The organism is Mesorhizobium sp. B4-1-4, from assembly GCF_006439395.2.
In the GTDB taxonomy this organism is placed as follows: domain Bacteria; phylum Pseudomonadota; class Alphaproteobacteria; order Rhizobiales; family Rhizobiaceae; genus Mesorhizobium.
Genome location: NZ_CP083950.1, coordinates 2,431,627 through 2,546,113, shown reverse-complemented (window position 1 = coordinate 2,546,113; position 114,487 = coordinate 2,431,627). Strand labels below are relative to the sequence as shown.

The 114,487-nt window shown below is 63.6% G+C and carries 103 protein-coding genes, 1 other RNA gene and 1 pseudogene (1 of these 105 cut by a window edge); 68 read left to right on the top strand and 37 right to left on the bottom strand.

All coding sequences use genetic code 11. The features are described 5' to 3' along the window. Nucleotides 1-278 precede the first annotated feature (278 nt). From FJW03_RS12365 to FJW03_RS12355, 3 genes are all read left to right on the top strand, one after another. Nucleotides 279-797: an RrF2 family transcriptional regulator gene (locus FJW03_RS12365; protein WP_140609128.1), complete on the top strand. Its 519-nt coding sequence runs from the start codon at nt 279-281 to the stop codon at nt 795-797. 28 nt (nt 798-825) lie between these two features. Continuing rightward, nucleotides 826-1,284 carry a carboxymuconolactone decarboxylase family protein gene (locus tag FJW03_RS12360; protein ID WP_140766984.1) on the top strand — a complete coding sequence of 153 codons (459 nt, stop codon included), beginning with the start codon at nt 826-828 and terminating at the stop codon, nt 1,282-1,284. Nucleotides 1,285-1,554: 270 nt separating this feature from the next. Continuing rightward, nucleotides 1,555-2,049 (top strand): DUF3592 domain-containing protein, encoded by a 495-nt coding sequence (locus FJW03_RS12355; RefSeq protein ID WP_140766985.1) that lies wholly within the window; start codon nt 1,555-1,557, stop codon nt 2,047-2,049. Between the two features lie 271 nt (nt 2,050-2,320). Here FJW03_RS12355 and FJW03_RS12350 read toward each other — a convergent pair whose 3' ends face one another. Then, a complete protein-coding gene (locus tag FJW03_RS12350; protein ID WP_140766986.1) occupies nt 2,321-2,956 on the bottom strand; it encodes a TetR family transcriptional regulator C-terminal domain-containing protein in 636 nt (211 codons plus the stop codon). A 227-nt stretch (nt 2,957-3,183) separates the two neighbouring features. Here FJW03_RS12350 and FJW03_RS12345 point away from each other — a divergent pair, with 227 nt between their 5' ends. The 4 genes from FJW03_RS12345 to FJW03_RS12330 all read left to right on the top strand — a co-directional run bounded on the left by FJW03_RS12345 (nt 3,184) and on the right by FJW03_RS12330 (nt 7,532). After that, a complete protein-coding gene (locus tag FJW03_RS12345; protein WP_140766987.1) occupies nt 3,184-4,512 on the top strand; it encodes an aspartate aminotransferase family protein in 1,329 nt (442 codons plus the stop codon). 82 nt (nt 4,513-4,594) lie between these two features. Beyond that, on the top strand, nt 4,595-5,845 hold the full coding sequence (locus FJW03_RS12340; RefSeq protein ID WP_140766988.1) for a Zn-dependent hydrolase: 1,251 nt from the start codon (nt 4,595-4,597) through the stop codon (nt 5,843-5,845). A 63-nt stretch (nt 5,846-5,908) separates the two neighbouring features. Then, nucleotides 5,909-7,360 (top strand): dihydropyrimidinase, encoded by a 1,452-nt coding sequence (gene hydA, locus FJW03_RS12335; protein ID WP_140766989.1) that lies wholly within the window; start codon nt 5,909-5,911, stop codon nt 7,358-7,360. 1 nt (nt 7,361) lies between these two features. Then, nucleotides 7,362-7,532, top strand: a complete 171-nt coding sequence (locus tag FJW03_RS12330; RefSeq protein WP_181173356.1) for a hypothetical protein — start codon at nt 7,362-7,364, stop codon at nt 7,530-7,532. A 253-nt stretch (nt 7,533-7,785) separates the two neighbouring features. On the opposite strand, the gene FJW03_RS12325 is transcribed toward FJW03_RS12330, so the two are convergent. Then, a complete protein-coding gene (locus FJW03_RS12325) occupies nt 7,786-8,190 on the bottom strand; it encodes a cupin domain-containing protein (protein ID WP_140766990.1) in 405 nt (134 codons plus the stop codon). A gap of 130 nt (nt 8,191-8,320) precedes the next feature. Here FJW03_RS12325 and FJW03_RS12320 point away from each other — a divergent pair, with 130 nt between their 5' ends. The 4 genes from FJW03_RS12320 (at nt 8,321) to FJW03_RS12305 (ending at nt 12,514) form a co-directional block, all read left to right on the top strand. Further along, the gene (locus FJW03_RS12320) at nt 8,321-9,112 is read left to right on the top strand and encodes an ABC transporter ATP-binding protein (RefSeq protein WP_140766991.1); all 792 of its coding nucleotides are present in this window, start codon (nt 8,321-8,323) and stop codon (nt 9,110-9,112) included. 359 nt (nt 9,113-9,471) lie between these two features. After that, nucleotides 9,472-10,350 (top strand): ABC transporter permease, encoded by an 879-nt coding sequence (locus FJW03_RS12315; RefSeq protein ID WP_140765140.1) that lies wholly within the window; start codon nt 9,472-9,474, stop codon nt 10,348-10,350. After that, entirely contained in the window at nt 10,347-11,501 is a 1,155-nt protein-coding gene (locus FJW03_RS12310; protein WP_226890638.1) for an ABC transporter permease, read from the top strand. Before FJW03_RS12315 ends, FJW03_RS12310 begins: the two co-directional genes overlap by 4 nt. Nucleotides 11,502-11,542: 41 nt before the next feature. Next, nucleotides 11,543-12,514 carry an ABC transporter substrate-binding protein gene (locus FJW03_RS12305; RefSeq protein ID WP_140608126.1) on the top strand — a complete coding sequence of 324 codons (972 nt, stop codon included), beginning with the start codon at nt 11,543-11,545 and terminating at the stop codon, nt 12,512-12,514. Nucleotides 12,515-12,563: 49 nt separating this feature from the next. Here FJW03_RS12305 and FJW03_RS12300 read toward each other — a convergent pair whose 3' ends face one another. Next, nucleotides 12,564-13,022 carry an Lrp/AsnC family transcriptional regulator gene (locus FJW03_RS12300; RefSeq protein ID WP_140608124.1) on the bottom strand — a complete coding sequence of 153 codons (459 nt, stop codon included), beginning with the start codon at nt 13,020-13,022 and terminating at the stop codon, nt 12,564-12,566. Between the two features lie 121 nt (nt 13,023-13,143). Between FJW03_RS12300 and FJW03_RS12295 the strand changes: the two genes are divergently transcribed. Together FJW03_RS12295 and FJW03_RS12290 are read left to right on the top strand one after the other, a co-directional pair. Then, nucleotides 13,144-14,427 (top strand): cystathionine gamma-synthase family protein, encoded by a 1,284-nt coding sequence (locus FJW03_RS12295; protein ID WP_140765144.1) that lies wholly within the window; start codon nt 13,144-13,146, stop codon nt 14,425-14,427. A gap of 164 nt (nt 14,428-14,591) precedes the next feature. Beyond that, nucleotides 14,592-15,035: a CHRD domain-containing protein gene (locus tag FJW03_RS12290; protein WP_140608120.1), complete on the top strand. Its 444-nt coding sequence runs from the start codon at nt 14,592-14,594 to the stop codon at nt 15,033-15,035. 89 nt (nt 15,036-15,124) lie between these two features. Here FJW03_RS12290 and FJW03_RS12285 read toward each other — a convergent pair whose 3' ends face one another. The 3 genes from FJW03_RS12285 to FJW03_RS12275 form a co-directional block, all read right to left on the bottom strand. Continuing rightward, on the bottom strand, nt 15,125-16,774 hold the full coding sequence (locus tag FJW03_RS12285; protein WP_140608118.1) for a thiamine pyrophosphate-binding protein: 1,650 nt from the start codon (nt 16,772-16,774) through the stop codon (nt 15,125-15,127). Beyond that, nucleotides 16,771-17,946 carry a CaiB/BaiF CoA transferase family protein gene (locus FJW03_RS12280; protein WP_140765146.1) on the bottom strand — a complete coding sequence of 392 codons (1,176 nt, stop codon included), beginning with the start codon at nt 17,944-17,946 and terminating at the stop codon, nt 16,771-16,773. The genes FJW03_RS12285 and FJW03_RS12280 overlap by 4 nt, the downstream gene beginning before the upstream one ends. A 108-nt stretch (nt 17,947-18,054) precedes the next feature. Beyond that, nucleotides 18,055-18,987: an alpha/beta fold hydrolase gene (locus tag FJW03_RS12275; protein WP_140765148.1), complete on the bottom strand. Its 933-nt coding sequence runs from the start codon at nt 18,985-18,987 to the stop codon at nt 18,055-18,057. A gap of 189 nt (nt 18,988-19,176) precedes the next feature. Between FJW03_RS12275 and FJW03_RS12270 the strand changes: the two genes are divergently transcribed. The 4 genes from FJW03_RS12270 to FJW03_RS12255 all read left to right on the top strand — a co-directional run bounded on the left by FJW03_RS12270 (nt 19,177) and on the right by FJW03_RS12255 (nt 24,239). Then, a complete protein-coding gene (locus FJW03_RS12270) occupies nt 19,177-20,184 on the top strand; it encodes a ribonuclease T2 family protein (protein WP_140765150.1) in 1,008 nt (335 codons plus the stop codon). A 226-nt stretch (nt 20,185-20,410) separates the two neighbouring features. Then, entirely contained in the window at nt 20,411-22,060 is a 1,650-nt protein-coding gene (gene ettA / locus FJW03_RS12265; protein WP_140765152.1) for an energy-dependent translational throttle protein EttA, read from the top strand. A gap of 44 nt (nt 22,061-22,104) precedes the next feature. After that, on the top strand, nt 22,105-22,875 hold the full coding sequence (gene tam / locus FJW03_RS12260) for a trans-aconitate 2-methyltransferase (RefSeq protein ID WP_140765154.1): 771 nt from the start codon (nt 22,105-22,107) through the stop codon (nt 22,873-22,875). A gap of 242 nt (nt 22,876-23,117) precedes the next feature. After that, the gene (locus tag FJW03_RS12255; protein ID WP_140765156.1) at nt 23,118-24,239 is read left to right on the top strand and encodes a beta-ketoacyl-ACP synthase III; all 1,122 of its coding nucleotides are present in this window, start codon (nt 23,118-23,120) and stop codon (nt 24,237-24,239) included. A 24-nt stretch (nt 24,240-24,263) separates the two neighbouring features. Here the strand turns inward: FJW03_RS12255 and FJW03_RS12250 are convergent, their stop codons facing one another. Further along, nucleotides 24,264-24,830 (bottom strand): methyltransferase family protein, encoded by a 567-nt coding sequence (locus FJW03_RS12250; protein WP_140695660.1) that lies wholly within the window; start codon nt 24,828-24,830, stop codon nt 24,264-24,266. Between the two features lie 175 nt (nt 24,831-25,005). Between FJW03_RS12250 and FJW03_RS12245 the strand changes: the two genes are divergently transcribed. Beyond that, complete coding sequence (locus tag FJW03_RS12245) at nt 25,006-25,644, top strand: MOSC domain-containing protein (protein ID WP_226890637.1); 639 nt, start codon at nt 25,006-25,008, stop codon at nt 25,642-25,644. Nucleotides 25,645-25,713: 69 nt separating this feature from the next. On the opposite strand, the gene FJW03_RS12240 is transcribed toward FJW03_RS12245, so the two are convergent. The 4 genes from FJW03_RS12240 to tsaA all read right to left on the bottom strand — a co-directional run bounded on the left by FJW03_RS12240 (nt 25,714) and on the right by tsaA (nt 28,691). Then, nucleotides 25,714-26,553: an SDR family oxidoreductase gene (locus FJW03_RS12240; protein WP_140765158.1), complete on the bottom strand. Its 840-nt coding sequence runs from the start codon at nt 26,551-26,553 to the stop codon at nt 25,714-25,716. 133 nt (nt 26,554-26,686) lie between these two features. Further along, nucleotides 26,687-27,649 (bottom strand): D-amino acid aminotransferase, encoded by a 963-nt coding sequence (locus tag FJW03_RS12235; RefSeq protein ID WP_140765160.1) that lies wholly within the window; start codon nt 27,647-27,649, stop codon nt 26,687-26,689. Nucleotides 27,650-27,855: 206 nt separating this feature from the next. Continuing rightward, complete coding sequence (locus FJW03_RS12230) at nt 27,856-28,170, bottom strand: DUF2293 domain-containing protein (protein ID WP_140695652.1); 315 nt, start codon at nt 28,168-28,170, stop codon at nt 27,856-27,858. Then, nucleotides 28,167-28,691 carry a tRNA (N6-threonylcarbamoyladenosine(37)-N6)-methyltransferase TrmO gene (tsaA, locus tag FJW03_RS12225; RefSeq protein ID WP_140608093.1) on the bottom strand — a complete coding sequence of 175 codons (525 nt, stop codon included), beginning with the start codon at nt 28,689-28,691 and terminating at the stop codon, nt 28,167-28,169. The genes FJW03_RS12230 and tsaA overlap by 4 nt, the downstream gene beginning before the upstream one ends. Nucleotides 28,692-28,869: 178 nt before the next feature. On the opposite strand from tsaA, the gene FJW03_RS12220 reads away from it, so the two are divergent. Continuing rightward, nucleotides 28,870-29,892, top strand: a complete 1,023-nt coding sequence (locus FJW03_RS12220; RefSeq protein WP_140765162.1) for an ArsR/SmtB family transcription factor — start codon at nt 28,870-28,872, stop codon at nt 29,890-29,892. Then, complete coding sequence (metF, locus tag FJW03_RS12215) at nt 29,892-30,809, top strand: methylenetetrahydrofolate reductase [NAD(P)H] (protein ID WP_140695649.1); 918 nt, start codon at nt 29,892-29,894, stop codon at nt 30,807-30,809. Before FJW03_RS12220 ends, metF begins: the two co-directional genes overlap by 1 nt. A 380-nt stretch (nt 30,810-31,189) precedes the next feature. Here metF and FJW03_RS12210 read toward each other — a convergent pair whose 3' ends face one another. Further along, entirely contained in the window at nt 31,190-32,107 is a 918-nt protein-coding gene (locus FJW03_RS12210) for a DMT family transporter (protein WP_140765164.1), read from the bottom strand. A gap of 214 nt (nt 32,108-32,321) precedes the next feature. Here FJW03_RS12210 and FJW03_RS12205 point away from each other — a divergent pair, with 214 nt between their 5' ends. Beyond that, on the top strand, nt 32,322-33,542 hold the full coding sequence (locus tag FJW03_RS12205) for an alanine racemase (protein ID WP_140608085.1): 1,221 nt from the start codon (nt 32,322-32,324) through the stop codon (nt 33,540-33,542). A gap of 65 nt (nt 33,543-33,607) precedes the next feature. On the opposite strand, the gene FJW03_RS12200 is transcribed toward FJW03_RS12205, so the two are convergent. Beyond that, nucleotides 33,608-34,786 (bottom strand): lytic murein transglycosylase, encoded by a 1,179-nt coding sequence (locus FJW03_RS12200; RefSeq protein ID WP_140765166.1) that lies wholly within the window; start codon nt 34,784-34,786, stop codon nt 33,608-33,610. A 243-nt stretch (nt 34,787-35,029) separates the two neighbouring features. Then, a complete protein-coding gene (locus FJW03_RS12195; RefSeq protein ID WP_140765168.1) occupies nt 35,030-35,821 on the bottom strand; it encodes a GH25 family lysozyme in 792 nt (263 codons plus the stop codon). A gap of 285 nt (nt 35,822-36,106) precedes the next feature. On the opposite strand from FJW03_RS12195, the gene FJW03_RS12190 reads away from it, so the two are divergent. Beyond that, entirely contained in the window at nt 36,107-37,486 is a 1,380-nt protein-coding gene (locus FJW03_RS12190; protein ID WP_140765170.1) for a serine hydrolase domain-containing protein, read from the top strand. Here the strand turns inward: FJW03_RS12190 and FJW03_RS12185 are convergent. From FJW03_RS12185 to FJW03_RS12165, 5 genes are all read right to left on the bottom strand, one after another. Continuing rightward, nucleotides 37,483-37,818 (bottom strand): HigA family addiction module antitoxin, encoded by a 336-nt coding sequence (locus tag FJW03_RS12185; protein WP_140765172.1) that lies wholly within the window; start codon nt 37,816-37,818, stop codon nt 37,483-37,485. The genes FJW03_RS12190 and FJW03_RS12185 overlap by 4 nt on opposite strands. Nucleotides 37,819-37,826: 8 nt before the next feature. Beyond that, nucleotides 37,827-38,123, bottom strand: a complete 297-nt coding sequence (locus tag FJW03_RS12180; RefSeq protein ID WP_140765174.1) for a type II toxin-antitoxin system RelE/ParE family toxin — start codon at nt 38,121-38,123, stop codon at nt 37,827-37,829. Between the two features lie 157 nt (nt 38,124-38,280). Continuing rightward, nucleotides 38,281-38,946 (bottom strand): class I SAM-dependent methyltransferase, encoded by a 666-nt coding sequence (locus tag FJW03_RS12175; protein ID WP_140765176.1) that lies wholly within the window; start codon nt 38,944-38,946, stop codon nt 38,281-38,283. Further along, on the bottom strand, nt 38,943-40,241 hold the full coding sequence (locus tag FJW03_RS12170; protein WP_140765178.1) for a DUF3419 family protein: 1,299 nt from the start codon (nt 40,239-40,241) through the stop codon (nt 38,943-38,945). Before FJW03_RS12170 ends, FJW03_RS12175 begins: the two co-directional genes overlap by 4 nt. 32 nt (nt 40,242-40,273) lie before the next feature. Next, nucleotides 40,274-44,026, bottom strand: coding sequence for a hydantoinase B/oxoprolinase family protein (locus tag FJW03_RS12165; RefSeq protein WP_140765180.1), 3,753 nt, complete (start codon nt 44,024-44,026; stop codon nt 40,274-40,276). Nucleotides 44,027-44,210: 184 nt separating this feature from the next. Between FJW03_RS12165 and FJW03_RS12160 the strand changes: the two genes are divergently transcribed. The 7 genes from FJW03_RS12160 (at nt 44,211) to FJW03_RS12130 (ending at nt 48,180) form a co-directional block, all read left to right on the top strand. After that, entirely contained in the window at nt 44,211-44,417 is a 207-nt protein-coding gene (locus FJW03_RS12160; RefSeq protein ID WP_140608067.1) for a hypothetical protein, read from the top strand. 158 nt (nt 44,418-44,575) lie between these two features. Further along, nucleotides 44,576-45,295, top strand: a complete 720-nt coding sequence (locus FJW03_RS12155) for a J domain-containing protein (protein ID WP_140765182.1) — start codon at nt 44,576-44,578, stop codon at nt 45,293-45,295. Next, nucleotides 45,292-46,047, top strand: a complete 756-nt coding sequence (locus FJW03_RS12150; protein ID WP_140608063.1) for an N-acetylmuramoyl-L-alanine amidase — start codon at nt 45,292-45,294, stop codon at nt 46,045-46,047. The genes FJW03_RS12155 and FJW03_RS12150 overlap by 4 nt, the downstream gene beginning before the upstream one ends. A 211-nt stretch (nt 46,048-46,258) precedes the next feature. Then, nucleotides 46,259-46,978 (top strand): lytic transglycosylase domain-containing protein, encoded by a 720-nt coding sequence (locus FJW03_RS12145; RefSeq protein WP_140608061.1) that lies wholly within the window; start codon nt 46,259-46,261, stop codon nt 46,976-46,978. A 65-nt stretch (nt 46,979-47,043) separates the two neighbouring features. Beyond that, an RNA gene (gene rnpB, locus FJW03_RS12140) (RNase P RNA component class A) lies at nt 47,044-47,442 on the top strand. Between the two features lie 163 nt (nt 47,443-47,605). Beyond that, nucleotides 47,606-47,881, top strand: a complete 276-nt coding sequence (locus FJW03_RS12135; RefSeq protein WP_140608059.1) for a type II toxin-antitoxin system ParD family antitoxin — start codon at nt 47,606-47,608, stop codon at nt 47,879-47,881. After that, a complete protein-coding gene (locus FJW03_RS12130; protein ID WP_140608057.1) occupies nt 47,878-48,180 on the top strand; it encodes a type II toxin-antitoxin system RelE/ParE family toxin in 303 nt (100 codons plus the stop codon). Before FJW03_RS12135 ends, FJW03_RS12130 begins: the two co-directional genes overlap by 4 nt. 9 nt (nt 48,181-48,189) lie before the next feature. Here FJW03_RS12130 and FJW03_RS12125 read toward each other — a convergent pair whose 3' ends face one another. Continuing rightward, nucleotides 48,190-49,305 carry a cystathionine gamma-lyase gene (locus FJW03_RS12125; RefSeq protein ID WP_140765184.1) on the bottom strand — a complete coding sequence of 372 codons (1,116 nt, stop codon included), beginning with the start codon at nt 49,303-49,305 and terminating at the stop codon, nt 48,190-48,192. Nucleotides 49,306-49,714: 409 nt separating this feature from the next. Between FJW03_RS12125 and mraZ the strand changes: the two genes are divergently transcribed. The 23 genes from mraZ to FJW03_RS12010 all read left to right on the top strand — a co-directional run bounded on the left by mraZ (nt 49,715) and on the right by FJW03_RS12010 (nt 77,111). After that, complete coding sequence (gene mraZ, locus FJW03_RS12120) at nt 49,715-50,188, top strand: division/cell wall cluster transcriptional repressor MraZ (protein WP_140695625.1); 474 nt, start codon at nt 49,715-49,717, stop codon at nt 50,186-50,188. Further along, nucleotides 50,185-51,201, top strand: coding sequence for a 16S rRNA (cytosine(1402)-N(4))-methyltransferase RsmH (rsmH, locus tag FJW03_RS12115; RefSeq protein ID WP_140765186.1), 1,017 nt, complete (start codon nt 50,185-50,187; stop codon nt 51,199-51,201). The genes mraZ and rsmH overlap by 4 nt, the downstream gene beginning before the upstream one ends. 4 nt (nt 51,202-51,205) lie before the next feature. Further along, nucleotides 51,206-51,601: a hypothetical protein gene (locus tag FJW03_RS12110; protein ID WP_140695619.1), complete on the top strand. Its 396-nt coding sequence runs from the start codon at nt 51,206-51,208 to the stop codon at nt 51,599-51,601. Continuing rightward, a complete protein-coding gene (locus FJW03_RS12105; protein ID WP_140765188.1) occupies nt 51,598-53,313 on the top strand; it encodes a peptidoglycan D,D-transpeptidase FtsI family protein in 1,716 nt (571 codons plus the stop codon). The genes FJW03_RS12110 and FJW03_RS12105 overlap by 4 nt, the downstream gene beginning before the upstream one ends. 56 nt (nt 53,314-53,369) lie before the next feature. Further along, nucleotides 53,370-54,824: a UDP-N-acetylmuramoyl-L-alanyl-D-glutamate--2,6-diaminopimelate ligase gene (locus tag FJW03_RS12100; RefSeq protein WP_140765190.1), complete on the top strand. Its 1,455-nt coding sequence runs from the start codon at nt 53,370-53,372 to the stop codon at nt 54,822-54,824. Next, complete coding sequence (locus FJW03_RS12095; RefSeq protein WP_140765192.1) at nt 54,821-56,254, top strand: UDP-N-acetylmuramoylalanyl-D-glutamyl-2,6-diaminopimelate--D-alanyl-D-alanine ligase; 1,434 nt, start codon at nt 54,821-54,823, stop codon at nt 56,252-56,254. The genes FJW03_RS12100 and FJW03_RS12095 overlap by 4 nt, the downstream gene beginning before the upstream one ends. 23 nt (nt 56,255-56,277) lie before the next feature. Further along, a complete protein-coding gene (gene mraY / locus FJW03_RS12090) occupies nt 56,278-57,360 on the top strand; it encodes a phospho-N-acetylmuramoyl-pentapeptide-transferase (RefSeq protein WP_140608041.1) in 1,083 nt (360 codons plus the stop codon). A gap of 8 nt (nt 57,361-57,368) precedes the next feature. Next, nucleotides 57,369-58,769: a UDP-N-acetylmuramoyl-L-alanine--D-glutamate ligase gene (gene murD, locus FJW03_RS12085; RefSeq protein WP_140765194.1), complete on the top strand. Its 1,401-nt coding sequence runs from the start codon at nt 57,369-57,371 to the stop codon at nt 58,767-58,769. Beyond that, a complete protein-coding gene (gene ftsW / locus FJW03_RS12080) occupies nt 58,769-59,920 on the top strand; it encodes a putative lipid II flippase FtsW (protein ID WP_140765196.1) in 1,152 nt (383 codons plus the stop codon). Before murD ends, ftsW begins: the two co-directional genes overlap by 1 nt. A gap of 1 nt (nt 59,921) precedes the next feature. Continuing rightward, nucleotides 59,922-61,049, top strand: coding sequence for an undecaprenyldiphospho-muramoylpentapeptide beta-N-acetylglucosaminyltransferase (gene murG, locus FJW03_RS12075; RefSeq protein WP_140695603.1), 1,128 nt, complete (start codon nt 59,922-59,924; stop codon nt 61,047-61,049). Beyond that, nucleotides 61,046-62,446 carry a UDP-N-acetylmuramate--L-alanine ligase gene (murC, locus tag FJW03_RS12070; RefSeq protein WP_140765198.1) on the top strand — a complete coding sequence of 467 codons (1,401 nt, stop codon included), beginning with the start codon at nt 61,046-61,048 and terminating at the stop codon, nt 62,444-62,446. The genes murG and murC overlap by 4 nt, the downstream gene beginning before the upstream one ends. Next, nucleotides 62,443-63,408, top strand: coding sequence for a UDP-N-acetylmuramate dehydrogenase (murB, locus tag FJW03_RS12065; protein WP_140608032.1), 966 nt, complete (start codon nt 62,443-62,445; stop codon nt 63,406-63,408). Before murC ends, murB begins: the two co-directional genes overlap by 4 nt. Nucleotides 63,409-63,733: 325 nt before the next feature. Then, nucleotides 63,734-64,660 carry a D-alanine--D-alanine ligase gene (locus tag FJW03_RS12060; protein WP_140743329.1) on the top strand — a complete coding sequence of 309 codons (927 nt, stop codon included), beginning with the start codon at nt 63,734-63,736 and terminating at the stop codon, nt 64,658-64,660. Then, nucleotides 64,648-65,589, top strand: a complete 942-nt coding sequence (locus FJW03_RS12055) for a cell division protein FtsQ/DivIB (RefSeq protein ID WP_140608028.1) — start codon at nt 64,648-64,650, stop codon at nt 65,587-65,589. Before FJW03_RS12060 ends, FJW03_RS12055 begins: the two co-directional genes overlap by 13 nt. Further along, a complete protein-coding gene (gene ftsA, locus FJW03_RS12050) occupies nt 65,586-66,893 on the top strand; it encodes a cell division protein FtsA (protein WP_140608026.1) in 1,308 nt (435 codons plus the stop codon). Before FJW03_RS12055 ends, ftsA begins: the two co-directional genes overlap by 4 nt. A 66-nt stretch (nt 66,894-66,959) precedes the next feature. Further along, a complete protein-coding gene (gene ftsZ / locus FJW03_RS12045; protein ID WP_140765200.1) occupies nt 66,960-68,648 on the top strand; it encodes a cell division protein FtsZ in 1,689 nt (562 codons plus the stop codon). A gap of 279 nt (nt 68,649-68,927) precedes the next feature. Further along, the gene (lpxC, locus tag FJW03_RS12040) at nt 68,928-69,878 is read left to right on the top strand and encodes a UDP-3-O-acyl-N-acetylglucosamine deacetylase (protein WP_140765202.1); all 951 of its coding nucleotides are present in this window, start codon (nt 68,928-68,930) and stop codon (nt 69,876-69,878) included. A 262-nt stretch (nt 69,879-70,140) separates the two neighbouring features. Beyond that, complete coding sequence (locus FJW03_RS12035; protein WP_140608020.1) at nt 70,141-71,010, top strand: outer membrane protein assembly factor BamD; 870 nt, start codon at nt 70,141-70,143, stop codon at nt 71,008-71,010. Between the two features lie 227 nt (nt 71,011-71,237). Next, a complete protein-coding gene (gene recN, locus FJW03_RS12030; protein WP_140765206.1) occupies nt 71,238-72,911 on the top strand; it encodes a DNA repair protein RecN in 1,674 nt (557 codons plus the stop codon). A gap of 112 nt (nt 72,912-73,023) precedes the next feature. After that, nucleotides 73,024-75,228: an NAD-dependent DNA ligase LigA gene (gene ligA, locus FJW03_RS12025; protein ID WP_140765208.1), complete on the top strand. Its 2,205-nt coding sequence runs from the start codon at nt 73,024-73,026 to the stop codon at nt 75,226-75,228. Beyond that, nucleotides 75,228-75,920, top strand: coding sequence for a DUF2461 domain-containing protein (locus tag FJW03_RS12020; protein WP_140765210.1), 693 nt, complete (start codon nt 75,228-75,230; stop codon nt 75,918-75,920). The genes ligA and FJW03_RS12020 overlap by 1 nt, the downstream gene beginning before the upstream one ends. A 169-nt stretch (nt 75,921-76,089) precedes the next feature. After that, complete coding sequence (locus tag FJW03_RS12015; protein ID WP_140765212.1) at nt 76,090-76,818, top strand: AzlC family ABC transporter permease; 729 nt, start codon at nt 76,090-76,092, stop codon at nt 76,816-76,818. Continuing rightward, the gene (locus FJW03_RS12010) at nt 76,815-77,111 is read left to right on the top strand and encodes an AzlD family protein (RefSeq protein ID WP_140695589.1); all 297 of its coding nucleotides are present in this window, start codon (nt 76,815-76,817) and stop codon (nt 77,109-77,111) included. The genes FJW03_RS12015 and FJW03_RS12010 overlap by 4 nt, the downstream gene beginning before the upstream one ends. Nucleotides 77,112-77,342: 231 nt before the next feature. Here the strand turns inward: FJW03_RS12010 and FJW03_RS12005 are convergent, their stop codons facing one another. The 3 genes from FJW03_RS12005 to FJW03_RS11995 form a co-directional block, all read right to left on the bottom strand. Beyond that, complete coding sequence (locus FJW03_RS12005; protein ID WP_140765214.1) at nt 77,343-79,187, bottom strand: aminopeptidase P family protein; 1,845 nt, start codon at nt 79,185-79,187, stop codon at nt 77,343-77,345. Nucleotides 79,188-79,428: 241 nt separating this feature from the next. Continuing rightward, on the bottom strand, nt 79,429-80,301 hold the full coding sequence (locus tag FJW03_RS12000; protein WP_140765216.1) for a 50S ribosomal protein L11 methyltransferase: 873 nt from the start codon (nt 80,299-80,301) through the stop codon (nt 79,429-79,431). Between the two features lie 87 nt (nt 80,302-80,388). Continuing rightward, nucleotides 80,389-80,967 carry an SCO family protein gene (locus FJW03_RS11995; RefSeq protein ID WP_140608004.1) on the bottom strand — a complete coding sequence of 193 codons (579 nt, stop codon included), beginning with the start codon at nt 80,965-80,967 and terminating at the stop codon, nt 80,389-80,391. A 186-nt stretch (nt 80,968-81,153) separates the two neighbouring features. Here FJW03_RS11995 and FJW03_RS11990 point away from each other — a divergent pair, with 186 nt between their 5' ends. From FJW03_RS11990 to FJW03_RS11980, 3 genes are all read left to right on the top strand, one after another. Further along, nucleotides 81,154-81,657 carry a CreA family protein gene (locus FJW03_RS11990; protein ID WP_140608002.1) on the top strand — a complete coding sequence of 168 codons (504 nt, stop codon included), beginning with the start codon at nt 81,154-81,156 and terminating at the stop codon, nt 81,655-81,657. Between the two features lie 86 nt (nt 81,658-81,743). Further along, nucleotides 81,744-82,385 carry a DapH/DapD/GlmU-related protein gene (locus FJW03_RS11985; protein ID WP_140608000.1) on the top strand — a complete coding sequence of 214 codons (642 nt, stop codon included), beginning with the start codon at nt 81,744-81,746 and terminating at the stop codon, nt 82,383-82,385. A 310-nt stretch (nt 82,386-82,695) separates the two neighbouring features. Beyond that, complete coding sequence (locus FJW03_RS11980) at nt 82,696-83,121, top strand: low affinity iron permease family protein (protein WP_140765218.1); 426 nt, start codon at nt 82,696-82,698, stop codon at nt 83,119-83,121. A gap of 10 nt (nt 83,122-83,131) precedes the next feature. On the opposite strand, the gene FJW03_RS11975 is transcribed toward FJW03_RS11980, so the two are convergent. After that, nucleotides 83,132-83,998 (bottom strand): SDR family NAD(P)-dependent oxidoreductase, encoded by an 867-nt coding sequence (locus FJW03_RS11975; RefSeq protein WP_140607996.1) that lies wholly within the window; start codon nt 83,996-83,998, stop codon nt 83,132-83,134. A 226-nt stretch (nt 83,999-84,224) separates the two neighbouring features. Here FJW03_RS11975 and FJW03_RS11970 point away from each other — a divergent pair, with 226 nt between their 5' ends. Then, nucleotides 84,225-84,506, top strand: a complete 282-nt coding sequence (locus FJW03_RS11970; RefSeq protein ID WP_140765220.1) for a hypothetical protein — start codon at nt 84,225-84,227, stop codon at nt 84,504-84,506. Between the two features lie 79 nt (nt 84,507-84,585). Here the strand turns inward: FJW03_RS11970 and FJW03_RS11965 are convergent, their stop codons facing one another. Beyond that, nucleotides 84,586-85,161, bottom strand: a complete 576-nt coding sequence (locus FJW03_RS11965; protein ID WP_140607992.1) for a TMEM175 family protein — start codon at nt 85,159-85,161, stop codon at nt 84,586-84,588. Nucleotides 85,162-85,579: 418 nt separating this feature from the next. Here FJW03_RS11965 and FJW03_RS11960 point away from each other — a divergent pair, with 418 nt between their 5' ends. Further along, a complete protein-coding gene (locus FJW03_RS11960; RefSeq protein WP_140765222.1) occupies nt 85,580-86,788 on the top strand; it encodes an MFS transporter in 1,209 nt (402 codons plus the stop codon). A gap of 19 nt (nt 86,789-86,807) precedes the next feature. Here FJW03_RS11960 and FJW03_RS11955 read toward each other — a convergent pair whose 3' ends face one another. Together FJW03_RS11955 and FJW03_RS11950 are read right to left on the bottom strand one after the other, a co-directional pair. Next, complete coding sequence (locus tag FJW03_RS11955) at nt 86,808-88,268, bottom strand: MATE family efflux transporter (RefSeq protein ID WP_226890636.1); 1,461 nt, start codon at nt 88,266-88,268, stop codon at nt 86,808-86,810. A gap of 360 nt (nt 88,269-88,628) precedes the next feature. Beyond that, entirely contained in the window at nt 88,629-90,116 is a 1,488-nt protein-coding gene (locus FJW03_RS11950) for an esterase-like activity of phytase family protein (RefSeq protein WP_140765226.1), read from the bottom strand. Between the two features lie 281 nt (nt 90,117-90,397). Here FJW03_RS11950 and FJW03_RS11945 point away from each other — a divergent pair, with 281 nt between their 5' ends. The 4 genes from FJW03_RS11945 to FJW03_RS11930 all read left to right on the top strand — a co-directional run bounded on the left by FJW03_RS11945 (nt 90,398) and on the right by FJW03_RS11930 (nt 95,601). Further along, nucleotides 90,398-92,809 carry a GcvT family protein gene (locus tag FJW03_RS11945; RefSeq protein ID WP_140765228.1) on the top strand — a complete coding sequence of 804 codons (2,412 nt, stop codon included), beginning with the start codon at nt 90,398-90,400 and terminating at the stop codon, nt 92,807-92,809. 12 nt (nt 92,810-92,821) lie between these two features. Further along, nucleotides 92,822-94,375 carry a trimethylamine methyltransferase family protein gene (locus FJW03_RS11940; RefSeq protein ID WP_140765230.1) on the top strand — a complete coding sequence of 518 codons (1,554 nt, stop codon included), beginning with the start codon at nt 92,822-92,824 and terminating at the stop codon, nt 94,373-94,375. A 101-nt stretch (nt 94,376-94,476) separates the two neighbouring features. Beyond that, nucleotides 94,477-95,232 (top strand): DUF4239 domain-containing protein, encoded by a 756-nt coding sequence (locus tag FJW03_RS11935; protein WP_140765232.1) that lies wholly within the window; start codon nt 94,477-94,479, stop codon nt 95,230-95,232. Between the two features lie 54 nt (nt 95,233-95,286). Then, nucleotides 95,287-95,601 (top strand): hypothetical protein, encoded by a 315-nt coding sequence (locus tag FJW03_RS11930; protein WP_140765234.1) that lies wholly within the window; start codon nt 95,287-95,289, stop codon nt 95,599-95,601. Between the two features lie 30 nt (nt 95,602-95,631). On the opposite strand, the gene FJW03_RS11925 is transcribed toward FJW03_RS11930, so the two are convergent. Beyond that, on the bottom strand, nt 95,632-98,313 hold the full coding sequence (locus tag FJW03_RS11925) for an ATP-dependent helicase (protein WP_140765235.1): 2,682 nt from the start codon (nt 98,311-98,313) through the stop codon (nt 95,632-95,634). Between the two features lie 80 nt (nt 98,314-98,393). Next, nucleotides 98,394-98,774, bottom strand: a complete 381-nt coding sequence (locus FJW03_RS11920; RefSeq protein WP_226890749.1) for a hypothetical protein — start codon at nt 98,772-98,774, stop codon at nt 98,394-98,396. On the opposite strand from FJW03_RS11920, the gene FJW03_RS11915 reads away from it, so the two are divergent. Then, on the top strand, nt 98,761-101,076 hold the full coding sequence (locus FJW03_RS11915) for a glucose/quinate/shikimate family membrane-bound PQQ-dependent dehydrogenase (protein WP_140765237.1): 2,316 nt from the start codon (nt 98,761-98,763) through the stop codon (nt 101,074-101,076). The two genes, FJW03_RS11920 and FJW03_RS11915, sit on opposite strands and share 14 nt — an antisense overlap. A 154-nt stretch (nt 101,077-101,230) precedes the next feature. Here FJW03_RS11915 and FJW03_RS11910 read toward each other — a convergent pair whose 3' ends face one another. Continuing rightward, on the bottom strand, nt 101,231-101,665 hold the full coding sequence (locus FJW03_RS11910; RefSeq protein ID WP_140607970.1) for a hypothetical protein: 435 nt from the start codon (nt 101,663-101,665) through the stop codon (nt 101,231-101,233). 15 nt (nt 101,666-101,680) lie between these two features. Next, the gene (locus FJW03_RS11905) at nt 101,681-101,830 is read right to left on the bottom strand and encodes a hypothetical protein (protein WP_181173272.1); all 150 of its coding nucleotides are present in this window, start codon (nt 101,828-101,830) and stop codon (nt 101,681-101,683) included. Between the two features lie 252 nt (nt 101,831-102,082). Here FJW03_RS11905 and FJW03_RS11900 point away from each other — a divergent pair, with 252 nt between their 5' ends. Next, nucleotides 102,083-102,979 carry a dienelactone hydrolase family protein gene (locus FJW03_RS11900; RefSeq protein ID WP_140765239.1) on the top strand — a complete coding sequence of 299 codons (897 nt, stop codon included), beginning with the start codon at nt 102,083-102,085 and terminating at the stop codon, nt 102,977-102,979. Between the two features lie 25 nt (nt 102,980-103,004). Here FJW03_RS11900 and FJW03_RS11895 read toward each other — a convergent pair whose 3' ends face one another. Beyond that, nucleotides 103,005-103,916, bottom strand: coding sequence for an EamA family transporter (locus FJW03_RS11895; protein ID WP_140765241.1), 912 nt, complete (start codon nt 103,914-103,916; stop codon nt 103,005-103,007). 89 nt (nt 103,917-104,005) lie between these two features. Between FJW03_RS11895 and FJW03_RS11890 the strand changes: the two genes are divergently transcribed. Continuing rightward, the gene (locus FJW03_RS11890) at nt 104,006-104,485 is read left to right on the top strand and encodes an Lrp/AsnC family transcriptional regulator (RefSeq protein ID WP_140765243.1); all 480 of its coding nucleotides are present in this window, start codon (nt 104,006-104,008) and stop codon (nt 104,483-104,485) included. A gap of 76 nt (nt 104,486-104,561) precedes the next feature. Here FJW03_RS11890 and FJW03_RS11885 read toward each other — a convergent pair whose 3' ends face one another. Both FJW03_RS11885 and FJW03_RS11880 read right to left on the bottom strand, forming a co-directional pair. Then, a complete protein-coding gene (locus tag FJW03_RS11885) occupies nt 104,562-104,759 on the bottom strand; it encodes a hypothetical protein (RefSeq protein ID WP_013894716.1) in 198 nt (65 codons plus the stop codon). 263 nt (nt 104,760-105,022) lie between these two features. Next, nucleotides 105,023-105,502 carry a thioesterase family protein gene (locus tag FJW03_RS11880; protein ID WP_140765245.1) on the bottom strand — a complete coding sequence of 160 codons (480 nt, stop codon included), beginning with the start codon at nt 105,500-105,502 and terminating at the stop codon, nt 105,023-105,025. A gap of 102 nt (nt 105,503-105,604) precedes the next feature. On the opposite strand from FJW03_RS11880, the pseudogene FJW03_RS11875 reads away from it, so the two are divergent. The 4 genes and pseudogenes from FJW03_RS11875 to FJW03_RS11860 all read left to right on the top strand — a co-directional run bounded on the left by FJW03_RS11875 (nt 105,605) and on the right by FJW03_RS11860 (nt 112,449). Beyond that, nucleotides 105,605-107,024 (top strand): annotated as a pseudogene (locus FJW03_RS11875) (FAD-binding oxidoreductase). Further along, nucleotides 107,025-107,561, top strand: coding sequence for a hypothetical protein (locus FJW03_RS11870; RefSeq protein WP_140765247.1), 537 nt, complete (start codon nt 107,025-107,027; stop codon nt 107,559-107,561). Between the two features lie 112 nt (nt 107,562-107,673). Continuing rightward, on the top strand, nt 107,674-108,195 hold the full coding sequence (locus tag FJW03_RS11865; RefSeq protein WP_140765249.1) for a hypothetical protein: 522 nt from the start codon (nt 107,674-107,676) through the stop codon (nt 108,193-108,195). Between the two features lie 270 nt (nt 108,196-108,465). Continuing rightward, nucleotides 108,466-112,449 carry an AsmA-like C-terminal region-containing protein gene (locus tag FJW03_RS11860; protein WP_140765251.1) on the top strand — a complete coding sequence of 1,328 codons (3,984 nt, stop codon included), beginning with the start codon at nt 108,466-108,468 and terminating at the stop codon, nt 112,447-112,449. A gap of 198 nt (nt 112,450-112,647) precedes the next feature. Here FJW03_RS11860 and FJW03_RS11855 read toward each other — a convergent pair whose 3' ends face one another. The 3 genes from FJW03_RS11855 to FJW03_RS11845 all read right to left on the bottom strand — a co-directional run. Next, nucleotides 112,648-113,097, bottom strand: coding sequence for an ester cyclase (locus FJW03_RS11855; protein WP_140607952.1), 450 nt, complete (start codon nt 113,095-113,097; stop codon nt 112,648-112,650). A 23-nt stretch (nt 113,098-113,120) separates the two neighbouring features. Further along, nucleotides 113,121-114,089 carry a quinone oxidoreductase family protein gene (locus FJW03_RS11850; protein ID WP_140765253.1) on the bottom strand — a complete coding sequence of 323 codons (969 nt, stop codon included), beginning with the start codon at nt 114,087-114,089 and terminating at the stop codon, nt 113,121-113,123. A 181-nt stretch (nt 114,090-114,270) separates the two neighbouring features. After that, on the bottom strand, nt 114,271-114,487 hold the 3' portion of the coding sequence (locus tag FJW03_RS11845; RefSeq protein WP_140765255.1) for a hydrolase. Its footprint extends 440 nt past the window's final position; only the last 217 of its 657 coding nucleotides appear in the window; its start codon lies beyond the right edge, outside the window — the gene reads right to left on this strand; its stop codon occupies nt 114,271-114,273.

The window sequence follows — 114,487 nt, the reverse complement described above, 5'->3', positions numbered from 1 at the left end:
GACGGGGAGAAAGGGCTGGCCGCGACGCCGGCTCCTTTTCCTCAACGTCGGAGATTGGCGAAAGCTCTCACGACGGCACCCCTCTCCCCGTCACTATACGGGGAGAGGGGTGCCGGCAAGCAGGTGAGGGGCAGCGCCAGCGCCGAATTGGAGTGGCGTCTGGGCTCGAAAACAGGTCCTTTCTCCGAGAAAACCTTCTCTCATAACGCTACCTATCGGCCTATTGCAGATAAGGCATATCCATGATAAATTATATCCATGAATAGGAGATCGGCATCATGAAGCTTGGCGAGGGCGTTGAAGCGGCCATCCACTGCGCGGCCACGCTGGCGAGCGTCGAAGGCAACAGCACCATTCCAGGCGCCGCGCTGGCGGAATCCTTTGGCCTTTCACCGAGTTATCTCCTGAAGCATCTCAACATGCTGACTTCATCCGGCATCCTGGAATCGGTGCCTGGGCCAACCGGCGGCTACCGGCTGGCGCGGCCGGCTGAACGCATCACCCTGCTTGATATCGTGCTGGCGGTCGAAGGGCGCGAGCCGGCTTTCCGCTGCGGCGAAATCCGCCGCAATGGTCCGGTCAAGCTGGATGCCTCGGCCTATGTCAAACCCTGCGGCATCAACGCCGCGATGCTGAAGGCGGAGAGGGCCTATCGGGCCGCGCTTGCCGAGACCAAGCTGTCCGACGTCGTGGCCAATTTCGCCGAGGAAGGCGATCCCCGGTCGATTGCAGCGAGCTGCGCTTTCGTTGAGCGCCACCAGCGGCCGCAGAAATCCGGTTCCATCAAGCAAATCTAAAACCCAATCGATGTGAAAGGACAACACGATGAAACAGAGGATACAGTTCTTCGCCAAGGCGCCGGAGGTCATGAAGGCGGTGATGGCGCTCAACAAGGCGGTCGACGAATGCGGGTTGGAGGTGAGCCTGCTGCACCTGATCAAGCTCAGAGCCTCGCAGATCAATGGCTGCTCGTTCTGCGTCGAGATGCACAGCCGCGAGGCTCGCCGCGATGGCGAGACCGAGCAGCGGCTCTATCTGGTCGCGGCCTGGAAGGAATCGCCGCTGTTTTCCGAGCGTGAACGCGCCGCGCTGGCCTGGACCGAGGCGGTGACGCTGATCGCCAACAATGGTGTTTCGGACGAACTCTATGCCAGGACCCTCGAGCATTTCTCGGAAGAGGAACTGGTCAAGCTGTCGGTCGCGCTCGGCATGATCAACACCTGGAACAGGCTTTGCATTCCGTTCCACGCCATTCATCCGATGCCGGCCGCCAAGGCGGCCTGATTGCCCGATTGCCCAGGAGCGCCGCCAAGGCGGGCGGCGCTCCAGCTGTTTGAAGGAAGCGGTCGATGCAGCCGATTTCTGGGGGACCATCAAGGCCCTGACACCGGGCAGCACATAAGCGGCTTCAATGTCACGCTGAGCGGGCCTGACGCTTCATAGGCAATACTTCCGAGCGGGCCGGGGAACTCGGCGCAATCGACGCCGCCCCGTGTTAATCGCTCGGTCGCGATTATCCTGTATGAAAATCGCGGGTTCACGAGTGGAGCGGGCATGGAGCAAGGCTGGACCGCATTCTGGGCACGCATTTCGGAGGTCTTCCATCAGGCGCTGTTTCCGTTCCGCGTGATCGCGGAAGCCGTTGGCTGGCATCCAAGCGACTTACAGATCTGGTGCTTCCTGTGCGGCGTCTTCTTCCTGGCGCCCATCGGCGTGCAGAGCTATGGCGGTTTTGTCCTCAAGCGGCGCGGCATCTTTGCCACCGGCACGGTGGTGGACATCGATAAGTCTGGCGAATATTCGGACAACCCGATCATAGAATTCGCCGATCGCTCCGGACGAACCTGGCGTTTCGAATCCTATCTGCCGGTTAATGGCAGGACACGGTCTATCGGTGCCGCGGTCGACGTCATCTACGATCCTCTGCACCCTAAGCGAGCCCGGGAGATGGGCCGCCCCGTCATGAAAGCAGTCCACCTCGCGGTCGGTTACGCAATCGTCGCTGGGCTGCTGCTGTTCGCCTTCTGGCCCGGCCTGATCTCCAACTGATCCCGCCGCAGTGCCGCGGCCTATCCGTCAAAGGACGACCAGGATCCTCTCAGCCTCCTTCCCACTTTGATCATAGCACTGAACAAACACACAGGATCCACGGGTCTCCGCGTCCGCTTCGCTCCTTGCTCCGCCCGTGGATGACGAAATGATGGATGCCCCGGCCAATCCTTACGGTCGGTAACAACCAAAACGGTCGGTAACAACCAAATCACTGGTAAGTCGGTGACTGGTGAGTTGGTCTCGTCTGCTAGGCCGTTCTGATGAGACGCTAGCCTTTTGGCTTCAGCCCATCGAGGAACAACTGTTCCAGAAAGCGCGCCGCGTCCTCGAAGCGGCCGTCGCCGCCGCGGTTCGGCCCCAGTACGGCGCGGACCTGGACGTCGAAATCGGCATAGTGCTGCGTGGTCGCCCAGATCGAGAAGATCAGATGCCAAGGGTCGGTCCGGGCGATCTTGCCGGCACGCATCCAGCCTTTGATGACGGCGGCCTTCTCGTCGACCAGTGTCTTCAACTCGCCGGCCAAGAGCGGCATGATGCGCGGCGCGCCTTGCAGGATTTCATTGGCGAACAGCCGGCTTTCGCGGGGAAAATCTCGCGCCATTTTGAGCTTGCGCCTGATGTAGCTGCGCAATTCGGTCATGGGATCGCCGATGTCATCGAGTTCCCGGAGCGGCGCCAGCCAGGTGTCGAGCAGGCGCTGCATCAAAGTCTCGTGAATATCTTCCTTGCGGCGGAAATAATAGAGCAAGTTGGGCTTCGACATGCCGGCGGCTTCGGCGATCTGGTCGATGGTCGAGCCGCGGAAGCCGTTGGTGGAGAACACCTCGAGCGCCGCCTCCAGGATCAGTTCGCGCTTTTCCTGCTGAATGCGGGTGCGGCGTGGGGCTTCCGTGCCGGTGTTCACCGTTGCGGACCCCCGTGTTGACGTCTATCTGGACCAATTCTCTGGACCAGTTTTTCCCCAGCCTGTGGAACGCACTTCAGGAGCCGCATTTCCGCTAGTAATCCCTTGACCGCCGACAGGGCGGTGCTAACGTTTGTCCAATCGGTCAAAAATTTGCGTAGCATGAAAGCGCGGCAAAGACCAAGCGTTGGACGCACCGAAACAGGTTACAAGGGGAAGTCTTGGTCATGTCCAACCGGCTGAAAGTCACGCCGAACGATCTCAGCGCATTCTGGATGCCGTTCACGGCAAACCGGCAGTTCAAGCAGGCGCCACGCATGTTCGTGTCCGCCAAGGATATGCATTACACGACCAGCGATGGCCGCAAGGTGCTGGACGGCACCGCCGGCCTCTGGTGTGTCAATGCCGGCCACTGCCGTCCGAAGATCACCGAGGCGATCCAGCACCAGGCCGCCGAGCTCGACTACGCGCCGGCCTTCCAGATGGGCCATCCGATCGTGTTCGAACTGGCGAACCGCCTGATCGACATCGCGCCCAAGGGCATGGACCATGTGTTCTTCACCAATTCCGGTTCGGAATCCGTCGAGACGGCGCTGAAGATGGCGATCGCCTATCACCGCGTAAAGGGCGAGGGCTCGCGCACCCGTCTGATCGGCCGCGAGCGCGGCTATCACGGTGTGAATTTCGGCGGCATCTCGGTCGGCGGCATCGTCAGCAATCGCAAGATGTTCGGCACGTTGCTTGGCGGCGTCGACCACATGCCGCATACGCATCTGCCTGAGAAGAACGCCTTCTCCAAAGGCGTGCCGGAATATGGCGCGGAGCTCGCCAACGAGTTGGAGCGCATCGTTGCCCTGCATGACGCCTCGACCATTGCCGCCGTCATCGTCGAGCCGGTCGCTGGTTCCACCGGCGTCATCCTGCCGCCCAAGGGCTATCTGCAGAAGCTTCGCGAAATTTGTACCAAGCACGGCATCCTGTTGATCTTCGACGAGGTCATCACCGGTTTCGGCCGTCTCGGGGCGCCGTTCGGCGCCGATTATTTCGGCGTCACGCCCGATATCATGACCACCGCCAAGGGTGTCTCCAACGGCGTCATCCCGATGGGCGCGGTGTTCGTGAAGAAGGAAATCCACGACGCCTTCATGACCGGCCCCGAGCACATGATCGAGTTCTTCCACGGCTACACCTATTCGGGCAATCCGGTTGCTTGCGCCGCCGCACTCGGCACGCTCGACACCTACAAGGAAGAAGGCCTGCTCACCCGTGGCGAGGAACTGGCACCCTATTGGGAAGACGCGCTGCATTCGCTGAAGGGCGAGCCGCATGTCATCGACATCAGGAACATCGGCCTGATCGGCGCGATCGAACTGGCACCGATCGCCGGCGAGCCGACCAAGCGTGCCTTCTCGGCCTTCGTCAAGGCGTTCGAGCGCGGCGCGCTGATCCGCACCACCGGCGACATCATCGCGCTGTCGCCGCCGCTGATCATCACCAAGGGTCAGATCAATGAACTGATCGACCATGTGCGTGAAGTGCTGAGGTCAATAGACTAATAATAGACTAATATTGCCTTTATCTAGGCGGGCGGCGATGGGAACCGCCGCCCATCCAGAATATGAAATGGAAGGACTTTGAATGGCCGCACCCGGCGAGAATCTGCGAATCAATTCAGACCGTTTGTGGGATTCCATCATGGAGATGGCGAAGATCGGCCCCGGCATTGCCGGCGGCAACAATCGCCAGACCGTGACCGACGAGGACGGCGAGGGCCGGTATCTGTTCAAGCGCTGGTGCGATGCAGCCGGGCTGGAAATGGGTGTCGACGAGATGGGCACCATGTTCGCCCGCCGCGAAGGCACCGATCCCAGCCTGCCGCCGGTCTATGTCGGCAGCCATCTCGACACGCAGCCGACCGGCGGTAAGTATGACGGCGTTCTCGGCGTTCTCGGCGGGCTCGAGGTCGTGCGCTCGCTCAACGACCTCGGCATCAAGACCAAGCATCCGATCGTCGTCACCAACTGGACCAACGAGGAAGGCGCGCGCTTCGCACCGGCGATGATGGCGTCGGGCGTGTTCGCCGGCGTGCTCGAACAGGCCGACGTGTACGAGCATACGGACAAGAACGGCAAGAAATTCGGCGAAGAACTGGAGCGCATCGGCTGGAAGGGCACCGAGAAGGTCGGCGACCGCAAGATTCACGCCTTCTTCGAACTGCATATCGAACAGGGCCCGATCCTTGAGGACGAAGGCATCGACATCGGCGTCGTCACCCACGGCCAGGGCCTGAAATGGCTGCAGGTGACGCTGACCGGCAAGGAGGCGCATACCGGCTCGACGCCCATGCCCAAGCGCCGCAATGCCGGGCTCGGCATGGCGCGGGTAATCGAACTGGTGCACGAGATCGCCATGGACTACCAGCCCGACGCCGTCGGCGCCGTCGGCCATATGGAAGTCTACCCCAACTCGCGCAACATCATTGCCGGGCGCACCGTCTTCACCATCGACATCCGCTCGCCGGAGAAGGAAGTGCTCGACGCCATGGACGGTCGCATCCGCGAAGGCATCGACACGATCTGTGACGCGCTCGATATCCAATACAAGATCGAGCAGGTCGGCGCTTTCGATCCCGTGACCTTCGACAAGGGCTGCGTCAAGGCGATCCGCGACGCCGCCGAACGGCTCGGCTACACGCACCGCAACATCGTCTCCGGCGCCGGCCACGACGCCTGCTGGATCAACCGCGTCGCGCCCACCGCCATGGTGATGTGCCCTTGCGTCGACGGGCTCAGCCACAACGAGGCCGAGGAAATCACCAAGGAATGGGCCGCCGCCGGCGCCGACGTGCTGTTCCACGCGGTGGTGGAGACGGCGGTCATCGTGGAGTGAGCTTAGAGATTACCTTTCAAACGCAGCTCATTAAGAAGCGCGAAGAGAAACAAGGGAACAAAAATGACCAAAGTCATCCGAAACGGCACCATCGTCACCGCCGACCGCACGTGGAAGGCCGATGTGCTGATGCAGCATGGCAAGATCGTTGCCATCGGCTCGGAACTGCATGGCGACCACGAGTTCGACGCCACCGGCTGCTATGTGATGCCCGGCGGCATCGATCCGCACACCCATCTCGAAATGCCGTTCATGGGCACCTATTCGGCTGACGATTTCGAATCCGGCACGCGCGCGGCCCTCGCCGGCGGCACGACGATGGTGGTCGATTTCTGCCTGCCGGCGCCGCAGCAATCGCTGCTCGAAGCCTTGCAGATGTGGGACAACAAGACATCCAAGGCCTCGTGCGACTATTCCTTCCACATGGCGATCACCTGGTGGGGCAAGCAGGTGTTCGACGAGATGGCGACCGTTGTCGACAAGGGCATCACCTCGTTCAAGCACTTCATGGCCTACAAGGGCGCGCTGATGGTGGATGACGACGAGATGTATGCCTCGTTCCAGCGCTGCGCCGATCTTGGCGCGCTGCCGCTGGTGCATGCCGAGAATGGCGATGTGGTCGCGGCCTTGTCGCAGAAGCTGCTAGCCGCCGGCCACAACGGCCCCGAGGGCCATGCCTATTCGCGCCCACCGGAAGTGGAGGGCGAGGCGACCAACCGCGCCATCATGATTGCCGACATGGCGGGCGTACCGCTCTACGTCGTGCATGTCTCCTGCGAGCAGAGCCACGAGGCGATCCGCCGCGCGCGCCAGAAGGGCATGAGGGTGTTCGGCGAGCCGCTGATCCAGCACCTGACACTGGACGAGAGCGAATATTTCGACAAGGACTGGGACCACGCGGCGCGCCGCGTAATGAGCCCGCCCTTCCGCAACAAGCTGCACCAGGATTCGCTGTGGGCCGGCCTGCAGGCGGGCTCGCTGCAGGTGGTGGCGACAGATCATTGCGCCTTCACCACCAAGCAGAAGCGCTTCGGCGTCGGCGATTTCACCAAGATCCCCAACGGCACCGGCGGGCTTGAGGACCGCATGCCGGTGCTGTGGACCAAGGGCGTCAACACCGGGCGGCTGACGATGAACGAGTTTGTCGCTGTGACCTCGACCAACATTGCCAAGATCCTCAACATGTATCCGAAGAAGGGCGCCATCGTCGAAGGCGCCGATGCCGACATCATCGTCTGGGATCCGAAGCGCAAGAAGACGATTTCTTCGAAGAAGCAGCAGTCGGTCATCGACTACAACGTGTTCGAAGGCGTCGAGGTGACAGGCTTGCCGCGCTTCGTCTTCTCGCGCGGCGAACTGTCGATCGAGGAGGCGGAGGTCAAGGCCCGGCCCGGCCACGGCCAATTCGTCGGCCGCGAGCCGAACGCCGCGGTCAACCGCGCACTGTCGACATGGAAAGAGATCACAGCGCCGCGCAAGGTCGAACGCACAGGCATTCCGGCGACCGGGGTTTGAGGTGAGGCACGCGAAGCTTCGTCTTACCGGCGTTCTCGTCCTGGCTGGCGGCCACGCTTCAGCGGCCGGCATCGACCTGTCCAAACCCTATGGCGACAAATATGGCTGCATCAACAGGAACGGCCATGAGGTGGCCAGGCGGCTCGTTGTCGTCGAGAGGACGGCAATGTGATGGGCGAAGTCTCCGGGTGCCGATGATCGCCGAAATCGGCGCCGCCCCTCCTCGCCCTGTCGAGCACTTCTCCCCGTATAGGGACGGGGAGAAGGACGCCGTCGCCAAGGATTTCGCCAATTTCCAGAGAGATCGCCGAGGCTGCGCTGAGATCCCTTCTCCCCGCCCCTATACGGGGACAAGGTGCCGGCAGGCGGATGAGGGGCAGCACCGGCCTGAAGTGATTGCGCGGCCTCCACGCCTTGTCCCGGTGTCACGCAACCAGCGCATCCAGCTCCGGCAGCAGGACGACGCTTTCCTGTTCGTTGGGATCGGTGCGGGCAATGACGGCCGAAGAGGGGGCGTTGCTGAGATTGGCCGGCAAATGCGGCACGCCGGCCGGAATGTAGAACAGGTCGCCGGCCTTGACGACGATATGGTGCTCGAGCCGGTCGCCATACCAGGTATGGACCTCGCCGGAGAGCACGTAGATGGCGGTTTCATGGTTCTCGTGCAGATGCGCCTTGGCGCGGGCGCCGGGCGGCATGGTGAGCACGTGCATGCAGATACCGGAGGAGCCGACCGATTCCGTGGCAATACCGGCGAAATAGGTCAATCCCTGCTTGCCTTCATAAGTGCTTTCAGGGCGGATAAGATGGCATGTCCGTTTGGGCGACATCGGGAAAACTCCGGGCGTCAATCGAGTGGGACAAATTCAATGGGACTGGGCGAGTGGAAAACAACATCGCGATAAAAGCAATCGGAATCCGGCCGGCGCCGCAGGGGCCGGACAAGGCAGGCACCCACCGATGACAGGGATTTCGCCAGCCGTCGTCGCGGCAAGCAAACTTGGCCTCACTTTCCAGACCAATGACGGGCCGGTGCAGGCGCTGTCCAATATCGATCTCACCATCGGCAAGGGTGAGTTCGTCTCTTTCATCGGCCCGTCGGGTTGCGGCAAGACCACCCTGCTGCGCGTCATTGCCGACCTGGAGAAGCCGACGTTCGGGACGATATCGGTCAACGGCATGACGGCAGAACAGGCGCGCGAGAAGCGCGCCTACGGTTATGTCTTCCAGGCCGCCGCACTGTTTCCGTGGCGCACCATCGAGCGCAATGTCGCGCTGCCGCTGGAGATCATGGGCCTGTCCAGGGCGGAGCAGGTGGAACGGATCAAGCGCACGCTCGATCTCGTCAACCTTTCGGGCTTCGAGAAGAAATATCCCTGGCAGCTTTCCGGCGGCATGCAGCAGCGCGCCTCGATCGCTCGTGCGCTGGCCTTTGACGCCGACCTGCTGTTGATGGACGAGCCGTTCGGCGCGCTGGACGAGATCGTGCGCGACCATCTCAACGAGCAGCTATTGCAGCTGTGGGAGCGGACGAACAAGACCATCTGCTTCGTCACCCATTCCATTCCGGAGGCCGTGTATCTGTCGACGCGCATCGTTGTCATGTCGCCCCGTCCAGGCCGCGTCAGCGACATCATCGAATCGACGCTGCCGAAGCAGCGGCCGCTGGACATCCGCGAGAGCCCGGAGTTCCTGGCGATCGCGGCGCGGGTGCGCGACGGCTTGAGGGCAGGGCACAGCTATGATGATTGAGCGCCCTGACCAGCAAGTCGGCAACCACGCCTTCGTCATCCTGGGGCGGAGCAGGCGCGAAGCCGCCTGCGTGACGCGAGCCGTCCATGGCGATTTCGTCATCCTAGGGCGGAGCAAGGAGCGAAGCGACGCGGCGCAGACCCTAGGATCCATGCCGTTCCCTCCGCGTTCCGCATCGGCGCAGAACGGGGCACCTTCCGTCGCGCCTCGGAAGGCGAACATTTTCGACCGCTCACACCCCTCGATCGACGTCACGGCATGGATCCTAGGGTCTGCGCAGGCGGCTTCGCGCCTGCTCCGCCCTAGTATGACGAAGAGCGCGCTGCGTAGCGCAGTACCGCTGAGAGGAGGACATCGCCATGGATAGCTTCCGCGACAAGCTCGTTCCGGTGACCTCGATCCTGGCCGGCGTCGTCGTGCTCTGGTACGTTTTCGCCGTCATCCTCAATGCGCCGTTTCAGCGCGATATCGACAGCCGGGCCAACGTGACGCCGGGCGCCGTCGAATTCATCGGCAAAACGCTGTCGCAGCCCAAGCCGACGCTGCCGGCGCCGCATCAGGTGGCGGTGAACTTCTTCCAGAACACCTTCCTGCGGCCTGTCAACTCGAACCGCAGCCTGATCTATAACGCCTGGGTGACGCTGTCCTCGACACTGCTCGGCTTTGCCTTCGGCACGGCGCTCGGCATCGTCATCGCCGTCGGCATCGTGCATGTGACGACGCTCGACCGTAGCCTTATGCCTTGGATCATCGCCTCGCAGACCATCCCGATCCTGGCGGTGGCGCCGATGATCATCGTCGTGCTGGCGGCGGTCGGCATCACCGGCCTTGTCCCGAAGGCGCTGATCTCGACTTACCTGTCGTTCTTCCCGGTGACGGTCGGCATGGTGAAGGGGCTGCGCTCGCCGGAGATCATGCATCTCGACCTGATGCACACCTATAATGCCAGCCGCGCCCAGACCTTCTGGAAGTTGCGGGTCCCGGCCTCTGTGCCGTTCCTGTTCACCTCGATGAAGGTGGCGGTGGCGGCAAGCCTGGTCGGCGCTATCGTCGGCGAACTGCCGACCGGTGCTGTCGCCGGCATCGGCGCCAAACTGCTCGCCGGCGCTTATTACAGCCAGTCCATCGACATCTGGTCGGCGCTGGTCGCGGGTTCGATCGTGGCGGCGCTTCTGGTCATGGTGGTCGGCATCGCCGGCCGCCTCGTCGACCGCGCCATGGGCGGGAGGCCGGCATGAGCTGGTTGAAACCCTCCTGGCAAGCCGTGCTGGCGATCGTGCTGTGTCTGATCGCGGTCACGCTTGGCGCGATGTCGAAGCCCGAGGCGGCAGCACTCGCGGATACGGCTGCCAGTATCAATTATCCCTATCTCGGGACGAAGGGTTTGATGCTCGGCCTGGCGATCGTGGCGGCGCTGATCTCGATGGTCAGGTTGCCATCGCTGGGCGAGGCCGTGGTGCTGTTCGTCGGCGCCCATCTCGTCGCCTGGCTGCTGATCTCGGGCATTGCCGGTTTCGAAGGCACGGCACTGGCCCCGTATTTCCTGCTGCTCATCGCGGCCTGGCTGCTCGGATGGCGTTGCGTGGCGGTGCTGTCCGGGCTTCGTCCGACGACAGGTTGGTCCCGGAACCTGCTGCGCCTCATCATTCCGCCATTTTTCGGCGCCTGGATCCTGATCATCTGGGAGGCGGTGACCCGGGGCGCCGGCATTCCCTTCATCCTGCTGCCGCCGCCGAGCGCCGTCGGCGTGCGCATTGTCAACTCGCTGCCGATACTCGGTGCCGATGTCCGGCAGACCGTCTTCAAGGCGGTGCTTTTCGGTTACGTCGTCGGTAGCGGCGCCGGTTTCATCACCGCGATCCTAGCCGACCGGGTGCCGTTCCTGCGGCGTGGCCTGCTGCCGATCGGCAATATGGTTTCCGCGCTGCCCATCATCGGCGTGGCGCCGATCATGGTCATGTGGTTCGGCTTCGACTGGCAGTCCAAGGCGGCGGTCGTTATCATCATGACCTTCTTCCCGATGCTGGTGAACACGGTCGCCGGGCTTGCGGCGTCGGGCCATATGGAGCGCGACCTGATGCGCACCTATGCGTCGGGCTACTGGCCGACGCTGATCAAGCTCAGGCTGCCGGCCGCCGCTCCCTTCATCTTCAACGCGCTGAAGATCAACTCGACGCTGGCGCTGATCGGCGCCATCGTCGCCGAGTTCTTCGGCACGCCCGTCGTCGGCATGGGCTTCCGCATCTCGACCGAGGTCGGGCGGATGAACATCGATATGGTGTGGGCTGAAATCGCAGTTGCAGCACTTGCGGGTTCGGTCTTTTATGGCGTGGTCGCCCTTGTCGAAAGGGCCGTCACGTTTTGGCATCCCTCTGTCCGTGGTGGATAGGGGCGGTGGGTTCAGGGCACCAACTTCAGAGGGTAAAAAAAATGAAAAGACTTCTTATTCCACTTCTGGCCGGCGCGCTTTCGCTGGCCGCGTTCCAGGCAATCGCCGCCGACAAGGTGACGTTGCAGTTGAAATGGGTCACGCAGGCCCAGTTCGCCGGCTATTATGTCGCCAAGGCCAAGGGCTTCTATGACGCTGAAGGCCTCGACGTCGACATCAAGCCGGGCGGCCCTGATATCGCGCCCGAACAGGTGATCGCCGGCGGCGGGGCCGATGTCATCGTCGACTGGATGGGCGGGGCGCTCGCGGCCCGCGACAAGGGCGTGATGCTGGTCAACATCGCCCAGCCGTTCAAGAAGGCGGGCATGGAACTGGTCTGCCCGAAGAACGGGCCGATCAAGACCGAGGCCGATTTCAAGGGCCACACGCTCGGCGTCTGGTTCTTCGGCAACGAATATCCGTTCTACGCCTGGATGAACAAGATCGGCCTCAAGACCGATGGCGGCCCCGACGGCGTGACCGTGCTGAAGCAGAGCTTCGACGTGCAGCCGCTGATCCAGAAGCAGGCGGACTGCATCTCGGTGATGACCTACAACGAATACGGCCAGGTGCTGGATGCCGGCTACAAGCCCGAGGACCTGATCGTCTTCAACTATTCGGCCATGGGCAACGACTTGTTGGAGGACGGGCTCTACACGCTTGAGGACAAGCTCAAGGATCCAGCCTTCGCCGACAAGATGGTGCGTTTCGTGCGCGCCTCGATGAAGGGCTGGAAATACGCGACCGAGAATACCGACGAGGCGGCCGGCATCGTCGTGGACAATGGCGGTCAAGACGAGAACCACCAGAAGTTCATGATGAAGGAAGTGGCCAAGCTGATCGACAATGCCGACGGCAAGCTGATCCCGGCGGCTTACGAGCGCACCGCCAAGGCCCTGCTCGACCAGAAGATCATCACCAAGGAACCGACCGGCGCCTACACCACCGCCATCACCGACAAGGCTGTGAAGTAAGCGTAGCCCCGCTACGATCGATCTTCAGAGCGGCGCCTCCGACCAAGGGTCAGAGGCGCCGTTCCTTTATGGTGTTCATGACAAAACTGGTCTCGATCGAGGCGACGCATTTCAGCCGCGCGATCTTTTCCTTGATGAAGCGCTCATACTGGTCGAGGCCGCCGGTCACAACCTTGAGCACATAGTCGCGTGAGCCGGTGACGAGGTGGCATTCCAGCACTTCGTCCCACCCGCGGATCGCTTCCTCGAACATGACGATCTCGTCCTCGTTCTGGCGGCCGAGCCTTATGGTGGCGATGGCGACCATGGTCCAGCCAAAGGCAGCCGGATCGACCAGCGTCGTGTAGCCCTTGATAATTCCGGCTTCCTCCAGCCGCCGCACGCGCCTGAGACAAGGCGACGGCGACAGGCCGATGCGCTCCGCCAACTCGTTGTTCGTGATACGCGCATCGGCGCGCAGTTCATGCAGGATCTTGCGGTCGAAATCATCAGCTATTTTCTGCCGCACTTTTGGTGTCTCCAGGCGATTCATTGCGATAGTGCAGCCATGGGGGTCCAAAAATAGCAAGGACTGCGTGGTGGGGATCGCATAAATTGCCGCCACACGTCTCGAAAAAACAGGGAACATCATGACCGCGCCGCGTCCTTCGAAAACCCATATCGGCAACCACAAGCTTCATCCCGAAACGCTGATGCTGAGCTATGGCTTCGATCCGCAGCTGTCGGAGGGCGCGGTCAAGCCGCCGGTGTTCCTGACGTCGACCTTCGTGTTCAAATCGGCGGAGGAGGGGCGTGATTTCTTCGACTACACGTCCGGCCGAAAGGAGCCGCCGAGCGGCACGGCGTCGGGCCTTGTCTATTCGCGCTTCAATCATCCCAACAGCGAGATCGTCGAGGACCGGCTCGCCGTCTATGAGGGGACGGATGCCTGCATCCTGTTTTCTTCCGGCATGTCGGCGATCGCGACGACGCTGCTTGCCTATGCCCGCCCCGGCGACGTGATCCTGCATTCGCAGCCGCTCTATGGCGGCACCGAGACGCTTTTGACGCGCACGCTTGCCGGCTTCGGCATCGGCGCGGTCGGCTTCGCGGATGGCGTCGACGAGGCGGCGGTGCGCGTGGCGGCCGATGCGGCGACCGCGAAGGGCCGTGTGTCGGTTATTCTGGTCGAGACGCCGTCGAACCCGACCAATAGCCTGGTCGATATCGCGCTGATGCGGAAGGTCGCCGACGAGATCGGCGCAAGGCAAGGATCGACGCCGATCATAGCCTGCGACAACACGCTGCTCGGTCCAGTCTTCCAGCGGCCTATCGAGCACGGCGCCGATGTTTCCGTCTATTCGCTGACCAAATATGTCGGCGGCCATTCCGACCTGATCGCGGGCGCCGTCATGGGCGGCAAGGCGGTCACGAAGCCGATCAAAGCTCTGCGTGGCGCGATCGGCACGCAGCTTGATCCACATTCCTGCTGGATGCTCGGCCGCTCGCTGGAGACGCTGTCGATCCGCATGGAACGGGCGAACGACAATGCCCGCCTGATTGCCGGATTCCTGCAAGAGCATCCCAAGGTGGAGAAGGTGCATTATCTGCCGTTCCTCGGCGAGGACACGCCTGCCGTCCGCGTCTATCGGGCGCAATGCAGCGGCGCCGGTTCGACCTTCTCCTTCGACATCAGGGGCGGACAGAAGGCGGCCTTCGCCTTTCTCAACGGGCTGCAGATCTTCAAGCTGGCGGTAAGCCTCGGCGGCACGGAATCGCTGGCCAGCCATCCAGCCGCCATGACCCATTCGGGCATTCCCTTCGACGTGCGCCAGCGCATCGGCGTTCTGGAGACCACGGTCAGGCTGTCGATCGGCGTCGAGCACCCGGATGACCTGATCGCCGACCTTGCTCAGGCTCTGGCCGCCGTCTGAGCGTTGTCCTTCCGCGCGTCTTGAAAGGGCGGGTGACCGCCCCTTTTTGATCAGACATCAAAAAAATGTGCCCCGAGGGATACTTTGGGCCACCCGACCGTTGTGCTGGTGCATCCACGCGTGGAGAGCCGCGAGGATGAACATCCAACGGAGGTCCTAGGAAAATGCGCAGACAATCCTTCATGCCGGTGCTTTCCGCGCTGGCCATTTCGACCGCCTTTCTATTCGCATCGCCGGCCATGGCCGAAATGGTGAAGTACAAGGCAACGCTCGATGGCGGCCAGCAGAGCCCTCCCGTCACCACCAAGGGCAAGGGGACTGCCACCTTGACCTTCGACACCACCAAGAAGAAGCTAAGCTGGAACGTCAAATATTCCGGTCTCAGCGGACCGGCGACGGCCGCGCACATTCACGGCCCCGCGGGGATGGGCGAGAATGCCGCGCCGGTAATCCCGTTCAAGGGCAAGCTCAAGAGCCCGATCAAGGGATCGGCGACGCTCACAGATGCGCAAGCGGCTGACCTTGAGGCCGGCAAATACTACGTTAACGTCCACACCGCCGCCAACAAGGACGGCGAGATCCGCGGTCAGATCGAGAAGGCGATGTAGCGCGGTCGGAAGGGGCGGCGCACCGCCCCTTTCGCCAAACGAGTCCTTAGCTCAGCACGGCCGGCGAAAGGCAGCAGGCTGCCTTCGCTTCAGCTCTTGTCGCGGATCTGGGTCATCGTCCGGGTCGGTGTGATCGCCTCCGGATCGAGCCGGATTTCGACGACCGACGGCTTGCCGCTGGCGCGCGCACGCTCGAAGGCGGCTGCGAAATCGGACGTCTTCTCCACCGTCTCCCCATGGCCGCCATAGGCTCGGGCCAGCGACGCGAAGTCGGGGTTCTTGAGGTCGGTCGCAACCACGCGGCCAGGATATTCGCGCTCCTGATGCATGCGAATGGTGCCGTAAATGCCATTGTTGACGACCACGACGATAATCGGCAGGTCGTACTGCACGGCGGTGGCGAATTCCTGCCCGTTCATCAGGAAGCAGCCATCGCCGGCAAACGCGACCACGGTGCGTTCCGGAAACAGCTCCTTGGCGGCGACCGCGGCAGGCGTGCCATAGCCCATCGAGCCGGACGTCGGCGCCGCCTGCGTGGCGAAGCGGCGGAAGCGGTGGAAGCGATGCACCCAGGTGGCATAGTTGCCGGCGCCGTTGGTGAGGATAGCGTCGTCCGGCAGCATTTTTTCGAGATAATTCATGATCGGCCCCATCTGAACCGGGCCGGGACCGCTTTCCGGCGGTGTCGACCAGTCGAGATAGGCGGCGTGCAGTCTTGGCGTCTCGGCCGCCCATGCCGGGTCGGAGGCCGGCTTGCGGCTGGCGAAGGCTTCGACAAAGGCGGATGGCGAGGCGTTGATGGCCAGCGTCGGCCGGTAGACGCGGCCAAGTTCGCCGGCGTCCGCATGGACATGCACCAGCGTCTGGTCCGGGTAGGGGCTCTTCAGCAATGTGTAGTCGGATGAGGGCATCTCGCCCATACGACCGCCGATCAGCAGCACAAGATCGGCCTGCTTGATGGCGGTGGCAAGCTTCGGGTTGATACCGATGCCGACATCGCCGGCATAGTTCGGATGCAGATGGTCGAACAGCATCTGGCGGCGGAAGGAACAGCCGACCGGCAGCGACCACGCCTCGGCGATGGCGCGCATCCGTGCCACGGCCTCCGTGTCCCAGCGCGTGCCGCCAAGGATAACGAAGGGCCTGATGGACTTGGCCAACAGCGTTTCCAGCGCATCGAGTTCTGCTTCGCCCGGACGGGTGTCGACCGGCGTGTGCGGCAAGACGGCAGGCGCCTCGACGACGCTGGTCAGCATGTCTTCCGGCAGCGAGATCACCACCGGGCCGGGACGGCCCGATGTCGCCACCGCGAAGGCGCGGGTGACGAACTCCGGGATGCGTGACGCGTCGTCGATCTCGACCACCCATTTCGCGATGTCGCCGAAGAACCTCTTGTAATCGACTTCCTGGAACGCCTCGCGCTCCTTGGCGTGGCTGGCGACCTGGCCGATGAACAGGATGAGCGGTATGGAATCCTGCATGGCGATGTGGATGCCGGCCGACGCATTGGTGGCGCCGGGGCCGCGGGTGACGAAGCAGACGCCGGGCTTGCCGGTCAGGCGCCCGTGGCAGTCGGCCATCATCGCCGCGCCGCCTTCCTGGCGGCAGACGATGGTGCGGATCGTGGAATCATGCAGCGCGTCGAGAACCGCGAGGTAGGATTCGCCAGGCACGCAATAGATGCGGTCGGTGCCGTTGGCTTCGAGCGCGTCGACGATCAGTTGTCCGCCGGTCTTCATTTTTCAGACCTCTCCAGTTCGGCAAGGATTTCTTTTGTGTGTTCGCCCAGGCGCGGCGAGGGGCGCTCATAGACCAGCGGCGTGCCGGACATCACCATCGGGGCGCGTACCGAGGGCAGCAGGTTGCCATGGCCGTCGTCGAGGTCGAGCCGCATGCCGCGCGCAATCGTCTGCGGGTCGGCGAACATCTGGCCGATCGTGTTGATCGGGCTCGCCGGCACGCTTGCCGCTTCGAGCTTTGCCAGCAGCGGATCGCGGTCGAGAGACTTCAGCGCCTCGACGATGCGCTCGCGCAGCTTCACGCGGTTGGCGACGCGGGCGGGGTTGGTGGCGAAGTCGGGATTGGCAGGCAAATCGTCCAGTCCGACGGCGGCGCAGAATTTGGCGAACTGGCCGTCATTGCCGACGGCAAGGATGATGTGGCCGTCCCTGACCGGAAGCACTTCGTAAGGGGCGATGTTCATATGCGCATTGCCCATCTGCACCGGCGACTTGCCGGAGACGAGATAGTTGAGGTTCTGGTTGCCGAGCGCCGAGATCTGAGTGTCGAAGAGCGCCATGTCGATGTGCTGGCCCTCGCCGGTCTGCTCGGCATGGCGCAGGGCTGCCTGGATGGCGACGACCGAATAAAGACCGGTGAAGAGATCCGATATGGCGACGCCGGCCTTTTGCGGCTCGCGGCCGGCCTCGCCGGTGATCGACATCATGCCGGCCATGGCCTGGATGATAAAATCGTAGCCGGCGCGGGGCGCATAGGGTCCATCCTGGCCGAAGCCGGTGATGGAGCAGTAGACCAGGCGCGGGTTGATCTTGCGCAGGCTGTCATAATCGAGCCCGTACTTCTTCAAGCCGCCGAGCTTGAAGTTTTCGATCAGCACATCCGACGTCGCGACCAGCCGGCGCACGGTCTCGGCGCCGCCGGGCGTCGAGAAGTCGATGGCGATGGAGCGCTTGCCGCGATTGCAGGAATGATAATACGCGGCCGACAGATTCTCGCCGTCATGGCTCATGACAAAGGGCGGGCCCCATTTGCGGGTGTCGTCGCCGCCATTGGGGCTTTCCACCTTGATGACATCGGCGCCGAGATCGGCAAGCAATTGCCCGGCCCAGGGCCCGGCGAGGATGCGGGCGAGTTCGACGACGCGGACGCCTTTCAGCGGGGGCTCAGCCATAAATCACCGTGGTTGCCGCAATCACCGTGATTGCTGCGAAAGCAGAGCCTCTATCAAGCCCGACGGCGGCTGTCACGACCCTTGCAATGGGCCAACGAACTGGCTCGGTCACGCTTTCAGGGCGCTATCCGCCCAGGCCGCGAAATCGTCCATGACGATGTCGCGGTTCACCTCGTTCAGGCTTTCGTGGCGAGTGTCGGCGTAAACCTTTGATACGAGATTCGAAAAACCCATCTTGCGCATGCGGTTGGCGAGATGGGTGATGCCCTTGCCATAGTCCGAGGCGGGGTCTTTCTCGCCGCCGACGATGGCGACGGGAAGGTCGCGCCGGACACCAACGAAGCCGGCATCCTTGCCGCCATTGAGCGCCATCGAGACCACGTCGCGCCACATCGAGATAGAGGCATCCCAGCCGCACAGCGGATCGGCGATGTATCTCGCCACCTCCGCCTCGTCGCGCGACAGCCAGTCGAACGGTGTGCGATGATTGGGCACCGCCTTGCCCCAGGCCTGGAAGGTGAGTTTCGGCAGCAGCCGCGACGGAACGTCCGAGCCCAGCCGCATCCGCTCCCAGGCAAGGATGCCGAGCGCCAGCTGTCCAAGCAGGTCTTGCGAAAAATTGCCGTTCCAGATCGCGGCGGCATGGATGCGGGATGAATGGCCCAAAAGGAAATTCAGCGCCACGGACGCGCCCATCGAGTGGCCGAAGAGGATGACCGGCAGGCCTGGGCGTTCCCCGGCGATCAGATCGTGGACGGCATCGACATCGGCGATCACCTTGGCCGGTCCATTCCTGTCGGCGAATCTGCCGAGCGGCGCGTCCGGCGCCTTGGTACGGCCATGGCCGCGATGATCATGGGCATAGACGTGGAATCCGCGCGAGCCAAGGAAATCGGCAAAGCGGGCATAGCGCGCGGCATGCTCGGCAAGACCATGATTGATCTGGACGACCGCGCGCGGCCGGCCATCGGCCTGCCTGACGAAGAGGTTGAGCTCGGCGCCGGTCGGCGAGCGGACCAGGCGTTGCTGGTTGAATGGCATGCAGGCTGGTTTCCACCCCCGGTTCGCCTCATGGCGTCTGACCTGTGTGCGCCTGCCGCCGGTTTTGCGTCAATCCACACCAACCGCTTTTTGCCCAACGATGTTTCTTGCGTTTGGTCAGCAAAATATCGCAATTCTGACATGGAGACAGCGGCAGTCTGTCACCCATTTGCTTCAGCGGGGATTCTTATGCGCATTGGTGTTGTTTTCGGATTGGCATTGTTGGCGGCATCGCTGGCCAGTGCAGCGCGTGCCGACGTCAAGCTGAGCGGCACTTTCGTCGCCGACGCCGTCTGTCCGGCAACGCAGGCCATCAAGAACGGCAAGAACCCGGGCAATGTCTCGACCGATGCCGGAAAGGGCTACCAACTGCTTGCCGGCAACAAGGATGCGCCGACGCACTATCTGATCCAGGTGCCCGGCGCCGACCCGGAGCGTCGCTGGGTGAAGGTCAGTTGTGGCCATCTCTCGGGCAGCAGCGCCGCGACGGTTCCGGCGGCTCCTGGTAGGCAAGACAAGCCGGCGGCTTCGGGAAAACCCGAATATGTCTTCGCGCTGAGCTGGCAGCCGGCCTTTTGCGAGACCAAGTCGAACAAGGCCGAATGCAAGGCGCAGAATCCGAGCGAATTCGACGCCACCAATTTCACCTTGCACGGCCTGTGGCCACAGCCGAACGGCAATTTCTATTGCCAGGTTTCGGCCGGCGACAAGGCCAACGACAATCCTGCCCACTGGCAGGACCTGCCGCCGGTCAACCTTGACGCCGGTACCCGCGCGGAGCTCGACAAGGTGATGCCGGGCACCGCTTCGAAGCTCGAGCGGCATGAATGGATCAAACACGGCACCTGCTACGGCAAGAGCCAGCAGGAGTATTTTTCCGACGCACTCAGCCTGATGCGCGAAGTGAACAGCTCGCCTGTGCGCGATCTCTTTACCAAGAACATCGGCGGCAAACTGACGGCCGACCAGATCCGCAGCGCCTTCGACCAGGCCTTCGGCTCGGGGGCAGGGGATCGGGTGCGCGTTTCCTGCGTCATCGATCCGTCGAGCGGCCGGCGGCTGATCGGCGAACTGACGCTCGGCCTCGCCGGCCCGATCGGTCCCTCCAGTTCGCTGAAGGACCTGCTGCTGGCATCGGTTCCCACCAACAAGGCCGGCTGCCCAGTGGGCACGGTCGATCCGATCGGCTTCCAGTAAGCGCTGGACCGCCGCTTCCGGTAAGCCGGCGTGCCAGTCGCGGACAGATGCGGAAGGGTAATCGAAGCCTTCAGCAGGGGCGTGTCCGGCAGAAACGTCGTCTCTCGGCGGGCACTTCCCCGTGTGCCTGGCCCGCAAAAGCGATTGCCGTTCGCCGCCGCATCGCCTACATAGCGGCCAACCTCCATTCAGATCGACAATTCAGTCAGTTTCAGGGAAAGCGCGCGTGGCACGCCAGTTCATCTATCACATGTCCGGCCTGTCGAAGGCCTATGGCACCAAGAAGGTGCTCGATAACGTTTATCTGTCTTTCTATCCGGACGCCAAGATCGGCATTCTCGGGCCGAACGGCTCGGGTAAGTCGACCATCCTGCGCATCATGGCCGGGCTCGACAAGGAGTTCCAGGGCGAGGCGTGGCTGGCCGAGGGCGCGACCGTGGGCTACCTGGCGCAGGAACCGCAGCTCGACAACAGCAAGACCGTGATGGAAAACGTCATGGACGGCGTCGCCAGGAAGACAGCCATCATCGAGCGCTACAACGAGCTGATGATGAACTATTCCGACGAGACGGCGGACGAGTCGGCAAAGCTCCAGGACGAGATGGATCGGCTGAACCTTTGGGATCTCGAGCAGCAGGTCGAGATGGCGATGGACGCGCTGCAGTGCCCGCCGGGCGAGTCCGAGGTGACCAACCTGTCGGGAGGCGAGCGTCGCCGCGTGGCGCTCTGCCGGCTGCTGCTGCAGCAGCCCGATCTGCTGCTGCTTGACGAGCCGACCAACCATCTCGACGCCGAGACCACGGCGTGGCTGGAAAAGCACCTGCGCGACTATCCGGGCTCGGTGCTGATCATCACCCACGATCGCTACTTCCTCGACAATGTCACCGGCTGGATTCTCGAACTCGATCGTGGTCGCGGCATTCCGTACGAGGGCAACTACACCAGATATCTAGACGCCAAGGCCAAGCGCCTGATCCAGGAAGGCCGCGAGGACGACGCCCGACAGAAGTCGATCTGGCGCGAACGCGAATGGATCCAGTCCTCGCCAAAGGCGCGCCAGACCAAGTCGAAGGCGCGTATCAAGGCCTATGAGGAACTGGTCGAGCAGTCGCAGAACCGCAAGCCGACCGACACGCAGATCGTCATCCCGTCGAGCGAGCGGCTGGGCAATGTCGTCATCGAGGTCGAGAACCTCAGCAAGGGCTTCGGCGACGAGCTTCTGATCGAAAACCTGTCATTCAGGCTGCCGCCGGGCGGCATCGTCGGCGTCATCGGCCCGAACGGCGCCGGCAAGACGACGCTGTTCAAGACGTTCACCGGCCAGGAGAAGCCGGATGCGGGCTCGGTCCGCATCGGCGAGACGGTCAAGCTCGGCTATGTCGACCAGAGCCGTGACGCGCTCGATCCGAACAAGACGGTGTGGGAAGAAATCTCCGGCGGCGCCGAAGTCATCAAGCTCGGCAAGCACGAGGTCAACAGCCGCGCCTACTGCTCGTCCTTCAACTTCCGCGGCGGCGACCAGCAGCAGAAGGTCGGCAACCTCTCGGGCGGCCAGCGCAACCGCGTGCACCTGGCAAAGATGCTCAAGACCGGCGGCAATGTGCTGCTGCTCGACGAGCCGACCAACGATCTCGACACCGAGACGCTGAGCGCGCTGGAAGACGCGTTGGAAGCCTATGCCGGCTGTGCCGTCATCATCAGCCACGACCGCATGTTCCTCGACCGCATGGCCACCCATATGCTCGCCTTCGAGGGTGACGCGCATGTCGAGTGGTTCGAGGGCAACTTCGAGGAGTACGAGAAGGACAAGCTGCGCCGCCTCGGCGCCGAAGCGGCAGCCCCGCACCGCATGACGCACAAGCGGCTGACGCGGTAAGGGGGCACTGGGCGGCGAATTCTCAAGGCGATATAGGAGCTCAGATGGCCGACTGGTCCGCCGCCCAATATCTGAAATTCGAGGACGAACGCACCCGGCCGGCGCGTGATCTCGCGGCCCAGGTGCCGGTCGATTTTCCGCGCCGCGTCGTCGACATCGGCTGCGGGCCGGGCAATTCGACCGAGCTCCTGGTCCAGCGCTGGCCGGATGCCGAGGTCAGCGGCTTCGATACCTCCCCCGACATGATCGAAAAGGCGAGGGCGCGCCTGCCCGGCGTCAGTTTCGATCTGGCGGACGCCTCCACATGGCAACCGGCCGAGCCGGTCAATGTGATCTTCGCCAATGCGGTGTTCCAGTGGCTGCCGGAACATCCTGCGGTGTTCCAGCGGCTGATGGGTTTTCTTGCTCCCGGTGGCGCGCTTGCCGTACAGATGCCCGACAATATGGGCGAGGACTCCCACCGCCTGATGCGTGAGACCGCCGCCGAAATGCCGTTTGCCGCCAAGATGAAGGGGGCGGCGCGCGCGCCGCTGCCTTCGGTGTCGTTCTATTACGACCTGTTGTCACCGCTCAGCGACAGGGTCGATATCTGGCATACCATCTACAACCATCCGCTGGCCGATGCCGAGGCGATCGTCGACTGGGTGAAGGCAACCGGGCTGAAGCCGTTCCTCGATCCGCTTGACGGGCACGAGCGCAAGCTGTTCCTCGACAGCTACACGGCCAGGATCGCCAAGGCCTATCCCAAGACCGCGAATGGCAAGGTGCTGCTGCGTTTCCCCCGCATCTTCATTGTCGCCAAGCGGGCCGGATAGGGTATTTCGAGATTCGGATGACGCTCGCCTGCAAACGGCGGCCTCCTGCGCTTCCGCTGCTCAGATACGAGAACTACGCGCCGCTCCTGTTCTCAAGCGTCCGCCTGGTGAAAGTCAGGTTTACGTGGGCGTAAATCTTTGGTTTAAGCCGGCGTAAACCGGCGAAGTGAGAAAAGTGTTGCGCCGAAGCGTTTCGGCGCTCACATGAAGCCGCAACGCCTGCGGATGGGACGGACTGAAATATGCATCGCGTCATCATCAGCGGCATCGGCGCTGAAATTCCTCAACCTGTCATCACCAATGAAGAGCTGGTCGAAAGCTTCAACAGCTGGGTCGACACCGAGAACGAGCGGCGCCAGGCCACGGGCGGGACGCTGCTGCAGAAGTCGGACGCCGATTTCATCGTCCACGCTTCGGGCGTGCGCAGCCGCCATGTGATCGAACGCGAAGGCATTCTCGACCCGACCCGCATGGCACCGTGCATTCCGGCGCGGCCGGATGACGTCCTGTCGCTGCAGGCCGAGTTCGGCATCGCTTCGGCCAGGAAGGCGATCGCCCATGCCGGCATCGACCCGTCGGAGATAGATCTGGTGATCTGCTCGTCCTCGCATCAGCAAAGGCCATATCCGGCCATCGCCATTGAAATGCAGGAGGCGTTGGGCACCAAAGGGGCCGGCTTCGACATGGGGCTTGGCTGTTCGTCGGCGGCGGCGGCATTGCACATGGCGGTCAATCTGGTGCGCTCGGGCGCGCACAAGCGTATTCTAGTCACCACGCCCGAAATCATCACCGGCCATCTCAATTTCCGCGACCGGCAGACGCATTTCATCTTCGGCGACGCTTCGGTGGCAATGGTGGTGGAGGGGCTCGCTTTGGGCGAAAAGCGGCCGGAACGCTTCGAGGTGCTCGACACCCGCATCTGGACGCAGATGTCGAACAACATCCGCACCAATCTGGGCTACCACACCCGCACCGCCCAGGATGATCCCTACATGATCGACCTGGAGGGCAACCTCATCAAGCAGGTCGGCAACAAGGTGTTCAAGGAAGTCACCGTCGCCGGGCACAAATTCATCGTCGAATTCCTGGCTGAACATGGGCTGACGCCGCAGGCCGTCCGTCGCTTCTGGCTGCACCAGGCCAATGCGCGCATGAACGCGATGATCCTGAAACTGGCGTTCGGCCACGAGGTCGGCCACGACCGCGCGCCGATGGTGCTGGAGCGGCTCGGCAACACGGCGGGCGCCGGCGCCATCGTCGCGCTGTCGGAAAACCATGCCGACATGAAGCCCGGCGATTTCGGCCTGATCTGCGCTTTTGGCGCGGGGTATTCGATAGGCGGCGCGTTGCTGAGGATGCTCTGACCTGCGGGGGGCTCCGGCCGCGCGTCAGGCGGGAGCGAACGGCACCAGCATCGGCACACGCCTGGCATAGTCGTCATAGGCGGTTCCGAGTTCGCCGCGCAGGAAACGCTCTTCGAGCTTCGCCTTCATGACGATGCCGATGATGAGCAGGAGCGCGCCGGCAATGCCCCAGACAGTTCCTTTTGCCGCCATGGTGGCAAGAATCGCCAGAAGCAATCCTGTGTAGATCGGATGGCGAACGAGGCTGTAGGGGCCGCTGTCGACGACACGGTGCCCTGCCTTGGCGGTGACATTGCCCGACCAGAGACGGCCAAGATGCAGCCTTGCCCACCACGAGAAGCCGAAGCCGACAGCGATCAGCACAACACATATCCAGGCCACGGCAAGATCGGGAACCCACAGTCGCAGGCGCCCATAATAATTGTGTGCCGGAAGCAGGAACAGGACCGCGCCAAACACCATCACCATCCGGTAGCGCATCTCCGACCCAAGGTCGGCACGTTTGGCCACCGGATCCGCCCAGAAGGCGGCAGCCGCCCATGACACCACCCAGATCAGCCAAAGCAGCACGATTACCGTTCCGGGACGCATGGTAACCTCCGCAGACCTGTCCGCGCGTCACCATGGGGCCGGCACGGCATGGCGGCAATCCCGCCTGCGATCGACGGTAGGTAAGAAACTCGTGATCGCAATCGCATCGGTGACGTTGATCCGACGATCAGCACTTTCGACTGGACGCATGGAGGGGTGTCCGGATAATTCCCGGATGACGAAAGGACGGAACACCATGCTGGATCTTTTCCCCGAGGCCGAGAAGCCGGTCGAAATCATCCCGGCGAAGAAGCTTTCTGCTCGCGCGGCGGCGCTCTATCTCGCGCCGGCGGATCATTTCCAGACGCGTCCGGCGGAGGAATTGCGGTTGGGCTTCGACGGCATTTCAGGCGATTTCCACGCCGGGCCAACGCGACGCTCGGGCGGGCGCGAACCCTGGTATCCGCGCGGCACCGAAATGCGCAACGAACGGCAACTGTCGATCGTCGCCACGGATGAACTGGCCATCGTCGCCGAACGGATGGGGCTCGCCGAAATCAAGCCGGAGTGGATCGGCGCCAATCTGGTGATCGAAGGCGTGCCGCATCTGTCGATGCTGCCGGCCGGCACGCTGCTGTTCTTCAAGGGTGGCGTGACCCTGAAGGTCGATGCCCAGAACGGACCGTGCCGCATCGCCGGGCGATCGATCGCTGAAAACGTCGGGATGGCTGACGTTGAAGCCGGCGCGCTGTTGTTCCCGAAAGCGGCCAAACGGCTGCGCGGCGTGGTCGCCTGGGTCGAGAAGCCGGGAACGATCAGGGCCGGTGAGGAGATTTCTGTGCGGGTGCCCGAGCAGTGGATTTATCGCGCGTAGCGCCCGCGTTTCCTGTCGGCCGAGGGTAGGGCTATGCCGCCCATGGGCGGCATAGCAAGACCCCGGGCTTTAGCTCTTGCGGTTCTTGTTGGCGCCTTGCGCCATGACGGAGACGTGGTCCCACTTCTCCCAGGTGGCGATGCGGTTGGCGTATTCCTGGCGGATCATCGGCAGGCCGCCGTCGCCGAAGAACACACGCAGTGGCGGTTCGGCGGCATCGACAATCGCCAGCATCGCCGGTCCGGTGGCCTCGGGATCGCCGGCGACGGCGCGGCTCCGGCGTTCCGCCATGGCGGCGCGAGCGGGCGCATAGGCCTCGATCGCTTTGGAGACCTTGGCCGAAGCTCCGGCCCAGTCGGTGGAGAAGCCGCCCGGTTCGACCAGCGTCACGTGGATGCCAAATTCCGCGACCTCGAGGCTCAGCGACTGGCTGAAGGCTTCCAACGCCCATTTCGAGGCATGGTAGAGGCCGAGCGAGGCAAAGGCATTGACGCCGCCGATGGACGAGATCTGGATAATGTGGCCGGACCGCTGCGCCCGCATGATCGGCAGCGCGGCCTGGGTGACCCAGAGCGCGCCGAACACATTGGTTTCGATCTGGTCGCGGGCTTCCTGTTCGCTCACTTCCTCGATGGCGCCAAAATGACCGTAGCCGGCATTGTTGATGACGACGTCGAGCCGGCCAAAGCGCTTGTGCGCGTCGGCAATTGCCGCATCGACGGCTTTCTTGTCGGTAACGTCGAGCTTTATCGCGGCAATGTTGTCGCCATATTTTGCTACGAGATCGGCGAGCGTGCCGACGTCACGGGCGGTTGCGGCGACGCGGTCGCCACGCGCCAACGCGGCTTCGGCCCAGACGCGCCCAAAGCCCTTCGACGATCCGGTGATGAACCAAACCTTGTTTTTCATGATGTGGAATCCTTGCCCGTGCGGGCGTGATTTTTGGTGAAAGCGGAGGCTTCTCCGCTTTCGGGCATATACGGCCTATTCCGCGATTTTCCAGAGGCGAGGCGAAATCTTTTTGACCAGGCTTCCCGGTTGATCAGGGATAGCGCACCGGGCTCGACCATGCTGGATCGTCGTGCTTTTGCCAATAGAGCGTCATCAGCCGGCTGGTGACCGGCCCGACCTTGCCGCCGGCGACCGCCGCGCCGTCGATCTCCGTCACCGGCATGATGCCGCCGGCGGTCGAGGTGATGAAGACCTCGTCGGCCGCCTTGAGCGCGGCGACGCCGACATCGGTGGCCTCTGCGATGAGCCCTTCCTCGCCGCAGAGATCAAAGACGGTGCGGCGGGTGATGCCGGGCAGCACGCCGACCGCCGGCGTCGACAGTTTGCCGTCCTTGACGCAGAACACGTTGAAGCCCGGGCCTTCGGCGATATTGCCGTTGAAGTCGAGAATGAGAGCGGTCTCGGCGCCACGGTCATAGGCGTCGTAGAGGCCGCGCACCAGGTCGAGCCAGTGATAGTTCTTGATCGCCGGGTCGATCGAGGCCGGCGGGATGCGCACCTTGTCGCTTATGGCCACGCGCAGGCCGCGCTGCAACTGCTCGGCATTGGCGACCGAGCCGAACGGAACGGCGAAGGCCATGAAGCGGTTGACCGCCTGGCGCGGGTCGCGGCTGAAGGTCGGCGAGGCGCCACGCGTGCACAGCATTTCGACATAGGCAGCGCGATGACCAGACAGCGCGACGCAATCGTGCAGGATTTCGGCCACGCCATCCCGGTCGAAGGGGATGGTCATGCGCAGTTTTTCCAGCCCTGCGAAGAAGCGGTCGAGATGTTGGTCCAGACGGAAGAAATCGCCGTTCCAGACATGCACCGTGTCGTAGGTGGCGTCGGAATGCAGAAATCCCCAGTCCAGTACCGACACCTTGGCTTGCGACATCGGCAGGTACTGGCCATCGAGGAAGGCGACGCCGTCGGGATAGGCATGCGGGTCGATATGCCGATCGGAGACAGCGGGCAGTCGCCGTGTATCCCGCATCTTCGTTGTCTGGCTCATCGAGGCCTCCTCTCGCACAAGGCGGACCACCAGCCTAGCGGCTAGCGGCCCCAGTCGGAAGGCATAGGGCCAGCCATCCGGCGCTGTTCGTCCTCTATCAGGATCTGGGTTTACAGGGGAAACCTGTCCTGGGCCTGGGTCGGCCAGGCGGACGGCCAGCCTTACAATGTAATCGTCGTGCCGACGCGGCAACAGGGGACCAAGCCCTACTCATCCTCCTCGTCGGCGTCGAGCAAGCGGGTCGCGCGCCAGCGCGTAAGCATGATGTTGGTCTGCTCGATGACGAAGAAACGGGCTGAGTCGCGGTCGTAGCCCTCCGTCAGCAGCTTTTCGTAGTCGGTATGGCTGTGGCGGATATGGGCAATGGTCGCCAGCCAGACGGCGATCGTCGGCGGCAAGGTCTTCATGTGCACCGAGCCGGCGTCGGCGCGGATCTTCTCCATGTCGGCATAAGGCGCCAGCGGCAGGAGCGCGGTCAGCGCCTTGGCGATGGCGCGGCGGCGGCCGGTCGGCGCTGTCATCGTTCATCACGTCCTTCGATCGTCGCCTCTGCCATGGCATCGGTCGAGGCGAAGTAAGGCTTGATGTCAATGACCGGCGTGCCGTCGAGCACGTCGATGGCGTCGAGGTCGACGCGCCCGGTGCCGATGTCCAGCCCGACGAGCCTGGCCACATGCAGGCCGATCGGGTTCGGCCGGGCAGGGGATCGCAGGCCGAATACGCCTTTCGCATCAGACGCATGGCGGGGTTTCTGCACGATCAGATTCCGCGGCGCGTGATGCAGCCAGGACAAGACAATGACATGGCTGGCTCGTTCCAGTCCGCGCAGGCCATCTCGGTAGGCCGCATCGATGGTCAGCACCGCGGGTTGTCCGGTCTCGCGCGCCGCGCGCATGTTTTTCGGGCAGCTTTCCCGTGTCGTCCATGGCGAGGCGATGCGGCCAATGAAAACGACGCCGCCATCCGCGGGCATCGTTGCCGGATCCTGCTCCAGCCTGATCTCGCCTTCGCGCGACTCGAACATCTCACGCGGCCCGGTCATTCTGTCGATCTCTGTGTTGATGCAAGTCATGATCCAAGGACCGCAACACATTTTTGGACGACATGCACCCGGAAATCACGCAAGCGGCATTTTCTTGTCCGGAAGCGACATAGCTCTTGCAAGGCCTCAAAAATCGACATAAACATATGTTTATATCTTTTTCAAAGAGAATACGCTGATGCATGTCTCGCTCGATACGATGGTGGATACGTTGAAAGCGGCGGCCGAATCGAGCCGCCTGCGCATACTGGCGCTGCTGTCGCGCGGCGACCTCACCGTTTCCGATCTTACCGAAATTCTCGGCCAGTCGCAGCCGCGTGTCTCGCGGCACCTGAAACTGTTGCTGGAAGCCGGGTTGATCGGCCGCTACCAGGAGGGATCGTGGGCCTTCTTCCGTCTGTCGGATGCCGATTCCGCGCGCGATTTCGTGCTGAGCCTGGTTTCCAGCATTCGCGGCGCCGACCCGCAGGTCGAGCGCGATCTCGAGCGCCTGTCCTCGGTCAAGCGCAAGCGGCAGGACCGGGCGGCGGAGTATTTTTCGGTGAATGCCGCGAGTTGGGACCATATCCGCTCGCTGCATGTGCCGGACCGTGCCGTCGAGGCCGCGATGCTGAAACTGGTCGGCAAGCGGCCGTTCCAGTCGATGCTGGACCTGGGCACCGGCACAGGCCGGCTGCTCGAAATCTTCTCGCCGCTCTACCGGCGCGGTGTCGGCATCGACATGTCGCGCGAGATGCTGACCGTGGCGCGCGCCAATCTCGACAAAGCCGGCGTTTCGAATGCGCAGGTGCGGCAGGGCGATATCTTCTCGCCGCCGGTCGAGCGTGATGCCTTCGATCTCGTCACCATCCACCAGGTGCTGCACTATCTCGACGATCCGGCCCGCGCTATCCATGAGGCGGCGCGGCTTCTGCGCCCGGCCGGCCGGCTGGTCATCGTCGACTTCGCGCCGCACGCGCTGGAATTCCTGCGTGACGAGCACGCGCATATGCGCCTCGGCTTTTCCGACCGGCAGATCGGCGAGTGGTTCGCCGAGGCCGGCCTTGACCTCGAGGATGCCCAGGAGTTCGAACCGCGCGGCGGCAACGAAGCCAGGCTCACCGTCAAGCTCTGGCTTGGCCGCGACCGGCGCCTGCTGATCGCCGATCCCGCCAACGCCAGCCAGCAGACCAGAGTGAGCTCGATAGGGGAAATCGCGTAATGAACCAGTTCCGTTTTTCCCGCCGGCCCGACATTGGCGACAAGGTCCGGGTTTCGTTCGAATTCTTCCCGCCGAAGACCGACGAGATGGAGGCGAGGCTCTGGGACACGGTGACAAGGCTGGAGCCGCTGAAGCCGAAATTCGTCTCGGTGACCTATGGCGCCGGCGGCTCGACGCGCGAGCGAACGGCGCGCACGATCGACCGCATCCTGAAGGAGACCAGCTTGACGCCGGCGGCGCACATGACCTGCGTCGACGCCGCCCGCCATCAGGTCGACGGGGTGATCCAGGAATTCGCCGATATGGGCGTGAAACGCTTCGTCGCCTTGCGCGGCGATCCGGCCGCCGGCGTCGGCACGGCCTACCGCCCGCATCCGGACGGCTACGCCAATGGCGCCGAACTGGTGGGGGCGCTCAGGGGTGCCGGGGATTTCGACATCTCGGTTTCGGCCTATCCCGAGAAGCATCCGGAAAGCCCCGATTTCGCCACCGACATCGACATGCTGAAGCGCAAGGCCGACAATGGCGCGACGCGGGCGATCACCCAGTTCTTCTTCGACAACGATCTCTACGAGCGTTATGTCGAGCGCGCCCGCCGCGCCGGCATCTACATCCCGATCGTGCCCGGAATCCTGCCGGTGCACAATTTCACCCAGGTCGCCAATTTCTCTGCGCGTTGCGGCGCGCTGGTGCCGGCATGGCTGGCCGAGCGCTTCGACGGCCTGCAGAACGACCCGCAGACGCATGCGCTGGTGGCATCGGCGGTGGCGGCCGAACAGGTGCTGGATCTGGTCGAGCGCGGGGTGGGCGACTTCCATTTCTACACGATGAACCGCGCCGACCTTGTCTTTGCCATCTGCCACATGATCGGCATCCGCTCGCACGAGGCGGAGGTGGCCGGCTCGGCCGCGGCATGAGGCACTGCTGAACAGCAAAAGGCCGGGTAAAACCCGGCCTTTTGAATTGTTTGAACTATCTGGTGCTGGTCTTCCCCGGCTTGGCGGGTTCAGGGAAGGACGCCCATAATTAGGGCGCCGATGAAAGCAAACGCAGCACAAATCATCAATGCGTTGATTGGCCTCGTAAGTCCCATGACATAGCCTCCTCTTAAAGAGCTATGCCCGGAGTCTAGGTTCATTTGTGCCACAGGCAAGCGGAAAATGTGCTGCATTGCGACATGAATGCAAGGTTTGCGACTCGTTTTTGCCGTTAGATGTTGAAACCTCTAGGCAAAAACCCGCTGGAGACCTGTGAATAAATTATGGCGGCGGCGTGTCGCCATTGTGTCGTGGCAGCGCTACCGTCTTCCAAACACCCGCCCGTCGATGGTGATCAGGCCGAGTGCGATCAGCACCACGCCCCCGATTTCGAACAGTTCCAGCCGTTCGCCCAGAAACAGGAATCCGAGCAGCATGGCGCTGGCCGGAACGACCAGCGTCACCAGCGAGGCGTTGGTGGCGCCGGCCGAGGCGACGAGATTGAAATAGAGGATATAAGCGAAGGCGGTGGACAAGAGCGCCAGCGCCAGCACCGCCGCCCAGACCGGGGGCGAGGCCGAGAACAGGCCGGCCGGCCCGTGGGTGAAGAGCACGATCGGGATCATGATGATGGTCGAAGCGGTCATCTGCCCGGCAGCAAGGACCGGCGAGGGCACGCCCTTGAAACGGCGGGCGACCATCAGCGCGACGGCATAGGACAGTGATGCGCCGATCAGGGCGAATTTGGCCCAGACCGGGCCGCCAAGCCCAGCAAGCAGGCCGGGACCGATCATGATCGCGGTGCCCGCGACGCCGAGACCAATGCCGGCCAGTTTGTTCCAGGAGAGCTTTTCGTCCGATGTCATCGCGTTGGCAAGGATCAGCGTCCAGAACGGCGTCGTTGCGTTGAGCACGGAGGCGACACCGGCGCCAAGCTCTGTCTGGCCGGCGAAGATCAGCGAGAAGGGCACGACGTTGTTGGTGAAGGCCAGGAGGAAGAACATGCCGGCATGGGGAAGGGCGAGGCGGAAGGAGGGGCCGCGCAGGCCGAGATAGAGCTGCAGCGCGATTGCCGCGATGGCGACGCGAAACAGCACCAGCACCAGCGGATGAAGTTCCGCCACCGCGATGCGAGCGAAAAAGAAGGAGCCGCCCCAGATCGCACCGAGCAGCAGCAATTGCCCCCAGTCCTTGAGGGCCATCGGCCCGCGCGGCGCTGAAGTCGCGGCTATCGCCATGTGAATCGGTCCTCCCCAAGACGGCCTGAGAGCCAGTCAGCCAGGCAGAAGCCATATCGGGTTCGGCGACAAGCGCCACCCGAAACCTGATCAATGGCAAACATCGCCGCCAAAAAGATCTAGCGCCACGGCGCCAAGCGCACGAGACACAGAATTGTTTTCATTAGCCGCTAGCTTGGATTAATTGTGCACAGCCGAAGTCGAGGATTCGTCAATGCAGCGATTCGAGAATGCACGCGAAGCGGCTCTGGCGCTTCGCCCCGACGATCCTGTCTATTGCTTCCGCCCGCAGGTGCTCAAGGCCGATGCCAGGCAGTTCATGGGCATGTTCCCCGGCAAGACCGCCTATGCGGTCAAGACAAATGGCGAGCAGATCGTGCTGAAGACGCTGGTCGATGCCGGCGTCACCGCTTTCGACGTCGCTTCGCCCGGCGAGTTCGCCGCCGTGCGCGCCGTCTCTCCCGATGCCGAGATGCTCTACATGCATCCGGTCAAGGCGCAGTCGGACATCAAGCTGGCGCTGGAGAAATACGGCATCCGCGTCATTTCGCTCGACCATGAGGACGAGATCACCAAGCTGACACGGGTGGTGCGGGCGCTCGACATCGACCCCGGCGCGATCAGTGTTTTCGTGCGGGTGCAGACCAAGGGCCATGCGGCCTACGAGCTGTCGAAGAAGTTCGGCGCCGGGCCAGCTTATGCCGTGGAACTCGCCGAGCGGCTGAACCGCACCGGCTACAAGGTCGGCCTGTGTTTCCATGTCGGCAGTCAGATCGAGGACCCCGACACCTATGAGCGGGCGCTGGCCTCGGCCGACTGGGTGCGCAACCGGCTGACCTTCGACCTCGCCGGGCTCGATGTCGGCGGCGGCTTTCCGGCTGAATACGGGCATGACCCCAACCGCAAGCAGATCGAGATGCCGTCTCTCGGCCAGATCATGTCGCGGCTGTCCGGCGACATGAAGGAATACCAGTTCGACCAGATGCCGCTGGTGGCGGAGCCGGGCAGGGTGATCGTGGCGCGCTGCCTGTCGCTGATCGTGCGCGTGCTCCTGCGCAAGGGCAAGCGGCTCTACATCAATGACGGCATTTGGGCGTCGCTGTCGGATTCCTGGACCGGCAAGATCACGCTGCCGGCGCGCTTCATTCCCGATCCGGCGATCCGGACCCGCAATGGAGCCGAAAAGAACATCGTGCCGTTCAAGGTCTGCGGCGCGACCTGCGATTCCGTCGACATCCTGTCCAGGCCGTTCTGGCTGCCTGAAACGGTCGACACCGGCGACTGGATCGAGATCGGCCACATCGGCGCCTATTCGCTGTCGCTGAGGACCCGCTTCAACGGCTTTTATCCCGACACCTTCGTCGAGGTGGCGACACCCTTCGACGAGGGCGATGCGCCGGAAGGGTTTGCAAGTTTGGAGACGATGGCGGACTAGGGAATAGGCAGTTGGCAATAGGGGTGGCGGTCACCGGTTTCGAGTAGCTTCTACTGCCTACTGCCTTATAATTTCCCCAGCAGCTCCGGCGTCGGCCAGCCGTCAACGGGCAGACCCAGCCGCGTCTGCTCCTTGCGGATTGCTTCGCGCGTGTTGGTGCCCAGAATGCCGTCGACCGTGCCGACATCGTAGCCCCTGGCTTCGAGCTTGGTCTGCAACGCCTTCATCTGCTCGTTGTTGAGGCCCGGCTCGGGATTGCGCGGATCGATCGGCGGCGCGCCCGCCAGCCGTGCGGCGAGGTTGGCTGCCGTCAGCGCATAGGTGAAGGACTGGTTCCATTCGAGATAGACGTCGAAATTGTCATAGGTGAGGAAGGCGGGACCCTTGCGGCCCATGGGCAGCGCCAGTCCGGCCTTGAGGCCCTTGTCGACCAGCGGCGAGCCGTCGGGATTGGTGACGCCCCACTGCGCCCACTGCGTCAGCGGCAATTTGTTGGTGCGCCCGGTCTGGTCCCAGGGCATGTCGTCGGGAACACGGACTTCCTGGATCCAGGGTTCGTCGCGCTTCCAGCCGCGCGACAGCACCTTGTTGCCCGTGGTCATGATCACGTCGGGCACGCTGTTGCGCAGGTCGATCTTGCCGTCACCGTCGCCATCAACGCCACGGGCAAGATAGTCCGAAGGCAGGATCTGCGTCTGGCCGATTTCGCCTGCCCACGCGCCCTTGACGTCGGCCGGCAGCACACCGCGATCGATCAACTCCAGAAGCGGCACCAGCTGCTGCCGGAACAACTGCGGGCGGCGGCAATCATGCGACAGCGTCACCAGCGCGCTCAGCGTGTGGAAATCGCCCTGCACGGCGCCGAAATCGGTTTCCAGTGCCCAGAAGGCGGTGATGACAGGCGCCTGAACGCCGAACTGCTGGTCGGCGCGAGCAAAGATATCGGCGTATTTCTTCATGTTCGCCGCACCTTGCTTCAACCGGTAGGCCGAGATCATGCGGTTGGAGAATTCGATGAAGGTCTGGGTGAAGACACCCTGGGCACGGTCTCGCGCCAGCGCCCTCTGGTCGAAGGCGGCGTCCTCCAGCGCGTCGAGGCCGACAGCGCCGACACCAGCCGCCTTGGCTTCGGCCGCCACACCCTGCTTCCAGGTTTCGAAGTCGCCGCCGCATTCCTGCGCCATTGCCGGCAAGGCCGTGGCGCACAGCAATAGCGCCGCGAGGGCTTGGAAACGCAGTCGCATCAGCTTCCTTTCGACATTCAGGGCTCCAGGCGACCCGGCGCGTCCGTGCGGATGCGCGTCGTCTTGGAATACCGGCGGTTGTACTCTTGGCCGCCGGCAGTGTCGAAAAGCAGGCGGCAGGCCCGGTGTCAACGGTTCTCCTGCCGTATCCGCTTGTTAAAGTCGCTTCCGCTGCCGCTGAACAGGTGTCAACGATGCCTGCCGCGGGCCCTTGTTGACGGCGGTTGCGCCGTTGAACCGGTGTCAGCGGGCGTTCTGCCGCAGCCACTTGTTCCAGGCGGCTTCGCTGCCGTTGAAGACGTTGATGTCGGATTTGCCGGTCATGCCCGGAACGATGCCGGTTCCGGTGTATTGCCAGAAGGTGAAGGGGTGGCCGCCATACTTCTCGCGCGGATGGCCTGCGACGGAGCGCAGCCAGTAGGGATAGCCGCGGAAGGTCGACAACTCGTTGTCGTCAAAGAAGTCGACCGACGTGTAGATGATCGGCTTCTTGCCGTAATGCCGCTCGACGATCTCGAGAAAGGTAGTCATCTCCGCGCGCACCGTGGCCGCGTCCGGGCGCAGCCTGCAGGTCGGCGAGTTCGGGTTCCATTCCATGTCGAGGACCGGCGGCATGGCGGACCGATCGACGGGGACATTCTGGATGAACCAGCGCGCCTGCTGGGCCGCCGGCGTGCAGAAATAGAAGAAATGATAGGCCGCGCGCGGAACACCGGCGGCCTTTGTGTGCGCCCAGTGCTCGCTGAAATAGTCGTCGAAGCGGTCGCCGCCTTCGGTCGCCTTGATGAAGGCGAACGAAATGCCGCTGGCCCTGGCCGCGGGCCAGTCGACCGAGGTCTGATATTTGGAGACGTCGGTGCCGTGGACGGAATAGTTCCAGGGTGCGCCGCTGTCCCATTCATGCGGCTTGGAATCGGCGAAGCGCGGCGCGCGCACCGCTACCGTCGAACCGCTCGACGCGGATGGCGACAGATCGTCGACAGTCGAGCAGGCGCCAAGCAGCGTCAGCACGAGAAGAGCCGCAAGACGGCGCATCACAACTCCCGAGCCGGAATCAGCCGGTCGCTGATGGGTCTGTGCATTGACGGCCGCCGACTGGTCGAGCCCCCTCCAGGCGATCGCCCCACAGCATCGCCTGGTATCTCCTTTTTTGCATGTCCCTGCCCCAGAACCGTTGCGAAGTTCGGGCGACACGCTCCCTGTGATCGCCGATCATGGTTGATAATCCGTTGACGGCGCTCGACAAGAGACCCGATTTTGCGGAAGCAATGACGGCAAATCGATGACATAAGAGCCGGGCGAACGCCGGGGAGGCAACACATGCGGATCGTGGTCAAGTTCGTGAGATGGCTGCTTGGCCTGATCGTGCTGGCGGTTCTCGCGCTGTTTGCGTGGCTCTATATCGCGCCTCCCGAACTCATCCGTGTCGGCTCCGGCTATTCGGCCAAGATCGTCTGCTCCAACGTCTTCATTGCCGGGCGCGATGCCAAGGAGGTGCTTGCCGTCGACGTTCAAGCGCCCGGACACCCGCTGCTGCGGCTGATGCGGGTCTCGGTCGACAAGAACCGGGGCACGGTCTCCGCCGGACTGCTCGGCTTCCTCGGTAAAAGCGTCGCCGTCTCGCGCGAAGGGCTGGGCTGCGCTTCGGTTCCCGATGGCGATGTCGGTAAGGCGCGGCGCACGGCAATCCACACCGAGCCATCCCCAACCGATCAGGACGCGCTGTGGCCCGAGGGCGAGCGGGTCGATGCCTCACAGAACCCCGAAGTCTCGAAGATCATCGGCGATGCCGCGATGGCCGGCACCGGCATGCGCGCGATCGTGGTGGTCAAGAACGGCCGTGTCGTCGCCGAACGCTATGGCGAGGGCTTTTCAGCCAAGACGCCGCTGCTCGGCTGGTCGATGACCAAGACGGTGAACGCCGCCATCGTCGGCACGCTGGTCAAGGACGGCAAGATGGCAGTCGAGAACAAGAGCCTGTTCGGACCGTGGAAGGCGGATGGCCGTGCCGCGATCAGCCTCGCCGACATGATGGCGATGTCGAGCGGGCTGGAGTTCAACGAGGACTATGGCGACGTCGCCGACGTCACGCGCATGCTTTATCTCGAACCCGACATGGCGGGCTTTGCTGAATCAAAGCCGCTGGCGGGCGATGTGGGCAAGGCGTTCTCCTATTCGAGCGGCACGGCGGTGATGCTGTCGCGGCTATGGCAGGATGCGATCGCCGACAAGGCCAAGGCACTGACATGGCCTCGCACGGCGCTGTTCCAGCCGCTCGGCATGCACAGCGCGGTGCTCGAAACTGACGAGCAGGGCACTTTCGTAGGCTCGTCCTACCTCTATGCCACGGCGCATGACTGGGCCCGCTTCGGCCAGTTCCTGCTGCAAGGCGGGGTGTGGAACGGCAACCAGGTTCTGCCGGCCGGGTTCGTCGACTGGATGCGCGAGCCGGCGCCTGGCTCGAAAGTCTACGGCAAGGGCCAGCTGTGGATCGAGGCGCCCGGCGATGAGGAAAACCCAGGTGCGGGCGTCGCCGCCGGCCTCCCCAAGGACACCTACTGGATGGAAGGGCATGACGGGCAGACAGTCGCCATCATCCCATCGGAGCAGTTGGTGGTGGTGCGGCTCGGCTTGACGCCGGCCAAGCTCAACTACCGTCCGCGGGCGGTGGTAGGAGCGCTAGTGAAGGCGCTGCATTAAACCGCGCCCGATTGTCGTGTCATCTGCGCTGCTGTCGCCAAAGGCTTGGCGCGATCGACGCGCGCTCGCTCGACAGGCGAATTCATGACTTGCCAGAGATCGCTACGGCGCTGCACGTTCAGCCAGAAGTCCGGGCTGTTGCCAAACACCCGAGCCAGAATGAGCGCGGTCGCTGCGGTCACGTTGCGGCGGTCATTGCACAATTCGTTGACATGCTTGCGCTGAACACCCATCGCCTCGGCCAAAGCCGCCTGTGTCAGGCCGAGCGGTTGCATGAATTCTTCCGTGAGGATTTCACCAACCGTTGCTGGCTTGCGCGTGGTCATCAACATATGTCACCTCACTTATAGCTATGGTCGTCGAGATAGATATCCGCCGCCTCACCGCGACCGCCATCCCACCGGAAGATCAGCCGCCACTGTTTGTTGACGCGGATTGAATGAAAGCCATCGAGATTGCCACGCAACTTCTCGAAATGATTGCTAGGCGGCACACCCAAATCCTGATCAGTCATCGCGTCATCGATCATCTGGAGTTTACGGAATAGCCGGCTTTCCAGATCGGGCGGAATGTTGCGGGAAGGGATATCTTCCACGAAGAACGCCCGCAGCCATTCGTCTCGAAATCTGACGATCACTCCGCATTTCTCCCAAGCGGAGATAATGTACCACTCCTTGGGTCAGATTGCAATCTGTTTCGGACGGCGGCCCGGTCGCATCCTTGGAAGCGCCGGGGTGGGGTATCAGGGCCGGCTACCAACGGTGATGGCATCCCGCTCGGCAATTTACCTGATGTCAGTGGCCGAGCTTGACAATCGCAAGCCAGGCATAGCCGCGATAAAGCGTTCTGAAATGGAAGGTTGCGCCGGTTCGCTGCGATTCCGATTCAAGGACGTCCCGCAGTGATTCACGTGGCGCGACGTGGAATTTTCTCAGCCAGCCGCGCAGCAGCGAACGGAACCAGCCTGGAAGGCCCTCCTGTTGGCCGAAATCGACGATGTGCAGCGAGCCGCCGGGCGAAAGGGCGGCGAGCGCGGCCGACACCGTTTTTTCCCAGCCGGGAATCATCGACAGCGAGTACGAAACGAAGACACGGTCGAAGGCGGCCCGGCCGAACAGCGCGCCGGCGTTGAAATCCGTGGCGTCGCCCTTTGCCAGCTTGACGCGCGCGGACAGGCCCTCGCGGGCAATTGCGGCGCTGGCCGTCTCCAGCATTTCGGCCGAAATATCGAGACCAAAGAAATGCGCATCGGGATAGCGGCGGGCGGCGAGGATGATGTTGCGGCCGGTGCCGCAGCCAAGTTCCAGCACCGTGCCGCCTGCCGGCACATCGAGCCCGTCGACAAGCCTGTCGCGGCCGAGCAGGTAGTATTTGCGGGTCAGATTATAGATGTGGCGCTGCCAGCGGTAGACGCCGTCCATCAGTTCGGCGTGGCTGGCCGGCAGCTCCGTCGCGCTCATGCCGCGCGCTTCACATAGAGGTGGAAGCCGCCATAGATGGCCGAGCGGTCGCGGGCCGAGAATTCACGTGACGCCTCGCTCTGGTAGTCCCACTGGTCGAGCAGCGAGGTGGAGACGCGGTCCGGAAGCAGGGTGGGCTCGGCGGCGGTGCGAAAGATGACGCGGGCGCCGGCGGAAGCCGTGCGGGTGATCTCCGACCACAGCGCATTGAGCTGATCATCGGTCATCCAGTCCTGTGCGTCGAGCAGGATGAAGCGGTCGACCGCGCCGGCATCCTTGGCGGCGAGGAACTCGATCAGATTGGCGTGGTGGATGGCGACGCGGTCGATATTGCCGCGAATAGTCTCGTAGTTCTGCTTTTCCAGATAGGCGGGCAGGGCGGCTTCACCGGGATTCGGATAGCGCCGGGCGAACGCCTGCCAGGCGAAGTAGTTGTTTTCCAGAGGGAAATCGCAGGCGAGCTTTTCCAGCCGGGCCTTCAGCACGCTGGCCATGGTGCCGTCGCCTGATGTGATCAGGGAATCGTACTGCGCCGGCGGAATGCCGAGGCCGAAAAGCGAGGCCTTGCGCGAGGTCGCCCATTTCAGAAGCTTCTTGTCGAAGACCGGAGCCAGTTCCTCGTTGAAGAAGCGGCGCTGTTCGCCGATATTCCTGGCTTCCATCATGCGGGCCGGGTTGACGCCGAAGAACTTCGCCGTGCGGTGGCCCATGGCGATGAACAGGCCGAGCAGGCCGGTCTGGTAGAAATTGCGGTCGAAGACGGCGATGCGCCTGATACCGCGCCAGTTGCGGCGCTCCCAGTAATGGCGGCTGACCGGATCGAGATGCGGCGCGATGAAACGGTCGTAGGCTTCCGAATTATGGCTTGTGTCGGCCGCGCCGAAGAAGCGGAACAGGTCGCCCTGCGAGGGCAGGCGGCGCACCGCCTCCAGCTTCATGCGGTTCAGCGCGATGTGCGCGGCGTTGAGGTCGACCGCGTCGACCCTTGCTGGCGAGCGCGTGAGGTAAGCCAGGATGTTGCAGCCGCCCGAGGCGATGGTAACGACGCGGTGGCCTTCGCCAAGCTGCATGGCCTCCATATCGACATCCGGGTCTTCCCAGATCTGCGGATAGACGAGGCCGGAGAAGAGGAAGGCGAACAGCCGTTCGGAGATGCCGGCTTTCGAAAGCGGGCGGTTCTGGTAGACGGCTTTTCCAACTTCCTTGCCGCGCCGAAAAACCAGATCTGCGGAAACGTCCGTCATGGCAAAGTGATTCCCCATTTGCTTTGGCGCAAGCGGGTAGCGCAGGGTCATGACAGGCCGGTGACAGTCTGTTGACGCCTTCTTTACAGCTTTCCGAACCCGCCCGGCGTCGGCGTCGTCAGGATGACGGCGTCGCCCGCGTCGAGCACGGTCTGGTCGCAGGCTTTGAGCACGTCGATTGCGCCGTCCTTGCGACGGACCTTGGTCGAGCCGACCTCGCCGTCGCCGCCACCGTCCAGGCCCTGCGGCGGACGGTTGCGGTGTGATGACAGGATCGCGCATTCCATCGTCTCGAGGAAGCGGATCGTGCGTCTGGTGCCGTCGCCGGCGTTCCATTTGCCTTTGCCGCCGGAATCTTCGCGGATATGGAAATCCTCCAACACCACCGGAAAACGCAATTCCAGAACCTCAGGATCGGTGAGGCGCGAATTGGTCATGTGGGTGTGGACGCCGGAGGTGCCGGCGAAGCCGCGCCCAGAGTTCATGTGCCCGGCCGGCGAGCCGGAGCAGATGGTCTCGTAGTACTGGTATTTCTTGTTGCCGAAGGTCAAGTTGTTCATCGTGCCTTGCGCATTGGCCATCGCGCCCATGGCGCCGAACAGCGCATTGGTGACATGTTGCGAGGTCTCGACATTGCCGGCGACAACGGCGGCAGGATAGGCGGGCTTCAGCATGCAGCCATCGGGAATGACGATGTTGATCGGCCTGAGGCACCCGGCATTCATCGGGATCATGTCCTCGACCATGACGCGGAAGGCGTAGAGCACAGCGGCACGGGCGACCGGTTCGGGCGCATTGAAGTTGTTCTTCATCACTGGCGACGTGCCGGTGAAGTCGACGGCCGCCTCACGCTTCTCTCGGTCGACCGATATCTTCACCTTGATGACCTGGCCGGTGTCGGTCGGGTATTCATATTGCGACGTATCGGGCAGCCGCTCGATCACCCGCCGCACGCTTTCGGCGGCGTTATCCTGGACGTGGCCCATATAGGCCTCGACGACATCGAGGCCGAAATGCGCGACCATCTTGCGCAGTTCGGCGACGCCTTTCTCGTTGGCGGCGATCTGCGCCTTCAGGTCGGCAATGTTCTGGTGTGGGTTGCGGGCCGGGTAACGGTGGTCGGTCAGCAGCGTCTGCAATTCCTTCTCGCGGAATTTTCCGCGGTCAACGATGCGGAAATTGTCGAACAGCACACCTTCCTCGTCGACCGTTATGGCAAGCGGTGTCATCGAGCCGGGAGCGGTGCCGCCGATATCGGCGTGATGACCGCGCGAGGCCGCCCAGAAAAGGATACTCCTTTGGGCGTCGTCAAAGACCGGCGTCACCACGGTGATGTCGGGAAGATGTGTGCCGCCATTATAGGGGGCGTTCAGGGCAAAGACATCGCCAGGACGGATGTCGCCGGAGTTCAGCCGGATGATGGTTTCGACCGAGCGATCCATCGAGCCGAGGTGCACCGGCATATGCGGCGCGTTGGCGACCAGCGCCCCGGTGTGGTCGAAGACGGCACAGGAAAAATCCAGCCTTTCCTTGATGTTGACGGAGTATGCGGTGTTCTGCAGCGTCACGCCCATCTGCTCGGCGATGGACATGAACAAATTGTTGAAAACTTCCAGCATCACCGGATCGGCTTCGGTGCCGAGGGCAGCGGCGCGCGCTTTCCGTTCGGTGCGGCGGATCACGACGTGATTGAGGTTGGTGATTTCAGCCTGCCAGCCCGGTTCAACGACGATGGTCTGGTTCGGTTCGATGATCAGGGCGGGGCCTGCCACCCGATCCGACGGGCGCAGATTTTCGCGACGGTGGACGCCAGCTTCATGCCATCGGCCTTCCGTATAGATGCGCCGGGTTTGGGAAGCGCCGATCTTATCCTTCGCAGGTCCGGCGGGTGCATGGGCTTCGGCGCTGTTTTCGGCGATTTCGGTGCCTTCGACGCCGACCGTCTCGACGATCATCGGCTTATCGTCATAGACGAAGCCGAATTGCGCCTTGTGGGCGATTTCGAAATCGCGCTTGGCCTGGAAAATCGAGCCGCTTTCGAAATTCACCGGCAGCGTCGTATCGGTGCCGTCATAGCGGATGTGCAGCACGGGCCTAGTGGCAACCGCATCCTCGGCGATGCCTTGCGCCGCGAGTTCGGCGATGACGGAATTTTTCAGGACGATGATGAGGTTGCCGATCTCCGGTCTGGAGTCTTCGGCAAGAGGTTCGAGCAGTGCCTGCTGGCGTGAGGCAAAGACCGACGCCAGGCCGATGCCGTAGGCCGAAAGCAGGCCGGAGAAGGGGTGGATCAGCACCGCTTCCATGCCAAGCGCGTCGGCAACCAGGCAGGCGTGCTGGCCACCGGCGCCGCCGAAGCAGTTCAGGAGATATTCGGTGACATCGTAGCCGCGCTGCACCGAAATCTTCTTGATGGCATTGGCCATGTTTTCGACGGCGATGGTGATGAAACCCTCGGCAACCGCTTCCGGCGAACGGCCGTCGGCGATTTCGGCGGCAAGTGCCTCGAATTTCGCGCGCACCGTTTCCAGATCGAGCGGCTGGTCCTGGCCGGGGCCGAAGATCGACGGGAAGAAATCGGGCTGCAGCTTGCCGAGCATGACGTTGGCGTCGGTGACGGCCAGCGGGCCGCCGCGCCGGTAGGCGGCGGGGCCTGGATTGGCGCCCGCGGAGTCCGGTCCGGCGCGAAAACGGCCGGCTTCGTAGTGCAGGACCGAGCCGCCGCCGGCGGCGACGGTGTGGATGCGCATCATCGGAGCGCGAACGCGCACGCCGGCCACCTCGGTGTCGAAGGCGCGCTCGTACTCGCCATCATAGTGGGCGACGTCGGTGGAGGTGCCGCCCATGTCGAAGCCGATGACCTTGTCGAAGCCGGCGAGCTTCGCCGTCTCGACCATGCCGACGACGCCGCCGGCCGGCCCCGACAGCAGGGCGTCCTTGCCCTGGAACATGTCGGCGGCGGTGAGGCCGCCGGAGGACATCATGAACATCAGGCGCGGGCCTTCCCTCCCCTCCGAGGGGAGGGTGGCGACCAAGCCGCCGGGTGGGGTCGGTTCGACTGGGTGCGACGTTCTGGCGGTGCCTTCTGGAATGACCCCCTCTGTCGGCTTTGCTGACATCTCCCCCTCGAGGGGGGAGAGGGCGCCGAGCTCTTGGCCTACCCTTTGCACATAGCGCGACAGGATGGGCGACAGATAGGCGTCGACCACGGTGGTGTCGCCGCGGCCGACCAGCTTGATCAGCGGCGAGACTTCGTGGCTGACCGAGACCTGGCTGAAGCCAAGCTTGCGGCAGACCTTCGCCACCGCCTTCTCGTGATCGGGGTATTTCCAGGCATGCATGAAGACGATTGCCACGGCATCGATGCCATCGGCCTTCGCCTGCTCGATCGCCGGACGGCAGGCGGCGATGTCGAGCAGCCGTTCGACGCAGCCATCGGCGAGCACGCGCTCATCGATTTCGAGGACGCGCTCGTAGAGCTGTTCGGGCAGGATGATCTCCTTGGCGAAAATGTCGGGCCGCGCCTGGTAGGCGATCCTGAGCGCATCGCGAAACCCCTTTGTAATGAGCAAGAGCACGCGGTCGCCCTTGCGTTCCAGAAGCGCGTTGGTGGCCACGGTAGTGCCCATCTTGATGTCGCCGATCGAGCCCGATGGGATAACAGCGCGCGTTTCGAGCCCGAGCAGATCGCGGATGCCCTGGATGGCGGCATCGGCATAGGCTTCAGGGTTCTCCGAAAGGAGCTTGCGCGGATGCAGCCCACCCTGCGGGTCGCGGCCGATGATATCGGTGAAGGTGCCGCCGCGATCGATCCAGAAATCCCATTTCCCGGCCATGGCGGCTCTCCCCGGCATTTTCGTTCCTATCTGTTGTTAATCTGCCTCGACGCCCACAGCAACGCCGCCCGCATGCCGTTGCTGTTACACGCGGAAACGCAACGTTACGAAACTCATGGCCGTGTGATGCATTTCCCCTGCGACCGTTCACCGCAACGTGAGCGTGTGTTGAAGGAGAGATGTCATGAAAAAGCTCATTCTTGCTTCTGTGTCCGCTCTGGCCTTGCTGGGCGTTGCGGCCTGCAGCGACAGTGGCACCGACAAGACCACCACCCAGAGCACCAATCCGCCGCCTGCCGAGCAGCCCATGAAGCCTGCGGCTCCGGCCGATAAATCGACCAAGCCCGCCGAGCCGGCTCCGGCAACGCCTGCTCCTGCGCCCGCGCAGTAGTTCGTTAGGCAGTAAAAGTGTTTTGGAGGAAGGGCCGGCGTCTCGTCGGCCTTTTCTCCGTCAGGCACTCATGGACCGGCAAATGCCCGTCGTTCACAAGCAGGGTCATGGCCGTTATTGGCTTGATAGCGGGGACCGGTTCGCTTTAAGAAACGGCCATGTCGATTTGGGACCGCCTCGGCGACTTCATCACACGGCTATCGTCGTCAGCCTCGTCGGGCGTTGCCGACGTCGTCGAAGCCGTGCGCACGGTTTTCTCCGGGGATGCGGACCTGCGCCGACGCATTGCCTTCTCGGTGGCGATGATCGCGCTTTCGGCAAAGATGGCCAAGGCCGACGGCATCGTCACCCAGGATGAGGTACGGGCCTTCCAGGAGATATTCGAGGTGCCGCCAAAGGAGACGCGCAACGTTGCGCGGCTCTATGACTTGGCCAAGCAAGACGTTGCCGGCTTCGAAACCTATGCCGAACGTATGGCCCAACTTTGCGGCTCCGGCCATTCGAACTGCGCAATGCTGGAAGACATACTCGACGGCCTGTTCCACATCGCCAAGGCCGACGGGCTGATCCATGAGCGCGAAGGCCAGTTCCTGCACCGCATCGCCGAGATTTTCCGCATCGACGAGGCGCATTACGAGTCGATCCTGGCCCGCCACGTCAATCTCGGCGCCGCCGACCCCTATGTTGTGCTCGGTATCGAGCGCGGCAAGCCGTTCGAGGAAGTCAGGAAGCGGTATCGCAAGCTGGTTTCCGACAACCATCCCGATCGGCTGATCGCGCGCGGCCTGCCGCAGGAATTCATCAAGATCGCCACGACCAGGGTCGCGGCGATCAACGCCGCCTATGAGATGATCGAGCGGGGCCTGCGGCACGCATGAGTGGCTTCCTGCCCGACGAGCCTAGCGCCGAGGTCAGGGTATCGCCGAATTTCGGGCCAAGGCGCAACACGCTGAAGCCCGACATGATCGTGCTGCACTATACCGGCATGGCGACAGGTGCCGGCGCGGAAGCCTGGCTGTGCGACCCGGCGAGCGAGGTTTCCTCGCACTATCTCGTCCATGAGAATGGCCACATCGTGCAGATGGTCAGGGAAAGCGACCGCGCCTGGCACGCCGGCAAGAGTTCCTGGTTCGGACGCACCGACATCAACTCCTGCTCGGTCGGCATCGAGATCGTCAATCCAGGGCACTCGCTGGGATATCCCGGTTTTCCCCGGGGTCAGATCGACGCGGTCATCGGCCTATGCCGGGGGATCATCAGCCGCCATGCGATCGCCGCCGAGCGGGTGCTGGCGCATTCCGATGTGGCGCCGGGTCGCAAGATCGATCCGGGTGAGAAGTTTCCCTGGGCGGTGCTGTTCGAGGCCGGTGTCGGCCATCTGGTGCCGGCCGCGCCTGTAAGACGCGGAGCGGCGCTGAAGCCCGGCGACAGCGGGGCTGATGTCGAGGCGCTGCAGTCGATGCTGGCGCTCTATGGCTACGGCGTTGAGATATCAGGCACTTTTGACCATCAGACACAGAACGTCATCGAGGCTTTCCAGCGGCATTTTCGGCCGCGCCGGATCGATGGGACGGCAGACGGGTCGACCATGCGCACGCTGGAAAGGCTGCTCGCTTCCATCCGGGACTGACCCTAGGTCAAGGCGCCGTCCAAGTAATCCTTTTCGCCGTTAGGTTACAAACTGTCACTCAAAGTGACTTGCCCCGCCTTCATTGCCGCCAATTCAGGCTTCAAAGGGCAATTCGTACAGTTTGTCGGACGCGTATCCCCCCGGATGTTCCGATATTGATCAAGCAATCCCGCGCGAAAATCTTCGCGTGGTCCAGACAGAACAGGATCCCATGCAGAAATTGACCGTTGTAACGGCAGCTCTTGCTGCCGGCGTAATGACTTTTGCCTTCAGTGCGGCGAACGCCGCGCCGGTAAGCCCACGGGCCGATCAGGGGCTCGTCGCGGTGAGTGCCAAGGGCAAGGTCATTTCGGCCAAAAGCAGCAAGAGCACCAAGGCGGCGACGAAGCAGGCTTCGGCGAAGGTGGAAAAGGCAAGCTGGTCCAAGGCGAAAAAATCCGCAGCCAAAAGGCAGGCCAAGCCTAGCCGCAAGACCATCGACATGACGACGACGGCATCGATCGGACTGAGGAATGTCGCTGCGTCGACCGCGGCGGTGGCCAGTGGCGGCCAGTATTCCGCGATCGTTGCCCGCTATGCGGCGAGCTACGGCGTTCCTGTTTCACTGGCTCAAGCCGTCATCAAGATCGAGAGCAACTACCGGCCGGACATGGTCGGCAGCGCCGGCGAGATCGGCCTGATGCAGATCAAGCCGGCAACGGCGCGGATGATGGGCTATAACGGCTCTGCCAAGGGGCTGTTCGATCCCGACACCAACATCAAATACGGCATGAAGTATCTCGCCATGGCGCGGGATCTCGGCGGCGGCACCACTTGCGGCACGATCCTGAAATACAATGCGGGCCACGGCGCGACCCGGATGAACCCGGTGTCGGCGGCTTATTGCAGCAAGGTCAAGGTGCAGTTGGCCGCTGTTGGGGCGCCCGCATGAGAAGAACTGGCCGCAACCGGCTTTTTCGGTTGCGTTTTGCCGGCTGAACCCCTTTATACGCCCTGCCAGCTGGCTGGGCGGCCGCACCCGCAAGCGCCGAAAGGCCGCGGGTGAGGAAAGTCCGGGCTCCATGGAGACACGGTGCCGGTTAATGGCCGGCGGGGGCGACCCCAGGGAAAGTGCCACAGAAAGCAAACCGCCACGATTTATCGTGGCAAGGGTGAAAGGGTGGGGTAAGAGCCCACCGCGCGACTGGCAACAGGAGCGGCACGGTAAACCCCACCGGGAGCAAGACCGAATAGGGGCGGTGCGGGGGGAAACCCTCGAGGGCTGTTTCCGGCTCACCGTCCGGGTAGGTTGCGTGAGGCGCATGGCAATATGCGTCCAAGATGAATGGCCGCCACGTTCTCGTCCCGCAAGGGGCGAGGGCCATACAGAACCCGGCTTACAGGCCGGCTGGCAGTTTCTCCCCGAGAAACCCTTTGAGATCAGCAGGTTGCGCTCTCCGGCGCACCTGGCGATTCAGGTTTTGCCGCCTCGCCATTCCGCCAACAGGACAGGATGGCTTTCCTTGAAAATGGTGCGATTAAATCGTACCATGCCTGTGAACGGAATAAGGAGCCAGTCATGGGTCAGGTCGACAAACGTAGCATTACGCTTTCGCCGGAACTGGCGGCAGCTGTCGATGATGTCGTTGCTGCTGGCGAATATGCGTCGGCAAGCGAAGTAATCCGCGATGCGCTCAGGCAGTGGAAGGATCGTCGCGACCTCTTCGGCTACACGGTGGAGGAACTGCGCAAGCTGGTGCAGGAAGGGATCGACAGCGGGCCGGGACGATTTGCATCGATGGATGAAATCAAGGCCGAGGCACGGAGACGCTTGCGGTCTAGCAGTGCAGCATGAATTCGCTGGCGATTCTCCGGAACGCACGCGCTGAAGACGATCTGATCACGATCTGGTTGCATATTGCGCGCGATAACGAGGCTGCAGCCGACCGGCTGCTCGATCGCATCGAAGCACGGTGGCAACAATTGGCCGCCTATCCATTCTCAGGCGCGCCACGCGATGATATTGCGCCTGGCACCCGACATTTGGTCGTCGGTGACTATCTCACTCTCTATTGTGTCAGCGGCGACGCGATCGAAATTCTTCGCGTGCTGCACGGCCATCGCAAGATCGAAGCCGACGATCTCGGGTCGTGACGGATCCGCTCACCCGCTGATCTCGTCCAGCGAGGCCTCGATCGCCTTCCAGAGTTCCTCGACCGGTTCACAGCCGACGGAGACGCGGACGAAACCTGGCGGCACCGCATCGCCGCGCTTCAAGCGCCGTTCGGCCGAGGTATGGACGCCGCCAAAAGATGTCGCCGCCTGCATTAGCCAGCAATTGTTGATGAAATCCTCGGCCTTCTCCTCCGAGGCGAGTTCGAACGAGATCAGAAAGCCGAAACGTTCCATCTGGGCGCGGGCAAGATTATGCGACGGGTCGCTTTCCAATCCGGGATAACGCAGGCCGCTGATCGCTTTGTGGCCCTGCAGCCGTCGCGCGATCACTTCCGCCGAGGAGCACATGCGGTCGAAGCGTACGTCGAGCGTCTCCAGGCCGCGATGCACCAGCCAGGCTTCGAACGGCCCGGGAATGCTACCTGACACCTCGCGCCAGCCGGTCACGGCGGTGATGATATCCGCATTACGGCTGGCGACATGGCCAAACAGCACGTCGGAATGGCCATTGGGCGCCTTGGTGTCTGCGGCCACCACGATATCGGCGCCATGATCGAGCGGTCGTTGCCCAAAAGGCGTCATCGTGGTGTTGTCGATCGCAAGCAGCGCACCTGCTTTGTGGGCCGCTGCGGCAACGGCCGCTATGTCGCAGATGTCCAGCCCCGGATTGGCGGGGGTTTCGACGAAGGCAAGTCGATAGCCGTCGAAGCCTCCATCGAGGAAGGTGGATGTCGGGCGGACATCGTAATCGACGCCAAACGGTTTCAGGAAACGGTCGACCAGCGCCCTTGTCGTGTGATAGCCGTCCGACGGCAGCAGAATACGATCGCCAGCCTTGAGCAGCGCGAAAAACACCGAGCAAATCGCGGCCATCCCCGAGGGAAAGGCCACGCAAGGCGCCCCTTCCAGATGAGACAGCATGTGCTCGACGGCAGCCCATGTCGGGTTGCTGAAGCGGCCATACTGGTCATAACCGGTTGCGTCGCCGGGCGTGTGGTAGATGGCGGCCATGGTCAGCGGCAGAGGAATCGGATCGCCCTTTGCGAGCCCGCTGTTGCGCAGATGAGGAAGTGCCGCGGCGCGTGTGTTCGTTGATTCTGGCATCGATTCTCAACCCCTCTTGGTGACCGGTCGGACGCGAGCGACGCTATGCCCGGCAGCCGTTCGCGGCAAGGCGCGTCCGGTTGGGCCAGACGGCTCTAAACGCTTCGTTAGGCTTAATGGATCATAAAAACGAGACGTGCCGCAGCGGCTGCTTTGATTGGTCGCGGCGCGCGTGTTTGTGAAGCTTATTCCCGTTGACGCCCATAGTGCCCCATGATATCCCATTCCAACACTCAAGCCTTCGTTCCGTGTCAGGTTAAAGCGTACGCCAATCGGGCAGCCGCGGCGGCTGCGCGTTTGCCGGTTTTTGCCTGTTTGGACGAGGTGAGTGCGGGGCAGGGAACGCGCTGCGGCGGCGCGTGCGACACGATGAAGAGGGGTGCGGCGGCGCAAGCGGCTGTGACGTGTGATGGACCGGTTTCTGTCGAACACGGTGAGCAGGATCGATGCGAAGGGGCGGGTGTCCGTTCCGGCGCATTTCCGTGCTGTCGTGCAGAAGCGCGGCTATTCGGAACTCTACGCATTGCGCTGTCTCGACCTGCCGGCGATGGATGTCGGCGGGCTCGATCTTCTCGATCGCTACGAGCAGCGCATCGCTCAGGAAGACCCCTTCCTGCAGACGGCGGACGACATGTCGTTCTTCTGCCATGGCGACGGAGCATTCCTGAAACTCGATCAGGATGGCCGTATCACAATGACCGATTTCATCCGCGAGCACACTGGCATCTCGGCGGAGGTGGCCTTTGTCGGCCGTGGCAATTTCTTTCAGATCTGGGAGCCGGCACGGCTTGCCGCCTACGGGGCGCAGGCGCGGGCCAGGCTTTTGCAGCTTCGGCAGGGGACGAAGGCTCACGAGGCCAAGGCTGGGGAGCGGCCGGAATGACGGCGGGCCACGGCGATGACCTTCACGCCGTTGGCGGATCGGCCCGCCACATTCCGGTCCTCCTTGGCGAAGTGCTCGCGGCATTGGCGCCGGCGGAGGGCGACATCATCATCGACGGCACGTTCGGCGCCGGCGGCTACACCAAAGCCATCCTGGCGACCGGCGCTTCCGTGGTGGCGATCGATCGCGATCCTGATGCGATCGCGGCCGGGCGCGACCTCGAGGCGCAGTCGGGCGGCCGACTGAGGCTGGTGCAGGCGCCGTTCTCGACGCTGGACGAGCATATCGAAAGCGCCGACGGCGTCGTGCTCGACATTGGCGTGTCCTCCATGCAACTCGACCAGGCCGAACGCGGATTTTCCTTCCGCACCGACGGGCCGCTCGACATGCGCATGGCGCAGGCGGGCTTGAGCGCCGCCGATGTTGTCAACAGTTTCAAGCCGGGCGATCTCGCCCGTATCTTCGGCTTCCTCGGCGAAGAGCGTCACGCCGGCCGCATCGCCCGCATGATCGAGGCACGCCGTGAAAAGCGCCCATTCGAACGCACGCTCGAACTCGCTGACGCCATCGAGACACATATCGGCCGCGCACCGAAGGACAAGATCCATCCCGCCACCCGCGTCTTCCAGGCGCTGCGCATCTTCGTCAATGACGAGCTTGGCGAACTGGCCAAGGCCCTGTTCGCGGCCGAACGCGCGTTGAAACCGGGCGGACGCCTTGTCGTGGTGACGTTCCATTCGCTGGAAGACCGCATCGTCAAGCGCTTCATCGCCGACCGCGCCGATGCCGCCAGCGGCTCGCGCCACATGCCCGAGGCACAGGCGCGCAGTGCCACCTTCCGTAAGACCGGCGCCGGCGTGACGCCCGGCGACGCCGAGATCGCGGCCAATCCGCGCGCCCGCTCGGCCAGGCTGCGTGCGGCGATCCGCACCGAGGCTCCGGCGCGCGCCGGCGATTTTTCGATCTTCGGCCTTCCAAAACTTCCCGGTATCGACCGACCGGGGGAGAGGTAAGCACGTGTTCCGTACCAGCGACATTGTCCTGATCGCCGTCATGGTTTCGGCTGCGGCCCTGACCTACAAAACCAAGCGCGAGGCCGAGGACCAGTTGGCGGCAGTGCAGAAGATCCATACCCAGATCCGTTACGAGGAGGAGACGATCGACCTGCTCAAGGCCGACTGGAGCCTGCTCACCCAACCGTCGCGGCTGCAGAAGCTGACCGAACTATACAAGTCGCAACTCGCACTCGAGCCGGTCAGCGGGCGCCAGATCGTGGGCTTGAGCGATCTACCGGCGAAGGCCCTGGACATTCAGGACATCCTGAACGGACGCCAGGGCACCATGGCCGACAATTCCGACAAGGCGCCCTCGGGCGGCAAGGACCCCGTCGTGACCGGAGGCATCGCCCAATGATCGGAATTGGCAAATTGCTGAAGCGTCGCGCCAGGACGGGTGAAGATGGATCGATCGTTGTCGACGGCGCCCGCAAGGCGACCGGCGGCAAGGGCAAGGCGCGCATTGTGATGACGATGGCGGTGTTCTTCGGCATTTTCTCGATCATTTCTGGGCGGCTGGTCTATCTCGGCTTCCAGACGCCCGACCTGTGGGGCGGCCCGCAGAGCCGGATCACAGCCTCGCGGCCCGACATTGTCGATCGCAATGGCGAAGTGCTGGCGACCGACATCAAGACAGCGTCGCTGTTCGCGGAGCCGCGCCGCATCGTCGATGCCGACGAGGCGATCGAAAAACTGTCGACCGTGCTGCCCGAGATCGATTACGAGCAGACCTACCACAAGCTCAAGAGCGGTGCCGGCTTCGTCTGGCTGCAGCGGCAGCTGACGCCCAAGCAGCAGGCCGACATCATGCAGCTTGGCATTCCCGGCTTCGGCTTCCGTACCGAAAAGCGCCGCTTCTATCCGAGCGGCGAGACCTCTTCCTATGTCGTCGGCCTGACCAACATCGACAACCAGGGCATCTCCGGCATGGAGAAATATATAGATGAGCAGGGCCTGAGCGACCTGCAGGCGTCGGGCCTGGCGGTGGCCAAGGATCTCAAGCCAGTAAAGCTTTCGATCGATCTGCGGGTCCAGCATGTGGTGCGCGACGAGATCGCCGCCGGCCTGGAACGTTATCGCGCCGTCGGCGCTGGCGCCGTTGTGCTGAACGTCAAGACCGGCGAAGTAATAGCCATGGCATCGGTGCCGGATTTTGATCCGAACAATCCTTACAATGCGCAGGAAAAGGACCGGCTGAACCGGATGTCGGCGGGTCTCTATGAGATGGGCTCGACCTTCAAGAGCTTCACATCGGCCATGGCGCTTGATTCCGGCAAGGCGACGATGGCGAGCCGCTTCGATGCTTCGCATCCAATCCGGGTCGGGCATCAGGCCATCCACGATTTTCACGGCAAGAACCGTGTGCTGTCGTTGCCGGAGGTGTTCCTCTATTCGTCCAACATCGGGTCGGCCAGGGAGGCCGAGTTGGTCGGCATCGAGGCGCACAGGGAATTCCTGCATCGCCTTGGCATCCTGGAAAGGATGCAGACCGAACTGCCGGAAGTCGCCCGCCCGACCGAACCGAAGGTCTGGAAGCAGGTCAATTCGTTCACCATCGCCTTCGGCCACGGCGTGTCGACGACGCCGCTGCAGGCGGCTGTAGGCTGCGCGGCGTTGATGAATGGCGGCTACCTAATGCAGCCGACATTCCTGGTCCGCAGCCAGCAGGAGGCGATGGCGGCGGCGAAGAAAGTGGTTAGCGAAAAGACGGTCGAAGGTATGCGCTACCTCTATTCGCTCAACGCCGAGAAGGGTTCGGCCAGAAACGCCAGAGTTCCCGGCTACCGCGTTGGCGGCAAGACCGGAACGGCCGAGAAGGTCATCAACGGCCGTTACTCGAAAGACTTGAATTTCAATACCTTCGTCGCCGCCTTCCCGATGGACGATCCGCAATACCTGGTGTTTACGATTGCCGACGCCCCGCACCCGGAAAAGCCTGGCATGACAGACGTTGCGGCCGCAAATGCGGGGGTTATCGCCGGCAATATTATCAGGCGTTCAGCGGCCATGCTTGGCGTGAAACCCGATTTCAGCCATGAAAATGGTGCAACGCTGGTTTCCTATGAGTGATTCTTGGGGCGCGCCGGCGACTGCGCGCTCTTTAATATTGCGGTGAACGGAACTCAATGAAGCTCAGAGATCTAGCCGGTGTCCTGCCAGTCGAAGGAACAGATTCCGCCGATCTGGAGGTCACCGGGATTTCGTCCGATTCCCGCCAGGTAAAACCGGGCGTCGTCTTTTTTGCGCTCGCCGGCACCAAAGCGGACGGTGCGGCCTACGCTGCCGACGCGGCAAGCCGCGGCGCGCTTGCGATCGTGACAAGCAAAGGCAGTTCCGTTGCCGGACTGCCGGTTCCGGTGCTGGTGGTCGACGATCCGCGCCTGGCACTGGCGCTCAGTGCCTCCAGCTATTTCGGCAAGCAGCCGCAGACCATGGTCGCCGTCACCGGCACCAGCGGCAAGACCTCGGTCGCCGCCTTCACCAGGCAGATCTGGGAGCAGGCGGGGTATGCCGCCGCTTCGATCGGCACCACCGGCGTGGTGGCGCCCGGCCGCAACGAGTATGGCTCACTGACGACACCCGACCCGGTCGCCCTGCATCAACTGCTGAGGGAATTGGCCGATGCCGGCGTCACCCATGCCTCGATGGAAGCCTCCAGTCATGGGCTCGACCAGCGCCGCCTCGACGGCGTGAAATTGGCGGCCGGCGGCTTCACCAATCTTGGCCGCGACCACATGGATTACCATCCGACGGTCGAGGACTATCATCGCGCCAAACTGCGCCTGTTCGACACGCTGCTGCCGAAAGGTGCGCCGGCGGTCATTTTCGCCGACGATCCGTGGTCGGCGCCGACAATCCAGGCGGCGCGGGCCGCCGGGCTCCAGGTGCTGACGGTTGGCCGCCACGGCGATTTCCTGAAACTGAAGCGGGTCGAGCATGAGCGCCACCGCCAACGCGCCGAGGTGGAGGCCGACGGCGTGATTCACGAGATCGACCTGCCGCTGGCTGGCGATTTCCAGATCGCGAACGCACTGGTTTCGGCGGGGCTCGCCATTTCCACCGGAACACCCATCGCCAAAGCCTTGATGGGCTTGGAAAAACTGAAGGGCGCGCCTGGCCGCCTCGACCTCGTCGGAACCACTGCCAGCGGCGCACCAGTCTATGTCGACTATGCCCACAAGCCCGATGCGCTGGAAAACGTGCTGGCCTCGGTAAGGCCGTTCACGACGGGCCGCGTCATGGTCGTGTTCGGTTGCGGCGGTGACCGTGACCGGGGAAAAAGGCCGATCATGGGCGAGATCGCGACCCGGCTTGCCGATGTCGTCATCGTCACCGACGACAATCCGCGCTCGGAAGTGCCCGAGACGATCCGCGCCGCCATTCTTGCCGCCGCACCCGGCGCCATCGAGATCGGCGACCGACGCCAGGCGATCCACGAGGCTGTCGGCATGCTTCATGCCGGCGACACGCTGATCGTGGCCGGCAAGGGCCATGAGGAAGGCCAGACGATCGGCTCCGAGACCCTGCATTTTTCCGATCACGAGGAAGTCCGCGCCGCCCTGCGGGAGCGTGCCGCATGAGTCTTCTGTGGACCTCCGAGGCGCTGGTTGCCGCCATGGACGGCCGGCCGCTCGGTCCTATGCCCGAAGGCATATCGGGGATTTCGATCGACAGCCGCAGCCTGCAGCCGGGTGACGCCTTCTTCGCCATCAAGGGCGAGGCGATGGACGGCCACGACTTCGTCACCGCGGCCATCAAGGCCGGCGCTGGCGTGCTGGTGGTGGCGGAGGGCAAGCTGCCGTCTCTCGGCCGGCTGACAGCACCGATCATCGTCGTCGAGGATGTGCTGGCCGCCCTGGAGAAGCTCGGGATCGCGGCACGTGCCCGTTCGCAGGCCAAAATCATCGCGGTGACCGGTTCGGCTGGCAAGACCACCACCAAGGAAGCGCTGCGCCATGTGCTGTCGGCCGTCGGCAAGGTGCATGCCTCGGCGCAGTCCTTCAACAATCATTGGGGCGTGCCGCTGACGCTGGCGCGCATGCCCGCCGATTGCGACTATGCCGTGTTCGAGATCGGCATGAACCATCCCGACGAGATCCGGCCGCTGGTGAAGATGGTGCGGCCGCATGTCGCCATCGTCACCATGATCGCGGCCGCGCATCTGGGTTTCTTCCGCAATCTGGACGAGATCGCCCAGGCCAAGGCCGAAATTTTCGAAGGGCTGGAGCCCGAAGGTGCCGCCGTCCTCAATCGCGACGACGCGCGCTTCAAGCTCCTCGACAAGATGGCGCATGCCGCCGGCGTCGAGCATGTCTACGGCTTCGGCGAGAATGCGCGCTCGAGCTTCAGGCTCACCAAATGCGAACTCCATGCCGACCATTCCGACATCGCCGCCAGGATCGGCGGCCGCGAGGTGACGGCCCGCATCGGCGCACCCGGCCGGCACATGGTGCAGAACGTGCTGGCGGTGCTGGGCGCGGCGCATCTGGTCGGCGCCGATCTCGACAAAGTGGCATCGGCGTTGGCTGATCTCTCCGCCGAGCGCGGGCGCGGCAGGCGCCATGTGCTGCGGCATCCACAGGGCACGATCACCCTGATCGATGAGAGCTACAACGCCAATCCCGCCTCGATGGAGGCCGCCATGGCGCTGCTGAACGCGACGCCGGTAACGGGCGAGGGCCGGCGCATCGCCGTGCTTGGCGACATGCTCGAACTCGGCGACCACTCGGCCAATCTGCATGCCGCTCTTGCCGATCTCATCGTCGGCACCGGCACGCGAACCGTCTTTCTCGGCGGTCCGGAAATGCGGGCGCTGGCGCAAGCGCTGCCGGACGATATCAAGACGGAATACCGCGCGGGTGTCGAAGAGCTGAAGCCGGTGCTGCTTGCCGCGCTGAAGCCGGGCGACGTGGTGATGATCAAATCGTCGAAGGGCATCGGTTTTGCAAAACTGGTCGATGCCTTGCTGGGCAAATACCCGGCTGAAACGACAACCAGCAAACTGACCTAGATCAAGCCGGGGACGAAAAGCGCATGTTCACACTGCTGGTCGATTTCGCGGACAAGATCTCGGTCTTCAACGTTTTCCGCTATATCACCTTCCGCACCGGAGGGGCGCTGATCACCTCGGCGCTGATCGTCTTCATCTTCGGGCCGACCATCATCAACTCGCTGCGGCTGCGCCAGGGCAAGGGCCAGCCGATCCGCGCCGACGGGCCGCAAACGCATTTCAAGAAGGCCGGCACACCGACCATGGGCGGACTGATGATCCTGTCGGGCATCATCGGCTCGTCGCTTCTGTGGGCGAACCTGTCGAGCATCTATGTCTGGGTGGTGCTGCTGGTGACGCTGGGCTTCGGCTCGATCGGGTTCTACGACGACTATCTGAAGGTGACCAAGCAGTCGCATCTGGGCTTTTCCGGCAAGGCGCGGCTGGGGCTCGAATTCATCATCGCCGGCATCGCCGCCTGGGTGATCATGCGTAACGGCCAGGCGCCGTTCTCGTCGTCGCTGACGTTCCCCTTCGCCAAGGAATTCATCGTCAACCTCGGCTGGTTCTTCATTCCGTTCTCCTGCTTCGTCATCGTCGGCGCCGGCAATGCAGTGAACCTGACCGACGGCCTCGACGGTCTGGCGATCGTGCCAATCATGATCGCGGCGGCATCCTTCGGCGTCATCGCCTATCTCTCGGGTAATGCGGTGTTCGCCGAATATCTGCAGATCCATTTCGTTCCCGGCACCGGTGAACTGGCGGTCGTGCTGGGCGCCGTCATCGGCGCCGGCCTCGGCTTCCTCTGGTTCAACGCGCCGCCGGCGGCAATCTTCATGGGCGACACCGGCTCGCTGGCCATGGGCGGCCTGATCGGCACGGTCGCGGTGGCCACCAAGCACGAGATCGTGCTGGTCATCGTCGGCGGCCTGTTCGTGGTCGAGATCCTGTCCGTCATCATTCAGGTCGGCTACTTCAAGATGACGGGCAAGCGCGTCTTCCTGATGGCGCCGATCCACCATCATTTCGAAAAGCTCGGCTGGACCGAAAGCCAGGTGGTGATCCGCTTCTGGATCATTGCCGTCATCCTGGCGCTGGTCGGCCTGTCCACCCTCAAGCTGAGATAGGCAACACCTTGATCCCCGCCGCATCCTTCGCAGGCAAGCAGGTTTCGCTCTTCGGGCTGGGTGGTTCGGGGATGGCGACGGCGCGCGCGCTGATCGAGGGCGGCGCGCATGTGCTGGCCTGGGACGACAATCCCGACAGTGTCGCCAAGGCCGCCGCCACAGGCATCGCGACCGGCGATCTGCGCGGCGCCGACTGGGCGAAATTCTCGGCCTTCGTGCTGTCGCCCGGCGTGCCGCTGACGCATCCCAAGCCGCACTGGACGGTGGAACTGGCGCGCGGGGCCGGCGTCGAGATCATTGGCGACGTCGAGTTGTTCTGCAGGGAGCGGATGCTCAGCGCGCCGACGGCTCCTTTCATCGCCATCACCGGGACCAATGGCAAATCGACGACGACCGCGCTGGCGGCGCATATCCTCAAGGCCTCCGGCCGCGACACGCAGATGGGCGGCAATATCGGCCGCGCGGTGATGACGCTCGATCCGCCGAAGCCTGACCGCCACTATGTGGTCGAGTGCTCGTCCTACCAGATCGACCTTGCCCCCTCGATCAACCCGACGGCCGGTATCCTGCTCAATTTGACGCCCGACCATCTCGACCGCCACGGCACCATGCAGCACTACGCCTCGATCAAGGAGCGGCTGGTGGCGGGCAGCGAGACGGCAATCATCGGCATTGACGATTCCTGGTGCGCGCAGATCGCCGAGCGGTTGGAGCGGGCAGGCCGGCAGGTCATCCGCATTTCCAAGCGGCTGCCGCTGACCGACGGCTATTTCGCCGACGGCACCAATCTGATGGAAGCCGTGCACGGCCGCTACAGCCGGGTCGCCTTCCTCGAAGGTATCGGCTCGCTGCGGGGCCAGCACAATGCGCAGAACGCGCTTGCCGCGGTCGCGGCCTGTCTCAAGGTCGGGCTCGACCTCGGCGAGATCCAGTCCGGGCTGGAGAGTTTCCCGGGCCTCGCCCACCGCATGGAGCAGGTCGGCCGCAAGGACCATGTGCTGTTCGTCAACGATTCCAAGGCGACCAATGCCGATGCGGCCGCGCCCGCGCTGTCCAGCTTCAACCGCATCTACTGGATCGCCGGCGGCCTGCCCAAGGAAGGGGGGATTGAACCGCTGCGCGGCTTCTTTCCGCGCATCGCCAAGGCCTATCTGATCGGCGAGGCGGCGCCCGGTTTTTCGGCGACGCTGGGCGAGGCGGTGCCCTACGAGATATCGGGGACGCTGGCCGCCGCGGTCGAGCACGCCGCGCATGACGCGGCCAAGGAGGATGGCGGCGAGGCGGTGGTGCTGTTGTCGCCGGCCTGCGCCAGTTTCGACCAGTTCAAGAATTTCGAAGTTCGCGGCGAAGCCTTCAGGCAAGCTGCGAGCGCTATAGATGGCGTCAAACCCATCGGAGGGGCACGATAATGCAGAGCCGTCTCGATAAAAGTCCCGTCGCAACCTGGTGGTGGACGATCGATCGCTGGTTCCTGGCGGCATTCCTATCGCTGATGGGGCTCGGCATCGTGCTGTCCTTCGCCGCGAGCCCGGCGGTCGCCGAACGCATCGGCCTCGACAGTTTCCACTTCGCCACCAGGCAGATCATCTTCACCGTGCCGGCGCTCGGCGTGATGCTGGCGGTATCCTTCCTCGATTCCAGGCAGATCCGGCGCATGTCGCTGATCATGCTGTGCCTCATGCTGGTGCTGATGGTCGCGGTGCTCTATGTCGGCGTCGAAGTGAAGGGCGCGCGGCGCTGGGTTTCGCTCGCCGGCCTGTCGATCCAGCCGTCGGAATTCCTGAAGCCGGCCTTCGTCATCATGTGCGCCTGGCTGTTCGCCGAACACAAGCGCCAGCCCGACATTCCCGGCAACCTGTTCGCCATGCTGCTTCTGGTGCTCGTCGTATCGCTGCTGGTGGCGCAGCCGGACCTCGGCCAGACCATGCTGACGACCGGCACCTGGGGCATCATGTTCTTCATGGCGGGGCTGCCCTGGCTGTGGATCATCATGCTGGGCGCCGCCGGCGTCGGCGGTGTCTTCGCCGCCTATACGGTGTTTCCGCACGTTGCCCTGCGCATCGACAAGTTCCTCACCGGCGAGGGCGACACGTTCCAGGTCGATATGGGGCGCGACGCGCTGATTAATGGCGGCTGGTTCGGCGTCGGGCCGGGCGAGGGCACGGTCAAGCGGGTCATCCCCGACAGCCACGCCGACTTCGTGTTCTCGGTCGCGGGCGAGGAGTTCGGGCTGATCATGTGCTTCTTCATCATGTCGATCTTCGCTTTCATCGTGCTGCGCGGGCTCAACACGGCACTCAAGGAACATGACGACTTCACCCGCTATGCGGTCGGCGGCCTCGTCACTGTGTTCGGCCTGCAGGCCGTCATCAACATGTGCGTCAACCTGCAGCTTGTGCCTGCCAAGGGCATGACGCTGCCCTTCATCTCCTACGGTGGTTCCTCGCAGATCGCGATCGCCATCTCCATGGGCATGGTGCTGGCGCTGACGCGCAAGCGACCTGAAAAACGCAAGCAGATGGGCTTCACGCTGCCACAGCGCGCCCTGCCGGCGGAGTGATATGGCGAGGGGTGTCATCCTTCTTTCGGCGGGCGGAACCGGCGGACATCTGTTTCCGGCCGAGGCGCTGGCGCATGAGCTCGCCGAGCGCGGCTGGACGGTGCATCTGGCGACGGACGAGCGCGCCGAGCGATTTGCCAGCCGCTTCCCGGCCGCCGCCATCCATCCGATCCAGTCGGCGACGATGGGTTCGAAGAACCCTTTCGCCTTGCTCGGGGCCTTCTGGAAAATCTGGCGCGGCGTACGGCAGGCGTCCACCATTATCGGCAGGATCAAGCCGGATGTCGTCGTCGGCTTCGGCGGCTACCCGACCCTGCCGCCGCTCTATGCGGCGACACGGCGCAAGGTGCCGACTTTGATCCATGAGCAGAACGCGGTGATGGGGCGCGCCAACCGGGCGCTGGCCGGCCGTGTCGATGCCATAGCCGGCGGTTTCCTGCCGCAGGACGCGAGTGCCGCCGGCGCCAAGACGGTGACGACAGGCAATCCGGTCAGGCCGGCTGTGCTGGAAGCGGCCAAGACACCTTATACGGCATCGACCGGGGAGGAGCCGTTCCGCTTGCTGGTGTTCGGCGGCAGCCAGGGCGCCCAGTTTTTTTCCGATGCCATGCCGGGGGCGATCGCACTGCTTTCCGATGCACAGCGCAAGCGGCTCGCGATCACGCAGCAGGCGCGTGCCGATGACGTGGGGCGGGTGAAGGCGGCCTATGCCGCGCTTGGCGTCGCCGCCGAGGTTTCGCCCTTCTTCACCGACATGGCGGCACGCATGGCGGGGGCGCATCTGGTGATCTCACGTTCCGGTGCCTCGACCGTCTCGGAGATCGCCGTCATCGGACGACCGGCGTTGCTGGTGCCCTATCCCTACGCGCTCGACCACGACCAGGCGGCGAATGCGGCGGCCCTTGCCGCCGCCGGCGGCGGCGAGGTGCACCCACAATCCTCGCTGTCGCCCGAGCGCATTGCAACCCTCCTTGGCGGACTGATGGACGCCCCCGAGCGGCTGGCGGCGATGGCGGCTGGGGCGAAATCGGCTGGCAGGCCGCATGCGGCACGGTTGCTCGCCGATCTCACAGAGGCTATTGCGTCCAGAAAAACCGTTTCGGACTTCAGGAAGGGGACGCACGCATGAAAATGCCGCAGACCATCGGCCTCGTGCATTTCATCGGCATTGGCGGCATCGGCATGAGCGGCATCGCCGAGGTGCTGCACAATCTCGGCTACAAGGTGCAAGGGTCCGATCAGGCCGACAGCGCCAACGTGCAGCGCCTGCGCGACAAGGGCATCGAATGCTTCGTCGGCCACAAGGCCGAAAACCTCGGCGATGCCGAGGTCATCGTCGTCTCGACGGCGATCAAGAAATCCAATCCGGAGCTCAAGGCCGCGCGTGAAAGGCTGCTGCCGATCGTGCGTCGCGCCGAGATGCTGGCCGAGCTGATGCGCTTCCGCCAGGCGGTGGCCATCGGCGGCACGCACGGCAAGACGACGACGACCTCCATGGTGGCGACGCTGTTCGAAGCCGGCGGGCTCGATCCGACCGTCATCAATGGCGGCATCATCAATGCCTATGGCACCAATGCGCGCATGGGCGACGGCGAATGGATGGTGGTCGAGGCCGACGAGAGCGACGGCACCTTCCTCAAGCTGCCGGCCGACATCGCTGTCGTCACCAACATCGATCCCGAGCATCTCGACCACTATGGCAGTTTCGACAAGGTGCGCGAGGCATTCCGCCAGTTTGTCGAGAACGTGCCGTTCTACGGCTTCGGCGTGATGTGCACCGACCACCCGGAAGTGCAGGCGCTGGTCGGACGCATCGAGGATCGGCGCGTCATCACCTATGGCGAGAACGCGCAGGCCGATGTGCGCTTCACCAACCATCGCATGGCGGGTGCCACGTCCGAGTTCGACGTGGTGATCCGCGACCGCAAGACCGGCGGCCAGAAGACGATAGCGGACCTGCGGCTTCCAATGCCAGGCCGCCACAATGTTTCGAACGCCACCGCCGCGATCGCAGTGGCGCACGAACTAGGCCTGTCCGGGGAGGCGATCAAGAAGGGCCTGTCGTCCTTCGCCGGCGTCAAACGCCGCTTCACCCGTACCGGCTCCTGGAACGGCGTCGACATTTTCGACGATTACGGCCATCATCCGGTCGAGATCGCGGCCGTGCTCAAGGCGGCGCGCAGCGCCACCAAGGGACGCGTCATCGCCATTGCCCAGCCGCACCGCTTCACCCGGCTGCATGATCTGTTCAACGAGTTTTCGGCCTGCTTCAACGACGCCGATACGGTGATGGTCGCCCCTGTCTACGCGGCCGGCGAAGAGCCGATCGAGGGCGTGACTTCCGATGCGCTGGTGTCGCGCATCCGCGCCGGCGGCCATCGCGACGCCCGCTACATCGAAGGACCGGCCGATATCGCGCCGATCATCCGTGATCTCGCCAAGCCCGGCGATTTCGTCGTCTTCCTCGGCGCCGGCAATATCACCCAATGGGCTTATGCCTTGCCCAAGGAGCTTGCCGCCTCATGACGCACGGCCAGGCCCTGATCGACAGACTTGGCGACCGGCTTGCCGGCCTGCGTGGCCGTATCACGCCGAATGCCGAGATGGACAAGATCACCTGGTTCCGTGCCGGAGGGCTGGCGGAGGCGCTGTTCCAGCCGGCGGATGAAGAAGATCTCGCCGCCTTCCTCAGGGCGGTTCCCGAGGAAATTCCGCTGACCATCGTCGGCATTGGCTCGAACCTGCTGGTCAGGGATGGCGGCATTCCCGGCTTTGTCATCCGGCTTTCCGCTAAGGGGTTTGGTGAGGCCGAACTTGTTTCACCGATCAGGATCAGGGCAGGCACGGCGACGCCCGACAAGCGCGTGGCCGCCGTGGCGCTCGAGGCCGGCATTGGCGGCTTCCATTTCTACCACGGCATTCCAGGCGCCATTGGCGGCGCGCTCAGGATGAATGCTGGCGCCAATGGCGTCGAGACGCGCGAGCGGGTTGTCGAGGTGCGCGCGCTCGACCGCAAGGGCAATGTCCAGACGCTGAGCAATGCCGACATGGGTTATGCCTATCGCCATTCGGCCGCACCGACCGGGCTGATCTTCACCTCGGCCGTGTTCGAAGGGTTTGCCGAGGACAAGGCGGTGATCAAGGCGGCGATGGATGCCGTGCAGAACCACCGCGAGACCGTGCAGCCGATCCGCGAGAAGACCGGCGGGTCGACCTTCAAGAATCCCGAAGGCACCTCGGCCTGGAAGGAGATCGACAAGGCGGGCTGCCGCGGCCTGCTGATCGGCGGGGCGCAGATGTCGCCCATGCACTGCAACTTCATGATCAACACCGGCACCGCCACCGGTTACGACCTCGAATATCTCGGCGAGACGGTGCGGGCGCGCGTGCTCGAACATTCCGGCATCCGCCTGCACTGGGAGATCCAGCGCATCGGCAATTTCCGGCCCGGACATGCCGTGCAGGAGTTTCTCGGCCAACTGCTCTGACCTCAATCTCAATTCGCTTTAGTTGCCGGTGAAGTTCACGTGATGGTTGAACTTCAAACGCGTTCCCAGAGTGCGCAAAAAGCGTTGCTTCGGGGACTCACCGACACGGTTTTCACGTCCATTTTCTCAGAAAGTGAATCTCTCGGAATCATAAGCACTTGCCAGTAAATCAACTCTCTGATTCTCTGCTCCAAAGCGTTTCCTGATTTGAGTCGTTCGACGCGTTACCCGCGTTTTCCGTCTGGGGGGCAACCTGCCGGGAGACTCGGACTCAATGTTGCGGAAATTTTGGTTTTTGGTCCGCCGTGAGAGGGGATGACGGGGAATGAAGAGCAAGCATGTGGCCGTCCTGCTGGGAGGTTTCTCGTCCGAGCGGCCCGTGTCCCTGTCCTCCGGAAAGGCCTGTGCCGATGCGCTGGAGAAGGAAGGCTACCAAGTCACCCGCGTCGATGTCGGGCGCGACGTCGGCTCCGTGCTCGCCGAGCTTCGGCCGGATGTCGCCTTCAACGCGTTGCATGGTCCATTCGGCGAGGATGGCACGATCCAGGGTATCCTCGAATATCTCGGTATTCCCTACACCCATTCCGGCGTGCTCGCCTCGGCGCTCGCCATGAACAAGGAGCAGGCGAAGAAGATCGTCAAATCAGTCGGCGTTCCCGTCGCCGAATCGAAGGTTGCCAATCGCTTCGCCATCCAGAACAAACATCCGATGAAGCCGCCCTACGTGATCAAGCCGGTCAATGAAGGATCGAGCTTCGGCGTCGTCATCGTGTCTGAAGGGCAGTCGCATCCACCGCAGATCGTCGGATCGTCCGAGTGGAAATATGGCGATACCGTCATGGTCGAGCGCTACATCCATGGGCGCGAACTGACCTGCGCCGTCATGGGTGATGTGGCGCTCGGCGTCTGCGAGATCATCCCGACGGGCCATTCCTTCTACGACTACGATTCAAAATATGTTGCCGGCGGATCAAAACACGAATGCCCCGCAAAAGTTTCACCGAATATTTACCAAAAAATACAGACACTGGCGCTCAAGGCTCACCAAGCTGTCGGCTGTCGGGGCGTTTCCCGGTCGGACTTCCGTTATGACGATCGTCACTCCGAAAATGGCGAAGTTGTATGGCTCGAGGTCAACACCCAGCCGGGCATGACGCCGACATCTCTGGTGCCTGAAATCGCCGCCCAGGCCGGGCATTCGTTTGGTGAACTGTTGAGTTGGATGGTGGAGGACGCTTCGTGTCTGCGTTGAAATGGGGACAGGGTAGGGGGAAGGGCGCGGCGGTGCCGTCGCTGTTCGGCCTGCCGTTGTCATCGGGCCATTTCGTGCTGCCACGCATGCTTCGCCGCCCGGTGCGCATGCTCGCCCGCCTTGGTGATGGCGAATTCCAGGCGCCGCGTTTCTCCTCCGCGATCATGTCGGCCGTGCTGCTCGCGTCGAGCGGCGCCTACGGTGCCTATCTTGGCGGTCATGCCGACGGTATCATCCAGAGCATCACTGCCCGCACCGGCTTTGCCGTCGATCAGGTCAAGGTGGTCGGCAACCATCAGACCTCGGAAATCGACATTCTCGACAGGCTCGAGCTTGACGGCTGGACGTCGCTGATCGGCTTCGACGCGGAGGCCGCGCGCGAGCGCATCTCCGGCCTGCCCTGGATCGAGGTCGCCGCGGTGCGCAAGGTCTATCCGCACACGCTGGAAGTGCGCGTCGAGGAGCGCGAGGCCTTCGCGCTCTGGCAGCAGGGCAGTGATCTTTCGGTCATCGAGAAGAATGGTGCCGTCATCGCGCCCTTCTCAGGCGGCAAGCAGGTGCTGTTGCCGCTGCTGATCGGCACTGGCGCGCCCGCCAAGGCGCCTGATTTCCTGGCCAAGGTCGAGCAATATCCCGATCTCGCCAGCCGCATAAAGGGCTACATCCGTGTCGGTGAGCGGCGCTGGGACCTGAAGCTGGACAACGGCATCACCGTCAAGTTGCCGGAGGATGGCGAGGACCAGGCACTCGCGGAACTCGTGAAGATGGACCATGACAACGGGCTTTTGTCGCGCGACATCGCCGCCGTCGACATGCGCCTCACGGACCGGCTGGTTGTGCAGTTGACGCCCGAGGCGGCGACGCAGCGCGAGGCGGCGCTCAACGAGAAACCGAAAACGCTCAAGCGCAAGCCGGAGACGAAGATATGAGCTGGCTTGGCGGTTCTGGCGATGCCTCGTCGCGCCGGTCCGGCACCTTGACGGTGCTGGATGTCGGCTCGAACAAGGTCTGCTGCATGGTGGCGAAGCTCAAGCCGAACGATGACGGCAAGCTGTTGCGCGGCCGCTCGCACCGGATCCAGGTCATCGGCATCGGCCATCAGAAATCGCAGGGCGTGAAGTCGGGTGTGGTGGTCGATCTCGACCGCGCCGAGCATGCGATCCGCTTGTCCGTAGACGCCGCCGAGCGGATGGCCGGGCTGACGGTCGATTCGCTGATCGTCAACATGACCGCCGGCCGGCTGAAGAGCGAAGCCTTTTCGGCGACCATCAACCTCGGCGGCCATGAGGCCGACGAAGCCGACATCAAGCGCGTGCTCGGCGCCGGCGCCAAGCAGGCGCTCAAGGCCGAGCGCGAGGTGATCCATTCGCTGCCGGTCGGCTTCTCGCTGGACGCCGAGCGCGGCGTTCGCGATCCGCGCGGCATGGTCGGCGACACGCTTGGCGTCGACATGCATGTGCTGACGGGTGACGCAGCCCCGATGCGCAACCTGGAGCTCTCCATCAACCGCTCGCATCTGTCGGTCGAGCGCATGGTGGCGACGCCCTATGCCAGCGGGCTGGCGGCGCTTGTCGATGATGAGCTGGAACTGGGTGCCGCCTGCATCGATATGGGTGGCGGCACGACCACGATCTCGGTGTTTTCGGAAGGCAGGTTCATCCACGGCGACGCGATCGCCATCGGCGGCAACCATGTCACGCTCGATATGGCCAAAGGACTTTCGACCTCGCTCGATGCCGCCGAGCGGCTCAAGGTGATGCACGGTTCGGCGCTGCCGGGCAGTGCCGATGACCGCGACCTGGTTTCGATCCAGCCGATCGGCGACGATGGCGACGTGCCGCTGCAGATCCCGCGTTCGGTGATGACGCGTATCGTGCGGGCCCGCATCGACGAGACGCTCGAACTCCTGCGCGACCGGCTGAACAAGTCGGGCTACGGCAACGCGGTCGGCAAGCGCGTCGTGCTCACCGGCGGCGCCAGTCAGCTGGCCGGCCTGCCGGAGGCGGCACGCCGTATCCTGGGACGCAATGTGCGCATCGGCCGGCCGCTCGGCGTGGCGGGCCTGCCCGAGGCGGCGAAGGGGCCGGCTTTCTCGGCCGCCGTCGGGCTTCTGATCTATCCGCAGATGGCGAGTTTCGAGAGCCATCCGGCGAAAGGCATTTCCGGTCTCAGGATGACCGGAACGGGTGGAAAACTGCATCGCATGAGTCAGTGGTTGAGAGACAGTTTCTAATTGACGGGGGCAGCCCCATAGGCGGCCGCGGCGGCGAAGCGGCGTGAAAGGCAAAGGACGGAGACAATGACCATCAATCTGCAGAAGCCGGACATCACCGAGCTTAAGCCACGCATCACCGTGTTCGGTGTCGGCGGCGGCGGCGGCAACGCCGTCAACAACATGATCACTGCCGGACTGCGCGGTGTCGAGTTCGTCGTCGCCAACACCGACGCCCAGGCGCTGACCATGTCGAAGGCCGACCGGCTGATCCAGCTCGGCGCGCATGTCACCGAAGGTCTCGGCGCGGGTTCGCAGCCGGAAGTCGGCCGCGCGGCGGCGGAAGAATGCATCGACGAGATCATCGATCACCTGTCCAACACCCATATGTGCTTCGTCACCGCCGGCATGGGCGGTGGTACCGGTACCGGTGCCGCTCCTGTCGTGGCGCGGGCCGCGCGCGAGAAGGGCATCCTCACCGTTGGCGTCGTGACCAAGCCGTTCCACTTCGAAGGCCAGCGCCGCATGAAGACGGCCGACATGGGCATCGAAGAGCTGCAGAAATGCGTCGACACGTTGATCGTCATCCCCAACCAGAATCTGTTCCGGCTGGCCAATGACAAGACCACCTTCGCCGATGCCTTCGCCATGGCCGACCAGGTGCTCTATTCCGGCGTCGCCTGCATCACCGACCTGATGGTCAAGGAAGGCCTGATCAACCTCGACTTCGCCGACGTGCGCTCGGTCATGCGCGAAATGGGCAAGGCGATGATGGGCACCGGAGAGGCTTCGGGCGAGGGCCGCGCAATGGCAGCGGCGGAAGCGGCAATCGCCAATCCGCTGCTCGACGAGACCTCGATGAAGGGCGCCAAGGGCCTGCTGATCTCGATCACCGGCGGCCGCGACCTCACCCTGTTCGAAGTCGACGAAGCGGCAACCCGCATCCGCGAGGAGGTCGACCAGGACGCCAACATCATCCTGGGCGCCACCTTCGACGAGGAACTCGAAGGCGTCATCCGCGTCTCGGTGGTCGCCACCGGCATCGACAAATCGGCCGCTGAAATCGCCGCCGCGCCGATCTCGATCCGCGCCGCGCCGCAGAAGCCGGCCGCCCGTCCAGCCGTTGCCGCCGTGGAAAGCCGCCCGGCGCCGGTCCAGCAGGCCGCTTACGAGCCGCGCGCCGTCGATCCGGTCGCGGAAGCGATCCAGTTGGCCGAAGCAAACGCCGCGGCCATGGCTCAGCCGCGCCCGGCACCGGTTGCCCATGCGGACGATTTCCGCCCGCAGAGCAAGATCTTCCAGGCGCCGCCCGCGCAGCCGCAGCCGATGGTGCAGCCGGTCGTCCAGCAGATGATCCAGCCGGCTCCGCAGCCGCGCGAAATGCTGCGTGAGGTCCAGCAGCCGGTCGCAATGGCCCCGCAGCGCATGCCGCGCGTCGAGGACTTTCCGCCGGTCGTGAAGGCCGAGGTCGAAGCCAAGAGCCGTCCGGCAGACCACCATGAGAATAGCGGGCCAATGGGCCTGCTGAAGCGTCTGACCAATGGACTGACCCGCCGCGAGGAGGAGCCCGCACGGCTGCAGCCGGCGCAACCGCGCGAGCCGAAGCTGCGCCAGGCCGCGCCCGAAGTGCGCCGTCTGGCGAGCCAGGACGCGCAGCTCTACGCGCCGCGCCGTGGCCAGCTGGATGAGCAGGGCCGCCTGACGCCACAGACCAGGGCGACTCAGGACGACGATCAGCTGGAGATTCCCGCCTTCCTGCGCCGTCAGGCCAACTGAGTAGTTAACGGACTGTAACAAGTGTTAACAGGCAGGCAAGGAATTGCTTGCCTGTTAACGTTTAAAGTTCTGAAAAATCAAAAGCTTATGGTACCGTACATGTTCCAGTTCGCGGTTACAGAGAGTAAGAAACCGTGATTTGGAGTCTCCTTGCCGGGACATTATCTTCGCCGCCTACCATAGTCGGTCTGCCGGGATTTCGGGGAAGTGGCCCTGCCTGCCGATTTCACAAGAGCCGCGCCCTCGGGCTGGAGAAGCGGACCTAGGCATTTCGGGCTTATGGGGATTGTCTTGCACGACTATCAGACGACAGTGAAGACGCGCGCGTCGCTTACAGGCGCCGGCGTTCACAGCGGCAAAGAAGTTTCCATCAGTTTCCTGCCCGCGGATGCCGACACCGGCATCGTGTTCCAGCTTATCAATGAGGAAGGGCAGGGCCGCGAGTTCCGTGCCCTGTTTTCCGAGATCGGTGCCACGGACCTTTGCACCATGCTCGGCGATCCTTCGGGCGAGCACATCGCCACTGTAGAGCACATCATGGCCGCGCTGTTCGGGGTCGGCATCGACAATGTCGTCATTGAGATCGATGGCCACGAAGTTCCCATTCTCGACGGCAGCGCCATGGCCTTCGTGGAAGCCATCGACCAGGCGGGCATCGAAAAATTGCCGGTCAAGCGGCGCTACATCAGGGTCGTCAAGCCGGTCCGCATCGAGAACGGTGCTTCCTGGGCGGAGTTCAGACCCTATGACGGCACCCGCTTCGAGGTCGAGATCGATTTCGAAAGTCCCGCGATCGGGCGTCAGCTCTTTGCTTCCGACATCAATGCCGACATCTTCCGCCGTGACATCGCGCGGGCCCGCACCTTCGGCTTCATGAAGGATGTCGAGCGGCTGTGGGCCGCCGGCTACGCGCTGGGATCGTCGCTGGAGAATTCTCTGGTGATTGGTGACGACAACCGCGTCATCAACATGGGCGGCCTGCGCTACCCCAACGAATTCGTGCGCCACAAGACGCTGGACGCCATGGGCGACCTGGCGCTGGGCGGCGCCCGCTTCATCGGCTGTTTCCGCTCCTATCGCGGCGGCCACAGGCTGAACGCCGCGGCGCTGCGGCGCCTGCTGTCGGACCGCACGGCTTTCGAGATCGTCGAGACGACACGCCGCGAGCGTGGCCGCGCGGCCGAGATGAGCGCCGTCAATGCGCCGCTCTATGCGCCCTGGATGATCTGAATCCCTTAGTTTTTTCGATTCGCTTGGAGATGGCCGGTGTTGCAGGAATGCACCATCGGCTGGTGAAATCGCAGGGATGCCGAGGCTCCGACCGACCGCCACAAAAATGTGCGATTGGCTAGACATAGCGTTGCCCGGCAAGGCGGTTATGGTCTATGGCTGCTGCCGTCGATTAGTGCATGTCGCTCAAAAGTGGGGACCAGTTTTGGGAGAACTGCATGCAACGGGCATTGAAATAACGCCGAAAGGGCGCAATCCAATCATGTTCTTCAAGCGAGTCGGTCAATCGAAAGCGCCGCAGTGGTCTGTTTTCCTGGCGCTTTCGGTGGTTGTTCCATCGCTCTTTCTGTCGGCTTGCATGTCGTCGGAGAAAGATATCGACCTTTCGACCTATGTCGACCATACCGAGCCTGGGGACGTTCTCTACAATCAAGGCCTCGCCAATCTGAATGCCGGGCGGCTGGACGAGGCGAGCAAGAAGTTCGACGCCGTCGACCGCCAGCATCCCTATTCGGAATGGGCCCGCAAATCGATGGTGATGGGCGCGTTCGCCGATTATCGCAAGGGCAGTTACGATGAAGCGATCTCGTCAGCTAAACGCTATCTGGCGCTTTATCCTTCCACCGATGACGCCCCCTATGCGCAGTACATCATCGGCCTGAGCTACTATCGCCAGATCAAGGATGTGACGCAGGATCAGAAGGAAGCGCGCCAGACCGTGCAGACGATGCAGGATCTGGTGACGCGCTGGCCGAACTCCGAGTATGTCGAGGACGCCAAGCAGAAGATCCGCTTTGCCAACGACCAGCTCGCCGGCAAGGAAATGCAGATCGGCCGCTACTATCTGGAGCGCCGCGAATACATCGCCGCCGTCAAGCGCTTCCGCACCGTGGTGGAGAACTATTCCAACACGCGTCATGTGGAAGAAGCGCTGGCCCGCCTCACCGAAAGCTACTACGCAATGGGGCTGACCTCGGAGGCCCAGACCGCCGCCGCGGTGCTCGGCACCAACTACCCTGACAGCCCATGGTATAAGGATTCCTACAAGCTCCTGCAGAGCAATGGGCTGGCGCCGCGCGAGAATGCCGGGTCGTGGATATCCAAGGCCGGGAAGCTGATCACCGGCGCCTGACCGCTGTACCTCGGACCGAAGCGTGCATAGCGCGCTTTTTCGGATTGATCCGATGCGCAAACAAAAAGATAGTGCGGCGCTGCGACTCCAATCGGTCGCGTGCCGCTTTGAAGCGCGTCGTGCTTGCACGGATCCATGCGACGCGCTTTAAGTCTTTTGCTTTCGTGCATGTCGTTATCCCAAAACCGGGTCCACTTTTGGGCGGCATGCAATAGGTCCGGGTTCTGATGCTTTCCAGACTGTCGATCCGCGATATCGTCCTGATCGAGAAGCTGGATATCGACTTCCAGCCGGGCCTTTCCGTGCTGACGGGCGAAACCGGCGCCGGCAAATCCATCCTGCTCGATGCCTTGTCGCTGGCGCTCGGCGCGCGCGGCGACGCCTCGCTGGTGCGTCATGGCGTGGCACAGGGCCAGGTCATCGCCGTCTTCGATGTGCCGCGCAACCATCCGGTTCGCGCGCTGCTTGCCGAAAACGCCATAGAGGATGATGGCGACGTCATATTGCGCCGTGTGCAAACGGCGGACGGCCGCACGCGCGTGTTCGTCAACGATCAGCCATCCAGCGTGACGCTGATGCGCGATGTCGGCCGCGCGCTGGTCGAGATCCACGGCCAGCACGATGAGCGCGCCCTGGTCGATCCCGGCGCACACCGTGACGTGCTCGACGCTTTCGGCGGCCATCTCGGCGTCGTTCGCTCGACCGGCGAGGCCTGGCGGCACTGGCGCGCCGGCGAGCAGGAGCTTTCGCGCCACCGCGCCAAGGTGGCGGCAGCGGCGCGCGAGGCCGACTATCTGCGCGCCGCGGTCGCGGAACTGACCAGGCTCGATCCGCAGCCCGGCGAGGAGACGGAACTTGCCGACCTGCGCGCCCATATGATGCGCGCCGAGAAGATCGCTTCCGAAATCCATGATGCGCAGGATGTGCTGTCGGGCCCGTCCTCACCCCTGCCGCAGCTCGCCAGCCTGCTGAGACGGCTGCAGCGCAAAGCGACGGAAGCACCCGGCCTGCTCGAAGACGTGGTCAAGTCGCTGGACGAAGCCATGCTGTCGCTTGACGCGGCACAGTCGGGGGTCGAGGCCGCGCTCCGCGCCACCGAATATGACCCGCAAAGACTGGAGAAAGCCGAGGAGCGACTGTTCTCGCTGCGCGCCGCCTCGCGCAAGCATAGCGTCGCTGTCGACGACCTGGCGCAATTGCGCGACACGATGGTTGCCGATCTTGCCGATCTCGATGCCGGCGAGGAGCGGCTGCACGGGCTGGAGAAGCAGGCCGCCGCCGCACGCGAGGCCTATGACATTGCCGCCGCGCAGCTTTCTTCGCTTCGCCATGCGGCGGCCGTCGGGCTGACCAAGGCGGTGATGGCCGAACTGCCAGCGCTGAAGCTCGAACGCGCCGCCTTCATCGTCGAGATGAAGAGTGAGGCCGAGAGCCGCATGGAAGAGGGCATCGACCAGATCGAGTTCTGGGTGCGCACTAATCCCGGCACGCGGCCCGGGCCGATGATGAAGGTCGCCTCCGGCGGCGAGCTCTCCCGCTTCCTGTTGGCGCTGAAGGTGGCGCTGGCCGACCGCGGCTCGGCGCCGACGCTGGTTTTCGACGAAATCGACACCGGCGTTGGTGGCGCCGTGGCCGACGCGATCGGCCAGAGGCTGGCGCGCCTGTCGAAGCGCGTGCAGGTGCTGTCGGTCACCCACGCGCCGCAGGTGGCGGCGCGCGCGGCGACGCATTTCCTGATCTCCAAATCGGGCAGCACCGACCGCGTGGCGACCGGCATCGCCGAGATGGACCGGACGGCGCGGCAGGAAGAGATCGCGCGTATGCTGGCCGGTGCCACCATCACCGACGAGGCGCGCGCGGCCGCCGAGCGGCTGCTGCGCGAAAACACCAACGCGGCATGAGAATCTCCGGTGTCATGGATCGAGTCAGGATATGGCTCCATCCTGCTGTTCAGGAATGATTTTCCCGAAATCCTGATTTATTGTGACGTGCCATTGTCCAAGGAAGCTTTCCATGTCGGAAAAACCAGTCGATTCGCTTGATGAAAGCGAGGCGGAAGCCGAGCTGAAGCGCCTTGCGGCGGAGATCGCCGAGCACGACCGGCGCTACCATACCGAGGATGCGCCTGTCATCACGGATGCGGAATATGACGCCCTGACGCGACGCAACCTCGCCATCGAGGAGCGTTTTCCCGGTCTGATACGCGAGGATTCGCCGTCGCGCAGGGTCGGCGCGCCGCCGGCGGAGGGCTTCGCCAAGGTGCGCCACGCCGTGCCGATGCTCAGCCTCGCCAAGGCCTACACCGACGAGGACGTCGCCGATTTCATCGTGCGCGGCCGGCGGTTCTTCGACCGCGACAAGGACCTCGATATCGCCTTCACCGCCGAGCCGAAGATCGACGGGCTGTCGGCTTCGCTGCGCTACGAAAAGGGCGTCTTCGTACAGGGCGCGACGCGCGGCGACGGTGCCGTGGGCGAGGACATCACCGCCAACCTCAGGACCATCGCCGACATTCCAGCGCGGTTGAAAGGGTCGGGCTGGCCTGAAATCATCGAGATCCGCGGCGAGGTCTATATGACCTATGCCGAATTCGAGGCGCTGAAGGCACGCTCGGCCGCGGCGGGCGGCCAGGATTATGTCAATCCGCGCAACACGGCCGCCGGCTCGCTGCGCCAGAAGGATCCTTCCGTCACCGCCAGCCGCAACCTCAAATTCTTCGCCTATGCATGGGGCTACACCACGGAAGATCCAGCCCCGACCCAGTATGATTCGGTCCAGAAATTCGCCGATTGGGGGTTCAAGATCAGTCCGCTGATGGTGCGGGCGAAGTCGGTCGAGGAACTGGTCGCGCATTATCACCGGATCGAGGAGCAACGCTCGTCGTTGGGCTATGACATAGACGGCGTCGTCTACAAGGTCGACCAACTCGAATTGCAGCGCCGCTGGGGTTTCGTCACCGGTGAGCCGCGCTGGGCCGTCGCGCACAAATTCCCGGCCGAGCAGGCGATGACGACGGTGGAGAAGATCGACATCCAGGTCGGCCGCACCGGCACGCTGGCGCCGGTCGCACGGCTGTCACCTGTGACCGTCGGCGGTGTCGTGGTCGAGAATGTCACGCTGCACAATGAGGATTACATCAAGGGCTTTGACAGCAATGGCCTGCCGATCCGCGACGGCATCGACGTACGCATCGGTGATACGGTGGTGATCCAGCGGGCCGGGGATGTCATTCCGCAGATCGTCAGCGTCGTCATCGACAAGCGCCCGGCCGATGCGGTGCCTTACGAGTTTCCGCATACCTGTCCGGTTTGCGGCTCGCCGGCGACACGCGAGATCAACGAGAAGACCGGCAAGGAGGATTCGCGCCGTCGCTGCACCGGCGAGCTGATCTGCCCAGCGCAGGCCGTGGAAGGGCTGCGCCACTTCGTGTCGCGCGGCGCCATGGACATAGAAGGCCTGGGCGCTGAAAACATCGACCTGTTCTTCAATTCTGGACTGGTCAAGACAGCCGCCGATATCTTCACGCTCCGGGATCGCCGTCCGGCCGTCACCAGGGCGCTGGCCGAGCGGCGCGAGGAGCAGGCCAGGCAGCGCGAGGCCGCGTCCGGCAAGACGCGCAAGAATGTGCGCGGCGTCGAGGACCGCAATTATGAAGGTCTCGACAAGCTGTTCGCGGCCATAGACGCGCGCCGCGAACCGGAACTCGATCGTTTCATTTTTGCGCTCGGCATCCGCCACATCGGCGAGACGACGGCGGCCGTGCTTGCCCGGACATTCTCGACGATCGAGGAGTTGATCCGCGTCGGCAAGGAGACGGCGGCGGCGGAGGACCCGCACACAGTCTTCCCATCGATCAACGGCATCGGCGATACGGTGATCGATGCGCTGCGCAATTTCTTCGGCAATGAGCGCAATGACGACGTGCTCGACAAGCTGCTCGAGCAGGTCAAGCCGAAACCGTATATCGTCACGATTTCGGCCGACAGCGAGGTCGCCGGCAAGACGATCGTGTTCACCGGTTCGTTGGAGAAGATGACGCGCTCCGAAGCCAAGGCGATGGCCGAACGGCTCGGCGCCAAGGTGGCTGGTTCGGTCTCGGCCAAGACCGATCTGGTGGTGGCGGGACCGGGTGCCGGCTCCAAGCTCAAGCTTGCCAGTGAACTCGGTGTCAAAGTCATCGACGAGGACACCTGGCTGCAGCGGGTCGGCAAGGCGTGATGGACAGTAAGTTCAAAGGATTTGGCCCAAAGGCCATTCCGTTCCTGAAGGCGCTCGATTTCCACCAGAGCCGGGAGTGGTTCCTGGAGAACCGCGAGCTGTTCGAAAAGGAATTGCGCGATCCCCTGGGCGATCTCGTCGAAGCGCTGACGCAGCGTTTCCTGGCAGCCGGGCTCGGTCTGCGCGGGGATCGCAAGAAATCGCTGTTCCGTATCAACCGCGACGTGCGCTTCGCCAAGGACAAGCGGCCCTACAACCGGCATCTGTCGGCGATCCTGTCGCCCGACGGCAGCAAGATGGAGCAAGGCGTGTTCTACGTCCATATCGGGCTGGAGGGTTGCTTTGCCGGTGTCGCCTGGTGGCAGCCGGAAGCGGCGCTGCTGTTGTCGATGCGCCGGGCCATCGAGACGTGGCCCGAGAGGTTTCGCGCCATGGTGAAGGCGTTGAACAAGAATGGCCTCGAGCTCGATGCCGACGGCGGCATGAAACGCACGCCGCGTGGCTTCGAGCATGTCGAGGACAAAGATCTCGTTGCCGCCATCCGCAACCGGCATTTTGTTGTTCGCCACGTCATCGATCCGGCTGGTATCCACGGACCAGAACTGGTCGAGGAACTCGTCGATTTCACTTTGCGGGCCAAGCCGCTGCTCGACTGGGGCAGGGCGATCGAGGGTAAAATCGCGGACGATTGAAGAGTCGACACCGCGATCCGGCGATCATTTCCGCTGATCGTTCGGCTCAAGCGAATTCGTGTGACAAGGCGGGGCATGCCACCTACATACCGCCACTCCCCTTGTTGTTGTGCATGCCGTTGTCCCAAAACCGCCACGCACTTTGGGCGACATGCATCAGGAGTGATCGATGGCGACGGACGCTATTTCCGAAAGCGGCGGCAAGAGCGAGTTCTGGCAGGGAGTGCGGCTGTCCATGCCGGTCGTGATGGCCTCGGCGCCCTTTGCCGTGCTGTTCGGGGCGCTTGCCGTCGACCAGGGCTTCTCGGTTTTCGAAGCCTTCCTGATGAGCGCATTGGTGTTCGGCGGCGCCAGCCAGATGGTGGGCATCCAGCTGTTCGGCCAGCATGTCGCGCCATGGCTGATCGTGCTTTCGATCTTCGCCGTCAACTTCCGCCACGTGCTCTATTCCGCCGGGATCGGCCGGCGCATCGCGCACTGGCCTGTCATCCAGCAGGCGCTCGGCTATTTCATCCTCACCGATCCGCAATACGCGGTTGCCGAAGCGCGGGCGCAATCGGGGCAGACCGTCGGCTTTGCCTGGTATCTGGGGCTCGGCCTGCCGGTCTATCTGTTCTGGATCACCGAAAGCGCGCTCGGCGCGGTGTTCGGCAAGCTCATTCCCGACACGCATGCGCTGGGCATCGATTTCCTGCTGCCGATCTATTTTCTTGGCCTCGTGATGGGTTTTCGCAAGCGGCCGCTATGGCTGCCGGTGGTCGTCGCCAGCGGCTGCGCCTCGATCATCGCCTACAAGACGGTCGGCTCACCCTGGCACGTCTCGATCGGCGCCGTCGCCGGCGTGCTGCTCGCCGTCATCCTGCCACCGCACCATAGCGGCGTGGGAGAGCGGCCATGAGCACGACATTCTGGATCATCATCGCCGGCGCAATCGCGACCTATCTCACGCGCATCGGCGGGCATCTGGTCATCTCCCGCTTCGAAAACATTCATCCGCGCGTGGAAGCCGGCCTCAATGCGGTGCCGGCGGCGGTGCTGACGACGCTGGTGGCGCCGGAGCTGTTGAACGCCGGACCGGCGGAATGGGCGGCGCTGGTCGTCACGGCGACGGTTTCGCTGCGTGGCGGGCTGATGGCGATGTTTCTGGCGGGTGCCGCGGTGCTGATCCTGGCGCGGCAGTTCATCGGATAAGAGCTCTGCCTCGCGATGCTTCCGACGTAGGCGCCGCCCCCTCATTGCCCTGCCGGGCATTTCTCCACGTATAGGGACGGGGGGAAAGACGCTGTCATCGACGATTTCGCCAGTTTTCCTCGCTGCGGCGAAGGTTGCGACAGCTCCCTTCTCCCCGTCACTACACGGGGAGAAGGTGCCGGCAGGCGGATGAGGGGCAGCGCCAGCCTTCCAAGCTGAATATCGGCCGCCTCAAATCTTGGCGTCATGCGGCAGCGGCGCGGTCGCCTTTTGCAGCCAGGCCAGCGTTTCGCCGTCGAGCATCGGTCCGATCTCCGCCAGCACGCGGGCGTGGTAGGTGTCCAGCCAGTGCAGTTCCTCGCGCGTCAGCAGGTCCGACCGCACCAGCCTTACATCGATCGGCGCCAGCGTCAGCGTCTCGAAGCCATGCATGGCAATGTCGCCGCCCTCGATCTGTTCGGCCGGCGTCACCAGGATCAGGTTCTCGATGCGGATGCCGTAGGAGCCTTCCTTGTAGTAACCGGGCTCGTTGGACAGCATCATGCCCTCGAGTAGCTTTTCGGTGCCGGTGCGCGCAATGCGCTGCGGACCCTCATGCACGGCCAGATATGAGCCGACGCCATGGCCGGTGCCATGGGCGAAGTCGCAGCCGTGCTTCCACAGCGCCATGCGCGCGACGGCGTCGATTTCCGAGCCACGCGTGCCGGCGGGAAAGCGCAGCGTCGAAATGCCGATCATGCCTTTCAGCACCAGGGTGAAGCGTTCGCGCATCTCCTCGGTTGGCTGGCCGATCGGCACGGTGCGGGTGATGTCGGTGGTGCCGTCCTGATATTGCGCGCCGGAATCGAGCAGGAACAGCTCGCCGGCCTCAAGCCTGCGGCTGGTGGCGCGTGACACGCGGTAATGCATGATGGCGCCGTTGGGGCCGGCGCCGGAAATGGTGTCGAAGGAGACGTCGCGCAGCGGCATCTGGGTCTCCTCGCCGGTCTGCCGGCGCGTCTCTTCCAGCCTGGTGACAACGGCGATCTCGTCGAGGGAGCCGGGTTTCTGGCGCTCCAGCCAGCACAAGAGCTTGGCCACCGCGGCACCGTCGCGACGATGGGCGGCGCGCGAGCCGTTGATCTCGGCCTGGTTCTTGGTGGCGCGCGGGATGCGGGCCGGGTCGGGCGCGGCGATCACCGTGCCGCCATTGTCCTCGACCAGCATGCGCAGCCTGTCGGCCGCGAGCACCGGGTCGAGCGCGATCTTGGCGCCGCCCTTGGCGAGGGCCACGATCGCCGCTTCGAATTCGCCGGGCTCATGCGGATCAGCGAGCTGCGTGAGATAGGCCGCGACCTGGCGCGAGAATTTGCGCTTGTCCATGAACAGCTGGTGCGATCCATCGGCGGCAAGGATGGCGAAGCCGAGCGCCAGCGGCGTGTGCGGCACGTCACCGCCACGGATATTGAAGGCCCAGGCGATGGAGGAGGGGTCGGTCAGCACCGCATGGGTGGCGCCCTCCTTGCCGATTGCTGTGGCCAGCCGCGCCAGCTTGTCCTTGGCGAGCTCGCCGGCAAAGCCGATCGGGTGAAGCTCGACCGGGGTCACAGGCGCGGCGGGCTGGTCGTTCCAGATGATGTCGATCGGGTTCCTGTCGAGTGGCACCAGCACGGCGCCCGTCTTGTCGGCCGAGGCCTGCAGCGCCTTGACCTCGCTGATCGTGTGCAGCCATGGATCGAAGCCCAGCCGCGCGCCCTTGCCGATATTGTCCCGGAGCCAGACGGCGGGCGGATTGTCGACGAGGCTTTCGATCGAAAAGATGTCGAGGTCCACCTCGTTGCGCACCTGCAGCGTGTAGCGCCCGTCGATAAAGACGAAGGCGCGGTCGCGCAGGACGATGGCGACGCCGGCCGAGCCGCTGAAGCCGGTCAGCCATTTTAGCCGCGCCGAACGGTCGGCGACATATTCGCCCTGATGCTCGTCGGCGCGTGGAACGATGAAGCCGTCCAGGCCATTGGCCGCCAGCCATTGGCGCAGCAGCGTCACGCGCGGCTTGCCGACCGCCGGATCGCCCGCGGAATCGAAGGTCTGGAACATGATGGGCCTCCTGATGTCAGTTCGACCGTAGCCTATGGACCTGGAAATCGGAATCGATTTCCGGCTGGCGCAAACTGCTACAGCGTCGCCAGGCTGACAACCGATCGGGCTTGGTCCAGTGGCAGCACGAAGGTCGATGCCGCTGAAACACGCTTTCCAACCATGCTCGCGATCGCACGGATGGTGCTGTTGGACGTGAGGCCGCTGGGGCGTCGACGGCAGGCCAACTATCCTGCCGGCCTCAATGCTTAAGGTGGATCGTCACCCAGCCTTCGCGGTGCAGGGTGCGCACGTGGCGGAAGTTCTGGCCGACATAGGCCGAGATGACGGCGTCGCGCTGGCGATCGAGAATGCCTGACAGCACGATCGAGCCGCCGAGCGCGATGTGCCCGGCCATTTGCGGCGCCAGCCGCATCAGCGGCCGTGCCAATATGTTGGCGACGATGAGATCGAAGGGTGCACGCTTGCCGAAGATCGGGTGGTGAAAGCCCGGTGCGGTCACCGTTTCGACGAGCCCCTTGACGTGGTTCAGCCGCGCATTGGCGGCGGCGACCTTCACCGCCACCGGATCGATGTCGGTGGCGAGCACCGAAATATGCGCCAGCTTGGCGACGGCGATCGCCAGCACCGCGCTGCCCGTGCCAAGGTCGAGCGCGTTGCGCGGGTGCTCGCGCCGCACCACTTTCTCCAGCATTTCGAGGCATCCCGCGGTTGTGCCGTGATGGCCGGTGCCGAAGGCAAGGCCTGCCTCGATCTCGATGGCGAGTTCGCCGCTGCGGCGTTTCCTGCGGTCATGCGCGCCGTGGACGAAGAAACGGCCGGCGCGCACCGGCTTCAGGCCTTCCAGCGAACGCGCCACCCAATCGATGTCGGGCAGCTTTTCGCGCTCGACCGGTTTTGACAGAGTGAGGCCGGCCAGAACGTCCTTCACCCGCGCCTCGACCGCGTCGACGTCGCCGTCGGCGTAGAGCGAGACTTCGTGGATGTCCTGGTCTTCGTCGACCTCCAGCACGGCGATCGGCAGGCCTTCGTCCTCGAAGGCCATTTCGAGCGCCGCGAAAATGCGTTCAGCCTCGATCTTCCCGGTGGTGAAATGGAGTCGCGTCTGAGTCATGTAGACTGGGTTTCTTCTTTGAGCTTGATCTTGTCCGAAAACGGGTTCCGCTTTTCGCTTACGCGGTCCTTCGCTTCGGGATCAAGCCTAGCCCTTGGCGGCAAGACGCTTCAGCTTCTCAACGGCGGTGTCGGCACTTTCCCCATAGGCGATGGTTCCGGCGAAGTCTCCCTTGCCATTCAACAGCAGCACCGAGGCCGTGTGGTCCATCGTGTAGTCGCCGTCGCCGGTGTCGACCTTCTTCCAGTAGATGCCGAAGGACTTGGCCATGGCATGGACCTTGTCCGGGTCACCGGTGATACCGGTGATACGGTCGGAGAAATTGCTGACATAGGCGTTCATCACCTGCGGCGTGTCGCGCGCCGGATCGATCGAGACGAAATATGCGTGCAAGTTCTTGCCGTCGTCACCGAGCGTCTTCAGCCAGCCGGAGAGTTCGAACAGCGTGGTCGGGCAGACCTCGGGGCAGTGGGTGAAGCCGAAGAAGACGACGCTCGGCTGTCCCCTGAAGGCGGCCTCGGTGATCGGCGCGCCTTTCTGGTCGACCAGGGTGAACGGGGCTCCGAACGGTTCGCCGCCATAGTGGCCGCGATACCAGTCGAAGGTCAGCCAACCTATGCCGGCCGCCATCAGGACGAGAATGCCGATCAGGATAGAACGCATCATCAGAAAAGTCCGCCTGCAGAAATCATCGCGCCGGCTCAGTGCGCCGGTGCGACAGTCTTAGCGGTTCGACCTTGCCCAGGCAAAGTGCCGCGTTGCCGCAACCGCATATGGTGTTGAGGTTGCTGCTTGCAAAGCAGCCCACCTCGCCCCACCTGAGACCGGCTACTCGAACCGCAGGAGGCTTCCTTGCAAAGACCGATTGGGCCAAAACTGATCGGCGGCGCTCTGGCCGCATGCCTTGTCCTTGGTGCTGGGGGCGCCATTGCCGAGGAAGTCGGCAAGGTTGGCGTCGACTGGGTCGGCAATGACATTATGATTGACGCGATCAAGGACCCCAAGGTTGATGGGGTGACCTGCCATGTCGCCTATTTCGACCGAAGCATCGTCGATAGGCTGCACAAGGGCAACTGGTTCGAGGATCCCAGCGATTCCTCGATCTCGTGCCGCCAGACCGGCCCGATCACCATCGGCGATATCGATATGGGCGAGAGCGGCGAGGAGGTGTTCAAACAAGGCCTCAGCCTGATCTGGAAGAAGCAGGTGGTGAACCGCATCTACGACAAGACCAACGAGACCTTGATCTATCTGTCGCACTCGCGCCAGGTGCAGAACGGCTCCGCGAAGATGTCGGTCACGACGGTGCCGCTCTACGGCCAGAACGTGGTGTGGACCAAGGGCAAGCCGAAATAGGCTGATCGGAACTCTTTCCCGGAACCGGCTTGACGGATAATTGGTCCCGCTTGCGGGAACAATTGCTCTGACGTAAAGCCGCGCCCATGGACCGTTCCGAAAACCTCGTCCTGAAAGATCCCGAGCCGCGCATCCACCCGACCGCGGAGCTGAAGGCGTGCAAGCTTGGCCGCTATACCTCGATCGGCGAGCGGGTGGTGCTGCGCGAGGTGAGCGTGGGGGATTTTTCCTATTTCGAGCGCCATGCGGAGGCGATCTACACGAGCATCGGCAAATTCTGCTCGATCGCCGCCAACAGCCGCATCAATGCGCTGGAGCATCCGATCGAACGGCTGACCCAGCACAAGGTCAGCTATCGGCCAAACGAGTATTTTCGCTGGTTGGGCGTCGATGCCGCATTTCGCGAGCGGCGGCAGGCGAAGGCCGTGGCCATCGGCCACGATGTCTGGATCGGCCATGGAGCGGTGGTCATGCCTGATATCACCATCGGCAATGGGGCCGTCATCGGCGCCAATGCGGTGGTGACTCACGACGTGCCGTCCTACACGATCGTGGCCGGCGTGCCGGCGAAGCCGCTCAGGCCGCGCTTCGCTCCTGAAATCGCGGCGCGGATCGAAGCTCTCGCCTGGTGGGACTGGCCGGTCGAGAAACTCGCCAAGGCGGTTCCCGACATCCAGGCAATGCCGATCGAGGCCTTCCTCGATCGCTGGGAAAACGATGCCGTTTGAGCCTGAAGTGATCGTCTGTTTGTATGCCGGTCGGCGCTTTCGGGAAATCACGCTCCGCGCCACGGACTGAAACCCCTTCCGCCATGCGGGGGTGGCGCGGCGGAAGGGGCTGGAGGTAAACCGCCGTGAAGCGGACGGAACAGGGACTTTTGCCTGCACGGTTACCATGACATTGAACCGGTAAGGTCTGTTTTTCACCGTATGCGCGCATTGCGTGCATTCAATTGCAGCGGTTGTATTTATTGTCTGCGGGAACCCGAACGGTCGCCGGTTGTTTCTCATCGCGGCAGCCATTGAGGGACCTCCACAGATGGAAAAGCTCTTCACCAGGATCGCCAACCGGGTCGCCCACATAACCGGCCTGTCACCGACATTTGCCGTCTGCTGCCTGGTCGTAGTCATCTGGGCGGCGAGTGGGCCGTTGTTCAATTTCTCGGACACCTGGCAGTTGGTGATCAACACCGGCACGACCATCGTCACCTTCCTGATGGTGTTTCTCATCCAAAACACCCAGAATCGGGACGGCGCGGCGATCCAGGCCAAACTCGATGAACTGATCCGGGTCAGCGAGGGCCGCAACCGCTTCATCGGCATCGAGCACCTGACGGAATCCGAGGTCGAGGAAATCCGCGACAAGTGCGAGCAGGCGGCGCGCCGGCACGATCAGAAGATCGCCGCCATGGCCGCAAAGAAGGCCGTGGCGCAAAAACGAACTCCGAAAAAGCGCGCGGCCTAAAGACTCGAGCTTAGTCTTTCATGAAGGCCGCGAACGCGTCCTTGTAGTTTGGATGCCAGCGTGACAAAGCGGGGCGGTTTTCGATGATGTCTCCGGCCGCCCATGCCATGCGCTTCTCGTCCAGCGGCCGCGCCGTCTCGTTGTCGGGACACAGGATGTAGAAGTCGCCCCGGACCAGCGATTCCAGCATGAAATCAACGACCTGTTCGCCTGTCCAGGCGCCGGCGGGCTTTTCCGTCGCCCCTATGGTGAGGCCGGTATAGGTGAAGCCGGGGATGAGCAGATGGGCCGACAGACGGGCACCGGGCTCGTTACGCAGCGCATGCGCCAGGCCTTCGGTGAATGTCTTAACCCCGGCCTTGGAGACATTGTAGGCGAGGTTGCCGGGTGGTGTGGTGATGCCTTGCTTGGAGCCTGTGTTGACGATGAGGCCCGGCCTGCCTGAGGCCAGCATGCGCGGGGCGAACGCTTCGACGCCATGCACGACGCCCCAGAAATTGATATCGAGCAGCCGTTTCCAGGCGTCGCGGTTTTCCCAGGGCTTTCCGGGGTTGTCGCCGACACCGGCATTGTTCATCAGCAGCGAGATGTCGCCGAAGGCGCCGAATGCCCGGTCGGCTAGACGATCGACCTCATCGGCGTTCGAAACATCGGCGGCGACCGCAAGCACAGCGTCATTGCCGGCGATCGCGGAGATGGCCCGGGAAGCATCGTCAAGGCGCGCGCCACCAATATCGGCGAGCACGATCTTCATTCCCATCAGCGCCAGCCGCTTGGCGGCCGCGAGACCAATTCCGCTGGCGGCGCCGGTGATGATAGCGGTCCTGCCTGGCTCAAGGGCGGGCAGGGCGGTCTGAATCTCGGTGTCGGGGATCATCGGCGATGGCTTCCTTCTTCGATAGCGCCGAACTTAGCGCCGCGACGGGCTTGCGCAAGCCCTTCGGGCAGCGGCGCTCAAGGCCCCGTGGCGCACACTGAAAGTGGTGTTTTCATGCATGTCCTTGCCCCCAAACCGCGGCGCGTTCCCCGACGGGAGAGAAGGGTTCGGGTTGACCATGCCGGCCGAGGCTGCGCATGCTGCCCCGGCAAATGGAGATTTTCGATTGACGGACTGGGTCGCAATTCTGAAGGAGCAGACCGCCACCGGCGAACTGATGGGGCGCGAGGTACCGCAGATGCTGGCCAACCCCGACATCACCGAAGCCCAGGTGAAGACGTTGTTTTCAGCGCTGGAAAAGCAGGCCGATTTCGTCGAGAAACTGCGCATGGCGCTGGAAAAGTTCGGCCATGATTTCTCGATCATCAAGGCCGCGGAACGGCTGGAGGAGCGCTATGCCGATCTGGCCGCCGCGGTGGCGGAAAAACTGAAAGAGATGCGCGGCTAAGCAATTCGCGGCTAAGCATTCCAGGAAAAGTGCGAAGCGGTTTTCCGTCCGGCATCGCGCCGAGCGATGAGCCTGCGTGTTATTTTTCGAGAACGCGCGAAAAACGCGTGTCCGGTACAAGCCACACCAGGGCGATAGCGACGTAGAGCGCCACACCGATCCACCGGTTGAGGAAGGTAAGCGCGATCGCCGCGAGGTAGACGGCGAGGGAAAGCCTTCCCTTGCGGTCCCGGCCGATCGCCTTGGCGAAGGCGGTGTCCGGCCCGTGCAGCCGATGCAGGGTAATGACCAGGATGCCGTAAGCGGCGGCACACATTGCAAGGTCGAAACCGTAAACCGCGACCGGAACCGTGGCGAAATGGTTCTCGCCCATGAAAGCCGTCGTTACCGGCATCAGGGATAACCAGAACAGCAGATGCAGGTTTGCCCACAGCACGCCACCATCGACGCGCTGCACGGTGTGGAACATATTATGCAGGTTGTTCCAGTAGATGCCGACATTGACGAAGGAGAGCACGTAGCAGAGGAAGATCGGCAGTTGTGGCACCAGGGTGGAGAAATCCTCGCCTTCCGGCACTTTCAGGTCCAGCACCATGATGGTGATGATGATGGCCACCACGCCGTCGGTGAATGCCTCGACCCTGCCTTTGCCCATGATCACCGCCCTGCCTAAAAGGAATTGTCGAAAGACAGCAAATTGTTAGCTCATCTGGCCGGTTCGATAAACGGCATGCGACAAATCCTCAACCATGGCAGGGGAACTTTCGCGCCAGGCCGCCGATGGTGCTGACAGGCATTGGCCGGTTGTTGACCTTTCTGCTCCCGGCTCTTGCCTTCCTCGCGCCGAAGATCGCGCCCAGCTTTGCCTGCAAATGGACCTGGTTGCACCGGATATACGGCACAAATCCGCTTCGTGATTGGACCGGGATCAATGGCTCCGGTCCGTCCTTTTCGGTTCGTGCTTTCCTCTCCAGGCTTTCCGGCCCGTTGTGTCAGGAGCCCGCCAACCGGCCGGAACGCCGCGGATGAAAACGCGTTAGGGTCGCGATCCCCCAAACCGGAACGAGGTTGGCATGGGCTTTCCCGATTTGGCGCATAAGCAAGAGGCAACTCGCGGCGACGCTCTTGCCATCCCGACCGTTGCCGCGATGATCGCCGTGCTGTTTGCCGGCAGCACGGTGCTGACGCCGCTCTATATCCTCTACAAGCAGCAATTCGGCTTTTCACAGATCACGCTGATGTTGATCTACGCGGTCTATGTCGTGGGAAACCTAGGAGCCTTGCTGCTGTTCGGCGGCGTGTCGGATGTTGTCGGACGCCGGCCCGCCGCTCTCGCGGCGATGATCGTTGCCATCGTCAGCGCGATCGTCTTCCTGTTCTCCGAGAATGTTCTTTCGCTGGATATAGCGCGCATCCTGAGCGGGCTCGGCATCGGTATCGGCGCGGGGTCCGGAACCGCCTGGATTGCTGAACTTCTCTCCCGTGCCGACAGGTCGCGCGCCAGCGTGATCGCCACCAGCACCAATTTCCTCGGCCTCGGCTTTGGCGCGCTTGTCTCGGGACTGTTGGCTCAATATGAGCCTTGGCCTTTGCGCCTCGTCTTCGTCACCTATCTCTTGGCGCTTGCAGTGGTGACGATCCTGGTCTGGCGCACCCGCGAAACCGTGGCGAAGCCAGGCAGCCTCAGGCGCATTTCCATACGGCCGCAATTCTCCGTGCCGCAGGAAATCCGCGCGCGCTTTGTTGCGCCGGCGGTTACCGGCTTTGGTGCCATGGCGTTGGTCGGCTTCTACGCTGCAGTGGCGCCAAGCATCCTGGCGCAGCAGCTTCATGAGGCCAACCACGCTGTTGCCGGTGCGCTGTTCTTCGAACTAGCGATCGTCGCGGCGGCCAGCATCGTGGTGCTGATGCGCGTGCAGAGCAACAGGGCCATGCTGGCCGCGCTGGGCTTGATGATCCCGAGCGTCCTGCTGGTGGTCGCGGCACAGATATCGGCCTCGATGGCGCTGATGATCGTGGCCACCGCCTGCTGCGGCGTCGTGGCGGCGCTTGGCTACCGGGGCGGCCTGCAGGTAGTGAACGAGATCGCGCCGAAGGATCGCCGGGCGAAAGTCGTCTCCAGCTTCTTCATCTGCTGCTTTGTCGGCAACGCCTTGCCCGTGATCGGCATCGGCATCGTCTCTACCTATGCCGGTTCCGTCGCCGCGAGCCTTGCCTTCGCCGGCATCATCATCGTGTTTGCGCTGGTGGCGCTGGCCTTCGGGGTGAAGCACAGCCGGTAAGACCACGCGGCGCCCGGTCTCAGCCGTTCGGCGTCTCAGGCGCCATGTTGGCGCGCTGGCGCGGTATGCCAAGCCCGGTGTCCGGCGGCTCGCCCGCTGCCGGCCTGTTCTCGATCATATGGACGGTGCGCCAGCCACCAAAGCGGTAATAGGCCGCGGCCAGAACCAGCGAGGTGATCGAACCCGCCGGGAAACTCCACCACAGCGCCTCCTCGCCGATCACACCGCGCATGAAATAGGCAAAGCCGGTGCGCACGACCAACACCGAGATCACCAGGATGACCAATGGCGGCATCACGGCACCGGTGGCGCGCACCGTCGCGAACAGAACGATGGTGACGCCGAACAGGATGAACGACCAGGACGCGACATTGTTGATGTGGGCGGCAATGTCGATCGCCGCGCTGTCGCTGCTCAGGAACAGGCTGAGGATCGAGCGGTCGAAAACCCAAAGCAGCGCGACCAGGGCGCCGGTCAGGACGAGGTTGAAGCCGACGCCGGAGGCAGCGACGCGGCCGATCCGGTCCCAGCGGCCGGCGCCGACATTCTGCGCCGCCATGGAGGAGACCGCGGCGCCGATGGCGAGCGCCGGCATCTGGATGTAAGTCCACAGCTGCGCGGCGATGCCATACGCCGCGGCGACCTGCGACCCGTATGAATTGACGATGCCCATCACGGTCAGCGCGGCCGCCGAGATGACGATCATCTGCAAGCCCATCGGCACGCCCTTGAAGACGACGATGCGCAATAGGGTGGGGTCGGGCCGCAGCAGGGCGAGGTTGGCGCCGGCCAGCCGCAGCGGATGCTTGCGGGCGTAGAGCACGACAAGGATGGCGATCACGCTCACCGTCTGGCCGATCAGCGTCGAGGTCGCCGATCCGGCGATGCCGAGTTCGGGAAACGGGCCGATACCGCGGATGAGCAGGGGATTGAGCACAATGTCGAGAACGACCGCCAGCGCCATGAAGATGAAGGGCGTGCGCGAATCGCCGGCCCCACGCAGCACGGTCATGACGAAGGACAGAAGGTTCATCATCGGCACGGCGATGAAGATGATGCGCAGATAGGAACGCGCCAGCGGAAGCGCGTCGGCGGGAGTGCCGAGCGTGCGCAAAATGGCGTCGACCCAGATCCAGCCGCATACCGCGAAGACCACCGATATGAGGAAGAAGAACGTGGCGCTTGTGCCGACGATGCGGCGCGCCTCGGGCAGGTCACGCGCGCCGACCGACTGCGCCACCAGGATGGTGGCCGCCATGCCGATGCCGAACACGGTGCCAAGGATCAGGAACAGGACGAGGTTGGCGTTTGACGTGGCGGTCAGCGCCGATTCACCGAGAAAGCGGCCAACCCAGACGGCGTTGATCGACCCATTGAGGGATTGCAGCACGTTGGCGCCGAGCACCGGCAAGGCGAACAGCAGGAGCGTCCGCGGGATCGGGCCGCTGGTCAGGTCGCCGGTGCGCCGGCGTGAGGGCATTTTTTCGTCCATGGCTGGCAACTCGGTGAAGACCTGTTTGAACCCGGTTGCGATGATTGCAGATTGAACCGGACAGGTCGATGTGAAGCGTCCAGGCCGTGGTCCAGCCGGTGAAGAGATGGCCGGTCTGGACACTGCCGCCTGAACAGATACAGCGTCGGCTGGAACTGGCAAGTCCAGGACGGCTTGCCGCCCGGCCCGCGTCCGCGCCGCAAACGACACGCGCGACCGCACGGCACGTCGGATTGGATTCCATAGCCGGCGTGGTCGAGCCCGTGCCGCCAAGCGAGGCGGAGATGTTGAGTCGGGTCTTTACGATCTGCGGGCGGACGCGCTCGGCGCGCCCGCCCGCATGCGGCATTACTTCTTTGCGAGACCCGGAATTGTGACCTGATAGATCAGGAACATGGTGTCGACATCGGCGCCATCGTCGGCCTTGTAGGATGCGCCGACCTGGAAGCCGTCCTGGGTCAGGAAGTCGTTGTCATTGGCGACGAACAGGAAATAGTCGTCGGGCAGCTTCGGATCGAGCACGCTGGCAAGCGACATTGCTTCCCATTTCTCGGAAAGCTCGTTGTGGTCCTTCGCCCCGCCATTGTGCAGGCCGAAACGGCCGAGCTCGGCAGCGTCGTTGATGTCGATGAACGGCGTCAGCTTGGCCGGTGTCACCGACGGATCGAGCACGCCCTTGGGCGCCACCGGCTTGTCGGCGGCATCGAAGCCGCCGCCGGCGATATCGGTCGCAGCGGAGACATCGACGACATTGATCCGGCGGTAGAGCGAGGCGTCACCTTTTGCCAGCCCCTGGCCGTTGCCGCTGTCGCGGGCCAGCATCAGGAACGCCGTGTCCGACAATGCCACGATCTCGCTTTGCGCGGCGACCTTGGTCTTGCCCTTGGCATCCTTGAACACCGGCAGCGGCACGACATATTCGTGGGCGAGCTTGAGGCGGCCCTGGTCGGAGGCGTCATAGACCAGTGCCCGTGTGTTCTGCCGCGTCGAAGGGGAATCGCCACCATCCTGCCGGGGCGCCGACTGCAGCACCGCGATCAGGAACTTGCCGTCCGGCGTCATCGCCATGCCCTCCAGGCCCTGATTGTTCTGGCGGCCGGTCTCGGGATCCTTCGGATCAGGATCGGCAGCGCCCGGACCTGGATTGTCCGAGGAGAAATTCGGCGCGCCCTTGCGCATCGGCACGAGGGCGGCGGGCGGCTGAGTCGCGGACATCAGGCGGCCTTGCGCCGAGAAGCGGTAGATGTTCGGGCCATATTCGTCGGAGATGAACATCGAGCCATCGGGAAGCCGCACGATCGCCTCGTTGTCGAGGGCGAGCTTGCCGTTGGTAGCGACAGGCAGCATCGGCATGTCGCCGGCGGCCGGGCGCACATCCGACAGCGGATCGAGGCCGGTGGTGTCGGCGCCCTTGTCGTCGGTGAGCAGCATCGTGTCGGCAAGCGTTGCCTTGACGGCGGTCTGCTCCTGGCCGGCGGCGGGTGCCGCGCCCGGCGCGATAGGTGAGAACTCGATGCCGACAGTGTTGACACGCGCACGATAGTCGGTCGTGCCGGCGACGTTGTAGCCGCGATCCGGCAGCAACCAGAGCGAACCCTTGTAGCCGGCCGCGTCATGCGTCCAGCCTGACGTGTCGATCGCCATGCCCGAGCCCGAGCCGAACGTCTCGCCGAACTTGTCGCGCTGCGCGGCCGGGATGCGGCCGACGCCGACCATGCCCTTGTTGACGAAGCTGGTGCCGCCGACGGTCGCGGTGGTATCGGCGAGCGCCGGCGTGAGGGCGGTGAACAAGGCCAGCGCGACGGCGAGCGACGCGGTTCGGTGCGGGTGTTTCATGGACAATCCTCTTTGTGACGAAGCATGCCGGAGCGGCTGAACGACGAAAACGGAAAGAGGTGCCACATCGATGATGCCGCGCGCGCCTCCCCGGAAGCGATCTAAGGGGTGAACATGATGCTGGCGTGACAGCGGGCGGCGCATCCCTGCCGGCGTTTCATGCACCGATGAAAGGCGGGATAGCGCGAGAGGCTTGATCTGCATCGGGCGCATTCAGCGTACTAGACACTTATGTCCAGTGCGTATATGGTGCCGGCTTCGGACAGATCGGAGGGAAGGCCTTGAAGCCGCATTATCGCGCAGTGGTCATCGGAGGTGGGGTGGTCGGCGCTTCGGTGCTCTACCATCTGACGCGGTTCGGCTGGCCGGATGTGGCGCTGATCGAGCGTGCCGAGCTGACCGCGGGCTCTACCTGGCACGCCGCGGCCGGTTTCCATGCGCTCAACGCCGATCCCAACGTCGCGGCGCTGCAGGATTACACCATCAACCTCTACCGCGAGATCGAGGCCGAATCCGGCCAGGAAATCGGCCTGCACATGACCGGCGGCGTCAACATCGCCAGCGATCCCGCCCGCTGGGAATGGCTGAAGTCGGCCTGGGCGGTGTTCCAGTCTGTGGGCATCGAAACCGCGCGGCTGGTGACGCCGGAAGAGATCAGGGAGATCTGCCCGATCGTCGATGTCGCCGGCGTGCTCGGCGGCCTGCACGATTCCAACGAGGGCCATCTCGATCCCTATGGCACGACGCATGCCTATGCGGGCGCCGCCAGGAAGCGCGGTGCCGACGTCATCCTGCGCAACCGTGTGGTCGAGCTGAAGTCTCGCGCCGATGGGCATTGGGACGTCGTCACCGAGCAGGGCACAATCGTCGCCGAGCATGTCGTCAATGCCGGCGGCTTGTGGGCAAAGCAGCTCGGCCGCATGGCCGGTGTCGACCTGCCGGTGACGCCGATGGAGCACCATTATTTCGTCACCGAGGATATTCCCGAGATCGCGGCGCTCGACAGGGAAATCGGCATCGCCGTCGACCTCGACGGCTTCTCCTACCTGCGCCAGGAGCGCAAGGGCGTGCTGCTCGGCGTTTACGAGCAGAATCCGAAGCACTGGAACATGGATGGCGCGCCATGGGACTACGGCATCGAACTGATCCCGGAAGACATAGACCGTATCAGCCCGGAACTCGCCAAGGCGCATGAGCGCTTCCCGTGCCTTGCAACGGCCGGCATCCGCAAATGGGTCAATGGCGCCTTTACCTTCACGCCGGACGGCAATCCGATCGTCGGACCGGTGCGCGGCTTGAAGAACTACTGGGTCGCCTGCGGCGTCATGGCCGGCTTCAGCCAGGGCGGTGGCGTCGGCAAATCGCTGGCCGAATGGATGATTTTCGGCGAGCCGCAGGCCGACATTTTCGGCATGGACATTGCCCGCTACGGCGCCTTCGCCGCCAACCGCGAATATCTCAAGCAGACGACGCGCCAGTTCTATTCGCGCCGTTTCGTCATGACCTTTCCCAATGAGCGGCTGCCAGCCGGCCGGCCTCTGAAACGCCCGGGCGCCTATGACGGCATGGCTGCCGCGGGCTGCGAATGGACGGCCTCATGGGGGCTGGAAATCCCGGCCTATTTCGCGCCGATGGGGTTTCGCGAGAACACCACGCTCAAACGTTCCAACGCCTTCGACATTGTCGGCGACGAGGCGCTGCAGGTGCGGCGTGCGGCGGGTCTCATCGATATCTCGGCCTACTCGCGGTACGAGATTTCGGGAGCTGGCGCGCAGGCGTGGCTCGACCGGCTGCTGGCGTGCAGGTTGCCAAAGCCCGGGCAGGCGCGGCTGGCGCCGATGCTCGGGCCGGACGGGCGCTTGAAGGGCGACCTCACCGTGATCAACTGGGGCGGTGGTGACTATTGGCTGATGGGCTCTTACTACCTGCGCGAATTCCACATGCGCTGGTTCGAGAGCCAGGCGCGAGAGGACGTTACGGTCACCGACATTTCGGACGCCATGAGCGGCTTCCTGCTGACGGGGCCGAATGCGCGCAAGATTCTGGAACGCACCACGCATCAGGATGTGTCGGCGGCAGCGCTGCCGTTCATGGCCTGCGGCGCGTTCGACATCGGCATGGTGCGTGCACGGGTTGCCCGCCTTTCCATTGCTGGCGAACTCGGCTTCGAGATCAGCTGCCCAGTGGCCATGCACGCGACGCTGCGCCAGACGCTGCTGGCCGCCGGCGAGGACCTTGGCCTGGTGGAGGTCGGCTACTACGCGCTCAATGCATTGCGGCTGGAGAAAAGCTTCGGCATCTGGTCACGCGAATTCACGCAAGGCTACACGCCCAGGCAGACCGGACTCGACCGCTTCATCGCTTTCGACAAGGGCGATTTCGTCGGCAGCGACGCGGCGCTGAGGGAGCGCGAGGCGGGCACCTCGCAGCGGATCGTGACGCTGGAGATCGACGCCGTCGATGCCGACGCCAGCGGCTTCGAGCCGGTGTGGCGCGACGGCCGCCGCGTCGGCTTCGTCACCTCGGGCGGCTTTGGCTACACGATCGGCAAGAGCGTCGCGTTGGCGTTGGTTGACGACGGTTTTGCCGAGGAGGGGACGACGCTTTCGGTGCACATTGTCGGCGTCGAGCGGCCGGCGCGGGTCATCGCGGCCTCGCCCTATGATCCCTCGGGCAAGGCGATGCGGCAATGAGGAGGATTTTCGATGGTCGATGACGCGGCACGAGACAGCAGGCGCGAACGCCGGCGTGGACGGACAGGCGAGGCCGGCAGCGAAAGCAGCCGCCGGCCGAATTACCGGTCGCTGAAGAACCCGTTCCTGCCGCAGCCGATCTTTTCGGATGACCAGGTCGCGGCGATCCACGACACGGCGCTGCGGGTGCTGGAAGAGCTCGGCATCAAGGTGCTGCTGCCGCAGGCGCGCGACTATTTCGCTCGCGCCGGCGCTCTGGTCGATCCGGACACCGACATGGTGCGCATCGGGCGCGACATGGTGGCGGCGGCGCTGGCCTCCGCGCCGCGATCGATCCATGCCCATGCCGGCGCGCGTGCCCGCGACCTGTCCCTCGAACTGGGTTCGATGACGTTCCTGGCCGGCTCCGGCGCGCCCAACGTCACCGACCTCGTACGGGGCCGGCGGCCCGGCACGCTCGAGGCCTTCGAGGAGTTCATCAAGATGGTGCAGCATTTCGACGTGCTGCACATGCTGGGGCCCTGCGTCGAGCCGCAGGACGTCGACAATCGTTTCCGTCACTATGCCGTCAACCGCGCGCAGCTGACGCTGTCCGACAAGTTCCCCTTCGTGTTCGCGCGCGGCACGCCGCAGGTCGATGACAGTTTCGAGATGGTCAGGCTGGCGCGCGGCCTGTCGCGGGACGAATTTCAGTCGAATGCCTGGTGCTACACCGTCATCAACACCAACTCGCCGCGCCAGCTCGACATACCGATGGCGCAAGGCATCATCGATTTCGCCAGGGCGGGCCAGGTCTCGATCATCACGCCGTTCTGCCTGGCGGGGGCGATGGCGCCGATCACGGTGGCCGGCGCGCTGGCGCTGCAGCATGCCGAAGCCCTGGCCGGCTTGACGCTGGCGCAGATCGTGCGGCCCGGCGCGCCGGTGGTCTATGGCTCCTTCTCCTCCAATGTCGACATGAAGTCCGGAGCGCCGGCCTTCGGCACGCCCGAGCACATCAAGGCGACGCTCGGCGCTGGCCAGCTGGCCCGTTTCACCGGACTTCCCTGGCGGTCCGGCGGCGGCAGTGCCGCCAACATCTCGGACGCGCAGGCGGCGCATGAGACGCAGTTCGCCTTGTGGGGCTCGGTGCTAGCCGGCGCCACCGTCTGCATCCACGCGGCCGGCTGGCTGGAGGGAGGCTTGAGCGTCTCGCTGGAGAAGCTGGTCACCGATGTCGAAGCCCTGCAGACGATCGCCGAACTTTGCGCTGCGACGCCCGGCGACAGCGATTCCATCGGCTTCGAGGCGATTGCCGAGGTTCAGCCGGGGGGCCATTTCTTCTCGGCTGGCCATACCATGGCGCGCTACCGCACCGCCTTCTACGAGCCGCTGGTGGCCGACTGGTCGAACTTCGGCAACTGGACACAAAGCGGATCAAAGACCGCCACGGAACGCGCCACAGGCATATGGAAACGCATCCTCGCCGATTTCGAGCCGCCGGCGACGGCGGTGGCCACGTCGGGCGCGCTTGACGAGTTCATCGCGCGGCGCACCGAGGAAGGCGGAGCAGCACCGGTGTCGTAAGACACCAGAGATACGAGAAACGCCTGACGGAGTCGCAACTTTCGCTGTGTGACCAGTGTCTTGCCATTGGCAATTGGCGCATGCCGTGCAGAAATGAGCGGATGCGCGAAGCGTTGATCGCATTGGTGATCTTCCTATGCCTTGTGGCGGCGGCGTTCGCCAGCATGGCGATCTGGCCGACATTGCCGGCCAAACATCGCGACGACGATACGAACACCGTGGTTCGGCTCACCGCCAATCTGTTCGGGGTCATGACGTCGCTGATGCTCGGACTGATGATCAACTCGGCCAGGAACACCTACGAATCGATCGACCGCAACGTGCACGCCTATGCGACCGAAATGATCCTTCTCGACCGGTCGCTCCGCCAATACGGGCCTGAGACCGACGTGGTGCGCCAGCCTCTTGACATCTATGTGCAGCGCGTGACGCGTCAGGACTCGCCGACCCATGAAACGCCAATCGACGCCAACCGGCTATCGGAGCACCTGCTCATTGAGATCGGCAATAGGCTGAGTGCGCCGATACCGGCGGATGACGCGCATAGCGCCTTGCTGCAAGATGCCCGCCAGCATCTGCAGAAGGTGACGGAACTACGTTGGGTTCTGATCGAGCAGTCGGAGAGTACGATCCCCGTGGCGCTGATTGTGATGCTGGTTGCCTGGCTGGTGCTGATCTTCGCCGGTTTCGGCTTCAGGGCACCGCGAAACGCGATCACCATCGGCACCTACGTGGTGTCGGCAGCCATGATTGCCGGGGCGATCTACCTGATCTTCGACATGGATCTGGCATTTTCCGGCCCGATCCAAATATCGACGGCACCGCTGGAGAGGGCGCTGACCGAATTGCAACGATGATGCGGAACCGGCGCCGTTCCCGGGCATTCACTGGGACTAACCACGGAGGACGACATGGGTTTCGACCAGTATCACGAACCGCCAGAAGAACTGTCGCAGCAGGTGCGGACCTTCGCCCGCATGATTACCTCGCTGATCGAGGAGGCGGAAGCGATCAGCTGGTACGAACAGCGCATGTCGGTGGAAAAAGACCCTCAAGCCAAGGCGATCATGCAGAACGCCCAGAGCGAGGAATTCAAGCATTTCGGCATGGATCTCGAATTCCTGCTGCGCCAGAAGCAGGACTGGCGGGCGGAACTGAAGGAAATCCTGTTCACGACGGGCGATATCGTGAAGGCCGGCGAGCGGGGCGAGAAGAAGGTGGACTGAGGGGCTACGGCCAGACCGGGCTGGTAGAACTCACACCGCCGCGACGAACCCGTCCAGCACGCGTTTCTGGCCGGCCTTGTCGAAGTCGATGGTCAGCTTGTTGCCTTCGATGGCCGAAATGTTGCCGTTGCCGAATTTCTGGTGGAAGACACGGTCGCCGACGCTGAAGGGCGACGGCTTGTCGGCGACGGATTTGGCGACCAGTTCGCCGTCGATGGTGCGGCCTTTCACGCTCGTGCGGCCGGCGCCGTAGCCGGAATCGGTCTCGCCATAGCCGATGCGCTCGACCTGATGACCGGAGCGCGTGCCCCAGTTGCGGTCGGTCGCCTCGGTGCGGTTGGCCTGGGCGCGCTGCCAGCCGGGCGTCGAGTAGGTGTTGGAGAAGGCGCCGGATTTTTCCGTGCCGCTGGCGTTGCCGCCGATATTGTCGAAGCGCGAGGCGCCGTAGGGATTCTGCCTTCCTGCCCCTTTGCCGCCACGGCCCGACGCGAAGGAACCGCCGCCATAGGGATTGCCGTAGCCGCCATAGGAGTTGCCGGCTTCGGCGATCTCGACATGGGCTTCCGGCAGTTCCTCAAGGAAGCGCGACGGGATGGTCGATTGCCACAGGCCATGGATGAGGCGGTTGGAGACGAACCAGAGGTGCAGGTTCTTCTTGGCCCGTGTCAGGCCGACATAGGCCAGCCGCCGCTCTTCCTCCAGCCCGGAGCGGCCGCCCTCGTCGAGCGCGCGTTGATGGGGAAAGAGGCCTTCCTCCCAGCCGGGCAGGAAGACGGTCTCGAATTCGAGGCCCTTGGCCGAATGCAGCGTCATGATGCTGACGGCGTCCTGGTCGGCATTCTGCTCGGCATCCATGACCAGCGCGACATGTTCGAGGAAGGAGCGCAGCGACTCGTACTCCTCCATCGAGCGGATCAGTTCCTTGAGGTTCTCCAACCGGCCGGGCGCCTCGACCGAACGGTCGTTCTTCCACATGTCGGTGTAGCCGCTCTCTTCGAGAATGGTCTCGGCAAGCTCGGTGTGCGGCTTGTTTTCCAGCGCCTTCTGCCAGCGTTCGAAATTGGCGGCCACTTCGCGCAAAGCGGCGCGGGGCTTCGGCTTCAGCTCGTCGCTTTCGGCCAAAGTCGCCGCAGCCTCCAGCATCGGGATGCGCAGCGCGCGCGCCGTGTCATGGATCTGGCGGATGGTGGCCTCGCCGAGTCCCCGCTTGGGGACGTTGACGATACGCTCGAAGGCAAGGTCGTCGGTACCATTGGCAACGACGCGGAAGAAGGCCAGCGCGTCGCGGATTTCCATGCGCTCGTAGAAGCGCGGACCGCCGATGACGCGGTAATTGAGACCGAGCGTGATGAAGCGGTCTTCGAAGGCGCGCATCTGGAAGGAGGCGCGGACCAGGATCGCCATATCGTTGAGATTGTGCTTCTGACGCTGGTAGGCCTCGATGGTCTCGCCGATGGCGCGGGCTTCCTCCTCGGAATCCCAGGCCGCGTGCACATTGACCTTGCCGTCCTCGGGATCGTCACGGTCGGTGAACAGCGTCTTGCCGAAGCGGCCCTCATTGTGGGCGATGAGGTGGGAGGCGGCGCCGAGGATATGCGCGGTCGAGCGGTAGTTGCGCTCCAGCCGGATGATGGTGGCGCCGGGAAAATCCTTGTCGAAGCGCAGGATGTTGTCGACCTCGGCGCCGCGCCAGCCGTAGATGGACTGGTCGTCGTCGCCGACGCAGCAGATGTTGACTTTGTTATCGCTCACGGGCTGTTCCGCGCCTGCCGGCGCGGGCCCTCCGCGCGGGCCTCGCAACGGCTCGGACGCCCGGTCGGGCTTGCGGCCCTCGGCCGATTGGAGATCGCTTGTCGGGGGTGTGCGCGAAACCTGCGGCCTTTGCGCCAACAGGCGCAGCCACATGTACTGGGCTGTGTTGGTGTCCTGGTATTCGTCGACGAGGATGTATTTGAAGCGCTTGTGGTATTCCTTCAGCACGTCCGGATTGGCGCGGAAGATGCGTATCGGGTGGCAGAGCAGGTCGCCGAAATCGCAGGCGTTCAGCGTCCGCAGCCGCTCCTGATAGGCCTTGTAGAGTTCGCGGCCCTTGCCATTGGCGAAGCTGCGCGCGTCGCCCTCGGCGATATCGGCCGGACCTTGCCCCTTGTTCTTCCAGCCGTCGATCATCTGGGCGAACTGTTTGGCCGGCCAGCGCTTGTCGTCCAGGCCTTCGGCCTGGATCAACTGCTTGATCAGCCGCACGACGTCGTCCGTGTCGAGAATGGTGAAATCGGAACGCAACCCCGCGAGTTCGGCGTGACGGCGCAGCAGCTTCACGCCGATCGAATGGAAGGTGCCGAGCCAGGGCATGCCCTCGACATTGCCTTCGCCGATCAGGATGCCGATGCGCTGCTTCATCTCGCGCGCGGCCTTGTTGGTGAAGGTCACGGCCAGGATCTGCGACGGGAAGGCCTTGCCGGTTGCGAGGATGTGGGCGATGCGGGTGGTCAGGACGCGCGTCTTGCCGGTACCGGCGCCGGCCAGCACCAGAACCGGGCCCTCGGTGGTTTCCACCGCCAGCCGCTGCTCGGGGTTCAATCCCCTGAGATAGTCGGGCGCGTTGTTATGACCGCCGCGGGCGGCCATGGCGCGCGCGGCAATGCCCGACGGGGCCGAGGGCCGCGCATTGGGTTCGTCGAAAAAGGGCATGTCTTCGGAAAAGCCGGACATCTCCCCCGAATGTAGTGATTCGGTGGCGAAAGACCAGAACTGTCTACGTTTTGTTCCCGGTAAAGTGCCGAGAACGCCGCTCAGGCCTTGCGGTAGCCGAGAGCGACGAAAAATCGCTGCCCTAGCGCACGCGCCTCGTCGGTTATCGCCGCGCCCAGAGCGACCTGCATCTGGTCGTAATAGTGGCTACCGGCAGGTGAGGCCAGGAAAGCTTCGTAAAGGCCGAGATCATCAAGCGACAAGTCGCGACACGCGAAAGCAGTATTTTCCATGATCCGCTTTTCGGCTTTCTCGCGAATGTTACCGGCCTGCTTATGGCAAGATGGATTGCCACCTTGGCGTGTGGGCCAGCTTGACAGGCGGAGCGGGTGAGGGAAAGCTGAACAAAGGGCAGGGACATTGCCCATGGCCGCCTCACTGGCGAGCAACAGTCGAAGGAGTATCATCTTGGCTGTCACCATCACCTCCCTCATCCTCTTCCTCATCGGCCTGGCGCTCGGCGCGGGCGGCATCTGGTTGGCTTCGCTGGGCGGCAGTTGGTATTACATCATTGCAGGCCTCGCCTTCCTGATCACCGCCTGGCTGCTCTACCGACGCCGGACCACCTCCCTGTGGCTTTACGCGGCGATCGTGCTCTGCACTTTGGCCTGGGCGGTCTGGGAAACCGGCTTCGACTGGTGGGAACTCGGCCCGCGCGGCGGCATCATCGTGCTGGTGGCGCTGTGGCTTCTGACGCCCTGGGCGAGGCGCGGCCTTGCCGGGCCTGACGGGCGCGCGCCGCTGATCCTGGCCGTGCTGGCATCGCTGGCGGTGGCCGGCTATTCGATGACCGCGGACCCGAAGGACATCGGCGGCGCGCTCGACACCGACAAGGTGATCCCCAATGCCAATCTTGGCGGCGACGTGCCGGCCGGCGAGTGGCACTTCTATGGCCGCACGCAGTTCGGCCAGCGTTACTCGCCGCTCGATCAGATCACACCGGACAATGTCGCCAATCTGCAGCCGGCCTGGACCTACCGCACCGGCGATGTGAAGGGGCCGGACGATGTCGGCGAGACCACCTATCAGGTGACGCCGCTTAAGATCGGCGACACGCTCTACATCTGCACGCCGCACAATTTCGCCATCGCCATCGATGCGGCGACCGGCAAGGAGAAATGGCGCTACGACCCCAAGATCAAGCTCGACAAGGACCGCCAGCACCAGACATGTCGCGGCGTGTCCTACTATGCCGATGCCGCCGGGGCCGTCGGCCAGCCTTGCGCAAGCCGTGTCTACCTGCCGACGTCGGATGCGCGGCTGATCGCGCTCGACGCCGCCAATGGGCAGGTTTGTCCGGCCTTCGCCGAGGGCGGCACGCTCAACCTCTTGACCGGCATGCCTTACCCGAAGTCGGGCTATTACTATTCGACCTCGGCACCGCTGATCGCGGGCGGCAAGATCATCGTCGGCGGCGCCGTCAACGACAATTATTCGACGCAGGAGCCGTCCGGCGTCATCCGCGCCTATGATGCGAGCACCGGCAAATTGCTGTGGAACTGGGATTCCGGCAATCCGGATCAGACCACGCCGCTGCCGGCCGGCCAGACCTACACCGCCAACTCGCCCAACATGTGGTCGACGCCGAGCGCCGACGAGAAGCTCGGCCTGCTCTATGTGCCGCTCGGCAACCAGACTCCCGACCAGCTCGGCGCCGGGCGCAGCGCCAATGTCGAGAAATTCTCCTCCTCTATCACCGCGCTCGACCTCAACACCGGGCAGTTGAAATGGGTGCGGCAGACCGTGCACCACGACCTCTGGGACATGGACGTGCCGGCGCAGCCGAGCCTGATCGACATCACCAAGGGCGACGGGACAGTGGTGCCGGCGCTGGTCGGGCCGACCAAGCAGGGCGACCTCTATGTGCTCGACCGGCGTACCGGCGAACCGATGATACCGGTCAAGGAAATGCCGGCGCCCGGTGGCGCCATCGAAGGCGACCACACATCGCCGACGCAGCCGGCATCGGGCCTCTCCTTCAACCCGCCGCCGCTGACCGATGCCGATATGTGGGGCATCACCATGTTCGATCAGCTGGCGTGCCGGATTGCCTTCCACAAATTGCGCTATGAAGGCCGCTACACGCCGCCCTCCCTACAGGGATCGCTGATCTATCCCGGCAATTTCGGTGTCTTCAACTGGGGCGGGGTCGCCGTGGACCCGGTGCGGCAGGTGATATTCGGCATGCCGACCTACCTGGCGTTCACATCCAGACTTATTCCTCGCGCCGACGTGCCGCCGCCGGGCGACGCGAAGGGCAGCGAGCAGGGCCTGAACCGCAATGAGGGCGCTCCCTACGCGGTGGTTATGGGACCGTTCCTGTCGCCGCTCGGCATTCCCTGCCAGGCGCCGCCCTGGGGCTATGTCGCCGGCGTCGATCTGAGGACCGGCGCGATCGCCTATAAGCACCGCAACGGCACGGTCTACGACATGACGCCGCTGCCGCTGCCCTTGAGGGTCGGCGTGCCCGGTATCGGCGGGCCGATGATCACCGCTGGTGGCGTCGCCTTCCTGGGTGCCGCGGTCGACGACTATCTGCGCGCCTACGACCTGACGTCCGGCAAGCAGCTCTGGCGGGCGCGGTTGCCGGCCGGCGGGCAGTCGACGCCGATGACTTATACGGTCGCCGACGGACGCCAGTTCGTGGTCATCGTCGCCGGCGGCCATGGCTCGGTCGGCACCAAGCCCGGGGACTATGTGATGGCTTACGCGCTGCCGAAGTAAGGCAATGCTGGACGAGTGATCGATCAAGTTCTGCCGGAATTGTTGTGCAGGGATTGCGCCAGGGCTGAAATTGCACCTTCTCCCCAGTCACTCCACTGGGAGAAGGTGGCGGCAGCCGGATGAGGGCGGCGCAAAGCCTTCCGAGTCGAACGCCTTAGCCAAGCCCCAGATGGCTCTTCAGGCTCGGCACCGAGCCGAGCACCTCGTTGGTCAAATCGGGGCCGGCGGCGGCTTCGGCCTGCTGGACCAGCGTGGCGCCCGCCTTCTGGATCTGCGCCATGTCGAGGCCGGATGCCTTGAGCGCGGCGAGGCCGTTGACCAGCGCGCCCGCTTTTTCGCCGAGAACGCCGCCAAGCGCGCCCTGCAGTGAGGACAGGAAGCCGCCACCGCCGGCTGGGGCGGCGGCCATGACGTCATATTGGTGGGCAAGATCATCGGCGCCGGGGATCTTGGCGAAAAACGAGGAGGCGCTGGTGCCATCGGCCTCGTGCTCCAGCACCGAGAGGATGGTGCCGACGACTTTCTCTGTCGTCGCCTGATCGAGGCCTGCCTTTTGAGAAACGGTGTTGACGATATCCTGGACGTTCATGATCTCACCTCATCCTTAGGTTTTGGTGTTTGCCGGATGGCGCTGGCGGCTGCGAACCTTGACCATGGATTTCCAGCTCGTGGCGACAACGGTCGCGCGCATCGCCAGGATGGCGGCTGCGGCAACCATGAAGGCGGTTGCCAGGATTGGCGAGGTCATGGTCATCGGCGTGTTCTTTCAGATCGGACCATTCAGGACCGTGGCCGCCCCATGGGGCGGCCGGTTCCTCAGTTTCCCCCACTATTGTGGCAGCGCCATCAAGATTTGTCGCCGATGACCAAAACGTGATGATCGTCCCGCCGCTCGCCCATAGCCGCGCAACCGGAGTGTCACCGAGCCGTGACTGGACGATGTGAGGCTCGCCCCTATCTTGCCAACCGCAAGGCAGTCGAGGCATCGAGATCGAGGAGTGCGTCCATGACGACGACATCCGCAAACACCGGAAAACCCGTCATTACCCAGGCGATGATCGACGCCTATGACGAATACACCCATCTGACGCTCGATCGCCGGCGCTTCATGGAACAGCTGACGAGGCTTGCCGGATCGGGCGCGGCGGCGGCCGCGATCGCGCCGCTTCTGGCTGCCAATTCCGCCCAGGCGGCAATCGTCGCCGACAACGATCCTCGCATAAAAGGCGAGGACATCACCTATCCCGGCAGCGGCGGCGAAATGAAAGGCTATCTGGTCAAACCGGCAAACCAGGCCGGCAAGCTCGGCACCATCATCATCATTCATGAAAACAGGGGGCTCAACGCGCATATACGCGACGTCGCCCGGCGCGTGGCGTTGGAGGGGTTCGTGGCGCTTGCGCCGGATTTCCTGTCACCGCTCGGCGGCACACCCGCCGACGAGGACAAGGCGCGCGATATGTTCACTCAACTGGACTCCGCGCAGACCGTGGCCGACGGCGTGGCGACCGTCGCCTTCCTCAAGGCCGACAAGGACGGCAATGGCAAGGTCGGCGTCATCGGCTTCTGCTGGGGCGGGGGTATCGCGAACATGCTGGCCGTCAACGCGCCCGATCTCGCCGCCAGCGTCGCTTACTACGGCATGCAGCCAAAGGCCGCCGATGTCTCGAAGATCAAGGCCGCGTTGCTGCAGCACTATGCCGGGCTCGACAAACGCACCAATGCCGGCATCGATGCCTTCAAGAAAGAGCTCGACGCCGCCCATGTCGAGTACACGGTCTATGTCTATGAAGGCGCCAACCATGCCTTCAACAATGACACGTCGGCGGCCCGCTACGACAAGAAGGCGGCCGATCTCGCCTGGGGCAGGACTGTCGCTTTCCTCAAGCAGAAACTGGCATAGCGCGAGTGTCACGCAGCCGGCCGGGTCACCTGGCTGATGGGGCCGGCTTGTGGAAGGCAACGCCGGCCACCACCAGCGCGATGCCGAGGCAATCCCTGAGGCCGGGAACCTGGCGCAGCACGATGACGCCGATCAGCGTTGCCGTGACCGGCAGCAGCGATAGCATCAGCGCAAAGCTCGAGCGCGGCAGCCGTGACATGGCAAGCTGATCGCAGATGTAGGGAATGACCGAAGAACAGATGCCGACACCAATGGCTGCAATGAGAAGCAGCGGTGAGAAGAAGGCGGGCAGCGCGTCTCCGAGGCCGATCGGCAGCACGACGACGAAGGCGACCGTCATGGCGGCGCCGAGGCCCGCTATGCCGTCGCCCGCACCGGCGCGGGCGACGCGGTGGCCAAGAACGATGTAGCCGACAAAGAGCGCGCCGTTGAAGAAGGCCCAGAACAGCCCGACAGGATCGCTGGACCATTTGACGTCGATCAGCAGCAAGGTGCCGCTGACGGCCACGGCCAGGGCGGCCAGGTTGCGAGCGCTTCTGAGGCCGACCAGCGCGACGCCGATGGTGCCGACGAATTCGATCGCCGCCACCAGCGAGATCGGCAGTCGGTCAAGCGCCAGGTAGAACGAACAGTTCATCACCGCCAGGCAGGTGCCGAAGGCCAGCAACAGCAGGCGGGTTGGGCGATCGGCGCGGGCGAAGCTCCGCCATGGGCGCGTCAGCGGCGCAAAAATCAGCGCCGCGCTGGCGATGCGCAGCCATGCCATGCCGAGCACGCCGACATGCGGGAAAAGCAGCACGGCGAAGGCCGGTCCGAGATAGTGGAAGACGGCGCTGACACCGAACCAGACATGCGGCGGCAGTTTTGCCGCCAGGCTGCCGGGCAGGTGGCGACCGAGGGCAGGGCTGGCGGCTGAAGCTTGCGCTTGATCGTCCATCGGATCAGTATCGCAGGCGGTTTTCCCAGTTTATATGGAGAATGGTCGATTATCTGGCCGTTTTCGTCACTAGAAGCAAGGAGATTTCAATGAAGCGCCTTCGGATTGAAAATATCGATCTTGATGCGGCGGACATGAAGATCCTGCGCCTCTTGGAAAAGGACGCACGCGCCAGCACGGCGGAGCTTGCGCGCTCGGTCGGTCTGTCGGCGCCCAGCGTCGCCGAGCGCATCAAGCGGCTGCAGGAGAACGGCGTGATCGAAGGCTATTCGGTGAGGATCAATCCCGCGGCCCTTGGGCTGAAGCTGTCGGCGTGGCTGCGCATCCGGCCGGTGCCGGGACAATTGTCCGTCGTGGCCGAGATCATTCGCGAACTGCCCGAAATCGCGCAATGCGACCGGGTGACCGGCGAGGACTGCTTCATCGCCCTGGCGCATGTCGGCTCGGTCGCCGAACTCGAACGGGTGATCGACCGCATCATCCCCTATGCGATGACGAACACGGCCATCATCCAGTCGTCGCCGGTGACCGCGCGTTCGCCTCTGGCGGCGATCCGGCGATCGCCGTGAAATAGCGCGAGGTTATCGGATGTTTCCGCGGGGCGGCTGTGACGAATGGCATCAGCCTCGGGCCGGCTCGCCGGCGTCAGGCGTGGCCGCGCTTCAGGCGGGCGCGCTTTAAAATGCTGCGCCAGCGGATCATGTCGAACGGAATCGGCTCGTTGTTATTGGCGATGTGGAAGATTTCGTTGTCGACGTTCTTGAGCGAACGCCAGAAATCATAATCCGTTATGCGCGGATCAGCGGCCAGCCTGTCCACCTCGACCTTGATGTCGGTTTTCATGCACGTCCCTCGAACCGGCTTTGCCCCGCCGCCCGTATCGCAACTCGATGCGGATCGTTTTCGACCGCTCCGCTGAGTCGTTCAACGTCTCAATTGGCTTGTTCCCGTTAAAACCTCGGTAAGGTTAACGTGGGTCCGGAGCCGCTTCAAGCACCGGTGCCAGCGGACATCAGAGGTTCGGCGATTTTGAGTTTCGGGTGTGGCTTTGAAGTCAGACCCGGGTCGCCTCGCCGTTCGGGAGTTGGACGGATATCGCCCTCGCCCTACTTGCGCTTGATGCCGATCGAGCGGCCCGCGCGCTCGGGCATGGGCAGGGCCGAATGGGCGGCGCGCATGGCTTCGATCCTGGCCAGCACATCGGCGGGGAAGGGTGCCACCTTCGGCCCCGCCATGTCGACATGCAGCGACAGGGTCTCGGACGTGGCGGCGAGCCAGCCGTCGACATGGCGGATTTCCTGGTAGGCCCTGAGCCGCTTCTCGTCATGGTCGATGAGCTGGAAGGAGACCCTGACCTTGTGGTCCAGATGCAGTTCCTGCACGTAGCAGACATGGACTTCGGCCGTGTAGATAGTGAGTCGCCGCTCTTTCACGTAATCCAGGCCCATGCCCATCGCCTCGAAGGCCTCGTCCGAACAGCGGTCGAACAGCACGTTGTAATAGGCCATGTTGAGATGGCCGTTGTAGTCGATCCAATCCTTCTCGATATCCATGGGCCTGGAGACGAAGGGGGCGGGGATGGGCATCGAAACTTCCTTGTTCTGGCGCTGGACACAGCGGGGCTGGTGAGACTACGCATCCATAATCGCATGACAAGCGTGGGCACTGGTCCATTAGCGGAGGAGTTCATGGCTCTGAGCGACCTCAATCCGGTCGAGCGCAACGAGGAAGGCATCGCGGCGGTGCTTGGCATCCTCAAGCAGCGGCTGGGCGAGCGCTTCCAGACCGGCCAGGCTATCCGCTCGCAGCATGCGCACACCACCACCTATATTCCGACGCAAGCGCCGGACGGTGTCGCTTTCCCGGAGACCACGGCCGAGGTGCAGGAGATCGTGCGCGCTTGCGCCGCGCACCGCGTGCCGGTGATTGCCTTCGGCGTCGGCTCGTCGCTGGAAGGCCATACCAACGCGCCCGGTGGCGGCATATCGGTCGATACGTCACGCATGAACCGCATCCTTGCGGTCAATCCGCCGGATCTCGACTGCACGGTCGAGCCTGGCGTGACGCGTGAGGATCTGAACCGGCATCTGCGCGACACCGGGCTGTTCTTCCCGATCGATCCGGGCGCCAATGCCTCGCTGGGCGGCATGGCGGCGACGCGGGCCTCCGGCACCAATGCGGTGCGCTACGGCACGATGCGCGAAAACGTGCTGTCGCTGACGGCGGTGATGGCAGACGGTGAGACGGTGACGACCGGCAAGCGGGCGAAGAAGAGCTCGGCCGGCTACGATCTGACGCGGCTGCTGGTCGGCTCGGAAGGCACGCTCGGCATCATCACCTCGCTGACGCTCAAGCTGCAAAGGCATTCCGCAGGCGATCTCCGGCGGTGTCTGCCCGTTTCCGAGCGTCGAGGCAGCCTGCAACGCGGTCATCGCGACCATTCAGATGGGCATTCCCGTGGCGCGCATCGAACTGGTCAACGCGCTGCAGATGCGGGCGATGAAGAATTATTCCAAGCTCGACTATCCCGAGAGCCCTTGCCTGTTCGTCGAGTTCCATGGCAGCGATGCCGGGGTCGCCGAACAGGCCGAGACTTTCGGCATGATCGCCGAAGAGAATGGCGGCGGCCCGTTCCTGTGGACCAGCGTCGCCGAGGAACGCTCCAAACTGTGGAAGGCCAGACATGACGCCTACTGGTCGTCGTTGACGCTGCGCCCGGGCGCCAAGGGGCTTTCAACCGATGTCTGCGTGCCGATCTCGCGTTTTGCCGAATGCGTCACCGAGACAGAAGCCGACATCGCCGAAATGGGATTGATCGCGCCGATCGTCGGCCATGCCGGCGACGGCAATTTTCACGTGTTGGTGCTGATGGATGTCAACGATCCCCAAGAGATCGCGTTGTCGGAAAAATTCGTCGCGCGGCTCAACATGCGGGCGATCGCCATGGACGGCACCTGCACCGGCGAGCACGGCATCGGCCAGGGCAAGATCGGCTTCCTGCGCCACGAACTCGGCCATGGTGTCGACATCATGCGCACGATCAAGCAAGCGCTCGACCCGCAAAACATCATGAATCCGGGAAAGATATTGCCTGGCGACGATCATTAGATGTCGAAAGCCGAGACTTTGCGGCCGATCGCGATGCCGCCGTCGAGCGCCGGCGCGCCGCTGCCTCATGTATTTGCGGATGAAGGCAGGCTGCTCATAGCCTACCTGGCCAACATCCCGGGCCCGTCATTCGATGGCACAAACCCGCGATCGGTTTCTGCTGCAACCGGCAACCAGACCGTCGTTATACTGGCGGCAGATCCCTATCTGGCGTTGCAATTTGGACCGCCGAACGACGAAACGATCAGTGGGCATCGGTTGCATGTATTGGGTTTGCAGCCCTATTCCGCGTTCGAAGTCGTCAATTCGTCCTGGATCGAATCTCTTGAAAGGGCAAATCGGGTTCACTCGTCCCATGCGCCGGAGCTGTTCTCCGGCTATCGGCATTTCATCCTAACGTTCCACGATTCCACACTTGAGTTCGTCGCCGCGAGTTTCTCGACCAGCCTTCATGAAGGTGCGGTCCTCGCCGCGTTGATGGAGGCCGCCGTAAATCCTGTCCCACATCGTGTCGAAGCCGGTCCGCTTTCTCGATAGGTTTTGGCGGCACGATTGTTCCGATTTGCCGTGCCTTGACGGCGCCGCCATTCAGGTCGAGGCTTCCTTTGGCAACCCTGAAAGACGGGTCTGCCGGCTGAGGAGGACTGTCATGGCCATTTCACGCAAGGAAGAAGCGCGCGCGCTGAGCGCCGATGAAAAGGAACTGGTGGAGAAATCGCACCATCCGGCGGTGCAGGACCTTTCCGACGCCGACCTTTCCGGCCTGGTCAAGCTGCTGCGGGAGCGGCGCGACAAGGCGCAGACCGAAGCTCACCGCCGTCGGCGTGAAATACGTGGCAAGGGCGCGCCCAAAGGGGCGGCCGCCTCGAAGGCCGATGGTGGTTCGCAGGTGAAGCTGGCGGTGCTGGCGATGGCCATGCGGCGGCTGAACGGCGAGGCCGAACGCCGGCGCCAACTGGCGGCTCGCGTTTCGCTGGTCGGAAATGCACGCAAGGCGCTGGCGATGAAGCAGGATGCGTCGGCGGACGGTCCCGCTCACAATTCGCGGACGGCTCACAAGGGCATGCGGGTCGTGGCCAACGAGCGGACGCCGAAGCTGGTGCGGCCGGCGGAACTTGGCCGCCAGCGCAAGGCGGGCAAGGTGGCGCAGGCGAAGCGCGACGCACGCTGAGGTTTTTTCAATTGTGACTGTCGGCCCGCCACGTTAGCGTGCAGCGGGATTTGCCTCTGCTTGCTCTGGACAAGGCCTGCGGCATCGGGCGCGTCCGCGCGGGGAATGTCGCGCTGCCCTGCGGGGTGGAGACGTCCAAAAAATCCCTGCTTTGTCCCCGATTTGTTTTCAGATCCTCCGACGCGACGCAACACTGGGTGAATTGCCTCTTTATCGACACGCGGATGCGGGTAGAGTGCGGCAGAATTTCAATCAACCCGTTCGGAGCTGATGCTCGCACGCCTGTTCGTGATCTTCGGTGGCCTTTTCGTACTGGTGCTGTGCGCTGCACTGGTGGTGCCGTACTTTGTCGACTGGACCGGCTACCGCGCCGAGTTCGAGCGCGAGGCGAGCGCCATCCTTGGCCGTAAGGTGACGGTGCAGGGCGACGCCACGGCAAGACTGTTGCCGTTCCCTTCGGTGACCTTCTCCAACGTCGCGGTCGCCGGCGGCCCCAATGGCCAGCCGGCCATGACCGTCGAGACGTTTTCGATGGATGCGGAACTGGCGCCTTTCCTGCGCGGCGAGGTGCTGATCTTCGACATGCGGCTGGTGCACCCGAAAGCGACAATCGGTATTGCCAATGACGGGACGGTCGACTGGGCGATGCGCCCGTCCACGCCCGTCAATCCCGGCCAGATCTCGATCGAGAAGCTGACGGTGACGGAGGGGCAGATCGAATTGCGCCATGCCGCCGGCGGACGCAGCCATATTTTTTCCGAGATCAACACCACCATTTCGGCCAAGTCGCTGGCCGGGCCGTGGCGCATGGATGGCACCTTGCGGCTTGACGGGTTGCGCACCAAGATCGCGGCATCGACCGGCAAGGCCGAACCTTCCGGGCAGATGCGGATCCGGCTGAAGGCCGATCCCGACGCCTATCCGCTGGTGATCGAAACCGATGGCAATGCCGGCATCGTCAATGGTGCCGCCGCCTATTCCGGCCAGTTCAAAATTTCGAGTGCCGACAAGAATGGTGCCGACAAGAATTCGGCCCAGTCGCGCGGCAGCGACGGCGAGACGGTGAAGGTCAGCGCCGGCAAGCCGGATCCCGGCTTCCGGCTGAACGGCAAATTCTCGCTCGACCACCAGAAGCTCGGTGTCGACGAATTTCGTTTCGAAACGGGTCCGCTCGACAACCCTTACACCGCCGACGGCAAGGCTTCGGTAGATCTCGGCCAGAGGCCGAGCTTCGCCATCGAGGCCAACGGCGCGCAGGTGCAGTTCGACGAGGCGGTGGGCGCCCAGGCCGGCGCCGGCCTGACGCTGGACCAGCGCATTGCCGGGCTGGAGCAGGCGCTGCTCGAACTGCCGAAGCCGACCATACCCGGCACCGTCGAGGTCAGGTTGCCCGCGGTGGTGGCCGGCGACACGACCGTGCGTGACGTCCATCTCTCCGCCGAACCCGTCGAAGGCGGCTGGTCGGTCAAATCGCTTGCCGCGACCTTGCCCGGCCGCACCACGCTGGAAGCCGACGGCATGCTCAGCGTCGAGGACCATTTCGGCTTCACCGGTTCACTCCTCTTGGCCGTCGCCCAACCTTCCGGCTTTGCCGCCTGGCTGTCGAAGGACGTCGACGAGGCGATCCGCCGTCTGCCGGCCGCCGGCTTCAAGGCCAAGGTCGATCTCTCGGAGACGCGCCAGGCCTTCAGCGATCTCGAGCTGATCCTGGGCAAGGCGAAGTTTTCCGGACGCATCGATTCCAGCCAGCCCGACGACGCCAGGCCTTCGGTGCTGATGCGGCTCGAGGGCGGAGAGCTCGATGTCGATGGGCTGGCGGCCTTCGCCTCGATCTTCGTCAGCGACAAGGGTGCCAACCGCTTTGCCGATCGCGATCTCGATTTTCAGATCAAGGCCGGGCCAGTCAGCGCCGGCGGGTTGACCGCCGACAGGGTCGACACGGCGCTCAGGCTGCGCGACGGGTTGCTTGAAGTCGACCGGCTCTCGGTTGGCGGGCTGGCCGGCGCTTCGATCAGCGCCACCGGCCGGATCAAGGATTTTGCGGCAAGCCCGACCGGCAAGCTCGATGCCTCGGTTGTCGCCGTCGACCTGAAGCCGCTGATCGACGTTGCAGCTCAGCATTATCCGGACAATGCGGTGCTGAAGGGACTGGCGAGCCGCGCCGCTGCCTATCCCGAACTTTTCCAGGACGCCCGCGTCGACCTTGTGGCGAGTGCCGCCGACAATGGCGACGGCACAACGGGGCTGGCGGTAAGCGGGCAAGGCAAGGCCGGTGGTTCGGCTTTTTCCGCATCGCTGTCGGGGAAGGGGGCGCCCGACAAACTGCTCGAAGCGCCGGTGACGCTGACCTTCAACGCCAAAAATCCCGATGCCACAACGCTGTTGGCGCTCTACGGCCTGCCGGCGCTGCCGCTCGGCATGTTGGGCGAGGCAAGCACGGATATCCAGGCCAAGGGCACATTTGGCGGCGGCCTGGCGACGAGTTTCAATCTCGCCGGCAATGACTTCAGGGCCGGCTTCGAAGGAACTGTCGCGGCGACCCCGCAGGGACCCACGGCAAAGGGCAAGATCAGCCTTGATGCCGCCGACATCGAACCTTGGCTGATGACCACAGGTATCGGTCTGCCGGGCATGGGGGCTGGCATGTCGACGTCGCTTGCGGCGCAGGGCGATTATGGCAACGGCCTGTTGGTGCTCGACAATGTCAATGGTGCCATCAACGAAGCAGCGGTCTCCGGCGACGTCAATATCGATATCAAGGACGGCGCGCCGCATCTGGCCGGCGCGCTGGTGCTCGATGAACTCGACCTCGATCCGTTGGCGGTGGCGCTGTTCGGCGATTCCGCTTTCCTTGCCGACAAGAATGGGGCCGACAAGAATGGGGCTGACAAAACCGCGAGCGACAAGCGCGGCGTGTGGCCGGCCGCGCCGTTCAGCCAGAAATCCAGCCTGCCGTTCAGCGCCGACCTCGACCTGACGACGGCGGCATTGGCAGCCGGCCCGTTAGCCACCGCCTATGGCGCCGCCTTTTCACTCAAGCTCGACAAGGAAGGCATCCGTGTCTCCGACCTCAAGGCGAAATACCTGGGTGGCGCGCTGACCGGCCTGTTCGAGTTGAAGAACAATGACGGCACCGGGCTTTTCACCGGCCAGATGAAGCTGGCGGGCGCCGATCTGGCAAACGTGTTGCCCGACGCCGGCATCAGCGGCAATGGCGATTTCTCGACGACGCTGTCGACCAGCGGCAAGTCGGTCGATGCGATGGTCGCCGCCCTGTCGGGTTCCGGCACGGCGACACTGAGGGGGGTGCAGGTCGCCGGCGTCAATCCCGATGCGTTCAGCGCGTTCCTTGCCAAGGCGGATGCCATCGGGCGCGATATCGACGCGGCCAAGACCGCCGCCTTTGCGCCTGACATTGCCGCCGATGGCAGCTTTGCCGCCAAGGATGCCGACATCGCCTTCACAATTGCCGGCGGCATGCTGAGGGCGCCGCCGATCAGTCTCGAGAATCCGGCGGCGACCCTGTCGGCCGACGTCACCGCCGATTTCAACGCCAGCACGGTTTCCGCCAAGGGCGCGATCGCCTATCGGCCCGGCGACGAGGCGCTGGTCGGCTCCGAGCCGGTCATGAATTTTACCGCCGAGGGTCCGTTCGGCGCCGTGAAGCGGCAGTTCGACAGCGAGCCGCTGGCACAGTTCCTGACCCAGCGCGCGCTGGAAAAGGAGCAGCAGCGCGTCGAAGCGATGCAGGCGGCGCTGCTGGAAAAGCAGCGCCTGCGGCGCGAGGTGCGTTATTACGCGGCGCTGCAGGACGCGCGCGACAAGGCCGCCGAGGAACTGCGCCAGCAGGAGGAAGCGGCCCGCCTGAAAGCCGAGGCGGACGCCAAGGCGAAAGCGGAGGCTGACGCGCAGGCCCAGGCTGAAGCGGATGCGAAGGCGAAAGCCGACGCGGAAGCGAAGGCCAAGGCTGATGCCGACGCCAAGGCAAAGGCCGACGCAGAAGCGCAAGCCGCTGCGGAACAGCAGGCAGCGGACGAGGCCGCCAAGGCGCAGGCTGAGCAGGAACGCCAGAAGGCGGAAGAGGCGATGCGTATCGCCTCGCAGGAAAAGGCCAGGCAAGAAGCCGAGCGCAAGGCCGCGGAACGGGCGTCCAAGGTCGAGCGTGCGCCGTTGCCCGAGGCCAACGACAACCCTCCGGCCAAGCCAAAGGCCAATCCGTTCACGATCGACAATCTGCTGAAGTCGCTGCAGTAGGGCAGTAGGGCAGTAGGGCAGTAGGGCAGTAGGGCAGTAGGGCAGTAGGGCAGTAGGGCAGTAGGGCAGTAGGGCAGTAGGGCAGTAGGGCAGTAGGGCAGTAGGGCAGTAGGGCTGCCGCCTCCCCCGCTCCCGCCGAAAGATCAGCGCCGCCGACAACCGGATCAACGATGCGACGCGTCTGGGCGACGTTGGAGATCAGTCCTTCAGGGTGTTCTGGAAGGACTTGAAGGCGGTCGCCGCGGGCTTGGCGGTGAGCTGTTCCTGGAACTTGGCGAAGTCAGCGACTTCCCAGTGCTCCGCGAGTTTGCCATCGGCGATCCGGTAGAACTGAAAGGCGGCGAAATCGACGCGGTTCCCGGTCGCCTTGATGTCCCCGAAATCATTCACCTGGGTGCCGCTGACACGGTTCATCACCGCCACCCGATCGCCTTCGCCGATAATCTGCTCAATGGTCCAGGTGAAGTCCGGGAAGCTGGCCTTCAGCCCCTTGAGGTAGCTCCGGACGACTTCAATTCCCGAGGTCTGCCCCTCGAGCTTGTCGCCATAGTCCTCCGAGACAATGTCGGCGAGCTGGCTGAGGTCGCCGGAATTGAACATCTCGAAATAGCGATGCACGATGGCTTTGTTGGCTTCGGAGTCGGACATCAGCGGATCCTTCTTGCAACGGTCTAGGCGTCTTGCGGATGCAGGATATGTTTTGCCGAGGCATCGCCGGCGGCGACTGCCTCATAGGCCTTCACGGCATCATCGAGCGGCCAGGTCTTGAGCGGCGATGGTCGTAACGCGCCGCTCTCGAAACCCGGGCGAAGCGCGTTCATGATCACCGCGATTTCGACGCCTGTGAGCTTGGCGGTATCAACGCCGATCAAACGTTGACGGTTGTGATAGAAATCCATCAGATCGAATTCGACGCGGCGCGAACCGACGCTTGTGATCGCCACCTGGCGGCCGTCCAGACCCATCGACTTCATCGCCGGCTCGAAGACCGGCCCGCCGACAGCGTCCAGCACAAGATTCACGCCTTTGTTCTCGGTCAGCGCCGCCACCATGGTGGGCAGGTCCTTGGTATTCGTGTTGATGAAGACATCCGCTTCGGAATCCTGGCTCATGTTGATGTCGGCGCCGATCACGCGAGCCTTCTTCCAGTGTGCAATCTGGATCGCGGCGCGGCCGACGGCGCCGGACGCGCCGGTGATGAGCACCGTTTCGCCAGCCCGGATATCGCCTGCCACCACAAGCGCGGACCATGCCGTGACAAAGGGGACGCCGACGGTGGCGGCCTGTTCCATCGACAGGTTCGCCGGCATCTCCGAAAGCCAATCTTCCGGTAGGGCAACGAACTGGGCATGGGAGCCGTCGCGGTTGATGCCGAAACCGGCGCCGTTGCCCCATACCGACTTGCCTGCCCAACGGCTCGAAGCTGCGACGACCGTCCCGGCATAGTCGCGGCCAGGCGTGCGTGGCAGCGTCGGATTGAACACGCCGGAGACAAACTTCACGTCGCTGGGATTGATCGCCGAAGCAGCCACTTTCACCAACGCCTCGCCCGCTTGCGCGACGGGCTTTGCGATAGTCTGAACGCCCAGGACCGAGGGCGGACCAAAGGCCGAAAAGCGAACGGCGCGCATCGTCGTCATCGCCAGTCTCCAGGCATGAGAACCTTCACCGGGCTACGCCCCGACGCGGAATTGAAGAGCGCTCGAAAGCCGAACTTTTAACCCGCCGATCTCTACAAACCGGAGGGAGGTCGTGCGGCAGTAACCATGAGGTCCGGAAGGCGAAACCCGCGGCAGCCTGGCAGCGGGCTTCGCCGTGCCGTCAGGCTCCGCCGTGCGAGCCGAGGAGTTGCCATTCCCACGCCAGACTAGTGCCGGTCGCTCCGCCATGGTCCAGGAGCACCTGCGCCAGCGCCGGAACGGTGGATTCCCGCGCCCAATCGCGCTGGAGTTCCGATGCGAACACTATCCAGGTCAGCGGCACGCCGCCGGCCTGGATCATCCGTTGAACGCCGCGATCATGCGCTTCCGTGCTGACC

Coding starts and splice junctions, on each gene's coding strand:
- FJW03_RS12365 (WP_140609128.1), top strand. CDS start 279: ATGAAGCTTGGCGAGGGCGTTGAAGCGGCCATCCACTGCGCGGCCACG.
- FJW03_RS12360 (WP_140766984.1), top strand. CDS start 826: ATGAAACAGAGGATACAGTTCTTCGCCAAGGCGCCGGAGGTCATGAAG.
- FJW03_RS12355 (WP_140766985.1), top strand. CDS start 1,555: ATGGAGCAAGGCTGGACCGCATTCTGGGCACGCATTTCGGAGGTCTTC.
- FJW03_RS12345 (WP_140766987.1), top strand. CDS start 3,184: ATGTCCAACCGGCTGAAAGTCACGCCGAACGATCTCAGCGCATTCTGG.
- FJW03_RS12340 (WP_140766988.1), top strand. CDS start 4,595: ATGGCCGCACCCGGCGAGAATCTGCGAATCAATTCAGACCGTTTGTGG.
- hydA (WP_140766989.1), top strand. CDS start 5,909: ATGACCAAAGTCATCCGAAACGGCACCATCGTCACCGCCGACCGCACG.
- FJW03_RS12325 (WP_140766990.1), bottom strand. CDS start 8,190: ATGTCGCCCAAACGGACATGCCATCTTATCCGCCCTGAAAGCACTTAT.
- FJW03_RS12320 (WP_140766991.1), top strand. CDS start 8,321: ATGACAGGGATTTCGCCAGCCGTCGTCGCGGCAAGCAAACTTGGCCTC.
- FJW03_RS12315 (WP_140765140.1), top strand. CDS start 9,472: ATGGATAGCTTCCGCGACAAGCTCGTTCCGGTGACCTCGATCCTGGCC.
- FJW03_RS12310 (WP_226890638.1), top strand. CDS start 10,347: ATGAGCTGGTTGAAACCCTCCTGGCAAGCCGTGCTGGCGATCGTGCTG.
- FJW03_RS12305 (WP_140608126.1), top strand. CDS start 11,543: ATGAAAAGACTTCTTATTCCACTTCTGGCCGGCGCGCTTTCGCTGGCC.
- FJW03_RS12295 (WP_140765144.1), top strand. CDS start 13,144: ATGACCGCGCCGCGTCCTTCGAAAACCCATATCGGCAACCACAAGCTT.
- FJW03_RS12290 (WP_140608120.1), top strand. CDS start 14,592: ATGCGCAGACAATCCTTCATGCCGGTGCTTTCCGCGCTGGCCATTTCG.
- FJW03_RS12285 (WP_140608118.1), bottom strand. CDS start 16,774: ATGAAGACCGGCGGACAACTGATCGTCGACGCGCTCGAAGCCAACGGC.
- FJW03_RS12280 (WP_140765146.1), bottom strand. CDS start 17,946: ATGGCTGAGCCCCCGCTGAAAGGCGTCCGCGTCGTCGAACTCGCCCGC.
- FJW03_RS12275 (WP_140765148.1), bottom strand. CDS start 18,987: ATGCCATTCAACCAGCAACGCCTGGTCCGCTCGCCGACCGGCGCCGAG.
- FJW03_RS12270 (WP_140765150.1), top strand. CDS start 19,177: ATGCGCATTGGTGTTGTTTTCGGATTGGCATTGTTGGCGGCATCGCTG.
- tam (WP_140765154.1), top strand. CDS start 22,105: ATGGCCGACTGGTCCGCCGCCCAATATCTGAAATTCGAGGACGAACGC.
- FJW03_RS12255 (WP_140765156.1), top strand. CDS start 23,118: ATGCATCGCGTCATCATCAGCGGCATCGGCGCTGAAATTCCTCAACCT.
- FJW03_RS12250 (WP_140695660.1), bottom strand. CDS start 24,830: ATGCGTCCCGGAACGGTAATCGTGCTGCTTTGGCTGATCTGGGTGGTG.
- FJW03_RS12245 (WP_226890637.1), top strand. CDS start 25,006: ATGACGAAAGGACGGAACACCATGCTGGATCTTTTCCCCGAGGCCGAG.
- FJW03_RS12240 (WP_140765158.1), bottom strand. CDS start 26,553: ATGAAAAACAAGGTTTGGTTCATCACCGGATCGTCGAAGGGCTTTGGG.
- FJW03_RS12235 (WP_140765160.1), bottom strand. CDS start 27,649: ATGAGCCAGACAACGAAGATGCGGGATACACGGCGACTGCCCGCTGTC.
- FJW03_RS12230 (WP_140695652.1), bottom strand. CDS start 28,170: ATGACAGCGCCGACCGGCCGCCGCCGCGCCATCGCCAAGGCGCTGACC.
- tsaA (WP_140608093.1), bottom strand. CDS start 28,691: ATGACCGGGCCGCGTGAGATGTTCGAGTCGCGCGAAGGCGAGATCAGG.
- FJW03_RS12220 (WP_140765162.1), top strand. CDS start 28,870: ATGCATGTCTCGCTCGATACGATGGTGGATACGTTGAAAGCGGCGGCC.
- metF (WP_140695649.1), top strand. CDS start 29,892: ATGAACCAGTTCCGTTTTTCCCGCCGGCCCGACATTGGCGACAAGGTC.
- FJW03_RS12210 (WP_140765164.1), bottom strand. CDS start 32,107: ATGGCGATAGCCGCGACTTCAGCGCCGCGCGGGCCGATGGCCCTCAAG.
- FJW03_RS12205 (WP_140608085.1), top strand. CDS start 32,322: ATGCAGCGATTCGAGAATGCACGCGAAGCGGCTCTGGCGCTTCGCCCC.
- FJW03_RS12200 (WP_140765166.1), bottom strand. CDS start 34,786: ATGCGACTGCGTTTCCAAGCCCTCGCGGCGCTATTGCTGTGCGCCACG.
- FJW03_RS12195 (WP_140765168.1), bottom strand. CDS start 35,821: ATGCGCCGTCTTGCGGCTCTTCTCGTGCTGACGCTGCTTGGCGCCTGC.
- FJW03_RS12190 (WP_140765170.1), top strand. CDS start 36,107: ATGCGGATCGTGGTCAAGTTCGTGAGATGGCTGCTTGGCCTGATCGTG.
- FJW03_RS12185 (WP_140765172.1), bottom strand. CDS start 37,818: ATGTTGATGACCACGCGCAAGCCAGCAACGGTTGGTGAAATCCTCACG.
- FJW03_RS12175 (WP_140765176.1), bottom strand. CDS start 38,946: ATGAGCGCGACGGAGCTGCCGGCCAGCCACGCCGAACTGATGGACGGC.
- FJW03_RS12170 (WP_140765178.1), bottom strand. CDS start 40,241: ATGACCCTGCGCTACCCGCTTGCGCCAAAGCAAATGGGGAATCACTTT.
- FJW03_RS12165 (WP_140765180.1), bottom strand. CDS start 44,026: ATGGCCGGGAAATGGGATTTCTGGATCGATCGCGGCGGCACCTTCACC.
- FJW03_RS12160 (WP_140608067.1), top strand. CDS start 44,211: ATGAAAAAGCTCATTCTTGCTTCTGTGTCCGCTCTGGCCTTGCTGGGC.
- FJW03_RS12155 (WP_140765182.1), top strand. CDS start 44,576: ATGTCGATTTGGGACCGCCTCGGCGACTTCATCACACGGCTATCGTCG.
- FJW03_RS12150 (WP_140608063.1), top strand. CDS start 45,292: ATGAGTGGCTTCCTGCCCGACGAGCCTAGCGCCGAGGTCAGGGTATCG.
- FJW03_RS12145 (WP_140608061.1), top strand. CDS start 46,259: ATGCAGAAATTGACCGTTGTAACGGCAGCTCTTGCTGCCGGCGTAATG.
- FJW03_RS12135 (WP_140608059.1), top strand. CDS start 47,606: ATGGGTCAGGTCGACAAACGTAGCATTACGCTTTCGCCGGAACTGGCG.
- FJW03_RS12130 (WP_140608057.1), top strand. CDS start 47,878: ATGAATTCGCTGGCGATTCTCCGGAACGCACGCGCTGAAGACGATCTG.
- FJW03_RS12125 (WP_140765184.1), bottom strand. CDS start 49,305: ATGCCAGAATCAACGAACACACGCGCCGCGGCACTTCCTCATCTGCGC.
- mraZ (WP_140695625.1), top strand. CDS start 49,715: ATGGACCGGTTTCTGTCGAACACGGTGAGCAGGATCGATGCGAAGGGG.
- rsmH (WP_140765186.1), top strand. CDS start 50,185: ATGACGGCGGGCCACGGCGATGACCTTCACGCCGTTGGCGGATCGGCC.
- FJW03_RS12105 (WP_140765188.1), top strand. CDS start 51,598: ATGATCGGAATTGGCAAATTGCTGAAGCGTCGCGCCAGGACGGGTGAA.
- FJW03_RS12100 (WP_140765190.1), top strand. CDS start 53,370: ATGAAGCTCAGAGATCTAGCCGGTGTCCTGCCAGTCGAAGGAACAGAT.
- FJW03_RS12095 (WP_140765192.1), top strand. CDS start 54,821: ATGAGTCTTCTGTGGACCTCCGAGGCGCTGGTTGCCGCCATGGACGGC.
- mraY (WP_140608041.1), top strand. CDS start 56,278: ATGTTCACACTGCTGGTCGATTTCGCGGACAAGATCTCGGTCTTCAAC.
- ftsW (WP_140765196.1), top strand. CDS start 58,769: ATGCAGAGCCGTCTCGATAAAAGTCCCGTCGCAACCTGGTGGTGGACG.
- murG (WP_140695603.1), top strand. CDS start 59,922: ATGGCGAGGGGTGTCATCCTTCTTTCGGCGGGCGGAACCGGCGGACAT.
- murC (WP_140765198.1), top strand. CDS start 61,046: ATGAAAATGCCGCAGACCATCGGCCTCGTGCATTTCATCGGCATTGGC.
- murB (WP_140608032.1), top strand. CDS start 62,443: ATGACGCACGGCCAGGCCCTGATCGACAGACTTGGCGACCGGCTTGCC.
- FJW03_RS12060 (WP_140743329.1), top strand. CDS start 63,734: ATGAAGAGCAAGCATGTGGCCGTCCTGCTGGGAGGTTTCTCGTCCGAG.
- ftsA (WP_140608026.1), top strand. CDS start 65,586: ATGAGCTGGCTTGGCGGTTCTGGCGATGCCTCGTCGCGCCGGTCCGGC.
- ftsZ (WP_140765200.1), top strand. CDS start 66,960: ATGACCATCAATCTGCAGAAGCCGGACATCACCGAGCTTAAGCCACGC.
- lpxC (WP_140765202.1), top strand. CDS start 68,928: ATGGGGATTGTCTTGCACGACTATCAGACGACAGTGAAGACGCGCGCG.
- FJW03_RS12035 (WP_140608020.1), top strand. CDS start 70,141: ATGTTCTTCAAGCGAGTCGGTCAATCGAAAGCGCCGCAGTGGTCTGTT.
- recN (WP_140765206.1), top strand. CDS start 71,238: ATGCTTTCCAGACTGTCGATCCGCGATATCGTCCTGATCGAGAAGCTG.
- ligA (WP_140765208.1), top strand. CDS start 73,024: ATGTCGGAAAAACCAGTCGATTCGCTTGATGAAAGCGAGGCGGAAGCC.
- FJW03_RS12020 (WP_140765210.1), top strand. CDS start 75,228: ATGGACAGTAAGTTCAAAGGATTTGGCCCAAAGGCCATTCCGTTCCTG.
- FJW03_RS12015 (WP_140765212.1), top strand. CDS start 76,090: ATGGCGACGGACGCTATTTCCGAAAGCGGCGGCAAGAGCGAGTTCTGG.
- FJW03_RS12010 (WP_140695589.1), top strand. CDS start 76,815: ATGAGCACGACATTCTGGATCATCATCGCCGGCGCAATCGCGACCTAT.
- FJW03_RS12005 (WP_140765214.1), bottom strand. CDS start 79,187: ATGTTCCAGACCTTCGATTCCGCGGGCGATCCGGCGGTCGGCAAGCCG.
- FJW03_RS12000 (WP_140765216.1), bottom strand. CDS start 80,301: ATGACTCAGACGCGACTCCATTTCACCACCGGGAAGATCGAGGCTGAA.
- FJW03_RS11995 (WP_140608004.1), bottom strand. CDS start 80,967: ATGATGCGTTCTATCCTGATCGGCATTCTCGTCCTGATGGCGGCCGGC.
- FJW03_RS11985 (WP_140608000.1), top strand. CDS start 81,744: ATGGACCGTTCCGAAAACCTCGTCCTGAAAGATCCCGAGCCGCGCATC.
- FJW03_RS11980 (WP_140765218.1), top strand. CDS start 82,696: ATGGAAAAGCTCTTCACCAGGATCGCCAACCGGGTCGCCCACATAACC.
- FJW03_RS11975 (WP_140607996.1), bottom strand. CDS start 83,998: ATGATCCCCGACACCGAGATTCAGACCGCCCTGCCCGCCCTTGAGCCA.
- FJW03_RS11965 (WP_140607992.1), bottom strand. CDS start 85,161: ATGGGCAAAGGCAGGGTCGAGGCATTCACCGACGGCGTGGTGGCCATC.
- FJW03_RS11960 (WP_140765222.1), top strand. CDS start 85,580: ATGGGCTTTCCCGATTTGGCGCATAAGCAAGAGGCAACTCGCGGCGAC.
- FJW03_RS11955 (WP_226890636.1), bottom strand. CDS start 88,268: ATGCCCTCACGCCGGCGCACCGGCGACCTGACCAGCGGCCCGATCCCG.
- FJW03_RS11950 (WP_140765226.1), bottom strand. CDS start 90,116: ATGAAACACCCGCACCGAACCGCGTCGCTCGCCGTCGCGCTGGCCTTG.
- FJW03_RS11940 (WP_140765230.1), top strand. CDS start 92,822: ATGGTCGATGACGCGGCACGAGACAGCAGGCGCGAACGCCGGCGTGGA.
- FJW03_RS11935 (WP_140765232.1), top strand. CDS start 94,477: ATGCGCGAAGCGTTGATCGCATTGGTGATCTTCCTATGCCTTGTGGCG.
- FJW03_RS11930 (WP_140765234.1), top strand. CDS start 95,287: ATGGGTTTCGACCAGTATCACGAACCGCCAGAAGAACTGTCGCAGCAG.
- FJW03_RS11925 (WP_140765235.1), bottom strand. CDS start 98,313: ATGTCCGGCTTTTCCGAAGACATGCCCTTTTTCGACGAACCCAATGCG.
- FJW03_RS11920 (WP_226890749.1), bottom strand. CDS start 98,774: ATGGTGACAGCCAAGATGATACTCCTTCGACTGTTGCTCGCCAGTGAG.
- FJW03_RS11910 (WP_140607970.1), bottom strand. CDS start 101,665: ATGAACGTCCAGGATATCGTCAACACCGTTTCTCAAAAGGCAGGCCTC.
- FJW03_RS11905 (WP_181173272.1), bottom strand. CDS start 101,830: ATGACCATGACCTCGCCAATCCTGGCAACCGCCTTCATGGTTGCCGCA.
- FJW03_RS11900 (WP_140765239.1), top strand. CDS start 102,083: ATGACGACGACATCCGCAAACACCGGAAAACCCGTCATTACCCAGGCG.
- FJW03_RS11895 (WP_140765241.1), bottom strand. CDS start 103,916: ATGGACGATCAAGCGCAAGCTTCAGCCGCCAGCCCTGCCCTCGGTCGC.
- FJW03_RS11890 (WP_140765243.1), top strand. CDS start 104,006: ATGAAGCGCCTTCGGATTGAAAATATCGATCTTGATGCGGCGGACATG.
- FJW03_RS11885 (WP_013894716.1), bottom strand. CDS start 104,759: ATGAAAACCGACATCAAGGTCGAGGTGGACAGGCTGGCCGCTGATCCG.
- FJW03_RS11880 (WP_140765245.1), bottom strand. CDS start 105,502: ATGCCCATCCCCGCCCCCTTCGTCTCCAGGCCCATGGATATCGAGAAG.
- FJW03_RS11870 (WP_140765247.1), top strand. CDS start 107,025: ATGTCGAAAGCCGAGACTTTGCGGCCGATCGCGATGCCGCCGTCGAGC.
- FJW03_RS11865 (WP_140765249.1), top strand. CDS start 107,674: ATGGCCATTTCACGCAAGGAAGAAGCGCGCGCGCTGAGCGCCGATGAA.
- FJW03_RS11860 (WP_140765251.1), top strand. CDS start 108,466: ATGCTCGCACGCCTGTTCGTGATCTTCGGTGGCCTTTTCGTACTGGTG.
- FJW03_RS11855 (WP_140607952.1), bottom strand. CDS start 113,097: ATGTCCGACTCCGAAGCCAACAAAGCCATCGTGCATCGCTATTTCGAG.
- FJW03_RS11850 (WP_140765253.1), bottom strand. CDS start 114,089: ATGACGACGATGCGCGCCGTTCGCTTTTCGGCCTTTGGTCCGCCCTCG.